This is a genomic window from Paenibacillus ferrarius (assembly GCF_002027705.1).
Classification (GTDB): domain Bacteria; phylum Bacillota; class Bacilli; order Paenibacillales; family NBRC-103111; genus Paenibacillus_E; species Paenibacillus_E ferrarius.
Window position 1 is genome coordinate 57,672 of sequence record NZ_MBTG01000013.1, and the last position, 115,343, is coordinate 173,014.

101 protein-coding genes and 1 other RNA gene (2 of these 102 cut by a window edge) are annotated in these 115,343 nt (G+C 45.2%); 35 read left to right on the plus strand and 67 right to left on the minus strand.

The genetic code is table 11. The features are described from left to right. Together BC351_RS15855 and BC351_RS15860 are read right to left on the minus strand one after the other, a co-directional pair. Positions 1–716, minus strand: the 5' portion of a protein-coding gene (locus BC351_RS15855) for an efflux RND transporter permease subunit (RefSeq protein WP_079413720.1). Its footprint begins 2,437 nt before the window's first position; 716 of the gene's 3,153 nt are visible here — the first part of the coding sequence; it begins with the start codon at positions 714–716; the stop codon falls past the left edge of the window. Next, positions 713–2,683, minus strand: coding sequence for an efflux RND transporter periplasmic adaptor subunit (locus BC351_RS15860; protein ID WP_079413721.1), 1,971 nt, complete (start codon positions 2,681–2,683; stop codon positions 713–715). Before BC351_RS15860 ends, BC351_RS15855 begins: the two co-directional genes overlap by 4 nt. Positions 2,684–3,137: 454 nt before the next feature. On the opposite strand from BC351_RS15860, the gene BC351_RS43435 reads away from it, so the two are divergent. Next, entirely contained in the window at positions 3,138–3,860 is a 723-nt protein-coding gene (locus BC351_RS43435) for a chondroitinase family protein (protein ID WP_244209023.1), read from the plus strand. A 96-nt stretch (positions 3,861–3,956) separates the two neighbouring features. Next, on the plus strand, positions 3,957–6,212 hold the full coding sequence (locus BC351_RS15865) for a chondroitinase family polysaccharide lyase (protein ID WP_244209024.1): 2,256 nt from the start codon (positions 3,957–3,959) through the stop codon (positions 6,210–6,212). Positions 6,213–6,259: 47 nt separating this feature from the next. Here BC351_RS15865 and BC351_RS15870 read toward each other — a convergent pair whose 3' ends face one another. The 3 genes from BC351_RS15870 to BC351_RS15880 form a co-directional block, all read right to left on the minus strand. After that, positions 6,260–6,790, minus strand: coding sequence for a DUF1003 domain-containing protein (locus BC351_RS15870; protein ID WP_079413722.1), 531 nt, complete (start codon positions 6,788–6,790; stop codon positions 6,260–6,262). Between the two features lie 281 nt (positions 6,791–7,071). Continuing rightward, a complete protein-coding gene (locus BC351_RS15875; protein ID WP_079413723.1) occupies positions 7,072–7,284 on the minus strand; it encodes a helix-turn-helix domain-containing protein in 213 nt (70 codons plus the stop codon). Positions 7,285–7,507: 223 nt separating this feature from the next. Continuing rightward, positions 7,508–8,356, minus strand: coding sequence for a helix-turn-helix transcriptional regulator (locus BC351_RS15880; protein WP_079413724.1), 849 nt, complete (start codon positions 8,354–8,356; stop codon positions 7,508–7,510). A gap of 115 nt (positions 8,357–8,471) precedes the next feature. Between BC351_RS15880 and fabF the strand changes: the two genes are divergently transcribed. Further along, complete coding sequence (fabF, locus tag BC351_RS15885; protein WP_079413725.1) at positions 8,472–9,707, plus strand: beta-ketoacyl-ACP synthase II; 1,236 nt, start codon at positions 8,472–8,474, stop codon at positions 9,705–9,707. A 101-nt stretch (positions 9,708–9,808) separates the two neighbouring features. Continuing rightward, complete coding sequence (locus BC351_RS15890) at positions 9,809–10,198, plus strand: helix-turn-helix transcriptional regulator (protein WP_079413726.1); 390 nt, start codon at positions 9,809–9,811, stop codon at positions 10,196–10,198. 447 nt (positions 10,199–10,645) lie between these two features. On the opposite strand, the gene BC351_RS15895 is transcribed toward BC351_RS15890, so the two are convergent. From BC351_RS15895 to BC351_RS15905, 3 genes are read right to left on the minus strand one after another with little or no spacing between them, the layout of a single operon-like run. Next, the gene (locus BC351_RS15895; protein ID WP_079413727.1) at positions 10,646–11,368 is read right to left on the minus strand and encodes a metallophosphoesterase family protein; all 723 of its coding nucleotides are present in this window, start codon (positions 11,366–11,368) and stop codon (positions 10,646–10,648) included. Between the two features lie 21 nt (positions 11,369–11,389). After that, positions 11,390–11,695: a Dabb family protein gene (locus BC351_RS15900; protein WP_079413728.1), complete on the minus strand. Its 306-nt coding sequence runs from the start codon at positions 11,693–11,695 to the stop codon at positions 11,390–11,392. Positions 11,696–11,721: 26 nt separating this feature from the next. Further along, positions 11,722–12,411, minus strand: coding sequence for a metal-dependent hydrolase (locus BC351_RS15905; protein WP_079413729.1), 690 nt, complete (start codon positions 12,409–12,411; stop codon positions 11,722–11,724). Positions 12,412–12,572: 161 nt separating this feature from the next. Here BC351_RS15905 and BC351_RS15910 point away from each other — a divergent pair, with 161 nt between their 5' ends. Together BC351_RS15910 and BC351_RS15915 are read left to right on the plus strand one after the other, a co-directional pair. Next, positions 12,573–12,905: a PadR family transcriptional regulator gene (locus BC351_RS15910; RefSeq protein ID WP_079413730.1), complete on the plus strand. Its 333-nt coding sequence runs from the start codon at positions 12,573–12,575 to the stop codon at positions 12,903–12,905. Continuing rightward, entirely contained in the window at positions 12,902–14,251 is a 1,350-nt protein-coding gene (locus BC351_RS15915) for an FtsW/RodA/SpoVE family cell cycle protein (protein WP_079413731.1), read from the plus strand. The genes BC351_RS15910 and BC351_RS15915 overlap by 4 nt, the downstream gene beginning before the upstream one ends. Positions 14,252–14,306: 55 nt before the next feature. Here BC351_RS15915 and BC351_RS15920 read toward each other — a convergent pair whose 3' ends face one another. Both BC351_RS15920 and BC351_RS15925 read right to left on the minus strand, forming a co-directional pair. Then, the gene (locus BC351_RS15920) at positions 14,307–15,212 is read right to left on the minus strand and encodes an ATP-dependent DNA ligase (RefSeq protein WP_079413732.1); all 906 of its coding nucleotides are present in this window, start codon (positions 15,210–15,212) and stop codon (positions 14,307–14,309) included. Between the two features lie 530 nt (positions 15,213–15,742). Next, positions 15,743–16,840 (minus strand): threonine aldolase family protein, encoded by a 1,098-nt coding sequence (locus tag BC351_RS15925; RefSeq protein ID WP_079413733.1) that lies wholly within the window; start codon positions 16,838–16,840, stop codon positions 15,743–15,745. A 103-nt stretch (positions 16,841–16,943) separates the two neighbouring features. Between BC351_RS15925 and BC351_RS15930 the strand changes: the two genes are divergently transcribed. Both BC351_RS15930 and BC351_RS15935 read left to right on the plus strand, forming a co-directional pair. After that, positions 16,944–17,237 carry a Rieske (2Fe-2S) protein gene (locus BC351_RS15930; protein WP_079413734.1) on the plus strand — a complete coding sequence of 98 codons (294 nt, stop codon included), beginning with the start codon at positions 16,944–16,946 and terminating at the stop codon, positions 17,235–17,237. 80 nt (positions 17,238–17,317) lie between these two features. Continuing rightward, entirely contained in the window at positions 17,318–18,676 is a 1,359-nt protein-coding gene (locus BC351_RS15935; RefSeq protein ID WP_079413735.1) for an amino acid permease, read from the plus strand. On the opposite strand, the gene BC351_RS15940 is transcribed toward BC351_RS15935, so the two are convergent. Next, a complete protein-coding gene (locus tag BC351_RS15940; protein ID WP_079413831.1) occupies positions 18,648–19,265 on the minus strand; it encodes a LysE family transporter in 618 nt (205 codons plus the stop codon). The two genes, BC351_RS15935 and BC351_RS15940, sit on opposite strands and share 29 nt — an antisense overlap. 152 nt (positions 19,266–19,417) lie before the next feature. On the opposite strand from BC351_RS15940, the gene BC351_RS15945 reads away from it, so the two are divergent. After that, complete coding sequence (locus BC351_RS15945; RefSeq protein WP_079413736.1) at positions 19,418–20,182, plus strand: MerR family transcriptional regulator; 765 nt, start codon at positions 19,418–19,420, stop codon at positions 20,180–20,182. Positions 20,183–20,290: 108 nt separating this feature from the next. On the opposite strand, the gene BC351_RS15950 is transcribed toward BC351_RS15945, so the two are convergent. The 3 genes from BC351_RS15950 to BC351_RS15960 form a co-directional block, all read right to left on the minus strand. Beyond that, positions 20,291–21,667 (minus strand): MATE family efflux transporter, encoded by a 1,377-nt coding sequence (locus BC351_RS15950; RefSeq protein ID WP_079413737.1) that lies wholly within the window; start codon positions 21,665–21,667, stop codon positions 20,291–20,293. Positions 21,668–21,801: 134 nt separating this feature from the next. Next, entirely contained in the window at positions 21,802–22,821 is a 1,020-nt protein-coding gene (locus BC351_RS15955; protein WP_079413738.1) for a Gfo/Idh/MocA family protein, read from the minus strand. A 2-nt stretch (positions 22,822–22,823) separates the two neighbouring features. Continuing rightward, the gene (locus tag BC351_RS15960) at positions 22,824–23,666 is read right to left on the minus strand and encodes a sugar phosphate isomerase/epimerase family protein (protein ID WP_079413739.1); all 843 of its coding nucleotides are present in this window, start codon (positions 23,664–23,666) and stop codon (positions 22,824–22,826) included. A 149-nt stretch (positions 23,667–23,815) separates the two neighbouring features. Here BC351_RS15960 and BC351_RS15965 point away from each other — a divergent pair, with 149 nt between their 5' ends. Then, positions 23,816–24,724 carry an AraC family transcriptional regulator gene (locus tag BC351_RS15965; protein ID WP_079413740.1) on the plus strand — a complete coding sequence of 303 codons (909 nt, stop codon included), beginning with the start codon at positions 23,816–23,818 and terminating at the stop codon, positions 24,722–24,724. On the opposite strand, the gene BC351_RS15970 is transcribed toward BC351_RS15965, so the two are convergent. From BC351_RS15970 to BC351_RS16010, 9 genes are all read right to left on the minus strand, one after another. Next, entirely contained in the window at positions 24,721–26,445 is a 1,725-nt protein-coding gene (locus tag BC351_RS15970; protein ID WP_079413741.1) for a hypothetical protein, read from the minus strand. The genes BC351_RS15965 and BC351_RS15970 overlap by 4 nt on opposite strands. Before the next feature lie 55 nt (positions 26,446–26,500). Then, entirely contained in the window at positions 26,501–27,799 is a 1,299-nt protein-coding gene (locus tag BC351_RS15975) for an efflux RND transporter periplasmic adaptor subunit (protein ID WP_079413742.1), read from the minus strand. Between the two features lie 11 nt (positions 27,800–27,810). Then, positions 27,811–30,924 carry an efflux RND transporter permease subunit gene (locus tag BC351_RS15980; protein ID WP_079413743.1) on the minus strand — a complete coding sequence of 1,038 codons (3,114 nt, stop codon included), beginning with the start codon at positions 30,922–30,924 and terminating at the stop codon, positions 27,811–27,813. A gap of 113 nt (positions 30,925–31,037) precedes the next feature. Then, the gene (locus BC351_RS15985) at positions 31,038–32,432 is read right to left on the minus strand and encodes a sensor histidine kinase (protein ID WP_079413744.1); all 1,395 of its coding nucleotides are present in this window, start codon (positions 32,430–32,432) and stop codon (positions 31,038–31,040) included. After that, positions 32,429–33,106: a response regulator transcription factor gene (locus tag BC351_RS15990; protein ID WP_079413745.1), complete on the minus strand. Its 678-nt coding sequence runs from the start codon at positions 33,104–33,106 to the stop codon at positions 32,429–32,431. The genes BC351_RS15985 and BC351_RS15990 overlap by 4 nt, the downstream gene beginning before the upstream one ends. Positions 33,107–33,146: 40 nt before the next feature. Continuing rightward, the gene (gene queC, locus BC351_RS15995; protein ID WP_079413746.1) at positions 33,147–33,863 is read right to left on the minus strand and encodes a 7-cyano-7-deazaguanine synthase QueC; all 717 of its coding nucleotides are present in this window, start codon (positions 33,861–33,863) and stop codon (positions 33,147–33,149) included. Positions 33,864–33,916: 53 nt separating this feature from the next. After that, the gene (locus tag BC351_RS16000) at positions 33,917–34,597 is read right to left on the minus strand and encodes a 7-carboxy-7-deazaguanine synthase QueE (protein WP_079413747.1); all 681 of its coding nucleotides are present in this window, start codon (positions 34,595–34,597) and stop codon (positions 33,917–33,919) included. Beyond that, on the minus strand, positions 34,597–35,070 hold the full coding sequence (gene queD, locus BC351_RS16005; RefSeq protein ID WP_079413748.1) for a 6-carboxytetrahydropterin synthase QueD: 474 nt from the start codon (positions 35,068–35,070) through the stop codon (positions 34,597–34,599). Before queD ends, BC351_RS16000 begins: the two co-directional genes overlap by 1 nt. 62 nt (positions 35,071–35,132) lie before the next feature. Next, positions 35,133–35,414, minus strand: a complete 282-nt coding sequence (locus BC351_RS16010) for a hypothetical protein (RefSeq protein WP_079413832.1) — start codon at positions 35,412–35,414, stop codon at positions 35,133–35,135. Between the two features lie 216 nt (positions 35,415–35,630). Here BC351_RS16010 and BC351_RS16015 point away from each other — a divergent pair, with 216 nt between their 5' ends. Then, positions 35,631–36,260, plus strand: coding sequence for a nitroreductase family protein (locus BC351_RS16015; RefSeq protein ID WP_079413749.1), 630 nt, complete (start codon positions 35,631–35,633; stop codon positions 36,258–36,260). A gap of 77 nt (positions 36,261–36,337) precedes the next feature. Here BC351_RS16015 and BC351_RS16020 read toward each other — a convergent pair whose 3' ends face one another. Next, positions 36,338–37,411, minus strand: a complete 1,074-nt coding sequence (locus BC351_RS16020) for a hypothetical protein (protein WP_144028420.1) — start codon at positions 37,409–37,411, stop codon at positions 36,338–36,340. Positions 37,412–37,565: 154 nt separating this feature from the next. Between BC351_RS16020 and BC351_RS42915 the strand changes: the two genes are divergently transcribed. Next, positions 37,566–37,655 (plus strand): YjcZ family sporulation protein, encoded by a 90-nt coding sequence (locus tag BC351_RS42915; RefSeq protein WP_208629737.1) that lies wholly within the window; start codon positions 37,566–37,568, stop codon positions 37,653–37,655. Between the two features lie 50 nt (positions 37,656–37,705). Here the strand turns inward: BC351_RS42915 and BC351_RS16025 are convergent, their stop codons facing one another. The 7 genes from BC351_RS16025 to BC351_RS16055 all read right to left on the minus strand — a co-directional run bounded on the left by BC351_RS16025 (position 37,706) and on the right by BC351_RS16055 (position 53,504). Beyond that, entirely contained in the window at positions 37,706–39,139 is a 1,434-nt protein-coding gene (locus BC351_RS16025; RefSeq protein ID WP_079413750.1) for a glycosyltransferase, read from the minus strand. A 2-nt stretch (positions 39,140–39,141) separates the two neighbouring features. Further along, positions 39,142–41,856: a hypothetical protein gene (locus tag BC351_RS16030; protein ID WP_144028421.1), complete on the minus strand. Its 2,715-nt coding sequence runs from the start codon at positions 41,854–41,856 to the stop codon at positions 39,142–39,144. 117 nt (positions 41,857–41,973) lie between these two features. After that, on the minus strand, positions 41,974–42,774 hold the full coding sequence (locus BC351_RS16035; protein WP_079413752.1) for a Cof-type HAD-IIB family hydrolase: 801 nt from the start codon (positions 42,772–42,774) through the stop codon (positions 41,974–41,976). Between the two features lie 110 nt (positions 42,775–42,884). Then, positions 42,885–49,892: a PKD domain-containing protein gene (locus tag BC351_RS16040; protein WP_079413753.1), complete on the minus strand. Its 7,008-nt coding sequence runs from the start codon at positions 49,890–49,892 to the stop codon at positions 42,885–42,887. Between the two features lie 11 nt (positions 49,893–49,903). Continuing rightward, positions 49,904–50,950, minus strand: a complete 1,047-nt coding sequence (locus BC351_RS16045) for an S-layer homology domain-containing protein (protein WP_158082107.1) — start codon at positions 50,948–50,950, stop codon at positions 49,904–49,906. A gap of 253 nt (positions 50,951–51,203) precedes the next feature. Next, positions 51,204–51,959, minus strand: a complete 756-nt coding sequence (locus BC351_RS16050; RefSeq protein WP_079413755.1) for a pseudouridine synthase — start codon at positions 51,957–51,959, stop codon at positions 51,204–51,206. A 6-nt stretch (positions 51,960–51,965) separates the two neighbouring features. After that, the gene (locus BC351_RS16055) at positions 51,966–53,504 is read right to left on the minus strand and encodes an RsmB/NOP family class I SAM-dependent RNA methyltransferase (RefSeq protein ID WP_079413756.1); all 1,539 of its coding nucleotides are present in this window, start codon (positions 53,502–53,504) and stop codon (positions 51,966–51,968) included. Between the two features lie 205 nt (positions 53,505–53,709). Between BC351_RS16055 and BC351_RS16060 the strand changes: the two genes are divergently transcribed. Continuing rightward, positions 53,710–54,219 carry a thioredoxin family protein gene (locus BC351_RS16060; RefSeq protein WP_079413757.1) on the plus strand — a complete coding sequence of 170 codons (510 nt, stop codon included), beginning with the start codon at positions 53,710–53,712 and terminating at the stop codon, positions 54,217–54,219. Positions 54,220–54,254: 35 nt separating this feature from the next. Here the strand turns inward: BC351_RS16060 and BC351_RS16065 are convergent, their stop codons facing one another. The 11 genes from BC351_RS16065 to BC351_RS16120 form a co-directional block, all read right to left on the minus strand. Then, positions 54,255–55,358, minus strand: coding sequence for a GerAB/ArcD/ProY family transporter (locus BC351_RS16065; RefSeq protein WP_079413758.1), 1,104 nt, complete (start codon positions 55,356–55,358; stop codon positions 54,255–54,257). A 252-nt stretch (positions 55,359–55,610) separates the two neighbouring features. Beyond that, complete coding sequence (locus BC351_RS16075; RefSeq protein ID WP_079413760.1) at positions 55,611–56,807, minus strand: Ger(x)C family spore germination protein; 1,197 nt, start codon at positions 56,805–56,807, stop codon at positions 55,611–55,613. 18 nt (positions 56,808–56,825) lie between these two features. Then, on the minus strand, positions 56,826–58,424 hold the full coding sequence (locus tag BC351_RS16080; protein WP_079413761.1) for a spore germination protein: 1,599 nt from the start codon (positions 58,422–58,424) through the stop codon (positions 56,826–56,828). Between the two features lie 161 nt (positions 58,425–58,585). Next, on the minus strand, positions 58,586–59,011 hold the full coding sequence (locus tag BC351_RS16085) for a DUF309 domain-containing protein (protein WP_079413762.1): 426 nt from the start codon (positions 59,009–59,011) through the stop codon (positions 58,586–58,588). 3 nt (positions 59,012–59,014) lie between these two features. After that, on the minus strand, positions 59,015–59,809 hold the full coding sequence (gene yjbM, locus BC351_RS16090) for a GTP diphosphokinase (protein ID WP_079413763.1): 795 nt from the start codon (positions 59,807–59,809) through the stop codon (positions 59,015–59,017). A gap of 26 nt (positions 59,810–59,835) precedes the next feature. After that, the gene (locus tag BC351_RS16095) at positions 59,836–60,933 is read right to left on the minus strand and encodes a quinone-dependent dihydroorotate dehydrogenase (protein WP_079413764.1); all 1,098 of its coding nucleotides are present in this window, start codon (positions 60,931–60,933) and stop codon (positions 59,836–59,838) included. Positions 60,934–61,086: 153 nt separating this feature from the next. Beyond that, on the minus strand, positions 61,087–61,920 hold the full coding sequence (locus tag BC351_RS16100) for a PRD domain-containing protein (RefSeq protein WP_079413765.1): 834 nt from the start codon (positions 61,918–61,920) through the stop codon (positions 61,087–61,089). Between the two features lie 17 nt (positions 61,921–61,937). Then, positions 61,938–63,395 carry a PTS transporter subunit EIIC gene (locus tag BC351_RS16105; RefSeq protein WP_244209028.1) on the minus strand — a complete coding sequence of 486 codons (1,458 nt, stop codon included), beginning with the start codon at positions 63,393–63,395 and terminating at the stop codon, positions 61,938–61,940. A 141-nt stretch (positions 63,396–63,536) separates the two neighbouring features. After that, positions 63,537–64,376, minus strand: a complete 840-nt coding sequence (locus BC351_RS16110; protein ID WP_079413766.1) for a carbohydrate ABC transporter permease — start codon at positions 64,374–64,376, stop codon at positions 63,537–63,539. A 42-nt stretch (positions 64,377–64,418) separates the two neighbouring features. After that, positions 64,419–65,324 (minus strand): carbohydrate ABC transporter permease, encoded by a 906-nt coding sequence (locus BC351_RS16115; RefSeq protein WP_079413767.1) that lies wholly within the window; start codon positions 65,322–65,324, stop codon positions 64,419–64,421. A gap of 85 nt (positions 65,325–65,409) precedes the next feature. Then, positions 65,410–66,771, minus strand: a complete 1,362-nt coding sequence (locus tag BC351_RS16120) for an ABC transporter substrate-binding protein (protein WP_079413768.1) — start codon at positions 66,769–66,771, stop codon at positions 65,410–65,412. 374 nt (positions 66,772–67,145) lie between these two features. On the opposite strand from BC351_RS16120, the gene BC351_RS43915 reads away from it, so the two are divergent. Continuing rightward, positions 67,146–67,280, plus strand: coding sequence for a hypothetical protein (locus BC351_RS43915; RefSeq protein ID WP_279628341.1), 135 nt, complete (start codon positions 67,146–67,148; stop codon positions 67,278–67,280). Between the two features lie 147 nt (positions 67,281–67,427). Here the strand turns inward: BC351_RS43915 and BC351_RS16125 are convergent, their stop codons facing one another. From BC351_RS16125 to BC351_RS16155, 7 genes are all read right to left on the minus strand, one after another. After that, complete coding sequence (locus BC351_RS16125) at positions 67,428–68,882, minus strand: L,D-transpeptidase (RefSeq protein WP_425270928.1); 1,455 nt, start codon at positions 68,880–68,882, stop codon at positions 67,428–67,430. 242 nt (positions 68,883–69,124) lie between these two features. Next, positions 69,125–70,744 carry an NHL domain-containing protein gene (locus BC351_RS16130; protein ID WP_079413770.1) on the minus strand — a complete coding sequence of 540 codons (1,620 nt, stop codon included), beginning with the start codon at positions 70,742–70,744 and terminating at the stop codon, positions 69,125–69,127. Between the two features lie 51 nt (positions 70,745–70,795). Next, complete coding sequence (locus BC351_RS16135) at positions 70,796–72,562, minus strand: FecR domain-containing protein (RefSeq protein WP_158082108.1); 1,767 nt, start codon at positions 72,560–72,562, stop codon at positions 70,796–70,798. 27 nt (positions 72,563–72,589) lie between these two features. Next, complete coding sequence (locus BC351_RS16140; protein WP_079413772.1) at positions 72,590–74,437, minus strand: CHASE2 domain-containing protein; 1,848 nt, start codon at positions 74,435–74,437, stop codon at positions 72,590–72,592. 172 nt (positions 74,438–74,609) lie between these two features. Next, positions 74,610–74,843: a ferredoxin gene (locus BC351_RS16145; RefSeq protein WP_079413773.1), complete on the minus strand. Its 234-nt coding sequence runs from the start codon at positions 74,841–74,843 to the stop codon at positions 74,610–74,612. Positions 74,844–74,910: 67 nt separating this feature from the next. Continuing rightward, positions 74,911–75,417, minus strand: coding sequence for a molybdopterin-guanine dinucleotide biosynthesis protein B (mobB, locus tag BC351_RS16150; protein ID WP_079413774.1), 507 nt, complete (start codon positions 75,415–75,417; stop codon positions 74,911–74,913). A 6-nt stretch (positions 75,418–75,423) separates the two neighbouring features. Then, positions 75,424–76,725 carry a DNA polymerase IV gene (locus BC351_RS16155; protein WP_079413775.1) on the minus strand — a complete coding sequence of 434 codons (1,302 nt, stop codon included), beginning with the start codon at positions 76,723–76,725 and terminating at the stop codon, positions 75,424–75,426. A gap of 216 nt (positions 76,726–76,941) precedes the next feature. On the opposite strand from BC351_RS16155, the gene cimA reads away from it, so the two are divergent. Further along, the gene (cimA, locus tag BC351_RS16160) at positions 76,942–78,561 is read left to right on the plus strand and encodes a citramalate synthase (RefSeq protein ID WP_079413776.1); all 1,620 of its coding nucleotides are present in this window, start codon (positions 76,942–76,944) and stop codon (positions 78,559–78,561) included. A 56-nt stretch (positions 78,562–78,617) separates the two neighbouring features. On the opposite strand, the gene BC351_RS16165 is transcribed toward cimA, so the two are convergent. Then, positions 78,618–79,151, minus strand: coding sequence for a TlpA disulfide reductase family protein (locus tag BC351_RS16165; protein WP_079413835.1), 534 nt, complete (start codon positions 79,149–79,151; stop codon positions 78,618–78,620). Between the two features lie 135 nt (positions 79,152–79,286). Here BC351_RS16165 and BC351_RS16170 point away from each other — a divergent pair, with 135 nt between their 5' ends. Both BC351_RS16170 and BC351_RS16175 read left to right on the plus strand, forming a co-directional pair. Continuing rightward, on the plus strand, positions 79,287–80,510 hold the full coding sequence (locus BC351_RS16170) for an MFS transporter (protein WP_079413777.1): 1,224 nt from the start codon (positions 79,287–79,289) through the stop codon (positions 80,508–80,510). Between the two features lie 51 nt (positions 80,511–80,561). Beyond that, the gene (locus BC351_RS16175; protein WP_079413778.1) at positions 80,562–80,990 is read left to right on the plus strand and encodes a M67 family metallopeptidase; all 429 of its coding nucleotides are present in this window, start codon (positions 80,562–80,564) and stop codon (positions 80,988–80,990) included. Here the strand turns inward: BC351_RS16175 and BC351_RS16180 are convergent. The 3 genes from BC351_RS16180 to BC351_RS16190 are packed head-to-tail and all read right to left on the minus strand — an operon-like array spanning position 80,984 to position 84,273. Then, entirely contained in the window at positions 80,984–81,718 is a 735-nt protein-coding gene (locus BC351_RS16180; protein ID WP_079413779.1) for an exonuclease domain-containing protein, read from the minus strand. The two genes, BC351_RS16175 and BC351_RS16180, sit on opposite strands and share 7 nt — an antisense overlap. A gap of 41 nt (positions 81,719–81,759) precedes the next feature. Continuing rightward, positions 81,760–82,848 (minus strand): DUF294 nucleotidyltransferase-like domain-containing protein, encoded by a 1,089-nt coding sequence (locus tag BC351_RS16185; RefSeq protein ID WP_079413780.1) that lies wholly within the window; start codon positions 82,846–82,848, stop codon positions 81,760–81,762. A gap of 39 nt (positions 82,849–82,887) precedes the next feature. Then, positions 82,888–84,273: an ammonium transporter gene (locus BC351_RS16190; RefSeq protein ID WP_079413781.1), complete on the minus strand. Its 1,386-nt coding sequence runs from the start codon at positions 84,271–84,273 to the stop codon at positions 82,888–82,890. Positions 84,274–84,576: 303 nt separating this feature from the next. Here BC351_RS16190 and BC351_RS16195 point away from each other — a divergent pair, with 303 nt between their 5' ends. Beyond that, on the plus strand, positions 84,577–85,017 hold the full coding sequence (locus BC351_RS16195) for a MerR family transcriptional regulator (protein WP_079413782.1): 441 nt from the start codon (positions 84,577–84,579) through the stop codon (positions 85,015–85,017). Positions 85,018–85,037: 20 nt separating this feature from the next. Beyond that, positions 85,038–85,730 (plus strand): zinc metallopeptidase, encoded by a 693-nt coding sequence (locus BC351_RS16200; protein WP_079413783.1) that lies wholly within the window; start codon positions 85,038–85,040, stop codon positions 85,728–85,730. Positions 85,731–85,802: 72 nt separating this feature from the next. Here the strand turns inward: BC351_RS16200 and gltC are convergent, their stop codons facing one another. After that, complete coding sequence (gene gltC / locus BC351_RS16205) at positions 85,803–86,687, minus strand: glutamate biosynthesis transcriptional regulator GltC (protein ID WP_079413784.1); 885 nt, start codon at positions 86,685–86,687, stop codon at positions 85,803–85,805. A 176-nt stretch (positions 86,688–86,863) separates the two neighbouring features. Between gltC and tpx the strand changes: the two genes are divergently transcribed. Next, positions 86,864–87,382 (plus strand): thiol peroxidase, encoded by a 519-nt coding sequence (gene tpx, locus BC351_RS16210; RefSeq protein WP_079413785.1) that lies wholly within the window; start codon positions 86,864–86,866, stop codon positions 87,380–87,382. A gap of 48 nt (positions 87,383–87,430) precedes the next feature. On the opposite strand, the gene BC351_RS16215 is transcribed toward tpx, so the two are convergent. Next, positions 87,431–87,820 (minus strand): DUF1499 domain-containing protein, encoded by a 390-nt coding sequence (locus tag BC351_RS16215; protein ID WP_079413786.1) that lies wholly within the window; start codon positions 87,818–87,820, stop codon positions 87,431–87,433. A gap of 127 nt (positions 87,821–87,947) precedes the next feature. After that, on the minus strand, positions 87,948–89,294 hold the full coding sequence (locus BC351_RS16220) for an Nramp family divalent metal transporter (protein WP_079413787.1): 1,347 nt from the start codon (positions 89,292–89,294) through the stop codon (positions 87,948–87,950). Positions 89,295–89,453: 159 nt separating this feature from the next. Here BC351_RS16220 and BC351_RS16225 point away from each other — a divergent pair, with 159 nt between their 5' ends. Next, on the plus strand, positions 89,454–89,948 hold the full coding sequence (locus BC351_RS16225; protein ID WP_079413788.1) for a GNAT family N-acetyltransferase: 495 nt from the start codon (positions 89,454–89,456) through the stop codon (positions 89,946–89,948). Between the two features lie 127 nt (positions 89,949–90,075). Further along, a complete protein-coding gene (gene xylB, locus BC351_RS16230) occupies positions 90,076–91,605 on the plus strand; it encodes a xylulokinase (protein ID WP_079413789.1) in 1,530 nt (509 codons plus the stop codon). A 1,155-nt stretch (positions 91,606–92,760) separates the two neighbouring features. Here xylB and ssrS read toward each other — a convergent pair. The 3 genes from ssrS to cshA form a co-directional block, all read right to left on the minus strand. Then, positions 92,761–92,942: non-coding RNA, 6S RNA (ssrS, locus tag BC351_RS16235), on the minus strand. A gap of 58 nt (positions 92,943–93,000) precedes the next feature. Beyond that, entirely contained in the window at positions 93,001–93,825 is an 825-nt protein-coding gene (locus tag BC351_RS16240) for a YesL family protein (protein WP_079413790.1), read from the minus strand. A 211-nt stretch (positions 93,826–94,036) separates the two neighbouring features. After that, entirely contained in the window at positions 94,037–95,650 is a 1,614-nt protein-coding gene (gene cshA / locus BC351_RS16245; RefSeq protein ID WP_079413791.1) for a degradosome RNA helicase CshA, read from the minus strand. Positions 95,651–95,930: 280 nt separating this feature from the next. Between cshA and BC351_RS16250 the strand changes: the two genes are divergently transcribed. The 5 genes from BC351_RS16250 to BC351_RS16270 all read left to right on the plus strand — a co-directional run bounded on the left by BC351_RS16250 (position 95,931) and on the right by BC351_RS16270 (position 98,883). Further along, complete coding sequence (locus tag BC351_RS16250; RefSeq protein WP_079413792.1) at positions 95,931–96,467, plus strand: DUF4178 domain-containing protein; 537 nt, start codon at positions 95,931–95,933, stop codon at positions 96,465–96,467. Positions 96,468–96,517: 50 nt separating this feature from the next. Then, positions 96,518–97,228, plus strand: a complete 711-nt coding sequence (locus BC351_RS16255) for a DUF4247 domain-containing protein (RefSeq protein WP_079413793.1) — start codon at positions 96,518–96,520, stop codon at positions 97,226–97,228. Between the two features lie 150 nt (positions 97,229–97,378). Continuing rightward, complete coding sequence (locus BC351_RS16260; RefSeq protein ID WP_079413794.1) at positions 97,379–98,200, plus strand: YitT family protein; 822 nt, start codon at positions 97,379–97,381, stop codon at positions 98,198–98,200. Between the two features lie 130 nt (positions 98,201–98,330). Beyond that, the gene (locus tag BC351_RS16265; protein ID WP_079413795.1) at positions 98,331–98,525 is read left to right on the plus strand and encodes a hypothetical protein; all 195 of its coding nucleotides are present in this window, start codon (positions 98,331–98,333) and stop codon (positions 98,523–98,525) included. A 121-nt stretch (positions 98,526–98,646) separates the two neighbouring features. Beyond that, a complete protein-coding gene (locus BC351_RS16270) occupies positions 98,647–98,883 on the plus strand; it encodes a Sec-independent protein translocase subunit TatA/TatB (RefSeq protein ID WP_079413796.1) in 237 nt (78 codons plus the stop codon). A gap of 40 nt (positions 98,884–98,923) precedes the next feature. On the opposite strand, the gene BC351_RS16275 is transcribed toward BC351_RS16270, so the two are convergent. Then, positions 98,924–100,081, minus strand: coding sequence for an MFS transporter (locus BC351_RS16275; protein WP_079413836.1), 1,158 nt, complete (start codon positions 100,079–100,081; stop codon positions 98,924–98,926). Between the two features lie 106 nt (positions 100,082–100,187). Between BC351_RS16275 and BC351_RS16280 the strand changes: the two genes are divergently transcribed. Together BC351_RS16280 and BC351_RS16285 are read left to right on the plus strand one after the other, a co-directional pair. Beyond that, complete coding sequence (locus BC351_RS16280; protein ID WP_079413797.1) at positions 100,188–101,363, plus strand: putative glycoside hydrolase; 1,176 nt, start codon at positions 100,188–100,190, stop codon at positions 101,361–101,363. A gap of 53 nt (positions 101,364–101,416) precedes the next feature. After that, positions 101,417–102,484: a D-2-hydroxyacid dehydrogenase gene (locus BC351_RS16285; protein WP_244209029.1), complete on the plus strand. Its 1,068-nt coding sequence runs from the start codon at positions 101,417–101,419 to the stop codon at positions 102,482–102,484. A gap of 53 nt (positions 102,485–102,537) precedes the next feature. On the opposite strand, the gene serS is transcribed toward BC351_RS16285, so the two are convergent. The 5 genes from serS to BC351_RS16310 form a co-directional block, all read right to left on the minus strand. Further along, positions 102,538–103,818: a serine--tRNA ligase gene (serS, locus tag BC351_RS16290; RefSeq protein WP_079413798.1), complete on the minus strand. Its 1,281-nt coding sequence runs from the start codon at positions 103,816–103,818 to the stop codon at positions 102,538–102,540. Between the two features lie 305 nt (positions 103,819–104,123). Further along, positions 104,124–105,092: a 6-phosphofructokinase gene (gene pfkA / locus BC351_RS16295; protein ID WP_079413799.1), complete on the minus strand. Its 969-nt coding sequence runs from the start codon at positions 105,090–105,092 to the stop codon at positions 104,124–104,126. 35 nt (positions 105,093–105,127) lie between these two features. After that, a complete protein-coding gene (locus BC351_RS16300) occupies positions 105,128–106,153 on the minus strand; it encodes a tetraprenyl-beta-curcumene synthase family protein (protein WP_079413838.1) in 1,026 nt (341 codons plus the stop codon). Between the two features lie 31 nt (positions 106,154–106,184). Then, positions 106,185–106,817 (minus strand): hypothetical protein, encoded by a 633-nt coding sequence (locus tag BC351_RS16305; RefSeq protein ID WP_079413800.1) that lies wholly within the window; start codon positions 106,815–106,817, stop codon positions 106,185–106,187. 30 nt (positions 106,818–106,847) lie between these two features. Next, positions 106,848–107,162 carry a hypothetical protein gene (locus tag BC351_RS16310; protein ID WP_079413801.1) on the minus strand — a complete coding sequence of 105 codons (315 nt, stop codon included), beginning with the start codon at positions 107,160–107,162 and terminating at the stop codon, positions 106,848–106,850. A gap of 179 nt (positions 107,163–107,341) precedes the next feature. Between BC351_RS16310 and BC351_RS16315 the strand changes: the two genes are divergently transcribed. The 6 genes from BC351_RS16315 (at position 107,342) to BC351_RS16340 (ending at position 113,802) form a co-directional block, all read left to right on the plus strand. Then, positions 107,342–108,676 carry a multi antimicrobial extrusion protein MatE gene (locus tag BC351_RS16315; protein WP_079413802.1) on the plus strand — a complete coding sequence of 445 codons (1,335 nt, stop codon included), beginning with the start codon at positions 107,342–107,344 and terminating at the stop codon, positions 108,674–108,676. A 22-nt stretch (positions 108,677–108,698) separates the two neighbouring features. Next, positions 108,699–109,874 (plus strand): MFS transporter, encoded by a 1,176-nt coding sequence (locus BC351_RS16320; protein WP_244209031.1) that lies wholly within the window; start codon positions 108,699–108,701, stop codon positions 109,872–109,874. Between the two features lie 29 nt (positions 109,875–109,903). Further along, positions 109,904–110,596, plus strand: a complete 693-nt coding sequence (locus BC351_RS16325) for an ABC transporter ATP-binding protein (RefSeq protein WP_079413803.1) — start codon at positions 109,904–109,906, stop codon at positions 110,594–110,596. Further along, the gene (locus BC351_RS16330) at positions 110,593–111,945 is read left to right on the plus strand and encodes an ABC transporter permease (RefSeq protein ID WP_079413804.1); all 1,353 of its coding nucleotides are present in this window, start codon (positions 110,593–110,595) and stop codon (positions 111,943–111,945) included. The genes BC351_RS16325 and BC351_RS16330 overlap by 4 nt, the downstream gene beginning before the upstream one ends. Before the next feature lie 12 nt (positions 111,946–111,957). Continuing rightward, positions 111,958–113,058 (plus strand): efflux RND transporter periplasmic adaptor subunit, encoded by a 1,101-nt coding sequence (locus BC351_RS16335; protein WP_079413805.1) that lies wholly within the window; start codon positions 111,958–111,960, stop codon positions 113,056–113,058. Positions 113,059–113,154: 96 nt separating this feature from the next. Beyond that, positions 113,155–113,802 carry a nitroreductase family protein gene (locus tag BC351_RS16340; RefSeq protein ID WP_079413806.1) on the plus strand — a complete coding sequence of 216 codons (648 nt, stop codon included), beginning with the start codon at positions 113,155–113,157 and terminating at the stop codon, positions 113,800–113,802. A 67-nt stretch (positions 113,803–113,869) separates the two neighbouring features. Here the strand turns inward: BC351_RS16340 and opp4C are convergent, their stop codons facing one another. Next, complete coding sequence (gene opp4C, locus BC351_RS16345; RefSeq protein WP_079413807.1) at positions 113,870–114,787, minus strand: oligopeptide ABC transporter permease; 918 nt, start codon at positions 114,785–114,787, stop codon at positions 113,870–113,872. Between the two features lie 15 nt (positions 114,788–114,802). Continuing rightward, positions 114,803–115,343: the 3' portion of an ABC transporter permease gene (locus tag BC351_RS16350; RefSeq protein WP_167388026.1), read on the minus strand. The gene runs 410 nt beyond the window's last position; 541 of the gene's 951 nt are visible here — the last part of the coding sequence; its start codon lies beyond the right edge, outside the window; the stop codon is at positions 114,803–114,805.

A 115,343-nucleotide genomic window follows, 5' to 3' on the forward strand; every position in this document is an offset into this window, starting at 1 on the left:
ATGTCAGCAATGGATTTGAAATCTCCATCTATGTGCAAAGGCACCAGTTGACTGCCTTTATTGACAAGTCCGGCATCTGTCGATGAATTATCATTCCCCAGAGCTGATACCAGCGTGCTGAATGAAATATTGTATTGCTGCAAACGGCTTGGTTCAACAAGAATTTGAATTTGTCTAACACGCCCGCCGGTAACACCGACGGATGCAACGCCATCCGAACGCTGAACATCCGGACTCACAATATTGTCAGCAATATCGCGTAAGGTTACCAGATCCGTTTTGCCATACAAGGCTAATGTCATAATTGGCGTACTGTTCGGGTCAACACGCGATACAACCGGCGCATCCGCATCGGAAGGAAGCTGCCTTCGAACACGGTCCAGCTTGTCTCGCATCGTTAATGTCGCCTGATCAATATTGGTTCCATAATTAAACTGCAGCGTCACGTTGCTCGATCCCGTTCGAGAGTTAGATGAAATACTCGTTACGCCCGTAACCGTAGCCATCGCGTTCTCAATCGGCTTCGTAATTTGCTGTTCAATTTGCCCAGGAGAAGCACCGCTCCAAGACACCGATACCGTAGCCGAAGGGATTTCTAGGTTTGGATAAAGATCCACTGGCAAGAGCGGAACCGCAATGGATCCCACAATCACGAGTGCGATCATGATCATTAGAATAGTGACAGGACGATGAACGGAGAAATTAGCTAATTTCACTGTCCAGCCCCCGCTTTCGAATCCGTGCTAGAACTGCTCGGCTTGGGACTCGCTGCGTCCCCTGCCTTGCCTTGCGAGCCTTGACCGCTCTGACCTCCTTGGCCGCCAGCTCGACCTTGCCCTTGGCCGCCTCCCTGTCCGCTTTGACCGGTTTGACCGCCAGATTTGCCTTGACCGCCCTGGCTGCTTTGACCTCCTTGACCTCCTTGGCCGCCATTTCGGCTCTGGCCTGCCCCTTGTCCTGGTTGATTAATCTGAACAGGAACATTATCCGATAGCAGCTCTTGTCCTTTGACGACTAGCTCGTCTCCGACTTGAAGTCCGCTCGTAATTTCAAAAGATGAGCTTGTCATTACGCCTACTTTAACCAGCACTTTGGAAGCTTTGCCATCTTTGACGATGTACACAGCATTTCCGCTTGGCTGACTCAATACAGCATCAGCTGGCACTACGATGGATTGCTTGCCTTCGCTTTTGAGCGAGGATTCCGCAAACATGCCCGGAAGGACCTCATGATTACCATCATTTATCTTAATATCGACCAAAAATGATTTGGAAGTAGGGTCCATCGTTGGATGAATGGCATACACGGTCCCGTCAAAGGATTTATTCAATGTCGGGATTTTGACTGCCATGGATAAGCCCGTCTTAATTTTGCCGATGGACGCCTCCGATATGTTCACGGTTGCCAATACCGGGTCGACTGAAGCTATCGACATGACGGCGGATTGGCCCGTATTCTGCCCGACAGGAACGAGGATGGCACTGACAATCCCCTCGACGGGACTCGTCAACACACCGTCCTCAAGCTGCTCGCTCAGAATTTTCAATTTGGTTTGAGATTGCTGAAGCTGCGCTGCACTTACTTGCAGGGCATCCGTAGACTGTGCTGTTTTTAGCGCTTGCTTGGATTGCTCCAAAGTAGCTTCCGCACTGTTTTTGCTAATATCTTGTGCTGATTGGGACTGCGCAAGCTGTGTGCGACTGAGATCTAGCTGAGCCGCTGATGTCGCCTGTGTATTCGCCAGTGCCAAAAGCGCAGAGTTTAGACTCTCTTGAGCAACTTGAACAGCTTGGGAGCTTTGAGCTGTTAACAAAGCATTCTGCAAGCTAGTCAAGGATTGCTGAGCGGTTTGCGTATCCTTATATTGAGATTGCTGGGCTTGCTGCAAGGCCAATTGGGTAGTTTGCAACTTCGCGAAAGCACTGTCGATGTCTTTCCCAGATTGAGCTGCTGTATTATAAGCAGCTACAGCCTGCTGTACGTTTAATTGATATGTATCTATATTGTTATTCTGAGTTGTTAATAAACTATCCAGCTGCGAGTTCAAATTCGTTTGGGCAACGGTTACCGCAGTCGCCGCATCGGCTTGGGCCTTGGTGAATCCCACTTGAGCCGAAGAAACCCCTTGTTTCGCAGTTTCAACCGCATTTTGCTGCGTCGTAATGGCATTATTAAGCTGAGTTTGAGCTAGAGCTACCGCATTTTTCTGATCATTAATCGTTTTCTCATAAGCAGCTTGTTGAACCGCAAGTGCTTTCTGAGCAGAAGCCAGACTATTGGCTTGATCATTGATAACCTTGTTGTATTGGACTTGACTTAAAGCAACTTCACTTTTGGTTTGCTCGACGGATTGTTGCAGCGTTGTTGTGTCGATATGCGCCAAAGCTTGACCGACCTTCACCTTTTCCCCAACCGTCACATCCAGGGCAGTCATTCGACCATTGACCTTCGAGGACAGATTCGTTGTGAATGCAGGTGTTATTGCGCCAGTAAAGATTTGTCCGCCACCGATATCCGACAACTTAACGGCTTGTGTTTCGACGGTCATTTGACGTGTGCCTGATCGACCGCTTGCCCCCGGTTTGGGGGTGCTTGCCGGCGTACTGCAGCCCGCAATAGAGACGGTTATCGCAGTTACAACTGCGATGATTGCTGTGCTTTTGAGTGAACTGTACTTCCTCATGGGATGGAAACCTCCGTCTACTTCTTTTCATTTGGGCAAAAGCTCTCTTCCAACTTACTTGACATTGATGATAGATGTATGATCAACATGTAAAAAAATTGTAAAAATCGCAAAATTCTCAGTTGCTATAGGAGAAAAGACCTGTTCATTCGACATTTTGCGCAAGGTTTTTTTCAACCTCTAAACTCTTAATCTAGGGACCTTCTTCTTTCTATAAGAGACTAGGAAACACGAACTAATTTTAGGTATAATTATGCATTTTCTGATATTTTTGAAATTTTATAACAAACTGGAAAATTATATCCGATAATCAAGACATATCTACTTGCAAAGGAGATTGATCTGCCCAAGCGAATTCAAGCCAGATGAATAGAGGCTCATTCCTCGAAGGAATGTACAGTATTCCGCTCGGCAAAAAATGGCCTTTATCATAAAAAAATCTAAGGAGGAATTTATGATGAACTCAACCGTATCAAAAGGAAGGAAACATGGGATGCGGCTTCTGGCTGCGGCGCTGCTTACCGCATCAAGCTTGGAGGCATTTCCCGAGAGAACGTTCGCTGCCGACGATTACTCCAAGACGGAATCCTTTGAGGCTCCTGCGCTGCCTTCGACCTGGAGCGTGGAGAACGGCGGCACTACGGCGCTGTCCAGCAAACATTACAAACACGGAAGTCAGTCCATGCAGTGGACGTGGTCGAATGGTTCCAAGCTGCGCGACACGCAGCCTGCCAATCTAGCCGCAGCGAACGTCAAATCCGGCGGCATGAAACTATGGATTTACAACGAGAATCCTGTTCAAGATCAAGTGACATTCAATTTCGGCAAAACGGCCGAAATTAACAGCGGCATCTTTCACTACACCTTCAAAATGAATCTGAATTTTAAGGGATGGCGGGCCGTCTGGGTCAAGTTCAGAGAAGAAGGCAGGAATCCGGCCTATACGCAAAATCCGAACGAAGCGCTTGAGACGATGCAGATCGTTCCGCCCGCTTCGGTGCCGTCGGGGAGTCTTTACTTCGACAATCTGGAATTTTCGGCTTCTATGGTTCAGAGAAGGTCGGCTGATTATCAGATGCCTAAGCCAGGCATTAACGTTGGCGGCGGCACATGGGATAATGTCTACTACTACAGCCAACAGCAGCCAACGATGCCGCTGCCATCGACCATTACGTAGCAGGATATCGATGCATTCAATACGATCTCAACCAAATATGAGAAGTGGGTTTACGGCGATGCGCTCCAGTATGCGAACTTGAGCGGGCCTTTGAAAATGCGTTATGACGGCCTCCAAAATTTCATTCGCAATGGACTTGCCGCTTACAATGCGCTGCATATCGTCAGACACCCAGGAGGCGCCATTACTGGAGAAGCGCTGTACGCCAACGCAGACCCGCATTCGCCCAAATTTGGCGACAATGTCAGCAAAACCGTGCTGCTGCCGCTCGTCTTCGATTACAAGATCAATGGCAATGCAGCAAGCAAACAAAAAGTGCTCGATGTACTCGATTATATGAACGACCAAGGGTGGGCTGAAGGCAGTTCGATTGGCACACAGGATCATGAAGCGAACAACAACAGCGGGTATTTCCATACGATTTATCTCATGCGCAATGAGCTGAAGGCGGCAGGGATCTTCAATCGAGAACTGAACACGATCTTCTGGTACGCCAATTTCGGCAAAACGTTCGACAACTCCGTCTATGTGGAGACGACAGCGGACGAAATGCGAACAAAATTCATGTACGATCTGCTTTATGTTCTGGGCATGGATAATACGCCGAAGAAGGTTCAGTACATGACTGGCCTCGTCGGCTTGTATGAGCAAGCGCTCCAAATTGCGCCTGGACTCGCTGATACGATCAAGCCTGACGGGACGCTTTTCCATCATCAAGGAGTGTACTTGAATGCATATGGCGATCATGCGATACACAACACGGCCTTGATCGCTTACTTCCTGAGCGGAACTCCTTATGCCCTGTCCGACAGCGTATTCAATAATATCAAAAAAGCACTGCTCACACTGGAGCTGGCCTCCAATAAATATGCCATGCCTGTCGGTGCGACCGGACGTTTCCCCGCAGCAACAAGCCCGCTTACGAGCCTACAGGGATACGCCTATCTAGCTATGGCCACAACTCCAATAGACACGGAACTCGCCTCGACTTTCATGAGACTGTGGGACCCGCAATCCAAAGTACTGCAAGGCCTTTTCCGACAATCCGACTCGTACGGCGTTGAGTATCTGGATACGCTCGGCGGTCTGCAGCTCGCAGACAACCTGGCGAAGGCAGGTTTCGCTGCGAAGGCAAATCCGCAAGGGTACTGGGTCATGCCGTACGGCGCAATGGCCGTTAACCGAATTAATGACCGTCTAGTCGGAATTAAAGGTTGGAGCTACTATGCCTGGGACTTCGAAGCCTCTGACAATCAAAATATATACGGCCGATATCAAAATTATGGCAATATGCAAATTCTACAGAATGGACTGACGTCTGGAATTATCGAAAGCGGGATAAATGTAGAAAACGGATGGGATTGGAACCGCTGGCCAGGTACGACGGTGCAGCACTTGTCACTGGCTGAACTTGCTTCGACTAACGGTCCGATGAACTCTTATTCGGACAGCAAATTCGTAGGAGGCGTTTCGTCTCAAAACAAATATGGCGTTTTCGCCATGAAACTGCATGATACCGTCTATGATCCCAGCTTCCGCGCGAACAAATCGGCCTTCTTTTTTGGCGATAAAATTGTCAGCTTAGGCTCGGATATTCAAAATATGGATTCCGCGCACAATACAGAAACCACCTTGTTCCAATCCTACATGCCTAGCACCTCAATGCCATTTTGGTTCAATTCAACAACCTCCGTAGTCAGCGCGACGTATACGAGTACGATCACGAGTCCAACCCCGGCTTGGATCGTCGATCCTTACGGCAATGGCTATGTGCTGCCGAATGCGGCCGGCACTGTGATCACGCGCGGGGGGCAAAATTCCAAGAACAACGCGGGCACTAAAAATACGTCTGGCAATTACACGACCGCCTATATCAATCATGGTTCTGCACCGGCATCGGCCGGCTACGAGTATGCCATCAAAGTAGGGGCAGGCCCACAGGGGACGGCCAATTTCGCGAACAACATGCAATACACTGTTCTGCAAAAAAACAGCAATGCTCATATTGTTAAAAACACGGAGCCGGGCAAGGAGATTACCGGTTACGCCATATTTAACAGCAGTGTGCCGGTCAACCAGGGATTGATTCTAAGCAGCAGCGATCCGATCATCGCGATGGTTCAGTCCATTAGCGCGAACGAAGCCATGCTGAGCGTGGCCGATCCCGATCTGCGGATTGCCGCAGAACTGAGTCCGAGCGCCATGAAAAAGGACACGCTCCTATTAAACGGCAAATGGCGTTTGAAAGCCGCCAGCAGCGAAGCGCGCGTGATCAGCACAAGCGGGACGACGACGACCGTAGAATTTGACACCGTACATGGCAAGTCGATTGACATCACACTAGTGAAATAAGGGCGCACAACCCAAAAAAACTATCCAGCAGCTGGATAGTTTTTCGTTTATTTACTTTCTAACAGCCTTTTAATCGCCTCTAAGTCTTCCTTCACTTCTTTCCTAAATACAGCAAAATCATCTTCCAGTCTATGCAAATGTCCTTGGATATCTCCAATTTCTTGCTCTGCTTTGTAATTAATGGCAAAGTCCACCATCGTCTCTTTTTTATCTCTAGTCGCTTGTCTATTTTGACTCATCATGATGATCGGAGCTTGAAAGCCGGCAAGAAAGGATAAGACCAAATTCAACAGTATAAAAGGAGACTCATCGAAATGTATCATTTTCGTAAAAGAAAGAGAATTAATAATAATCCACAAAGCAAGAACGCAAAAAAAGAGATTAATGAATTTCCAACTGCCGCCAAAAGAAGCTATCTTATCGGCAAGTTTATCTGACCATTTGGTCGACCGTGCGTATTCCTCATTCAATTGCTGGTGAATATGACTTTCAAATTCATCTACTAAACGATTTACCCGAGCACCATACTCATTTAAATCATGAACAGCACTCGCTTGTCCCTTAGAATCTTGTGACATTGCCCAGCCCCTTTTGTTTATTCGCCATTTTCGCTTAGTATTTAAGTATCATTTTAGTTCCGTCATGCACCATGTTTATACATCTTCTTACCATTTCCTCTTGAAAAATGCAACTTCTTTTTACTCGTATCCCTTTAGGACTGAGTCTCTACCTACCCTATCTACTTTGGTTTTCACCAGCAGCAGCGTTGCCGCGCCTCCAAGAAAGTCCCCACAGGAACACCGAAAAAAAGAAGTCTCCTATTTATTGAATAGGAAACCCCTTTAATGGTTGAATGAACTTACAATAACTCAATTTTGAACAAGTCCTCCAGATCTTTGCCTAGCAAGTCACTCAGTTTTTTGGCAGTTGCCGGCCCTACAGATTTAATTGATCTTTCAAGTAAGCTGACATAAGCATGGCTTAATCCCGAATGCTTCGCCAGCTCTCTTTGGGAATATCCCTTTATAACTCTTGCTTTAACGAATTCATCGGTTTTGGCCATTATTTTCATACCCCTACTCCCTTTTCCTTCATGTGTAAAACAGCAAATTCAATGTGATGTGGTGGTCTCATCACTATCACGTTCTCATTCTGTTCCCCTTGCAACCATTATACCATTATTTTTTACTAATGCAACCATATTTGTTTACCTTAGTAATCAAAGTTAAGAGTTTGAGAATTTCTGGATTCCTTGTGAATAGCGAAATTTACGCCCCTCATTGCTAAAACATCCCCTAATCCAGATCATTTAACTTGCTCAGCAGAAGCCTCACCTTGGAATCCGTATCCGAATCTTGAGCCGGTGTGTACACACTGCATCTTAAATCTGTTCGCCCCTGCACTTGAAGCGTCGTCAAATCGAACAGCATTTTTCCTACTTTGGCATGGCGGAATTCAATGAATACCTCCGGTGCTGAGCTAACGTCGCTTTGGTCCCAGAACGTACGAAAATCTTTGTTTTGCTCACTTATCTTCTCGATAAACTCGCTGTACCAGTTATCGGCTACATATTGTCCGTAATAAGAGCGAAACATAGCAAGGAAACCTTTAACAAAATCACTCCAGTTCACTGCCAACGTCTTTAATTCTTTTCTTGTGAACAACAGCCAGATCATATTCCTTTGTTCGGGAGGAATAAGGGCAAAGTCGAGGAATATCGCTGCTGCCGCTTGATTCCATCCGACAATGTTGCATCTGCGATCCGAAATAATCGTGGGACAATCATGCAGCTCGTTCAGAATCCTGCTGAGTGCTGGGCTAATGGTTGGGGGCTTATCTTCAAAGGTGGTTGGTGCCGGCTGCTCAAGAGCGAGCATAAAAAGATACTGACGCTCATCTTCATTCAGCTGCAAAGCCAGTGCAATACGATCCAATACTTGGACCGACATCTTAATTTCCCTGCCCTGCTCCAACCAGGTATACCAGGTTGTAGAGACCCCGGCTATTGCGGCCACTTCTTCCCGGCGCAGGCCGGGAGTTCGTCTGCGCCCTCCACTCAGGATGCCCGCTTCACTAGGCTGAATTCTCGCTCGATGGGCTGTCAGAAACCCAGATAAGGCTTGAAGCCGTTCCTTGGCATTCATCGTTTTCCTCCTTGGACATGAATCATAGCAGTCATTATACCAGTATAAACCATAACTTGTAATAGGATAACATATGTGACAATCTAATAGCATAACACGTAAGGAGGAACACGAAATGAAACGAGTCGTTATTACAGGCATGGGTGTTATTACACCGATAGGCAATGATGTAGATACTTTCTGGAGCAATCTGACAAATGGCAAATCAGGCATCTCCAAAATCGACCATATGGATGTTTCCGCTTATAAAACAGACTTTGCAGGCGTTGTCCGAGATTTTGATGCCGAGGCCGCTGTCGGGCGGCGGGATGTGCGTCGAATGGATCGTTACTGCCAATTCGCCGTGGCCGCGGCCAAGCAAGCCTTAGACGATGCAGGTTTGGTCATTGATGCAAGCAATGAGGAACGTGTCGGCGTCTATATCGGTTCGGGAATTGGCGGGATTCAGACGATTCTGGACAATTACCGCACGCTGCTTAACCGTGGGCCAAGCCGTGTCAGCCCCACGGTGGTGCCGATGATGATCGCTAATATGGCCGCAGCGCAGGTCAGCATTTTGTATGGGGCGAAGGGCCCGACTCTCGCTCCAGTTACGGCTTGCGCCACCGGCAATAATGCGATTGGCGAAGCCTTTAAGCTGATCCAGCGCGGAGGCGCAGACGCCGTCATTGCCGGCGGCGCCGAAGCGACGGTCACCGACCTAGCGCTGGCCGGCTTCGGCAACGCGACGGCGCTGTCGACGCGCTGTGACGCGCCGGAGCAGGCGAGCCGCCCGTTCGACGCGCAGCGGGACGGCTTCGTCTCCGCCGAAGGAGCCGGCGTGCTCGTGCTCGAGTCGCTCGAGCATGCCGAGCGGCGAGGAGCCAAAATCCATGCCGAAGTCGTCGGCTATGGTTCTACCTCGGACGCCTACCACATCGTGGCGACGGATCCAACAGGCGCGGGGGCGTTCCGAGCCATGCGCGATGCTGTCTCGGACGCCGGGATTGCGGCGGAGGAGATCAACACGATCAACGCGCATGCGACGAGCACGATCGCTGGCGATCTCTCGGAGACGCTGGCCATCAAGCAGCTGCTTGGCAGCGCTGCCTACCAGGTGCCCATCTCGGCCAATAAGTCGATGCTTGGCCATATGCTTGGCGCAGCCGGGGGGGTTGAGGCCGTAGCGCTGATCAGAACTCTGCAGGACAACTTGATCCCGCCTACGATCAATTTGGAAAATCCGGATCCTGTATGCGATTTGGATTATGTGCCGCTTGTTGCAAGACGAGCTTCACTTCAATACGGCTTATCCAGCTCATTTGGATTCGGCGGTCATAACGCCGTGCTTATTTTCAAAAAATACGAATAAAAGACATGAAATTTTCTCCCCTCCTAATTGTAATTACTTTAGTAAACTGTTACTATTAAATTGTTTACTAATGTTTACTTTTGTTGTGAGGGTGAGAATCCATGTATTTCTACGATAAATTAAAAGATATGCGCAAATTAAAAGGGTTCACGATACGCGAGCTTGCTGATCGTTCAGGGGTTTCCGCAGCCTATATCTCGCAGCTGGAGAACGGGAATCGCGGTATCCCCTCTCCCGAAGTGTTAATGAAGCTGTCCGAGGGACTCAACACTTCCTATTCCGAGCTTATGGACATTGCCGGCTATCTGGAATCTTCGCCATCCACCGAAAATTTCCAAAGCAATCCCGTCAATTTGCGGCGTTTTCTCCGGGATAACGAGCTCATGTTCGATGGTGTGCTGCTTACCGATGATGACAAAGAATGGGTTGAACGTATGCTGACTGTCCTTTTCTGGAAAGAGCGGCAATCTGCGAGAAGTGATAAGCAGTAAACGATTGAAGCAATTGGCAGTGAACATGATAAACCTGCAAATATGCATCTTTTATCCCCTGAAAACGACACTTTCAAGAAAATTCCTGCGATTCTGCATGCTTTTGGCGACTTTTCTTCATTTCTGGAGGAAAAAGCTTAAAATGCCTGCATTTTTGCAGGCATTTTCATTTTCCGCGCGATTTCACCAAAAATTCCTGCACAATCGCAGGTTTTTCATCCCTCTGAGACTTCAGACTACCCTCTTTCCGCATAAGTCCAAATCACGCAAACTAATATCCAAGCCAGTCAACGCCGAACTCTCTATACTCTTTACACTCATTACACAATTTACACAATAATCCAAATAAACATCATCCACTGCTCGAGTTCAAACAAACTAAAATAACCTCCAACCCCACGCTAACGCGGAGTAGAAGGTTATCCTTTGTCTTATCCCTTGCCAATTTCATTTGACAAAACCATTCCGAATTATGCTGATCATCATTTCCGCATTCGGGTAGTTTGCTTCTTCGTACTGCTTGACGACCTCTTCAACGGGATAGGAAATGCGCTCGATGGAAGTGCTGAGATTCCCTCGCTGAATGTCAATGATCACATAAGCGGCTTTGGGCAGCCCATCAAATGGAAGTCCGACACTTCCCACATTGATTAGTGTTTTACCGTCCAAATAGCGAATGTAAGGCCTGTGAATATGCGCATAAATGTAGACATCAGCTTCTGAGCCGGACATCAGCTTGGTTTTCAGGACTTCATCGCCTGCGCCTGGCAGCACGATCTCGAATAGGCTGTCTGGCGTTGCATGAAAGGCATGAATGTTAAAGCCTTCAATTTCCAATTTCAACTCGGTGGGCAAATCTTCCAAATAGGCGATGTCTGCTGAGTCCAGCTGAGCTGCCGTCCATTCCCGTTCTTGCCTCATCATCGCAATAGCCTGTTCAGGAACTTCTCCTTGATTCACGCCGCGAATCACCCATTCATCGGCATTGCCTTTAATCACCTGCGTCTGCAAGGAACGAATCAAGGCAAGGGATCGTTTCGGATTTGGCCCGCGGTAGCATAAATCTCCAAGCACATAAATCTGATCAATCTGCTTCTGGGTGATATCCGCCAATACCGCTTCAAGCGCCAGTGAGTTCCCATGGATGTCCGATATAAAAGCTATTCTCACGCCTAATCCCCCTGATTCCGACTATTTCTTGATTGGATAATCAATCACGATCACATTGTCAACCAACCCATCAATGGATTTCACGAACTGCTGATGCAACGGATGCGGGCCATATTGCCGCAATGACTCTTGATCTTGAAACGTCACGCGAAGACCGATGGAATATCCCTGAATGTGGTCCGTTTCTTCGGTTTCATTGCTGCCCGCTGTGATCTCAACGATGCCGGGAATTTGCTGCTTGAAAGCTAACAAGGTTTCGATCAACTCTTGCTCTTTCTGTGCGTCTAATGGCTGCTTAAATTTAAATGAGACCAAATGTTCAAACATCCTGGTTTATCCCCTTTTCACTCATTTTAGAATTCCAAACTTTGTCCTGGTTCCATAACTTGTCCCTTGATGCCCTCAGAAGATAGGCTTTGTACAAAAGCATGAGGGTCCTGCTCAATAATCGGGAATGTATCATAATGCATGGGAATAACCATTTTGGCTTGCAGAAAACGGGCAGCGATAACAGCATCGCTAGGCCCCATGGTGAAGTTATCGCCAATCGGCAGGAACGCCAAATCAATGTTATGTAAGTTGCCGATGAGCTGCATATCCCCAAAAAGCCCTGTGTCCCCGGCGTGATAAATCGTTTTGCCCTCCGCTTGGATTAGAAAACCGCTGGCCATTCCGGCATAAATGCTTTCTTGCGTGCCCGGCGGGTTATAGGAAGAATCGTGCAGGGCGGGTGTCATTTTTATTTTACCAAAAGGAAACTCAAACGAACCTCCGATACCCATCGGATGTGTTTTGGCCCCTTGAAAAGCCAGATATCGGCAAAGATCATTCGGAGCGATAATTGTAGCTTGATTACGTTCAGCAATCTCTAAAGAATCACCCAGATGGTCATTATGACCATGCGTGACCAGAATATAGCTTACCTTGATGTCTTCCGGCTTCACAATCGCCTTAGGATTATGACGCAAGAATGGATCTATGATGATCGCATGCTCTTTGAATCGAATCTCTATACAGCTTTGGCCATGAAAAGTAAGGTTCATCTCCGTATGCCTCCGTCTTTCATCATTTTTTTGGTTGTCTTGCTTCTTCATCATCTATTTTAACATATTTTATTTGCCAAATTAAAAAGTCATCTTTATACTATACATAGATATACGATGCATAGATAATCTATATATTTAAACAAAGGAGCCTCCCTCGCATGAAAATCAATAAGGAACTTATGAAAGGAAGTACTGTCATTCTCATTCTGACGCTCTTGAACCGCAAGGACATGTATGGCTACGAGATGACCAAAGAGATGGAGACGCATACGGATGGGGTTTTCACCCTTAAGGAAGGCACTTTGTATCCCATTCTTCATACACTTGAATCAGAGAAATACGTCGAAGCGTACTGGGACGAAAAAGAGGGGCGCAAACGGAAGTATTATCGCATCACGAAGAGCGGCAAGGCCGAACTTGGTCTGAAGAAGGAAGAATGGCAGCTTTTCCGCAGCACCGTTGAACGCGTGATTGGCGAGGGAGGCGTATGATGCAGCTCAAATATGAGGAAAACATCCGCGAGTTTTTGAAGCAAGTCCTCTCGCATATCCGGGCTAAAGAAGTTCATCGCGAGGTGCGAATGGAGCTTGAAAGTCACTTGCAAGATATCATTGAGGAGAAATTAAGCAAAGGGATTGCGCTGAACACGGCCATTCAAGAAGCCATCAGCCAGATGGGAGCTCCTGAATTGATAGGCGCACAGTTTCACAAGGTGCATCGGCCTCGGACCGATTGGAAGCTGCTTGCCCTTATGGCTGTGTTTATGCTGTTTGGCCTTCTCGCCGTTTTTGCCGCTCAAGTCTCGCTCAGCGAACGAATACCCTTTAATCAGATTGGTATGAAGCAAGTTATCTATACGATTGTTGGCGTAGCACTCATGCTCACCATTAGCTTTGCAAACTATCAGAAACTAGCCAAATACTCGTGGACTTTATACTTCGGAACACTTCTTCTCCTGCTTTACGCCATCATGACGGGAGGCAGGGTAAACGGGTTACATAGTTATTTGCAAATCGGAGTAATAGCTCTTAATTTCGTCTCTCTTTCCCCCTACTTCATCTTGCTGTCATTAGCAGGCATATGGAGCACTTCATCCAAAGTAAAAAGCAACGAATCGTTCATCCGCTCAATGGCTCGTAAGGTTTGGATTAACTTTGGCATCGTTATACTTCCCAGTATTATTATCCTAAAAGCACACTCCATCGTAGATTTTGTGATCTTTATTGTGGGATGCATGGTTATGCTGCTTGTATTAAAAACAAAACGAAGCATCTTTCTTGCCCATATTAGCTTGCTATTTGGAACCATACTGTTCGTAATGCTAAAAGAAACTTACCTTTCTTATCGTATTGGGCGTTTGACCGCCTTTTTAAATCCAAACGAAGATCCACTAGGAACCAACTATGTCCTCAACCAATCCAAAAAAGCGATCGAATCCGCCGGCTGGTGGGGACATGGCTTCGGGGCATCACTCAACACACTGCCTGAATTTCATTCCACTATGATGTTCCCGTTTCTCATCTATTGCTTCGGATGGCTTGCGGGCATCTTGATCCTAATGTTGGTCATTCTATTCATCTTCCATTCGCTGCAAATCAGCAAAAAGGTGCACGACCCCTACGGGAAAGCTTTGATTTCTAGTCTACTTGCTCTATTTGTGATTCAGTTTATTTGGCCTATGCTCATGTCGTTTGGATGGGCGCCGCTAAGCTCTTTCTCAATTCCCTTTATCAGCTATCAGGGCGCTCATGGCGTCTTTCAATTCGCCGCTATCGGCGTTATTCTAAGTGTTTACAGACGCAAGGACATCATTCCCAGCATCTCAAAATCGAAATAATCTCCCGCTTCATAAAATCAAAGTCCCCCATCGGATCACTTCCATTGGCGGACTTTTAGCTTTCCCATACACATTCCTCAGACCTCTTATCCCGTAACAAACCGCGGAACACGGTCATTCTTAACTGATGCGTGTCTGTTCGATCCCGATAATCGATCCTACAACACAATTCCGGCCTAATCCACTGCGTCTTCACTTCTTTGACGGTATGCAGCTCTTTGCTTAAAGAAAGGATCAAATCCTTGTCCGCCTGGCTAAAACCGTCTGAAACCAGACCAACTGGCTTATTTTTCACTGTCCTAAAATTTAACCCGATGATTAACGAGAAAGGTTCCTCGCGGTATCCGAGAATCATTACATCAATCGTTTTGTCATGTTTTATTTTCAACCAATCTGGGCTTACCGTATCCTGTATGTACTTTGAATTCTTACGCTTGGCGACGATCCCTTCCATGTTGCGTTCTTTCATTAAACTTGCAAGTATCGTGCCCTTGCCTTCAACAGACATCGTAGCCATCAGGCTTGACGAAGTATCGACGATAGCGGACAAGCGCTTTTTCCTTTCGCTCAGCGGCTCATTCCAACATTCTTTCTCAGCAAGCAAGATATCGAAGGCAACGAATACAGCTGGATGGGTGAGGACCGCCTGTTTGATTTTAGCTGAAAGACTGATTCGACCACGATAGGCAAAATCATCAAAGACAGGCCTTCCGCCCCGCAACACAATCCCCTCACAGTCCAAAATAACCGCATAAGCTTTGATGGATTTCGCCACTTCCTTTAATTCAGGAAATTTGGCTGTCACCAATTGTCCATCACGTGTATAAGCCTCTATACGCTCCCCTTGCTTGTGGAGGAGAATCCGTCCCCCATCCCACTTGGGTTCAAACAGATAATCATCATCATCAAAAGCCTCATCCCCGCTAGCGACGAGCATCGGTTTAATCGAAGTGAATAACACGACAACACCTCCTAAGATCATTGTCGGGTTTTTGAGTAGCTTCTAAACGAACAGTACGATTTCATTTTCACCCTTGGCTTCTGGGCGGGTTAAGGTGTTTTCTATAGCTGAGGAGGAACTACGATACGCTATTTCATGAAAACAAGCTGCATATACACGCGAAAAGGAACTGGAGTCCCCTATTTAGGAATTTCAACTCGTTTTAGAGCCAAATGTACCAAATAAGGGACCACAGTTCCGTCTGACCTGCTGATTCACCACTTATAAGCCAAATAACGTACCACAGTTCCGTTTCAGCTCATTTCTGACTTGCCATGCACGTGCACATGCATACACATACACATACACATACACATACACATACTCTCATACTCTCACGCATACTCACACTCACACTCATACTCACACTCACACTCATACTCATACTCACATACTCTCACTCATACGCATACTCTCATACTCTCTCACTCTCACGCATACTCATACTCTCACCCTCACGCCGAAGCCGAAGCCGACTCCCCAAAGCTCACCTATTCGACCCTTGCCCGCAATGTCTGATCCAGCCATTCAAACGCATCGCCAAGCACCTGTTTAGGGATATGCCCATACCGGTCGCCCAGTGATACTTCAAACGAACAGCTTGATTCGTCGCTTTCTCTGAGATAAGCAGTTAAACCTACCCCGCAAGCTTCGTACATGGCGATCAGAATAGCTTCCAGCTCCTCTTTCGGAACGTGGATATGGACATGAAACATGTTCGTTACCGGCAGCAGCGGCAGCGTTTCAACGGCATGACAGTGATTGTATCGTTCCGCCAACTCTTTCGCTTCTTCGTAGTATTGACCCATTTTCGATTGGCGCTGCTTAAAATAATATTCTGCACTTAAAATATAGGGATATAAGCTGATTAAATCTCCGCCATGCCGCCTTTTCCAGATCTTGGACTCTTGCGTGAATGCCTCATCACCGGCAAGAACCGCTCCCGCGATTCCGCCAATCCCTTTGTAGAAGGACATATAGACACTATCAAAAAGTGCGCATATCTCGGCTGCTGACTTCTGGTAATAAGGGAGAATCTCCAGCAATCTGGCACCATCGAGATGCAGCTTGATGCCTTTCTCGCGACAATAGCTCGAAATAGCTTCTAATTCCTCGTAGTCCGGCAGTTGACCACCGATCTCGCGTTGAGGCAGCTCCAGCAGTAAGCAGGCGATATCCTCCTTCAGCTCACGTACATCCTCGAGCCGGATCAGTTTGTCCTCATCTGTCAGTAAGACGGCTTCAATGTGATGCAACTGCTTTAGCCCGTCTTCTTCGTGGATCTCTAAATGACATAAAGGGTGATAGGCTACTCGTTTGACCCCTTTGGCATCGCACCAAATTCGCAAAGCGATTTGCTGCGCCATCGTGCCGCTAGGGAAAAACACGGCGGACTCTTTGCCGAAGAAAGCAGCCATTTCCGCTTGGAAGTCTTCAATCACTTTCCCTTTGCCATATTGATCACTGTCCAGCTCATCTTCATAGTGATTCAAAGCTTCTTTTAGCACTTGAATATTTCTTTTGCCGTGACCGCCGATCGGATAAGCCGTTTGCAGAAATGCTTGCTGTAAGGAATTCGTTGTCGTCATTTGTTAATTTCTCCTTTATGGTAGCCTTGCTCCTCAGACTTGGGTTAAAATGAACGTTAGCTTACAAAATGAGCTTATTCTATGCAAAAAGGGGATTCCCATCATGAAAGAAATCCTGCTCGGAACCAAAGATCAATTTACAACCTTCCCAGCGGAGGTGCATGTACAAGGCAGAGCCTATTTTCTTACAGAGGCTGACGGTACTTATCAGCTGCTATCGAGTGTCTGCCCCCATTCCGGTTACACGATAGAACTGGAGAACGGTGAGCTTGAGTGTCCGATGCATGGATGGACATTTGAACTGCATACGGGACGCTGTCATAATGTCCCCAGTGCTCGACTAGCCTCCTATGACGTAATCCATAAAGACAGCAGCCTTTTCGCCATCATGGCCTAACAAGCCTCTCCAGTATATTTTACCAATGGTCAAGCTATAATAACAGCTGTTATTATCCTTTATCTGCGTATAGGAGAGCTATGACGAAACAAAAGAAAAATAAACCCGCCGCCAAGCTGGCTTGGTGGCAATTGTCTTTGCTGGGCGTGGCTTGTACGATTGGCACCGGTTTTTTTCTGGGCTCGGGCATCGGCATGACCATGGGCGGCGGGTCCGTCATTTTCATGTTTGCACTTGCGGCCTTTGGAACTTATATGGTCTATGATGTTTTGGCGAAAATGACACAAGCAGACCCGCAGCAAGGCTCTTTTCAAACCTATGCCAAAAAAGCCTTTGGCCGCTCGGCAGGCTTTGCCAATGGTTGGGTCTACTGGAGTTCAGAGCTTCTGATTATGGGAAGCCAGCTTACTGCCTTATCACTCTTTTCCCGTTTCTGGCTGCCAGCGATCCCCATGTGGGTATTCGCCTGTCTATATGCCATCTTAGGCTTAGGTGTCATCTTGGCCGGCAATCAAGCTTTTGAACGCACAGAGCGCGTCTTTGCCTTAATTAAAATATCCGCTATCCTCATGTTTCTCGTCATTGCAGGTGCCGCGGTATTGGGATTTATCTCTGGAAGTACTCATCAACCTCATTTTCCTACGACAAAAGAAGCCTTTTTACCTTCAGGTCCGCTTGGGGCTTGGTCCTCTTTCATTTATGCGTACTATGCTTTTGGCGGCATTGAAATCTTGGGACTGATGGCCACAAGGCTGAAGCGGCCTGAGGAGGCTCAAAAAGCAGGGAATGTGATGCTTCTCGTATTAACTGCCCTTTATATCGCATCACTCATTCTGGCTTTAACACTGCTGCCCCTGGGTGCCGTGCAAGACAAAGAGAGCCCTTTCCAGGCGGCTCTTGGCGCTTACCGCCTTCCATTCGTCCCTCATGTATTCAATGCCATTCTGATCATAGCTGGCTTCTCAACCATGGTCGCCTCTTTGTTTGCCGTAACCACCATTCTCGTGACTATGGCACAAGATCAGGATGCCCCTTCTATCTTTGCCAAACGTACCAAAGGGATTCGACAAATGCCGCTTCCAGCCATTGGATTTACGACTGGCGGTATTGCGCTTGCTGTTCTAATGGCCCTTCTATTGCCGGAGAAGCTGTATGCTTATGTCAGTACCGCGGCTAGTATTATGCTGCTTTTGAACTGGCTTTTTATCCTGCTCTCTTCCGGTCAATTGCTGCAGCTCACCCTTTGGGGCAAGCTGAAACGGTATATCGGGATGCTTCTTATCCTCACCGCGATCACAGGAACCCTATTTCATTCGACTAGCCGTCCCGGTTTCTGGGCTAGTCTTCTTTTTATCGTGATCATCGGCTTAGTTACCTTCGGTATGAGCTTCAAATGGAGAAAACAAAGACTCAGCCAACAAGAACATGAAATGCTTTGAATCCGAAATGCAGGCCAAAGCCAATTAAGGATAATCCCGAAATGATCGATATGACGGAAAGCGAGCGGGGCGTAAGAAAATGTTTGAAGGTGCTCGCCAAAGAAGCCATAAAGAGATCCCATACAATAATTCCTATGAACAACATCCCCGTATACAACAGAACGTGATTTCTATCGAATTCAGCTATTGTTTCTGCTAAAACAGACCCGTAAATCCCCACCCAAAAGAGAATAGACAGCGGGCTTGTAATTGACATGATAAACCCGGCGAAAAACGATTTGGCCATCGTTTCTTCTGACTTGTAGTCATCCTTCTGGAGCTTCCCGGCGCCGATTAAGCTTTCAACTCCCGTGTATAACAAAATAAAGCAGCCAAAAATCCACAGAAAAGTTTTCATGAATGGCGTTGTCAGAAAATGCACGAGTCCGAAGTAAATCAGGATGATCAAGATGACATCAGCCAACATACCTCCAATCCCAACAAGCCACGCATGAAGAAAACCCCGCTTTATCCCTCTATCCAGCATAGCGGCATTAATGGGCCCAATCGGTGCCGACAGAGATATGCCTAAAAGCAAAAAACTAAGCATCGTTTGCAATTAACTCACCCATTCATTGATTGATTCAAAGCTTGTATCATCCTATTCTAAGGCAATAGCTTGTATACCCAATCAGCACTAAAAAAGTGGTTGACATTCACGCTGCGTAAAGCTGTACAGTTAAGTTGTCAGGAGGCGAACAGATGGAATATACCATACAACATTTGGCTCAGTTGGCTGGAGTCAGCACCCGAACACTGCGATACTATGATGAAATTGCAATTCTTAAGCCGGCAAGAATTAATTCATCCGGGTATCGCATCTATGGCCAGGCGGAAGTTGACAGGCTGCAGCAAATTATGTTTTACAGAGAACTAGATGTTCCTCTGGATCGCATTAAGGAGATGATTTCTGCGCCTACGTTCAATGGAAGCCGCGCGCTCAAAGAACATCATCAACAGCTCCTCAACAGAAGAAATCAATTAAATGTATTGATTGCAAACGTTGAAAAAACAATTGCACTTTCAGAAGGGAGCATCACCATGGCAAATAAAGAGAAGTTCGAAGGTTTCAAACAAAAGCTGATCGACGATAACGAGGCGAAATACGGGAAAGAAATTCGAGAGCGCTATGGCAATGATAAAGTGAATACGTCCAATAACAAACTGAAAAATATGACACAAGAACAATATGACGAAGCTGCTCGGTTAGCAAGCGAAGTCCTCACAACCTTGGCAGAAGCTTTTCAAACAGGTGATCCTTCCAGTGACCTCGCGCAACAAGCAGCTGACTTGCACAAAACATGGTTATCCTGCTATTGGAGCAACTATACCAAAGAAGCGCATGCTGGTGTAGCACAAATGTATGTCGACGATGAACGGTTCAGAGCCTACTATGATGAAAAGCAGCCAGGCTTGGCAGCATTTCTGCGAGATGCGATCCAAATCTACACAGGAGTTAAACCATAAAGTCATGTGTCTTATAGACACTAGCATTATTCCTAACAGCTCCGTCATGTCATAGCCAAACCAAAAACACAGATCCCCGATAAAAGGGTCTGTGTTTTTTGGGGAGTACTATTCAGTAAGAACCACGCCAACAGGTTTGACGAGTGCTTTGCTTTTCCAAGCTCCACTTTTCCAGCGAAGATACATCAGGATGCCCCGCAGCCATTCATCGACTACAAAAGCAATCCAGATCCCCAACAATCCCATGCCCAGATGAATTCCGAGCCAATAAGCGAGCGGTACCGCAACACCCCACATGGAGATAACGCCCATAAAAACAGGGAATTTAGCATCTCCGGCGGCCCGCAGGGAATTGATGACCACGAGATTGAAGGTGCGCCCAGGCTCCAAGATGATCGAAAGCAGCAAGATCGTTGATCCCATTGCGATAATGTCCGGATTGTCCGTGAATAATCCAAGCAGATCTTTGCGGAAAATAGCCGCAATGCCAACCACGACAAAAGTGACAACAAAACAAATGCGCAGACTCTTTAGCAAGCGATGATATGCTGCTTTGAATTCTCCTGCTCCGACCATATGACCGATAATAATCTCGGTCCCCATGCCGATCGCCATCCCGAGTGCCATGAAATAGTTCGTTACGTTCATAACATAGACATGCGTGCTCAAAGCAGCCTGCCCAATGATATTGACGAAGCTGACAATCATCAAATACTGTGACTGCCAAGACAAATGCTCGCCCGCTGACGGCAGCCCAATGCTTAGGATCTGTTTCACAATCCGGCTGTCAAAGGTGATGTAGTCTTTTAACCGAATGGGTGCAGGGATTCTACGATATAGAATAACAATAAGTACGATAAGTCCAAGCAGCCGACTTACGATGGTTGAAACCGCAGCACCAGTGACTCCTAGCTCCGGAAATCCTAAGTTACCGAAGATAAGCAGACTGTTTCCCACGACATGAATGATGTTCACGCCAAGAGTAACATACATAACATCTCTAGTTTGCCCGTTCGAACGCAAGACAGAAGAAATAGCGTAGGATAAAGCTTCAACCCAAATGAATGCACCAATCAAAGTTAAATATTTCTTGGCAATTGCAACCTGGCCTGGGTCCAAATTCATCAAACGCATCAATGATTCACCAAAAACGACTAAAACAATACTTACGATAATACCAAAAATCAAGTTAATTGTGATCGCCAGCGCTGAAATACGGCTCGCTTCTTTCTTGCGGCCTGCCCCCAGATTCTGAGCGACTGCCACGCTAGTTCCGATGCCAACGAAACCAAACATCAGAATACAAAACACAATAATTTCATTCGCCAAGCCAACCGCGCCAGTGACTTGATCCGATATTCGACTTAGCATAAACACATCGGCAGTTCCCAGCATCATCCGCAGAACGGAATCAACGAAGATCGGCCATGTGACCGCGAACAGACTAAGCTTTTTCCAAGATGCTATTGTTTCTGTGTCTTTCACTTCGTATGCTCCTTACTATCAAATGCTTTTAGTTTAGGTTACGTAAGCGATTTCAGTCAAATGCTAGTAATAACCATAAAAAAACCATCAACCCATTCAGCATGGCATTGATGGTTCGTATTCATTTCTTGCGGTTATTTGACTTGTACCCAAGCGCCGCGGCTGTCTGCTGATGCGATCTCTGCAACCGCAATCTCAATACTGTCAAGCGTGCTGTAAGCCGTTTCCGTTGGAATAACTTCGCCTTGAATCAACGTTTCAACGAAATATTTGATTTCTTGGTAATAACCCATTTCCGCAGAAATCTCTGGTTGAAAGCCTCCGCCTTCATTCAAATTCACTTTCAGAGTATTTCCTTGGAAAATGATATTTCCTTTTTCAAAATTAACGCGGAACTGCATATCGAATCCATAATCGCCTTCGAGTGTCCAGTCGGCTTGCGCATTAATAACTTTGCCATCCTCGTACAAATAGTTGGTGGAGACAACATCGTAACCGCTGCCAGGCACGACATTTTTCGCCAAGCACGAAACAGATTCCGGTTTGCCGAACAACCAATTGATCGTATCAATATCATGAACATGCATATCCAGCAAAGCTCCGCCGCTCTTATCCTTCTCGATCAGCCACGGTCCCCAAGTTGGCGTAGCGCCGCCACGGTAGAAATAACCGGATAACACTTTGCCATATGTTTGTTCTTCCACCGCTTGCTTCAGATACACGTAAGCAGGCCAGAATCGCAAGCATTGTCCGATCAATAACTGTTTCCCGTTAGCTTCTGCGGCTTGGATCATTTCCTGGCATTCTTCCGCATTCAGTGCCATCGGCTTTTCACATAACACATGAACACCGTGATTCAGACATTGAACTGAAATTTCTTTGTGCAAATACGTAGGCAGTGTAATGCTGACACAATCCAATTGCTCTTTCTCGAGCATCTCGGCAACACTTGTATATTTATGAAATTGGCTGAAATCAACGCTTGAACCTGTCGTCTCAATATTGCCGCCAGACCCTTGACCTGTAAGCTTAGTCTCATCGATATCACATAGAGCGACCAGCTTGATTGGAACGCCTTCCGCTTCAAGGCGAACATAATTATCAATGTGCGTACGCCCCATAAAACCTACTCCGATTAATCCGACTCTCAGCATGATTAGTTCCTCCCTAGGATTGCATTCATAGCACCTGATGTATTGAAAATGATTTGTTCCCCGTAATGGGTATAACCCGGAATCATTTCTGCAATAACGTAATCGTCATAGCCGATCGCTTCGAGAGCTTTCACGACTTCTGGATAATTCACATCACCGGCAAGCAAATCTACGAAGCCATGCAAGCCTCCAGCTGTGCGGCGATAGTCTTTGAAATGCACTTTTTTGATTCGTTTATTCAAAATAGCAATCCAATGCTCAGGGTAACCGGAGTAGAGTACATTCCCTACATCAAAGTAAGCGCCAACAAATGGAGAGTTGATTTTATCAATAAAGTCTCTCATTTCTAAAGGAGACAGCAAAAATTTGTTCCATACATTTTCGATTCCAATTGAAACGTTTTGAGTTTTGGCTTCAACAGAAAGCTCCTTCAGCGCTTCCAAAGCATAGTCGTAAGCCTGATCGTAAGGTACAACCTCCGCATCGGGGATGAAATCTACCCCAACGGCTCCCGGCACGACAAGAATCGTATCCACACCAAGAATCGCTGCAAACTCAAGCTGTTTTTTGACGATCGCTTTCGCCTTCTCACGGATCTGCGCATTGCTGCTTGTTAAGGAATAAGTCCAATATAAACCACTAGCTAGGCTGCTGATGGCAATACCCGTTTCATCCGCTAGCTGACGGTAACCTTTGATTTCTTCTGCTGTGCTTTCCAGGCTCAACTCACCAGTCTCATTCAATGCGAGCTCAATCCCATCGAATCCAGCGTCTTTCGCTAATGCAATCGCTTCTTTCACTTTCAGTGAACTTGGAAATGACCAAATATTGATTCCTTTTTTCATCGTTATCTCCTCCGTCTCTATCATTTATTATAGAAGAGTACATACCGAGAATATTTACCTAAAAAGCCGATTTATTTGCACTTTCCAAAAACGAGTATGTTAAAATTGAGGATGCATTCATTTAACCTGAAACAGAAAGGTCGGACAGCATGAAATTTCCACGCTTGCAGCTTCAAGAGTCACTAATCATTCAAAACCTTATTTCCTTTCATTATTTCGAATATGCCAAAGGGTATGTTTTTGAGGGAGAGCAGCATGACTTTTGGGAGTTGCTGTACGTCGATAAAGGCGAAGTTGAGGTGCGTGCCGATGATCAGGTCCATACGCTGCGCCAGGGGAATATGATCTTTCATAAACCAGAGGAATTCCATACCGTTAGTGTGAAGCATGAACATAAGCCGCCAAATCTGATTGTCATTTCATTCGAATGCGTATCCGCGGCAATGTCCCATTTTGAGAATAAAATCATTGCTTTAGGCGATCGGGAACGCAATATGCTTTCCTTGATTATCCAAGAAGGATTTCAAGCTTTCCTGCCACCTTTTGATCAATCCGCCGTTCATCACCTGGCTAGAAATCCGTCTGCGCCATTTGGCTCTGAACAAGTCATCAAATCCAACTTAGAGCTGCTGCTCATTACTTTAATCAGGCATCAAGACCAATCATTCATCCAAGAGACCGTGAAGCAGTCTTCGCTGCAAAAAGAAAAAGCTGAACAACGAATTGTTCAGCAAATTATAACCTATATGCAAGCCAATCTCTCGCAATCTTTCACCCAAGATCACTTATGTCAAACTTTTCACTTGGGCAAAAGCCGCTTAAAGGAGCTCTTCCAAACGCAATTGCAAACCAGTGTCATGGAAACCTTCAAGTCTCTCAAGATCGAGCAAGCCAAAACATTGATTCGCGAAGAACCCTACAATTTCACAGAAATTGCTGCAATGCTTGGCTATACGAGCATACACTATTTCTCGAGGGACTTTAAGAAAGCGGTTGGCATGTCTCCCTCTGATTACGCCAAATCGGTCAAAGCCCGTGTTCAGCGGGATCAGAATTAACCCTTAATCACTTTCACCAATCGTTTCGAAGTCCCATTTGGAGTTTCAATCGTTTCATACACGTTCACAGTGTACGGATAGCTAACTTGATCAGTCGTAATGTTCGATGCATCAATCGTTTGAACACCGCTGATTAATTTATTCGCTCCTGTGAACGCCGCATCCTTCGAACCTACCACACGTCCGGCACTATCCACGATTTCAAATCTTAATTTGGAGAAATTGTTGTCTACGACAACATTCTCTTTTTGCGTAATCCCCAAGTCAAGTCGGAACTTGTACGAATACGTCAATTGTGGCGTCGTCTGCGTGCTTACAGTGACATCTTTGAATACCAGATCAAACGGATATAAGGAAATCGTTGAATCTGTTCCTTCTTTCTGAACGTCGGTTTGCAGAGCAGCAATCGTCGTTGTGTAAGGCGCCGCGGCTGCTGCATCAAGCAGCTTCATAGAGAAGCTTGTGCCCGCTTCTGTTTGCGGAACTACATAGGCATAGCTGACCACGTAGCTTAAGCCCGGATTCAACATCGTCGTCACATTCGATTGACGTGCTCCTTGATACGTAACCCCTTGGGAACTCACCAATTCAGATTGGAAATTCGGTGTCGCAATAGGCGCACTGCTCGTATTCGTTAATTTGAACTTAGCCACCGCTGTTTGATAACCCTCGCCTGGATTCTCATGAAGATGAAGTTCCATCAATGATACTTGTGTTTGCTTATCCACAACTTTCGTTAATGGATCAAATGCAATAGGTTGGCCGATCGTATAAGGCACAGCAGTTGATTTCTCTTGATCCGCTTTTGGCCAGCTAATTGCTAGTTTTCCCGTTGCTAGAGTCGTTGCTGGACCTTGACCTTCACCTTTAGGTGCGAATGAATCCGTAGACAGCACAACCAAATTCGTTAAAGTCACACCATTTTCAACCGGGATCGCATAATGAAGATATTTCTTCTCTCCGGCTTCCAAAGTTACAGATTCTGCTTCGGAACGTTTGCCTTCGTAGTTTTTCACTTCGGATTGAGCATCCATGCGGAAGGCAGGTACCGTTTCTCGACCTTCACCAGGATTACTGGCCAAGACCGTAACTACAGCTACACGGCCTGTTGCCGTATCCTGCATGGAAGCTTCAACTGTGGAATAAGTTAAACCGGAATTAACGCCTGGAATCGTAAAGGATTGGCCCCAAGCCAAGTTGCCCAAATTTTGCAAAGCGGCTGTTCCTGTCCCGCCATACCAAACGGACGCCGTAGGCATAGTAAGCAGTGTAGTTTCTACTTTAGGGTAGGAGTAGATATCTACATTTACAAATGAAAGCTGACTGACTTGACCGATTTCTTTGCTGTCAATCGAAGTCATATATACAAGCTCGCCGATCTCTTTGGGCTGCAATGTTTCTTTGTTCCCTGCGCTAGGTTTCAGTGTATAAGAAACACCGCTTGTTGTTTGCAACCTCAGCTCATGTTCAGGCACTCTGTTCTGAGTCGTACCTCCGTTATACAATCGAACAGTAACAGCAAGCTGGGAGCCGGACGCTGTTGGCGTCACGGCTACACTTTTAATTGCTGCTCGGATATCATTAGTCAGTCCGTAATTTACAGTAGGAGCCGAAGTTACAGCCGATCCCGCATCAGCTGCCCAAGCGGTCATGCCGCCTTGAACGAGCATCGTACCCAGTACAATAGCAGTCAGGCTTGTTTTCCATGGATTCTTTTTCATTTATTTACTCTCCTTCATATGAAGTGTTCACAGATGTCTATTCGTTCTCTGATGTTTATTTCTTGGCTTCAGGTGTCGCAGACGGAGCTGCTGAAGCAGCAGCATCTACCTTTTGTCCGTCTTTCAACGTGTTTTGCCCCGTTACAACTAGATTCTCGCCATCTTTTACACCTTCAAGCACTTCCTGATACTCGCCATTAATACGGCCCAATTTTACTTTCCGTTTCGAGTATTGATCGCCTTGTTTAACAAAAACAAACGTATCTGACTCTTCCCGAATAACGCTCAAAGTAGGAATCGCAACTACTTTCTCTTCCGTTTCAGTCGTCAACTGCACCATGAACCGGGTACCAGGCTGCAGCTTATGATCCGCGTTGGCTACCTCCAGCTCTAACGTGTACGTTTTGGTTGCAGCACTCATAATTGGTGCCAGGTAGCTGATTTTGGCTGTTCCCTTTTTGTCGGGTTGATCCGGATTATAGTAAACAAGCTCTTGTTTGCCTTTCACAAGCTGGTAGTTCGTTTCGGATAGCTCCGTTTTAATTTTAATAGGATCAATCTGCTGCACTTGACCTACTTTGCCTGCCGCGGCATTCACCGATTGTCCAACTACGACATTAAAGTCCGTTAAAATGCCACTGCTTGGCGCTTTAATCTCATAATTTTCTAAGGAGCGATTTGCATCATCCAGAGCCAAGGTTGCTGATTCAGCTTGCGTCAGAATGGATGAGATTGAATCTGAGTTGTCGAATGCGGACAGCTTGCTTCGAGCCGCATCCAAATTCATCTGCGCGTTGTCCAGCGCTTGTTTCACTTGATCCACTTGATGCTGAACGACAAGTCCTGCATCATAATCATTGCGCGTTTTATTATAATCTTGCTGAGCATTGGTAAGGGCAGTTTGTGACCGCGTCACGTTGTCCGCCAAATCTTTGCGGTTGTTTACTTTGTTGTCTTTGGCTTGCTGCAAGGACTCTTGTGCGCTTCTTAAGGACAGCTCACTCTTGCGTTTGTTTGACAGGGCATCCTTATTGTCAAGAACGAAGAGGACATCGCCCTTTTGAACATACTCACCGCGGTTTTTCAGAACTTCGGTTACCTCGCCATTCGCTTTGGCTACGACATCCAGCGTCGTACCTGCCGCTACATCTGCAACCTGTTCAATCGGATTGCTGATTTTCTGTTTCTTAATATCTTCTGTTTTAATCGTTCGCGGCGCTAATTGAACGGTTGCTGCCCCTTTTGCCCCTGGTGCTGAACAAGCTGAGGCGAGGACCGCGGCTGCTGTCAGCAGCGCGATCACTCCCATCGAGCGATATTTGAATTTACGTTTCCGAGAACTATCGTTAATCATCTATGTGCCTCCTATACCTCTAACGTACTTGTTGTTGTTTGTTCGGAACCTTTTTTGCGTTTGAACATACGACCAAAACGATTCTTCATGCTTTCTATCAATTCATAAACGATAGGCACGACAACGAGTGTCAGTAAAGTTGAAGTAATCAAACCACCGATAACAACAACGCCCAATCCTTTACCGATTAACCCGCCTTCAGCGGAAATCCCTAAAGCTAAAGGTACGAGGGCCATAATTGTAGCGCCTGCGGTCATAATAATCGGACGAAGTCTTACTTTCCCTGCTTCGATTAAGGCATGACGTACTGTATATCCTTCTTCGCGCAATTGCTGCGCACGGTCGATTAAGACAATGGCATTCGTTACAACGATACCGATAAGCATGAGGAAACCAATCATGGATGTTACGGTGAGTGGTTCTCTCGCAATAACAAGTCCGAGCAGTCCCCCAATAACAGCGAGCGGTAAAGAGAATAGAATCGCGAAAGGCGCGCTGGCATTACCAAAAGCCAATACCATGATCAAGTAAACAACGAATATGGCAGCTGCCATAGCAACGAACAATTGTTTGAAGCTGTCGTTAACATCATCCGACACGCCTTTAACTTTCGGCGTTACGCCTTCTGGCAATTGAACTTCTTTCAATGCAGCGCTTAGCTTAGCGCTGACGGCTGTTTTATTTTTATCGTTAATTTTCGCTGTAACTTTGACAAGCTGCTGCTGATCTTCACGCGCCAGTGAAGCGGCGCCTTTAATTTCATTGATTTTCGCAACTTCTTTCAATAATACCTTGGACCCGTTCGCCGCTGTCAATGGGATGTTACCCATTTTTTCAAGCGTGTCTTTGTCCACTTTATCGAGAGATACTGTCGTTGTATACACGATATTATCGAATTTCATGTCACCTAAGCTTTGCTTTTGAATCCAAGCACGAGCGGTATCTCGCACTGACGAGGAGCTTAAGCCATAAGCTCTTGCTTTCTTCTGATCCACTGCGATTTCAATTTCGGTTTTGGCATCACTTAAGTTATCTGCAACCTCGCTAAGCTCTGGGAAAGTTTGCAGCTTCTCTTTCACCATGCCTGCCGCTTTTTCTAATTGCAGCTGGTCTTCACCTTGCAAGGTGTAAGCGAAGTCTGTGGATGAAGCGCCAAAGTCACCTTCCATGGACTTGGACTCCACTTCCGAGCCGTTTGGCAATTCCGATAAAATGTACGCCTTCATTTCAGCTGTTACCAGCGTAGGATCAACTTTATCATTCAATTGAACGAAAATTTGTGAAGCGTACGGTGTGCGTTCATCATCTTTCCCGGCGTAACCGACTAACCCTTCAACAAATTTAAACACGGGCTCACCCGTCGAATCCTTCGCACCTAAGAAGAAAGTTTCGATTTCTTTGGTTTTTGCATCCGTAGCCTCAAATGAAGTCGCATACGGCAATTTCAACTGGAAGTACAGCGTTGTCGACGGTTTGGCAGTTGGCAAGAAAGCAACGGACAGGAACGGTACGGTTCCTGCGATCGTAACAACGAGCAGCAGCACTGAAATTAATAGTGTTTTAATGCGGTTTTTCAAGCTCCACGTCAACACTTTTTCATAAAATGTTGTTAAACGTGTTGGTGTGTTTTCATCATGATGTGCCTTGCCTGGCTTACTGCGCAGCACAAGCAGTTTGGACAGCATCGGAATCACGGTTAAAGCCACAATTAAGGAAGATAAAAGGGCACATGCGATCGTTAATGCAAAAGGTCTAAAGAATCCGCCGATTACACCTGTTACCAAAGCTAGTGGAGCAAAAACCCCTACAGTGGCAAGCGTTGAAGATGTAATGGCCATGGAAACTTGCTTCGTTGCTAACGCGATAACGGATTCTTTGCGTTCTTGCGCTTTTTCCAAGGAAGCATAAATATTCTCAATAACGACAATCGAGTCATCGACGACGCGTCCTACTGCGATAAATATACCGCCAAGCGTCATCGTATTCAGGGTTAAGCCCAACTGGGACATTAACAGCAAGGTAATCAAGATCGACAACGGAATCGAGACGAGAACAATTAACGTCATCCTTACGTTTCTTAGGAAAACCAAAATCATCAAGGATGCCAGAATGGCCCCAACGATACCTTCACGCACAAGTCCTGCGATCGATTCCTTAATTTGATCGGCACTGTTATAGGTATTTTTGAAAGTAATATTAGGAAGCGTGTGCTCCCACTCGCCAATCATTTTCTCAATAGAACCTGAGAATTCTACGGCATTGGCACTGCCAGCTTTGTACAAAATCATACCGATCGCTGGTTTGCCATCTAATCGACCATTGAAGTCTGACTCCGTAATGGCCTTTACTTTGGCTACTTGGTTGAGCAGCACGATATCGCCCTTCGGCGTTGTAATCTCCACCTGTTCCAGATCGAATAAGCTGGATAAATTACCGGTAACACGCGTCATTTTGTTATTGCCGCTGATTTCGACACTGCCAATCGGACTTGCGGCCGCGGCGGAAGTAATAGCGTTACTCACCATGCCAGGTGATAGTCCATAAACATCGAGAGCAGAAGCATCCAGCTCGATATCGAGGGACGTGGTTCTAGCACCAATAACGTCCATGTGGTCAATCCCTTTAATGCCTTCAAGTCCTGGTTTGATTTTATCTTTGAAGGACTTATCAAGCTCGGTTTGACTGACCCCATCATTAGCATAAGCGACTAAATAATTGGATGGAAAGGATGCTGCCCCGAATGTGGAGGCCTTCGGCGCTCCTGCTGTGGCTGGAAGCTTAACTTCGGCGAGCATGTCTTGCACAGCTTGCTTTTTCTTATCAATGTCGACGTTTTCTTTAAACATGATGATAACCATTGAAAAGTTATCACTCGACGTTGATTGCATCGAATCCAAATCTTCTAGATTAGCTAGCTTTTTTTCGATTGGATCCGTAATTTCATCCATGACATCCTTCGGCGCTCCGGTATACGATGTAGTTACCGCAACTACCGGGAAGGAAACGTTAGGCATGTTCTCAACTTTAAGTTGTGTAGCTGAATAAAGTCCGCCTACAAAAAGCATGATCATGATTATGAATAATGCCGAAACATTTTTCATAGAAAAGTGTGTAAGTCGATTCATTCCTTTACTCCCCTCATCAAGTGATTCTATGTATAAGATACAGGTACAATATGAACCCAATATGAACAAATCAAAAAAACCTTGGAAATAAAAATAGCTCCAAGGTTTTCAGCTTATTTCTTATGAGGATTAAACATCACAGGGATCGTAACCGTAAATTGTGTGCCTTGATCCATTTCACTATGCACTTCAATCGTGCCATGATGAAGCTCGACAATTTTACGGACAATTGCCAGACCTAACCCGCTTCCATCTGTCTCTCGCTGTCTGGCCGAATCAGCCTTATAGAACCGATCGTAAATCCGTTCTTGATCCGCAGCCGCGATGCCCCTGCCGGTATCCTGAATCCGAACCCGCACTCGGTCATTGAGCGGCTCCAAACGAATGCGAATCGTGCCTTCTGGCGGCGTGAATTTAATGGCATTCCCCAATAAATTCATCCAGACTTGGCTTAATTGATCGGCATCTGCTGTTATTTTCACACGCGGAAGCTCTAAATCCAGCTCCAACTGCTTACTTGACCATTGCGGTTCATAGAAAACAGCCACTCTGCGCAATTGTTCGTCCAAATCATATATCGTTGGGTGAAAAGGATGATGTTCCGATTCAAGTGAGGCTAGCTTCAATAAATTTTCGCTTAGGCGGGACAAGCGTTCACTTTCTCGTTCAATGATTTCCAAATAAAAACCCCGCTCGGACTCGTCAATTTCGGATCCTCGCAATGCTTTCGAGAAGCCACGTATCGACGTTAGCGGTGACTGAATCTCATGCGAAACATTCGAAACAAAGTCTTGTCTCATCTGCTCCAGCTGTTTCAACTCGCCTGCCATATGATTGAAGCTTTGTGCAAGCTTCCCTAATTCATCTTTCTGATTGGAGGAAACATGTACATTGAAATTGCCGCGAGATAGCCGTTCTGTAGCCAGAGTCAGCTTCTTCAGCGGATTTACCAAGTAACGCGAAGCAATCAGTATCAGCAAACTGCCCACAGCAAGCACGATGACAAGGACGGAAAGAATGATGGTCTGCGCTTGGTGTTTGGCCATATCATTGAAATTGGGATGAATGAATATCGCATAGGTTTTATCTCCGACATGCAGCGGCAATCCGATTTTCATGCGATTGAAAGGATCTTTAGGCCTCTCATAATCCAAGCTTTTATAAATGTTTCCAGCAAGGACGTCAGCAACCTCCCATTTCTGAATGCGTGGAAGTCCCTTTTTGTCCAATTTAATCGGGGTTGTTGACTCCCCTTGTTCATTGAATAATGTAAAGCTGTAATTCTCATTGAGCCGATTGCTCCCAGATAGAAAAGAGTCCAAATTCTTCGGTTGTACATCCTGGCTTAAGATAATAATTTGCTTACCCATCGCTAGCATTTCCGCTTGGACGTCACTGGAAACCCAATTCGTGAACAGCACTGTAGCCAGAGGGAAAGCGACTAAGAGACTGATCACAACGACAGCTAAAAAAGTCAGAACAACTCTCGTATACAGGGACTTAATCATGCTCTCACCTCAAGCCTGTAGCCAAGTCCTCGTATCGTTGCAATTCGAAACTCCTCCGTTACAGGTTCGAACCGTTCACGCAACCGTTTAATATGAACATCCACTGTACGTTCATCGCCTTCATAATCCATTCCCCAGATTTGCTCGATCAGTTGAGTACGGGTGAAAATTTGTCCTGGGTAGCTTGCAAGCTTATACAGCAGTTCGAACTCTTTTAAAGGCAGCGTTAGACGTTGATCCTGCAACCGAACCTCTAGACTAGTACGATCAATCGTTAACTGGCCCAGAGAAATCGTCTGAGAAACATTGATGCGGTAGCGTTTCAACAATGCTTTGACACGCATGACCAGCTCAACAGGGTCAAAGGGCTTCACAAGGTAATCGTCCGTGCCTAGCTGGAAGCCTTTCACCTTATGGACAGACTCGCTCTTGGCTGTCACCATTAGGAGAGGAAGATCGCTGTACTGCGCCCTTAACTCGCGGCATAGCTCCCAACCATCCATCAAAGGCATCATCACATCCAGCACGACAAGATCCGCTTGCGTTGTTTCAAGCATTTTAAGTGCTTCTTGCCCATTCTTGGCTTGTATGACCGTCAAGCCTTCACCAACCAAATAAACGCGAATCAGCTCCCTGATATCTGCGTCATCATCCACCACCATCACTCTGGTCATGCAACGCTCCGCCTTTCCACCTGCAAGTGCTTGTACGATATTAAATGAGATATGGGATAGGATCCTTAGAACCTGCTTCTTCAAAACCTTTCAAGCGCAATCGGCAGCTATCACAAACGCCACAAGCCTCAGCTTTCCCGTTATAACAAGATGTCGTCAGTTCATAAGGCACGCCAATTTTCAAGCCTTCTTCAATAATCTTGGCTTTGGTCCAATCCATCAGTGGGGTTTCGATCGTGATGCCTTTGCCTTCCACGCCAACCTTCGTCGCAAGGGCGATCACTTCTTCTACTTTATGAATAAACTCTGGACGGCAATCCGGATAGCCGCTGTAATCCAGCGCATTGACTCCGATATAAATAGCTTCTGAGCCCGTTACTTCCGCATAGGATGTGGCAATGGAAAGAAACAGCAAATTGCGCCCTGGGACATACGTAACTGGAATTTCTGATTCACCTGCATCCGGTTGTTCACTATCCATCACATTAGGTACTTCAATCGTATCATCGGTTAAGGCACTTCCGCCAAAATCACGCAAGAAATCCAGCTTGATGATCTTATGACGCTTGCTCACACCATAATGTTCAGCCACTTGCTTGGCATTCTCGATTTCAATCTTATGGCGCTGGCCATAGTCAAAAGATAGCGGATATAGCTCATATCCGGCTTCCTTGGCAAGCCCCATGCAGGTTGTACTATCTAATCCGCCACTTAAAATAATGACGGCTCTTTTCTTCGTCACTTCATTGCTGCTCATATCGACACCTCTTTTGTATTCTTGTGTGGCACAAATCCTCAGCGATGTGCTCGTTACACTCCGCGCATCGCCGGATCCCAAATAATCTTGTGAAGCTGCATATTCAGCTTCACCTTGGACAACCCTGCAGCCAGCATATGCTCGACAAGCTTATGCGGCGGCATCGTCTCCCACACGGGGCTGAACATCGGCAGCGCCTTCGTTGGATGCTGCTCCAGCACTTCTACCGCGGTGCGGAAGTCAAGTTCGCTGCCGATGACGAACTTCAGCTCGTCCTGCTCGCGCAGCAGCGCGAAGTTGCTCGTCAGCATCTGCGCCATCTCGCCTGAGTCCGGCAGCTTAAAGTCCATGATGTAGCGCACCTTCGGCGAAGCTACCCGCTCCACGAACAGGGCAAGGTCGATCGCGCCGTTCGTCTCGATATGCAGGTCATCGACCTGCTCCAGCTCAGCGAGCGCCTCGATTAAGGCAAGCGACTTCTCGCCGTACAGGAGCGGCTCGCCGCCGGTCAAACAAATATGCCGGGAGCGGAACGAACTGACTTTGCTGACAATCTCAGCAATGGTCATGACGTTCTCTGCCTCGGCGGGCGGGTAGCTGTATTTGGTGTCACACCATGTACAGCGCAGGTTGCAACCAAAAAGACGGACGAAGACTGTCGGGAACCCCGCACGGGTTCCCTCCCCTTCAACCGTCTCGAAGATTTCCACCATCGGAATGCGGTAATCTCGCATTACAGATCCTCCTCCATCATGGCGCGCGTAATCGCCGCGTAACTGGTCGGCGTCTCCCACAAGCGAATCTCTTCCAGCTTAATCGCAGGGAAAAGCTGTTCATTCACAAGCGCTTGATGAATTTCTTCATACATCCAGACGATCATATTTTCAGCCGTCGTATTCATAGCCGGCAGCACATCGTTCAAATATTTATGGTCCAAGCGGTCTATGACGCGTTCCTTGGCAATGCGTTTAATATCTCCAAAATCTATCGCGATCCCTCGGCTATCTACTTGTCCGCGCATGATGACTTGCAGCTTATAAGTGTGGCCGTGCAGATTTTTACATTTTCCCTCATAACAATGCAAATGATGCGCACTGTCAAACGTAAACTCTTTGGAAATCAAAACAAATTTGTTGTGATATTTTAATTGGTTCTCTTGGATGTCTCGCCCCAACATTTGCACATCTCTGGGGATGTCGTAGCTCATATCTATCACCTCATAATTATGAAAAAACAGTACTCTACATGATATCACGAGGAGCACCCTTCTCACAATCCATCTGTCGGATTCCTTCTTCCCTTGTGCGACCAGTCCAAATGGCTGCGAATTTCCTGAATGCGTTCATTCTCACTGCGCAAATCCATTTCAATCAACGCCGTCAATGTTTCAATTTGACTTACGACCGTTTCGGGGAGTTCCACCTCTTCAACTGATTTCACAATATACAGCAAGCATTGCAAAGTCTCGTCCATCAGACTCTTTTTCTTTCCTGTTAGAACAACTTCTGACAAAAAAATTAGGTGGCTCAGCTCTTTTTGCGTCAATTTCAAGAGGAACATCCCCTTTCTTCTTTTCATTATCCAACATTTTCCGACATCACGGAAGACTCTCTTGACAGCAATAACTATAACATTTATGATTACAGTATTAAATGTTATAAAAATGTTTACAGTTCAGCGGCTTTGTACTAATATTTACAAGGCATGCTTTCTAACCAGATAAAACACACTAAAAAGAATTTATTATCTTTCCTGGAGGGAAACCAAATGAGTACACAAGTTCAAAACGAAGTATTAAAAGTATTAGAAGAGCGCCATTCCGTAAAGCAATACCAAGCAGGACACCAAATCCCAAAAGAAGTGCTTGAGCAAATTCTAACAACAACATCCCAAGCTCCATCAGCTTGGAACCTCCAGCATTGGAAGCTTCTCGTTATTGACGATCAAGCTCAAAAAGAAAAATTGCTTCCTATCGCTTATGGACAAAAACAAATCGTTGAAAGCTCCGTGGTTATCGCTATTCTAGGTGATCTTGAAGCAAACAAAAATGCGGATGCCGTGTTCGGTCCAGCCGTAGACGCTGGTTTCATGCCGCAAGCGCTGAAAGACAACCTTGTTGCTCAAATCGAAGGCGCTTATCAACACCCGCAAGTCGCTCGCGACGAAGCTATTCGCAACGCTTCCCTCGCTGCTATGCAGCTTATGGTTGCCGCTAAATCCCTTGGCTATGATACTTGCCCGATGGGCGGCTATGATGCAGGCAAATTCATTGAAGCGTTCAACGTGCCATCCCGTTATGTGCCTGTTATGCTTATCAGCCTAGGCCTGGCAGCTGCTCCTGCAAGATCCGCAGGTCGTTTCTCCTTAGATCAAGTTGTCGTTTCCAACTCTTTCTAAGTTCAAATAAAAAAAGGCATGACTTCCATCTAGATATGGAAACTCATGCCTTTTTTATATGATTATTTAAGGATCTATCAATGAAATTGATCGGTTTCAAACCAGATTTCATCAATAAGCTTATTTCTGTAAAGCATCGAGACATTGAAGGTTTCATAGTCTTTTTCCTTATCCAGTTCATCCAGCAGCAAAGAAGCTATCAGCTCTCGGTCATCAGAATCTCCCGGCTCGCGGAAATCAATGAATCCAGTTAATTGTCGTGAACTAATATCAACAGTTGCAGTACCAATAGGTAATCCGCCGTAGGATTGCTGATAAATTTCATATGTTAATGTATCTCCATCATCCCGGGCCATGACAATCGTATAATCATCTGGATTGGGCGGAGTCAAGGCATCTACCTTGATCTCATCAACCAAGTCTAATAAATCAATATGTGTCAACTCGATCGTATCAATTGTTTCTCCCTTATAAATCATGTTGAAAATAAAGGAATCCGTCTCATCCTCATTGAAATCAGCAACGATCAGCTCCGTTACCAAATCCATCTCTTCCACAAAAGGATCGAATTTCCACAACACATCTCCTACCACATCTGAACCATATACATGGGTTGCCACTTCAGCAACCAGCTCCGATTCTTTATCATACACATGGTACTCCACACGATTTCTGTTCTCGCCAACAATCACAAGTTCATAGCCTTGATTCTTCTTGCGCTCCTCAATCATATCCATTTGATCCAACCCATAATCCGCATCCATATCCTCGAAAGGGGTCTCATCACTTACCCACTCAAATTCAACTTCATCCTGATGCAAATCGGCTAAAGCATCCACCTCGAAGATTGCTGGTTGCAAAGCATGATCTGTGGCGATCACAAAATCATACTCACTATAGCTGACTAACACCTCGCAATCCTTTATGCTGCAAGCGTCAATCACATCCTGAATATAAGACTGTACGAACTCGTACACCTTATTCTTGTTTGTAATCGTAATGGACTGCCGCTCCAGATGAATCGAGCCTTTAAGTCGATCCGATTCCCTGTAGACTAGCGTTAACGTACCGACAAACTCTCCATTATACATAATATCGCAGACTTCACCGCCTGCTGTTTTCAGGTCAGGTCTAAGCATAATATCGGCCACGACTTTATTCGCCTCCTCTACAGATCTTTTGATTCTTCCGTAGATTCCCCCAACATCGACCAAATTATGAGCAATCAGGATAAACGTCTATACACATTTGTCCCCTGGTTCATATCCTATCTTATAAACAGCATTTAAAAGGAGGGAATCATACATGTCCGCTGTCGGAGGATACTCATCGGCTGGTGCCATTCTGGTACTTTTCATTTTGTTGGTAATCATTACTAGTGCTTTTGTACTCTAAGCAAAAAGCAAAGAGACGGTTTCCACCACGTGGAGGCCGTCTCTTCTTATTTAAGCATGATCCTCATTTAAACGCTGACGCTCGGATTCGATTGCTGTGAGCTTGGATTTCATTCCTTCGGTTATGTTCGGACGATTCAGATGTTTGATGAAAATCCCTCTGGCTTTGGACAATTTCCCGGCACGCATCGCAAGCTCTCCTAACGCAACCTCAGCTTTCCATTCTCCAATCTGGTAATCAGCACTTACGCTGCCGCGATAGCTTGGCAAACAGGCTAGCGATTTCTTAATACTGCCCTCCGCTAATCGGAGCAAGGCATCTGCTTGTTTCATCCGTACCTGGGCCAAATTAAAATGCATATCCGGAAAATCCGGATTTAAGGCTATCGCTTTAAGACAATATGTCTCCGCTTGCGAATAGTCCTTGCGTACCGTCATCATTTGAACAAGGAAATTGTATACGTCAGGCATCCTGCCGAATGATGGTGTTTGAAGCCCCAATCGTTCTGCTTCCAGCAGCGCAGCTAATGCTTGTTCTTCTTCCCCAGCTCCAAGAGACTCACGACCGTAATATAGCCAATGTCCAGGATTCTCAGGGTCTTCCTGCGTCATAAGCTTCAATAAGCGAAGATTTCGCTCAAATTTGGCCCTGCTTTGCATAACGGAAGGTTCATAGCCGTGATGCTGCAGCCTGATTTTCACCGCTCGTCGGTAGATGTCATTGTGAAATATCCCTTTGCTTGTTCCAATCTGCTCATGAACACGTCCAAGAAATCTAAGCCCTCGCCGTACGGGGAACATACGAATTTGCGAGAAATCATGGTACACCGTGCCACTGACCTGATTCAAATGCCAAACATGCAATGCAGGAACGATGTCCAGATGATGAAATACACCTGCTGCTTCACGAACAGAAGCGATATCGTCGGGCACTAAAACATCATCAGCATCTACCCATATCACCCAGTCCGATTCCACATGCGGAAGACCGCTATTTCGTGCTGCCGCGAAATCGTCCTCCCATGTAATGGGAATCACCTTCACTTTCGGGTAGCGCGATGCAATCTTTCGTGTTTCATCCGTTGAAGAATCAACAACAAGAATCTCATCAACCGCGCCTTGCAGGGCCATAATGCACTTGGCAATGTTCGCGGCTTCATTTTGAGTCAGAATGGCCGCTGCAACCGTTACCTTCGGTACCCTCAGCAATTCATCAATATCTTCTCGTCTCTCCGCAGCAGAAACTTGTTCCAGCCTCTTGTAAATATGATTCACCCATTGGGCTTGAGGATCAAGCAGCCAGGCACGATCGAATACGCGCTTGGCCGCTTGGCTTTGATTCTGAAGGAGGAGAGCTTCACCTAACATGACCCAGAGTTGGGCGTCTAACGGATTATTACTTATGGCTTGTTTTAATACATTCTCGGCCTCTATGAACTGCTGCTGCTGAAATAACTCAATGATTACATCTTGTCGTTGCTGCATACCTACTCCGTTGGCTTAACAAATGGGACAATAAACTTCCGATTTCCGCTCTGTGCTGCGCCTTTTTCAGGATCAATAATGAATATGGTGTTGGTATATGTGGTTTCCGCATCTGAAATCCTCATCGTGTAACCACCCGTTTCATATGTAATTTCAGAAACAGTAGTTACCGTTAAATAGTCGAAGAAATTACCGGCAAGCGTATCTGCGTCAAATGCTGGGTATAGACGCTTAAAACTTATAGCTGGTTTGTTTGTCCTATCTTCAGGAGTACTGCTTGGTGATATCACGTTGATTTTAAAATCGTTTTGATACCAGTCATACTTACTGAGGCTTGATTCAGACATGACTTTCATTTTAGAACTTGTACCAGCTCCGGAAACAGCAGCATCGAATTTCAAATAATTTTTTTCATACACAACAGCAGTTACAGAGGAAACATTGCTTGATTTGGCGCTGAGCAAAGTCTGATCTGAACCTAACCCCCAGTAGCTATTGATGCCCAAAATAAAACTGCTTGTCCCCGCTGCATTGGATTCATACATATTCATTTCATTGTTGATTTGAGGCATTTCATTGTTAATTTGAGGCATTCCTTCATTATTTCCCTTGTTGATTTCAGGGAATAAAGCATTTTTATTATCAATCTGCACTTTTAATATCGTGGGATCTTGGTGTATAGAATCATAAGCTTGTATTTCGCGAATGACTGATGAAGAATTGATAACTGAACTTTGTAAAATGCTTCCTGTAACAGGCATTTCGTAAGCCGATCCACTAAATGGCAAAATCTTAACTTTATAATGCATATCGTCCGATTCAGGATCTGTAAAAATTTCACTTAAATCAATCTCTGATCCACTAGATAAATGAAGTAACGCGAAACTTGAATTATAATCCGGGTTAGAGGCATCCATTGAAAAGTGTTTGACTAGCTCATTTCCAACATTTAATGCAGGAGCCTGGTTAGGAGTATCCGGCAGTTTATTAACCGTAACTTTAAAAGTTACTGCCTCAGAATAGCCACCATAGCTGTCCATCGCTTGCACAGTAAATGTGGTCACACCTGCACTAATCGGCTTTATGTACCAATTGTGATTATCTTCTTTGCGATAAAGCTTAACATAATCATTATCCGAAACAATATCAAGAGATATGGCATCTTCATCTTCATCTATGAAAAAATCTTCCAAAATCCCTAAACTCATTTCCCCGTTTGTTAATTCAATCGTCCGATCTACAAATGGATTAGGCTGTCCATCGAGTTCCAAAACAGGACTATGATTTTCCCTTACTGTTACTTGAAAAGAATGAGGTTCCCCTATTCCGCCGCTATTATCCTTTGCAGTTACTGTAAGCGTGGCAGTACCCGCTACCTTCGATCTTAGACGTAAAGTTCCTTCAATATCGACAATATCGGCAACTTCTGGATTACTGGAGACTTTCTCAACGGTTATTGGATCGGCATTAGGATCAATAAATAACTCTTCGATTCTTCCTAAATCTACAAATTGCCCTTCAACTGTACTTCTATTGGTAAACGAATGTCCTTCTTGTAAAATTGGCGCCCCGTTCACTTTCACTCTAAACGAAAGCGGAATGGAACTACCTCCACGATTATCGTGGGCAGTCACTGTAAATAATGTTTCTCCTGCTGTATTTGCTTTTAAATACCAACGGTTATCCACTTTTTTAATCAATGCTGCATAATCATTATCCGTGGTTACAGACAGAGTAATAGGATCCTCGTCTGGATCTGTGAACAATTGTTCCAAGACGCCTAGATCTACCTCCACTGCACCATTCTGAATCGTGCGATCCTTGAATGGATTGTCTTGACCATTCAAAGTAAACACTGGAGCATGATTCAGCGTAGGATCTTGAACCGTTACTGTAAATGGAGGCAATACTACACTATTTCCATGATTATCAGTTGCTGTAATTGTAAATTCCGTTATCCCAGCACGATTAGCCTTGAGGCTCATACCTGGAGGTTTGGCTTCAAGTTCAGCAGCATGATCACCTTCCACGTCAACTGCTGATGAACTTACAGTAATGATATCGCCTTCATCCGGGTCAGTAAAATAACTGGCAAGACTATTTAAATTAATTTCTTCCCCTATAGCAAGATCTTGATTATGAAATGGATTGGTTTGATTTACAAAAGGAGGATGGTTGCCTTCGGTTGTTCCAGGAATTTTGGCAGGGCCGATTGTGGAGAGAAGATTCTTGACAGAAGCAGCGTCCGTGTAATGAGATGGATCGGCAATCATTTTTTGGACTGTATCTACAATGTTGAAACTTCTGGGTTCTGTAGCCGCTGCATCTACAGTCACGTCAAAAACTTCTTTAAATCGTGCCCCATCGTTCCTATAATTTATCGTAAAAGTTGCTGTTCCGACTGAACCCGGATGAATTTTCAACAAACCAGCCGATTGGTAACTAGCTTCAAAACCAGCAATGCGTGGATTACTCGAGATGATCTCAAAATTAGAGGAATAAGTACCGAAGATAGATTTCAAATCGATTATTTTCAACGTGTCGGATAGCGGAACGACCATATTGCTCATTTCATCGACTAATGTAGGTTCTGTTTCATATGCAGATACATTCAGCTCAAACGGCGTTCCTGCCACAAACGGAATGCTTGCCAACACAGAAGTCAATGCAACTGCAGCTGCTTGCCTCTTCTTACTTGGCCTTATCTTGTTTCCCAAATTTATCACATCCCTGACTAGTATTCATTTCTCTCATTCTATCATACGCTATAATATGGAAACACCCCTGAAACGACAAAAATCCCCAAAAAACGAGGATTTTATCGGAATTTAATATTATAAACAATACTTAACTAAAGCTTCATGCACACCTTGTTCGTTATTAGACGAGGTAACAGCATCCGCGGCTTTCAACACACCTTCAGGAGAATTGGCCACAGCGATACCCAAGCCAGCAAAATCCATCATTTCCAAATCATTATAATAATTGCCGATGGCCATAATTTCGCTCGGATCAATCTCCAGAGACGCTGCCAATGCTTTTAGAGCGTTGCCTTTATTAGCCGCTGGGCTCATGACATCAATAAATAAATCCCCGCTTCTAATCATCCGCAAATGACCATATAATTGCTGCTCTTCCCATTCCTTCTGAACCTTATCCAAAATATCCGATTGGCCAAAAAGTGTATATTTCACAATCGGAAGTCCAAGCTCTGATACATCAGTCACCAGTTTGGGAGTTATCAGGAATTTCTTGTACATCTGCTTCTCATACTCACTAATCCGTTCAATATACATATTAAAAGAGGTGCACACATCGAAATGAATCCCCTCTTTTCTCACATAGCCTAGCATAGATTCAATTTCTGGCAATGTAAAAGCGAATTCATTGACTAAGGTGAGTCCACGCTCATCTGCATAAACCGTTGCAGCACCATTATGCGTAATCATCGTTCCTTCTAAACCTAACTGCTGAAGAAGAGGCAGCGTACTGTCAGGAGCCCTTCCGGTGCACAGCACAATGTGCGCTCCTTGATCATGCACTTCACGAATGGTTTGAATCGTTTGATCAGTCAGTTCATGCTCATCAGTTAAAAGCGTTCCGTCTACGTCCAGAGCAATTAGTCGATATGTCAAAGTGTTCTCTCTCCTTGTCTCCCATTTAGATCGTTTAATTGTACCATAGGCCAACAGCTTATTCACCGATTTCGTGTAAAAAGCAGCTATCCGAAGATAACTGCTTACCTTTAATGTACTCTATGAACGCCTACTGACTTATTGACATTACCAATAATATGGACAGGAATATCCTCCGTTTTGACGGTCCCATTCCGGTAACGAATTCGAAAATGGATCGTTTGCAAGCCTTGCGGCAAGCCCTCCGTAAAAGATTGAAATTTCGAGTCAAAAACTTCCCCGACAAACCTAGTCGCGTCCCCTGAGTCAGCAATTAATTTCTCTGAAACATAAAGCGATCTCCCATCTAATCCTACTGTATCCAACCATGCAGTAACTTCATCCACAGGAGCAGGCGAGCTTCTACTGGATACCATGAAAATTTCTCCCGAATAAAAGTCTTTTGGTGCTGCGGAGGTTTGATGTCCGCTTTTTTCATGTATCGCATACCAATTGTCTGTGTACGTTACATCAGATTGGATCGTTAACGGGAGTACGATAATTATTTTGGCAGCAGTACTGGATACATAACCATCAGATACGGTTAATGAAACTCGGTAGCTGCCAGGCTCAAGGAAACGATCCGTCACATGGGTTTCGGAAAATGACTCCACCGTCCCGTTCGGCTGCTCTATTCTCCACGAATAAGTTAATGCGTCGCCATCCGGATCATAGGAGGAATTAATTATTTGCACGCGATCCCCTTCCCAAACCGGTTTTGGGGACCAATCAAAGTCCGCGATAGGCGCCCGGTTGATATAAAACCATGTTTGTGGCGAATAATCAGACCAAATAAACCCATCAAAAACTCTTACGCGAACACGCAGTTTTTCTCCTGCCGGAAGATTTTGGGCAGCTGCCCAACTTCCCGAATTTGTAGTCGTGCCTTGGTACAAAGGCCCAGTGTCCAACACCATGACATCGTTCGTTTCATTTGTAATTTGAAGCTGAAAATAAGTGAATGTTGGATTTGGATCAGGATCATTTTGCTGCCATCCCAAAGTCGGCCTTAGCTCTGAAAACAGGGTCGGCGCTTCCTGAGTCCCGCTTGGAACAATCATAATGGCAGACGGCGGACGATTGGTAAGGAACCAACCTGTGTTTGACCAATCCGACCAGTACTTTCCATCATGTACCCGAACCTGTACCTGCATTGGTTTACCATCATTCGGTAAAGAGGCAATGGGAAATGGATTCTCTGCCGTCCAGGACGTATTGCGTGTGTAATAGGAACATCTGTATTTTGAACCAGAATCCGAATCAATACTACACCCATGTTCATATGAACCGCTTTTCAGTGAATCATAGAAATAGCCATCTCCGGAAGTATATTTAAGTTGTATCCCATTTTCATCTAAAATACGATATTGCCAGTTTTGGAATACGGTGTCAGCATCAACATCCATTTGGACCCAAGCAGGTATCAACGAATTCCCTGTAATAGCTGTTGGATTCGCTCGCGTTCCAGAAGGGTAGGTTAACGTCGCCTTAGGCGGAGAACCGCTGCTGACATATTTCTCATCCCAATCGGACCACAATCCATACTCATCTTGAACTCTTACCCTCACCTTGTATACTTGATTGCTGCTCAACGTCATATAATATGTCTGCGACATAGGAACAACGGCTCCATCACTTTTAAAATGGGTCGCTCTCGCAACATTTGGATATGTGTAGCTAACCCAGCGATACTGCGGAGTGCTGTAATAATCATACAAATAGAACTGCACATCCAACTCATAAGCTTTAATGACGCTTTCTGCATCATAATCTACGGCATTCCACGTAAAAAGAGGATTGGATGCAACTGAACCAGATGGATGAGCATAATCCATACCTGTCGGAGAAGTCAGTTGAACAAAAGGTGCATGATTCACTGGAGGCGCATTTAACCAAATCAAGGCTTCCGCCCAATCAGACCATGCTCCATATTCATCTTTTACAGCGACTCGGAACGTATACATGCCCATTTCTTTCACACGATGTAGTTGTCCATCAACCGAAGTACCGTCAGGCAATATATATTCGTATCTTCGATCAACGATTCCACGATTAGAGCAATAGTTGATTCCCGTCCGTTCAGTAGAACATGATCCACTTGGCAGCCATCGATCAGGATCATAGCTTTGATCAACGTAAGTAACGTTATAATAAATATCTTGATTAACGTTAAGAACAGCAATAGGGCGTCTGTGTATCAATACATTCCTTGCATAAGGATCAGATTCTGCTTGATACATAGCGAATGTCGGATTGGGATAGGCGTAGCCCGCTGGTGCTGGATCATCCGCCCCGATCAAAGTCATCTTATAGATTCCGACTTTATCAAGAATTTTCACTGGGCTTCCAGTCACAGCCTGGTTGTGGAAAGCAGAAATCCCGCTTTTTCCATCTTCGGCATCCAGAAATTTGGTTGAATCCCTATGTTCGTACGTCCATTTATCCTTAACAACCAAATGTGCATCTGCTTCAGGATCATTAAACTCTGTTGTATAGGTTAGCTCTTCCCCCACAATACCTCTGTCATTTATTTTAGTATGATCAACGATAGGAATTTTGACAGAAACATTTCGAAACTGTGAACCAAAACCTCCGACGAATGCCCCGTAAGTACCTGAAGTAAACGTAGAATCAGTTACATCAAATATCGGTGTTGCTCCTAGTCTAACTTTTATTTTCGATCCTCGAACTGATATTTTAAAATTAGTAAATTCGGTTGTGTTTAAAGCAATAGGACTTACCCGCAGCTCAGTTCGTACACCGTTTACGATCTTTGATAACGACAAGCGGTTTGAGTTAACTTCAAGCCTGTACATATTATTGTTATTTTGCGCTCTAAAGCTCATACCGGATGGTGTATGAATACTATAGTTTGGACTTGTTTGCAGGAAGTCAAAGTAATAATCAGCATCCGTTACCTTCGTATCTTTCTTCAAAATTTGACCCAGCTCGTTTGCACCATAATCAGCATTCGTCGCTACTGTGCCTTTAATTGTATAATAGTAATATTTCTCATAAGAACCCGAATAATCCTCGTCATAACTTGATATGTAGCTGCCTGCACTACAAGGCCCGCAAGATGTGTGAACGATGTTGTATCGTCGGTTCTTTAAATGACGCTCATGTGCGATGACATAAAACTCCCCATCTGATCCAAAACCCGCTCCATCAATCGTAAATTGATATTCTTCGTACATAACAGAATAACTTTTCGTACTAACAGGCCTTATTCCGGCAGTCGTGTATTCTGCAATTTTAACAGCATATTTGTCTGTTACGACGATTTTATTTAGCCCGTCAACGATAAACACATACCCATCGGCTGATACGGTAAAGCGAATATCACGCAAAGATTTTCTTTCTGTATATTCCCCGCCATTCAAATAGTTGCTACCGCTATATCTCTCTGCGTCATCGTAAGGACCTGAACTGATATCAAGCCTTGTAGTTACACCCGTATGCTTATTGTATGAAGTCAAGTAGTTAATCATCGTCCCCTTGTTGCTCATATTGTAGTTACTGCTGTTACTAGTGTTGTTATAATTGTAATACGTATTCGCATCATCACTATGACCAGTAATAACAACGTCAGCATCTTCGAACAAAGCACCATTAGTCTGCGGCGGTCTAACAATAGATGCTGTGGGTACTACCGCCCCTGTTTCAACATCTATCCAATCGGAAGTATCTGTACCACCACAGTACCAGCAAACATTTGGTTTAAACAATACGGCTGGAAGCTTGATTTTCGTTCCATCCTCATTAATTTCCATGATAGATGAAGTACCTACTTGATAGGCATATGTCGGAAGCTGCATGTAATTCAAAACACCACTATTGCCATATTCAAAACTTTTTACCCATGAGACGTTCCCGCTTGCATTCTTTCGAGTGTAATCACACCAGTAGCGGTACACATCATCATCACTAGAATCATAGTAATAATATCTACAGGACAACGAGTATGTCCCACCTTTAGCGTCATAAGACAAATAGTTGCCCGTATTGCTTGCAGTTGATGCTGAGCTAAGACCAGTTTCATACGAAACCTTTGGATCAGAAAAAGGCTTTCCAGTGTAAGCATTTATCGTTCCACCGCCTGAATCAGCTGAAATGATTGTTACGGGTATTCCGCCTATCGACGCAACACCGTACCTTTTGCCTAGATACTGTGTACTAAAAAGATGTGGCACATAATAGCTATGACCGGCATCCTTGCCCAAAGTTACCGTAGTGGGAGTAAATATCAAATTTGCAGCAGGAGCGTTGTAGGGAGCTTTGCCATAGTGTGAGGTAAAACCTTTGGTCACCGTGTTGTAGGTAAGGCCAATATTCTTCACTTTATCTAAGTCTTGGTTCGTTAAGCTAGAGCCTTGCCATTGATCACCAAAGGCCATGAGCATTTCACTCTCGTTTATCGTGTTGAAAAGTGGAGGCTCCGGGTTTGCGCTAGTTACCGTAAATGAAACTTCAGGAGAATCATTTGTAATGGAAATAAGAAATGATTTCGTATCTGTCAGCCCCCAATCTTCCGTTGTTTGGACTGTAATTCGATAATTGCCGACCGCAGCTGCAGGTAATGATGTGTACCCACCAACGGTCAACGGAATAAGTACACTGGAATGTTCCTCGAAATTCCCGTCATTATCACTATCATACTGGTAGCTAGCCGTTGTAGAAACGATGAGGTCACCATCAGGACTATATGACATATCCTTAAAAGGCACGCTCCCACGAACTGCTACAAGCGGTAAATTAATTAAAGCTACCGGTGCTTTGTCTTCGACAACATTGATTTGTTTGATCGCCATATTCTCAGGCAGACTTCTTACACCACGATTATCACTAACTTCTAACGTTATTGTTTCAAAACCGATATTCGGATAAACCGATCGTTTATTCGTCCAAAATTCCTGTTCAATTGTTCTGTTTTTTGCAGGTTTACTGCATGCGCCATTGATGGCATTAGCTGCCAATGGTCTGTTCTGAACTACACGACTGGGGACGTTAATACAAGGAATTGGTTCGGGGCGCATAATATGAATGGTTGCGTCTTTTTGTGTACAAGCACCTAGTTGATCGCACATACGGGCTGTGATTGTATGATCACCAACGGAATTGGGAGCGGTTAGCCAAGTTAACTTGTCTTCTCCTTTTAAATAACCTTGGGATGGGAAGCTTTTGATCCATGCACTTGTGCTTTCTGCAAACCGCCACTCAAAAGTAACCAGATCATCATCAGGATCGTAATGATTGGGGGCTACTTCTGGCAATAGCCGCACGTTAAGTCTATCTCCAACAACGGTACCCGGAATCGGCGTCCGACTATAATAATCCGCATCCGGGAACCACCCAATTTCAAACTGTGGCGGGCGGTTTGGAGGCTTAGAACCAATGGTAAACGTCCCCGTTCCAAAATAGGAGGTTCCTCCGCAGCTGTCTTCCAGCTTGTATTCAATCAGGACACTGCCACTTTCCATATTCCCTGGGTATCCAAGATAACCCATCATCCCATAAGCAAAAATGGACATATCATTAGTAGAAGCTGCTGTTAAGCTGCTCCAACCATACTGGACATAACCGCCTGTCGATTGTGATAAAACGAACCTTCCTCTCACAGGCGTACAACCTGATGGAATCGTCCAATCCGCTTGAATGATGTTGTTTTCTTTCCAAGATATTGAAGGCTTATCCGCTCTAGTGGTACCACTAAAATTCCCACCAGTAGGTGAACATGATGCTTGAGGGGTTATGATTTGGTTCAACGTGTTGTTAGATGAACTTGTTTCGGAGATTGTATCACTGGAATCAACCACAAGAGTTAAACTCTTGGTTCCATTGAATGTATAGGGGATCATTTCTGTAATTATCTGCCCAGAGCTAACTCCAGAGGTGTAGGTGAAGGTTTTGAATACTGTGCCATCAGCAGCTAAAGTCACATTAAAAGTGGAGCCACTCGGGATACTTATGCCGAGATTTTTGAACTTGATTGTGACATTGGTGCTGATATTGACAGCGACGCAAGAACCAGCGTCGATCGAAATGGAGGCGAGGTCGGGTTTGACTGATGGGGTGTAGGTTACGTCGATAGACATTTGGTATTTGTAGGTGGTTCCTTGCCAGATGGCGTTTGCGTACATAAGATAGTTTCGGAGTAATCCTCCTGATCCATCTGAATCATCTTTATCTTCAATCTGACCCTCAGGAACATATCCATCTAACAACATCATCGTTCGAACCATGCCGGTACCTTTACTATCCCCTTTACCGTAAGCTAATGGTGCTGCACCATACCCTGAGCTGGGTTTCTCAGCTTTAAAAATACTGATAGTATTCTGATCAAGTTTATTACCATCAGTAATATCGGCATCAGTACCAGTTAAATTTGCAGAAGACTCGGACAGGAACCAGAAGTTTGGCCTACCAACGGAATACGCAGTAGTTACTGCATAACCCTCTTTAAAATAATCTGCTACTTGGTCTCCACTAGCCTCATTAACTAAATAAAGAGATGATTGGTAAGTATACCTTAAATCTGGACCAAACGTTGACGGATCTGTGTAATTAAATGATTCACTAGTATACCTTTTTCTACCATTTGTCGGTATCTTTCCAGGGAAAGGAGATTTGCTACTACCATCATTAAATCCATCAAACTCAATAGGGTACGGTGTTTTCGTAGCATCATGCTCCCATATCGTTCCTTTAGGTTGTCGATAAATTTGATGCATAGGTTTTGTTTGGGACTTTCCATAAACTATGGTATTACCTCCACCGAGCACTAGCAATTTTATCGAACTGGAATTAAATGTTGCAGTACCACCAGACCCTCCTTGATTATTCAAAGATACCCCAGTAATTGTACCAGCAACTAAACTGCTAACATCCTTTTCAAAATCTTTAGTTGGTGTTGATGAATACTGAGGTGAAACAAAAGTTTTACTATAAGTCCCTAGTTCGAAATTGTAATAAAGTTTTACTGTGCTTGCTGCTTCTACATTTGCGGGTTCAAAGAACGATAGTAATAGTTCCAAAAGCAGCAATAAGAGCATTGCACGATGAATGAATTCACGCAGCATTCAACAGCCTCCTATTTCTCCGCCAATGTTGTATGTTTTCCTAAGATGTCAAAAACAAGTCTATCATTAGCAATTCTATTCGGCAGAGTATATGCTACAAATCCTTCATGTATTTGCGGCTTTTCAAAACTAATCCAACGTGTAAGCTGATGATCTAATAGCAAAAGATGATTCGTGGTATCCAGTTGGGTTAATACTTGATATGGGTGTAGATCTTGAATACTGGCTGCACCTTCAGTTGAAACTACAGTAAAGTTTGCAAAGATTACCTTATTATCCGTTCTACTAGTTTCGTTAGACCAAGTACTCATCTTGACCATCTTCATATAAGGATCATCCACATCAGCAGGATCAGCCACAATCAACTTATTCAACCTAACCGTAACACCCTCTGCATAAGTCCAGGTGGTTCCTATTTCTCTGGGCTTCAAACCCAACATCGTTCCAACGTTGCTTCCCGTTTCATCGATCTCAGCTTTACTTGCCGCATACTTGTCAACAGGCAGCTTGTCACCCCGTTTTACAGAAAGAATACGTTCAATCATTGTAATTGCCTGCGCACGTGTACTTGTTCCATATGTATCCAAGTCCGTTGTACTTACACCATGTATCAATCCAAACGAGGTTGCTTCGCGCATTGTGCCTTTTAACGCTTTATTCGTGCTTTTTACAGAAAGCATGGCCATCTCGTAGCGCTGCAAAGGCTCAGCGTATCCTTCCGGGAATATATCAGGGATAACCCCTTTCTCTTTGAGTCGCTCCACATAGGGTTTGTACCAACCATCGCCATCAACTTTGGTTACTAACTCTCCTGCTGCAACTGCTGCCATCTTAATAAATTCAGCTCGAGTAATGGAGGTGTCCGGTTTAAAGCTTCCATCCGCATACCCATCCACATAGCCTGATTTGACAGCTGCTTGAATGGCTTGCTCGGACCAATGACCAGAGATATCCTTGAATCGTTCCCCTTCCTGTGCCATAGAACTATAAGCATCATACCCAAGAGATAATACACAGAGAGCTGCAACTACAATTAAAATTAAGCCTTTCTTCTTCACTTTACATCCCCTCTTCCTTTTATATTCATAATATAAATATACAAAATATGACTTCATCATTATCGGTAGTATCTCATTATTTCGCCATCAACGTCTACCTTATTTATCCATAAAATCCAAATTAAACAACAAAAAACCGCCCTACAATCGCTTAACACTCAGCGAGAGTACAGGCGGTTCTTCCGCACGTTCACAACCCAAAATCTTCTAAACCAAAAATACCATATGTTAGTATTTTTGTAAATCTATTATTTTAGCCTTCGAGCGTTGTATGAGCATGCTGCAAAGCAAGAAGTTCTTCCTTCGTCAGCTCTCTCGCCTGACCTAATTCCAAATTCGGATCAAGGACAAGCGGGCCCATGGAGATGCGTTTCAAGTAAGACACCCTTTTGCCAACTGCTTGGAACATACGCTTTACTTGATGGAACTTGCCTTCCATGATCGTAAGCTCAATTTCGGAGAATTCACCATTCGACTCGTTCCCGCTCTTCAAAATTTTCAAAATACCAGGCAGCGTTTCATAGCCATCATCTAAGGTGACACCTTGGGAAAAAGCTTCGCGATCTGATTCCGTAACTTCCCACTCCACTTTGGCAAAGTAGGTTTTGGGAACATGTTTACGCGGCGAAAGAAGATTATGCGCGAGTTTGCCATCATTGGTTAACAGAAGGAAGCCTTCTGTATCTTTGTCCAGTCGTCCGACCGGGAAAACTTCGAATGGCGCATAAACGTCATCTAACAGATCAACAACCGTGCGATCACGATTGTCTTCAGTAGCAGAGACGACTCCCTGCGGCTTATTCATCATCAGATAGACGAACTCACGGTAAAGCACTGCTTCACCATTCACCTTGATGACATCCGTTTCAGGATTCACTTGCATACCGCTGTCTTTGACTTTCACGCCGTTGACATAAATCGCGCCTTCTTTGGCCAGGCGTTTGAGTTCAGAGCGCGTGCCGATGCCCACATGAGCGAGTATTTTATCGAGCCTTTGTGTTTGTTTCATGACCGCTTAGGTCCACCTCCAGCCGGGCGGGTATTCGTTCTTGAGCATCCCGTCGTGCCATTTGCCCCAGCCGACGGGATGGTCGTCAATGCAGACCAGGCAGTAGCCTTTGGCTGCCTGGGTCACTTCCACGTCGCGGATGAGCTCGCTCTCCGCGACTTCGAGCGTCTCGCCCTTCAGGTAACGAAGGGCTCGCTCGTCGCTCGAAGCCAAGCTCAGCGCTCGCTTGGCTTCGCGCAAGCGCAGTCCCATGGCTAGCGCATGGGACGGTTCGAATCGGCCGCGATGCAGCGCGCCGATGTACCAGCCTGGCCGCACGACTTTCAGTCCGTGCAGCTCGGGCAAGCCCTCCGGCGACGCATACGCATGCTCGCCGTAACAGACGAGCCGCCCAGCGGCAAAGGGCTCGCTGCACAGCAGCTCGCCCGCGAACGCCTGCAGCGGCTCCAAGCTTACAGCCGGCCGCGGCGCTATATCAGCGCGGCCCTTCCCCCGCAGCGCCTCACGGCCGCTGCGCTTCCTTCCACTCGACGCCGACACGAAGTCGGCGTCACGCTCGCCATCACTACCCGCAGCACCATCACTACCCACATCACCATTTCCAAGCCCACGCTGCAAAACAGCAACATAATGCCCCTCGCCCTTCAGACGATGCGGCCACAATCTTGCTGTTCCAGCTACCGCCTCCATAGAGCGAGACGAATAAGCGCCTTCTTCACACCAAGGAGCTCTCAGCCAATCCGGCCGTCCCGCACTAAATTGATCAACTGGTACCACGTTGAAATCCAGATGTTTATCCAGAAATTCAGCAATCTGGGCTTCATTTTCCTCCGGTGAAAACGTACAGGTTGAATAGACAATTCTGCCTCCTGGGGCAAGCATCTGAGCTGCTTGTTCAAGCAGTTCCCTCTGCATCACAGCAAATTCCTGAACGGAATGACGTTCCCACTGCTGCATCATTTCTTCTTCCTTGCGGAACATGCCTTCTCCTGAACAGGGAGCATCAATTAAAATTTTATCAAAATACCCGTTAAATACAGTTAACATTCTTCCCGGCTTCTCGTTCAGAACAACAGCATTCCTAACACCGAGCAGCTCCAAATTTTTCACTAATGCCTTGACTCGATCAGAATGGATATCATTCACAACAAGCACGCCTTCACCTTGCATTTTGGCTGCAATCTGTGTAGACTTGCCGCCTGGCGCTGCGCAAAGGTCAAGCACACGCTCTCCTGGTTCAACCTGAAGCAGCTCTACCGGCGCCATAGCGCTTGGCTCTTGAATGTAATATAGACCTGCATGATAGTAAGGATGCTTCCCCGGGCGTTCCCCCTCTTCATAATAGAAGCCGTCAGCAGCCCAAGGCACCTTGCTCAGCGTGAAAGGACTTCGGGCCGCGAACTCTTCCTTACTAATTTTAGCCGTATTCACTCGCAACCCGAACAATCTGGCTTCATCATAAGATGCCAGAAATTGTTCAAATTCGTCTGCGCCCAATAAATCCATCATTTTAGTCTTAAATAGCTCAGGTAACTGCTTCGTCATTCAACATCTTCGCTTTCTTAGTTAATCTATATCTGTTCAATCTATCATACTCGCACAGATGATCCGTTTTCCATTCTTTCAATAACCTATCGGTATTATAGCTGAACTGTCACGAAACAGCCAATAATTTTCAAAATCCAAACAGGATATGCTATACTTTTCATAGAAGATATGTAGATAGTAAACATCATAAAGAGGTGCATGAATGAAGAAGCTGCTTATTTATCTTGGCATTGTTGTCGTTTTATTCGGGGGCTTATATTTGGTTAATCAGCAATCGACCAAAACATCGGACAAAGCAAATGCGGGCAATCCTTATGGCGTCGCGGCGTCCAAACTCAATCCGGAAACGGTAAAGCAATTGAACGACCCTAACTATCAGAACTTGATTCTTCCCAAAGATTTGGATCAAAGGCTGAAGAACAAAGAAACATTTTTCCAATATTATTACGCGTCAACCTGCCCACACTGCAAAATTACCACACCTGTACTAGTTCCGTTAGAAAAAGAGCTCAATATTGACGTAAAACAGTTCAATTTAGAAGAATTCAAGGATGGTTGGCAAAAATATAACATCGAATCCACACCTACCCTCGTCTATTACAAAAATGGTGTAGAAGTTGATCGTATGGTTGGCGGCGTTCCTGAACAAGGCTCCACAGGCGGCAACACTCCTGAAATGTTCAAATCTTTTTTCCAAAAGTATAAAGGCTAATAGATGAGCAAAAGCAGCGGATATCCGCTGCTTTTTCATTTGCCAAGCTTCTTCGTTTTTTTTCGATAATAAGCCAAAGCCAATAAGATCAAAGGAATAACCAGCCCGAAGGTGCCTGAATAGAAAACCCAAATTTTCGAGGCGAACTGAATAAAGTACGCAACATCCGGATAAGAAACAATAGAAAGTACGATTAAAATCATCCCCAAAGGCAAATAAAGCTGTTTGACCTCCTTCAGCCTAAAAATCTCGCCAAATGTCATTGTAGCGGCATAGAAGCAGATCGTTAATTTAAAGTAGATCGTAATGAACCAAATCCCTGCCATAATAACTTCCAGACGTTCCAGAAAGGAACCGATGCTAATTTTTTTAGCCAAACTATAGCTTGGGTACATTTGCACGGCCGTCAGTTTATCACCCAACACAAGAATGGAAAAAAGGGAAATAAGAACCAGCAAACTTCCTCCGATCGAGACGCCAATGAGAAATGACTTGCCTAGCTTTTTCGTTTTTTTCACAAAAGGTATGATCATTAAGAAGACAACAAGCTCCAAATATGGCGTACCGATTAGCGGGACGGATGCCCGAATAATAGGCTTCACCCCATAGCCAAACACGGGCAGCAAAAATTTGGGGTCAAATTGGAACGGCAGAAATATGAACATAAGAAAGAAAAACAGCAGGACCCAAGGCAGAAAAATTTCTGATGTTCGCGTAAACGTCTCCAAACCATTTCGGATACCGAGTATAACAATCGTTAAGAAAAAGATATGCGTGAATTGTAAAGGCGTATCCACCAATACCTGTGTTGTGATGAAATCCCCCAAATTTCGCAAGACAAGCGCAGCCAGAATAAAGAAAAAGCAAAAATACAGAAAAGAGACTCCTTTTCCCAGCCATTTCCCCATCAACTCTTCACAATACGCAACAAGGGTTTTGCCTGCGAACCGACTTCCCAATGCGTAGAAAAGGACGACCAGCAGTAATCCTACTAGCAAACCCAAAAGCGCTGCAATCCAAGCATCTGTTTTGGCCTCATAGGCGAGTCCCGAAGGTGCAATAAGAATGGAGCTGCCAACGGTAAAAAGAATCGTGAGGATCGTGAACTGATGAACGCCAATTCTGCCTTTCTCGATCATTGGATACACCTCTACTTTAAGATACCGAAAACAAAATCACTAATTGGCTTATAAATAAACGTAAGCCAATCCATTGGATTAGGAAAAGGCATGCGTAATTCTAACAAAATACTTAGTAGGGTTCCTATGAGAAGGACCGTAAAGAAGATCCAAATCTCCATAGTTAGCTTTTTACGAAATAAAGCGGGACTTTCAATCAAAGCAATTATGGAACCGATTAATATCGTCGTAATGGACGTTAACACAATAAATTCACTCCTCAGGCCGCTCAATCAGGGAGTTATTGATTGTTCCTAAGCGGCGAATCTGTATGTTAACATCAATGTTCACTTTTAACTTTGCAAACTCATTTTCCCAATCTGACTTTAGTCGAGTCCATGTTTTAGGGGCTTCATCTTCAATCGCTTCGCCAAATCCGAAAATGTCGGCCTTATTCTCTTTTGCTTTTTGGATGACAGCATACATGACCTTGGTCAAATTTGCTTTGGCAATCCCCTCTAATTCCGAAATCGTTTGTGGATCAAGTAAATTAATATGACATTGAACCTCACTCACATTTTCTTCCACAAAGACATGAATATTAATTTCCGGCTTGCCATTAACAATTTTCCCTTTCATTTTTGTTTTTTCTCTTATAATTTCAAGCGTTAATGTTCCGCCTTCAGGACAAGTTAGATGCCCCATTGTGCTTTTCACATTTCCCATAATGTAGTTATAGCCCTTGCTTTCGTCCTCATTCAGCCAATCAACCAATTTATCTTGTTTGAAGAGAGCTAAACCGGAATACTCTAATATGGATGAAGGTGAGGTTTCATTTAAATTGGTTCTGGACTCCCCTTTTTTACTGTATCCTTTGATCACAAGTCCCGTAAGCACTGCTTCTCTTGTTGGATCTCCCAAATTCGTTAAAAATCGATCCAATTGAACACTGACCGTAGGTGACCAAGATTTTTCAGATGTTTCCAAAGTCTTAAACATTTTATTTGCCGGAATTCGTTCAATTGGCGTCAAAACTTTCAGTACTTTACTGGCCGTAGTGCCTTTGGCGACAATGATATAGAAATCCGATCGGACTTCGTGATCTCTGGATACACCATCCATCACTTTATTGATGCCTTGACGCGCTAAATCTTCGCCAATGACTAGAATTCGCAAATGAGAAGCAAAAATTTTCCGGGGAGCCATGGTAGTCAGCTTGCGAACAGCCTCTAACGTCGAAACCCCAGTAGCTGAAAGGGTCGTTATTGGCGTGCTGTAGCCACTTCCCTTTTTGGCAGCTACCTCGCTCGGATTCACAATTTGCGCTGTCACCAAATATTGCTTGCCGCTCGTATCAAACCCAATACCTACCGTAATAGCCAAATCATTCAACTCATGTCGATCCCAGCAGCCGGAAAGTACAAAACCAAGTAAGATGAGTATGCAACTCATACACCCCAATCTCTTCATATGGCTATGCCCTCCTTTTTACTTGCTCTTCGGCTTTGAGAGTGGAGCATTGTTCTCACGAATTTGATTCTTAGGACTGATGAAACGCGGTCTGGAGAAAAGTCCCCACTGGGGAAGTCTTAGTATCGTATCTTTCTGATCCGCTAGCACAAAGGGAGCCATTGGCGACATATAAGGCACACCAAATGACCGTAAGTTGCACAAATGCTGAACCATTCCGATTAAGCCAACTGTGATTCCGAATAAGCCAAAGGTTGCTGCAAAGATCATCAGAATGAATCGCAAAATACGAATTGGAATCCCCATGCTGAACGAAGGAATAACAAAATTCGATATTGCAGTAATCGCAACAACAATAACCATTGCCGGTGATACTAATCCCGCATCCACCGCTCCTTGACCGATAACCAGAGCGCCAACGATTGAGACAGCTTGACCTACTGTTTTGGGAAGACGAACACCAGCTTCACGCAGGATTTCGAAGGTCACTTCCATCAAGAGGGCCTCAACAAAGGCAGGGAATGGGATTCCCTCTCGCTGTGCCGCCAAGTTAAAAAGCAAAGAGCTCGGCACCAGTTCTTGATGAAACGTAGTTACCGCGATATAGAATGAAGGGGCCATCAATGAGATAAAAAAACAAATATAGCGCAAAATGCGAATCAGCGTGGCAAATTCGGCCCGTTGATAGTAATCTTCCGAAGATTGAAAAAACTGAATAAACAAGGCAGGCGCCTCCAGAACGAAAGGAGTCCCATCAACAAATATGGCTACTCGACCTTCCAAGAGTCCTGCAGCAATGACATCGGGTCTTTCCGTATTATAAAGGGTAGGAAATGGCGTGAAAGTTTCATCCTGAATAAGTTCCTCGATATTTCCGCTTTCCAATATCCCGTCAATATCAATGCGATGAAGTCTGAGTCTTACTTCTTCCACAATTTTGTCGTTCGCTATGCCATGAATGTGCATCATCGAAACGCTCGTTTGTGTGACTCGGCCGATACTGATTGATTCCAGCCACAAATTGGGACTTTTAATACGTTTGCGAATGAGCGATATGTTGGTGCCAATGGATTCTGTGAAGCCATCGCGTGGTCCTCTTACAACAGCTTGGGTGGTAGGCTCCTCCACAGAACGTTGATCTCCACCACCAGTGTTTACCGACAACGCAAGGGGATACCCGCTCATGAAAATAATCGTGTCACCGCTTAACATGCTTTGGCAAATGTCATCAAACGTCTCCAGTGTATTTACTTCTCCACTGGCTTGAAGAATGTTCTTCACTAAGTCGGGATATACATAGAAGCCTGTGTTCATTTCTTCAATCAGTTGAGCTGATCGGGTATTCAGCGTAGACATCATTTCTTGAAAAAACGTTTTGTTCACCTGCTGTTCAAGAAAAACGTAGCCAAAGGTATGGTTGGTCTCTACATCTATGCACAATTCGCCAGAACTAATATCCGAGCTGTTCCCGAAGATCGTTCTAATTTCCGCAATATTCAATGCGATATCCTGAAATAGACTCATTTGCAGCAGCGGCTGCTGGACATTTTCGGAAGTAACCGTTGGTATTCGCTCACGATTAAATATTTCATGCAGCGTTTTCTTCCAGGTTAGCATTTGTTCGCCACCACCAAACTTCATGGAATTACATATGTCTTAAGGGAAAGTTTTCCCAAACTGCGGAAAATTATGTATCTATTTTTTCCCCAGCTGCATCTTGTGAAACCAAAAAGACTCCGCACCTTGTTGGCGGGAGTCCTATTGGTTTGCTTTTATGCTTAATCTTGCGCTTCTTCCTCATGTTGTGGCGGATCAAGCCTAATCTCCACTAGAAGGTCCTCAAGCTCTATATCTAGGATCTGAATATCCAGATCATAAGGTGCAAAGGGTTCGTCTGCGATGCGCACAAGCTTCGATAAATAAAGCTCACTATCTTGAATTAATCTATTCAAATCAATTCCGAGTGAATCCCCAGGGTAAGGAGCAAGCTTATCTAAACCAGCACGAAAGAGCTTGATAGAACCGCTCATGTTGCCATTCGCATGATGATAAAGGCCCACTGCAATCTGCAGTAGACCCTGATACAAAGGGTTTCGGCCTTCCTCCAGCCAAAGCTCCTCCATCACTTCATGGCACTCGAAATAATCGCGCAGATCATTGAAATAATACAAGTACGCCACATACAAACGATCGTAGCTTGCCATAACTTAGTTATGTTCCCCTTTGGCTCTGGAGATTGCTGCTTCAATATCGGATGACAAGTCGCTAAGCCCATCTTCCGTCTCCCAAATCTCATTAAATCTGAGCTGAAATTGCGCGGCTTCTCGAACACGGTGATAGAAATAAAGCTCCTGAATGTTGTTGAGGACCTTATTCACCAGATTCGAGTTGTCTTCGAACATTTTCTGTGATTCAACAATCTCGCCGCGAATGCTGGACATTTCTTGGTCTAATAAATAAGCTGCTTCCGCCGCTTTACTTAGACGCGCTCTAACGTCGGATGGCAGTTGTTCTTTATATTTATAATTCAACGAATGCTCAATCGTAGCCCAGAAGTTCATGGCAAGCGTCCGAATTTGCACCTCGGCTAGAATTCGCTTCATCCCTAAAGCGGTTTGTACTGGATATTCGATAATAATATGAAAACTACGATAGCCGCTCGGCTTCTTGTTGGTCACATAATCTTTCTCATAGACGACATTCATGTCCTGTCTACTGCGAATCAGTACGGCAAGCCGCTCGATGTCTTCTACGAACTGACACATAATCCGGATGCCGGCAATGTCTTCAATTCCTGACTCCAACTGATCCATTGGCACGTTTAAACGCTGTGCTTTCTCCAGCACGCTAGATATTTTTTTGACACGTCCTGTTACAAATTCAATCGGAGCGTATTCTTCCCTGCTTTTAAGTTCGCCACGCAATGTTTTGAACTTTACTTTCAATTCTTCTACTGCTTGTTCATAGGGCAGGAGAAATTTTTTCCAGTCTCGTCCATCCATCCTTGTATCCTCCATTTCGAATGAAGTCAGTTCTGATCTGCACCGATTGCCTGGGAAATATGTGTGTACCCGTCCCTCTGCAGCAGCTCTTGCAGACCTTTATTGAGTCTGTTCAGTAGGCCGGGACCTTCATAGATAAATCCGGTATAAACTTCAACTAAACTAGCGCCGGCTTTTATTTTGTCATAAGCATCTTGTGCAGTGAAAATTCCACCCGCTCCAATAATCGGAAGTTTACCTTCCGTCAATTGATAGACGCGTTTAATGACTTCCGTTGAACGTTCAGTGAGAGGTCTCCCACTTAAGCCGCCTGCTTGACCGCGGTTTGTGTGCACAAGCCCGTCTCTGCTAAGTGTTGTATTGGTCGCAATAATGCCCGAAATACCGCTGTCTTTAATTGCATGCACGGTTAATTCCAGCTCTGCATCCGTGAGATCGGGAGCAATTTTAACCAAAACAGGTTTACCTGTGCCACCGCTCTTTTGCTGTTGAAGCTGCATCTCGGCTGTAACCGCATCAAGCAATCGCTTCAAATCATTCCCATGCTGTAAATTACGCAAATCCGGTGTATTTGGTGAGCTGATATTCACTACAAAGAAATCTCCATATGTATATAACTCCCGAATGCATGCCCGATAGTCTTCTTCTGCTTGTTCATTCGGCGTTATTTTATTCTTGCCTATATTAATGGCTACCGGAATATCTCGTTTTCCTGTCTTCTGCAGGTTCCGTGCCATCTCATCTGTACCAACATTATTAAAACCCATACGGTTGATTAACGCCTTATCTTCCGGAAGACGAAATAGCCGCGGCAGCTCATTGCCCGGTTGTGGCTTTGGTGTAATTGTTCCTACTTCCATGAAACCAAAACCAAGTTGTGAAAATCCTTTGATTGCCTTCGCATTTTTGTCTAATCCAGCGGCTAGCCCGATCGGATTGGCGAACTGCAAGCCCCATAATTGCTGGGCCATCTTGGATGAAGGCGCTACGCCATACATAGATTTGAGCAATTGTTTTCCCCCAGGAAAACGACTTACGGCACTAAGGCCGTCAATGGTTAAATGATGTGCTTTTTCCGGATCCATTCGGAACAAAAGCGGTTTTCCTAACTTCTCATACAGCATGTCCTATGCACTCCGTTCTGTAATGACTCTATCAGACAGTTTAGCTGACAATGTGCAAATATGCAATCCACTGTAAAGCCAAAACCCTTTTTTCAAACAAAAAATCCCCGCTCCATTAAGGTTGCAAGGGAATCTATTCAGGCTATACCGCCATTATACTTCTGTACGTTGAAGCAGTCTCTCAAGATGCATCGTCAAGTAGCCGGTTTCGTCATCAGGCACTTCCAGCTGCAGGGAATCGCTAAGCATCAGAGATAGTACTTTGGCTTTGACATACGTGTCCCCGTACTCTTCTTTTATTTTACCCAGCAAAGAATTTTGCAGCGTCTTTTTTTGCTTAACCCGCTCAATGACACCTTTCAAATGACTTATGAACCGCAAGGTTGAGAATGAATCATCGAAATTAAAGCCTAATTCTTTGGCAGATTCAATGGTCTGTGACACCACTCTGACGACGGCTAAGGAATCCGCTGCTTGCTCTTTTTTGCGGGCACTGTTGAAGTGCATCGTCAGGAACGCAATTTCATCCTCAGGCAATTTAACATCCAGATGTTCATTTAGAAAATCAACTGCTTTTTTGGCGACCTTGTATTCTTCCGGATACATATAGCCGATTTCGTACGCAAAAGGATTCGTAATGAAAATCCCGCGTTTTTGGCGCTCCACAGCAAAATTGATATGATCAACTAAGGAAGCATGAATCGTTTCCGAGAAGTCACCTTCCAGCATGCTTTGGGCATAGGCGATGACTTCCTCCGTGATCCCAATAATCTTCACATCAACCGCATTTAGGATTTGCTCATAGTTCCTAAGCACTTCTGACGTATGCAGCAGAAACTCTTGTGTGATTTCGGCTTCATTAATAAGCATGCCCGGTGTTTTCTTGAATCCGATCCCTTTGCCGAAAGCAATCGAATTTTTCCCGGATGTCAAATGCGCCATCACGACATTATGCGATAGAACATGAATGATTGTTCTTTCAATCATAAGACACCTCCGCGTTCTTAGGCTTGTCCTGATTTGTCTTTTTGTAAGCTGAGCATCGGTTTAATACTTTCACGAATTTGTTCGGATTCCGTACCAAATACAACATGCACATTGCCGTTGCCAAGCCTGATGACGCCAATGGCGCCTAGCTCTTTGAGCTCGCTGTCCAGAACTAGCTGATCTTCTTTCACAAGCAGCCGCAGCCGAGTTATGCAAGCATCTATGGAGAGTATGTTCGCCGCTCCGCCAATATGCCTTAAAATGCTGGATGGACGATCCTCCTTCACTTTCACCTTGCTTGCCTCTGCCTCCTCTGTTTCTATGGCAGCCGTCTCCTCTTTGCTGGAGGCTTTGAGCGGGAAGAAATGCAAATAAATCCGAAAGGTCACATAGTAGAGAATGAAGTAGCCTACGCCAACAAGAAGAATCCAGTAAGGTTTCGTAGATACATGCCAATTCAGAACAAAATCGATAAAGCCTGCCGAGAAACCAAAGCCCATTTTGACTTGAAGCATATTCATTAGAAGCATAGAAAAGCCATTCAAAACGGCATGTATCACGTACAATCCCGGTGCTACGAACATAAAAGCAAATTCAATGGGTTCCGTTATGCCTGTTAAGAAGCTCGTCAATCCAGCACTGAGCATGACCGGAACGATCAATTGTCGATTAGCGGAAGAGGTGCTTCGTATAATAGCAAAAGCAGCAGCTGGAAGACCGAACATAATGACGGGATAAAATCCGGTCATGAACATCCCGGCATCTGGATCTCCTGCGAAAAAACGCGAGATATCGCCGTGCACGATTTTCCCAGTCGCTGTCGTATAGTCCCCGATCTGAAACCAGGCAATGTTATTAATAATATGATGCAGACCTGTTGGAATCAGCAGTCGATTTATTACCCCGTAGATGAACACACCTATATTTCCGTTATCCACAATCCATAAACCGATGATACTGATGCCCTTCTGCACCGGAGGCCAGATATAGCCCATTAATACGCCTAGAAAAACCATAGCCAGCGATGTCAATAAAGGTACAAATCGCTTGCCCCCGAAAAATCCGAGCGCCTTCGGCAGCTTAATATGCTGGAATCTGTTAAAAAACACAGCGGATATTCCACCAACAAGCATTCCGCCCAGTACGCCCATGTCCAGCCGATCGGCAGATTCTGTTCCCGTTTGGGAAAGCTGCAGGACATTGTTAAACACCAAATAACCAACCGTTGCAGCTAATGCTGCAATTCCGTCTCCTGATGTCAGTCCGATGGCAATGCCAATCGCGAAGATTAAAGGCAGATTATCGAAGATAGCGCTTCCGCCTGACTCAAAGATGTGAGCCATATGCATCAGGAAGGGATCTTCAAAAGTCATTTTACCGATACGCAATAAAATAGATGCCGCCGGCAGCACCGCAATCGGGATCATTAACGAACGCCCAATTTTTTGTAATGTATACATTAGTCTCATGTTCATGTTCGTTCACCTTTAAGCCCACAAGTTTGGCCGTTTCTTGTTTGCTCTTGCCTATATCCCAATTATAGTAGAAAGAACACCCTCCTGAAAGGATAAAATCCTCTAGGATAAGGTGTTTTTTCTATGCTCTTCCATATATTGTTATTTCACAGCTCCAGCGGTAATACCGGTTGCAATCTGGCGTTGGAAAATCATATATACGATCAATGTCGGAACCGTTGTGATCAGAAGGCCGGCGAATAACGGGCCCCACTCTGTGCGATATTGCATTTCTGCCTGCATCACAGCAAGACCGATTGGCAGCGTATACTTCGTTGGATCACTGTTAATAACAACACCCAGGAAGTACTCGTTCCAGTTGTTCAGCATATTCGTAATCATAACCGTAATCAAGCCCGGTTGTGACAAAGGCAGCATGACGCGGAAGAATGTTCCGTAGTGGGAAGTTCCGTCAATAATGGCTGCTTCTTCAATCTCTTTCGGCAATGACTTATAGAACCCTACGAGCAAGAAAATACCAAAAGGAAGGTTCAGTGCCGCGTACACAAGGATTAATCCGATTAAAGAATCCGTCAAATGCAAATCACTCAACAAGAAGAACAGTGGAATCAAGGCAAGTGCGAACGGTATCATCATCGAAGCAATGTAAATGGTATAAAGGAGTTTGCTTGCTTTAAAATCATACCTAGCTAAGATATAGGCCGTCATAGCAGCTAGGATCATACCAAGCAGGGTACTTCCAACCGTCACGACGATCGAATTTGTAAAATAAGTGCTAAAGTTATATTTACTCCAAACATAGGAGAAGTTTTCCCAAAGCAGCGGGAATTTCGGTAAAGCCCATGGGGCATTTAAGAAAAATTGCTCATTATTCTTGAGTGCATCGAGCAGTGTCCAAATCAATGGATACAGTACCGCTACGCTCCATATCAGAAGAATGATCCACACAAGCAGTTTAGCTAACGGATTTTTGATGACCATACGATGGCTCCCCCTTCTTCAGTATCAGGTTCTTAGATGACCTTAATGCATTTCGATTGTTTCTTGGCGCATCACACGCTGCAGGACAAGCGTCGTTATCAGTGAGATGATGAGAATCAACACGCCGATGGCTGCTCCGTAACCGAAATGATATTGTTGAAATGCCATCCGATACAGGTAAGATCCCATTACTTGGGTCGTATTATCTGGCTGTCCGCCATTCGTCATCAACTGAACAATAACAAATGACCCGTTAAGTGTTGTTATCACGATATTGACAATAGAAACTTTAATTTGCTCCCAGATGAGCGGCATGGTGATATTGCGGAATTGCGACCATTGACCGGCTCCGTCTATATTAGCTGCCTCATAATAGGAAGCAGGAATATTCACGATTGCTGCAATCATCAAGATCATATAGAAACCAATACCTGCCCAAATGGTTGGAGGTAGAAGCATCCAGATTGTATGTTGAGTAAATCCTAGCCAAGTAATATCGACTTTTTCACTTGTAAAGAGCGACAAGAACGCGTTCAAGAATCCAATTTGCGGGTTGTAGATGAAATTCCAAAGCACACCGATAACAACAACCGAAATTACATTTGGAATAAAGAAGATCGCTCGGAAGAAGCCGGATCCCTTGAGGTTGAAACGAGTTAATGCAACTGCGAAGAAAGTCGCCAAAATCATAATCCCAATGACTTTGCCAACAACTAGGAAGTAGTCATTCCCAATGGCTCTAAGAATAATGGGATCTTTAAATAATTCTACAAAGTTATCGAAGCCAATAAAGGTACTATTCTCCGACATTCCTGACCAATCATAGAATGACTTCTGCAAAGCCTGTATAACAGGATAGATCGTAAATACACAGAAGAACAGAAAAGTCGGAATGATGAATGAAGCGATGAACAAATTCCGTTTCCACATTTTTGAGTTGGTCTTCATTCTATCCTCACCGTCCTATCATTAAAATGGCGGAGAACTCTAAGGCTTTCACCTCGCTAGTTCTCCGCACTGCTTCATTCAATTATTATTTCTTTTGTTTCGCTACAACGTCTGTAACACGTTTAACCCACTCTTCAGGCTTAATCGTTCCGATGGTCAAAGCTACTGTCGCATCTTGCATAGCTTTGTCTACGTCAGCCGCGAAGGACACGGTAGGTACAACAATGGTATCAGGGGAAGACAAGAATTTCGCTGCATCTTTTACAAAGTTAGGCGCTTTGGAAGAACTGATGTCACCTTTGATGTTGGAAGGCGCACCGCTAAGCTCTGCCCACTGAGAAGCTTGAGTTTTGGAGAATACGAACTGCATGAACGCTTTCGCTGCATCTTTGTTTTTCGCTTTTTTCGCAATAGCGAATGTCGAAGTTGACGTATTAGCTACCACTTTTCCACCTTTATCCTGCGTGATGGATGGGATGAATCCGAAGTCGAAGCTAGCTGGAACGTCTTTCGCCATTTCGTTTGGCAGCCATAGACCGTTCGGGATGAAGGCATCTTTGTGTTGAAGGAATAAGGATTGGGAATCCGTGTGATTGATTTGTACGGATGCTTTATCGATGAATCCTTTGTCACGAAGTTGAACGATTTTGTCCAAACCTTTCAAGATTGCTGGACTTTTCCAAGCATCTAGGTTGTTTGAAGCCATATCTTGCAGCAATTTGTAGTCGTTGTTGTTCGCCGATACAATCGCTGGATACAAGACAGAACCATTGATGTAGTAAGGGTATTTACCTGTATGAATGAAAGGATTAATGCCCGCTGCTTTAATCGTATCGCTGACTTTCAAGAAATCTTCGAAATCTTTAGGCTCAGCCCAACCTTTGTCTTTGAACAAAGCTTTGTCATAGAAGATACCCCATGAACTCATAACGAATGGGATGTTGTAGATTTTGCCATCGTATTGCGGCGGTTGCTGCGCAAGCAGATCAAGAATTTTATCACCGTCAACGTTTTTCGCATCTTTCAGCCAGTCAGTCAAATCTTCCAGCTGACCGTCTGTCACCATTTGGCGATCGAACAACTCAGGTCCATCAATATATACGAAATCAGGTGGGTTACCAGCGATCCAACGGGGTTTCATTTGTTCGTTGATTTTTGGTCCCGCACTTTCTTTAATTTTCAAATCAGGATTTGCTGCTTGGAAATCAGCAATTACTTTTTTCCACCATTTGTCGCCATAACCGCCAACAAAGTACTGGATTTCAAAATCACCAGTTAATTTTTTGGCGCCCGCAGGTGTTGCCGTCGCAGCTGCTGTTGCTGCTGCCGTTGGCGCTGTTGTCGCTGCCGGTTTTGTTGTTTCTGTTGGTGATGCTTTACCACAGCCTGCAGCTACAAGTACCATAGATGCAGCCAAGCCCATTGTTGACCATTTCTTCATATTCATGTGTTCATCTTCTCCCTTTTTTAATCTGATTGTTTGATTGTTATTTATGGAGTAGCGTGTAACTTCGGTTAAACTTGCCTAATGATTTGAGTGACCAACCCCTTTCATCCATTAAAAATCGGAAAAATAAAAAGGGCATAGTTATAGAAGAAAGTGTTGCTTTCCTTCTAATAACTAATGCCCTTACGGTAACATGTTATTAAAACTGACATATTTAATTGTTTCGCGTTTCTCGTGTGATTAAATCTTACAACAAAATGACATGGTCGTCAATACACTTTTTTTTATTTTCTTTAACCATTCATATTCTATGAAGCACACTACTTATGCTATGATAGATCATATCTTTTAATCCTAGGAAAAGGGTGATTCTTATGTCCAAACGCAAACCAATTTCTGTGAATCGCAAAGCCAAAGACGAAGTAAACAAGAAAGCAATCATTTGGACCGGATCCATTTTTCTTGTTGTTATAATCGCCATGACGTTACTGCTCATTTTGAACAAATGACGCAGACAGAAATGATTGAATTCATCATATTTTGAATTGTAATCGCTTTCGCTTTTCTTGTCAAGAAATTACTTTTCAGCAATTTAAGACTTCATACGGAAGCCGTCCGCAACCAATTCGGACGGCTTCCGTATGTTTGCCTTACAATCAATCCAGCCATTTATATTTCTTGCCTGGATTGTCATCCTTCGTTTGCAAAGGAAGCGTGAAAGACTGATCCGGCTTTCCTCTGCCAGCACCCGTTCCAGGCCCCCCTCCGCTCGGACTGCTGCTTCCCTCCGATTCCGGCGGCAATATCCCTTTGCCAATCGTCACTTTCGTTTCGTGAGGAACCATGTTATACAGTTCTTCAACGTCAGCTTGCAGCATACGAACACAGCCGTGCGACTCATCTTTGCCAACACTGGACGGTTTATTCGTTCCGTGGATGGCATACAGCGTATCCGACAAGGTCATTCCTCGGCTGCCGAACTCCCCATTGGATTTCCCATTCGGATTCCGAACCTTCTCGCTAATGACAAACTCACCTTGCGGTGTTTTTTCGGCTCCTAATCCAACCGGATATTTGCGTATAATAATGTTCCCGCTCACAAGCGCCAATTGATGTTTATCCGTATCAATCAGAATGCTGAGCGGTTCACGAAGCGGATCAGCCGATGACTTCGGTTGCGTATTGGCGGGCGACGCTGGCTCTTTGGTCGTTTGTTGAGGTGTGTCCTTTGTCTCCGTTGCTGGTTTCGCATCCAGCGGCTTCCCAGACTTCGCACTTTCATTCAATCTACTAACAACTTGCGGAAATATTTCTTGCATCTCAGGCGTCAGTCCGGGCAGCAAGTTATCCGGGTATGGCTTGGTTAATTGCTCTGGCTTCTCAGGCATGGCGCCGGTTTTCTTCTGATACGCTTGGACGGCGCTTTGAAGAACAATCGCTTGTTCACGATCTCTCATCCAGGTCGTGATAACCGGGGTCAACGCCGTACTATCCGCAATCTGACAGGAACAAATCTGTGACTGATAATACTTAAGCTCAGCGGATTTCCCGCCTTCTGCTTGAGATTCCACGCCAATGAGAGGCTTCACGAATCGATTCCATTCCTGCCACTTGCCATCAGCACTTGATGGAGCCTCCATAATCACGGACTCTCCCGTGCCAGTACCGGCCAAACCAAGCACCTGTTGTAATTTTCTCCCCCAATCTCCTTCAGAGAGATACAGTTTCACACCGTTAGAAGCAATGGCCTCAACAGGTACAGAACCTGAATTGGAGGTCTTAGCCGGAGCAGAGTCGCTGATTTTACTTGGACCAGAGGAAATATCCTTAACATCCCCTTTGGCCAAATCCATGCCTGCTGGCACAGCTAACAGAAGCAGAAGCACCAAGACAGGCAGCCACTTCGCTTTTCCGCTCGTTTTACGTTTAAGCGCAGAAGACTCTGCCTCCTTACTGGAGGCCGGGGAAGGATAAGAGGGCAACGGGCCTTCTATCGATATTTTTTGACGCTCAAACGCCTCATAAATCTCCCCAGCTTGCGCAAAACAATATGCCGCTTTGCCTTCTTTTCCTTGCGCTGCATATTCTCTCCCCAACAAATACCAAGCCATTTTATGATCAGGATGTTCCTTAACATATTTTTTGAGATACAGAGGATCTTCGATCGGATTGTGTTGGAAAAATCGTTCCAACTGATCATTGCGATTATTCTCTTTCAAGTCAGAAACCTCCTATCGCCGATTTGGGACTCTCTTTGCTTTATCGGCAAATTCAGCCTGGAGATGAAGTTAAAAAAAAGACGAGCATCGGCAAAGGAAATCCCCCTTGTCTAGCTCGTCCATACATATAGATATTACTTCACATAGGATTTCGTGCGTAGTATAGCTGTTTGATGCGGTGCATCCCACTGTACATCCAGGCCAATCTGCTCTGCGAAGAAACGAATTGGCACGTAAGTACGGTCTTGTTTCACATAGGGAGAAGCATCCGTCGCCTGCTTCACATCCGCTAGCCCAGCCGTTTTGCGAACAACACCTGTTTGACCAATTGTAAGTTCAACCGTCACATCACCTTTGATAAGCTGAACGATGGACTTCCCATCTTGCTGGATGTATTTCACCTCATAGCCGAATGTTTCGCTGATGGCTCGTACAGGAACCATCGTACGTCCTTCCTGAATCTCAGGCTGCGTATCGAAGGAAATTACCTTGGAACCACTCACAACCTTCACTTGCTGATCATTCTCTATGCTTGCTGGCAAATGATAAGGAGCAATTCTGCGAATTTTGTTATTCGATGCGTCAGCGACAACCATATTTCCTTGCGCCGTCACAAGAATATCACTCGGATTATAAAAATCTGCCGCCCGCTCCACACCATCCGCTTCGCCCGTTGTTATCGTTCCGGCAATCGTAGTTACCTTCCCGTTTAACAAATACCGAATCGCATGATTCAAGCTGTCAGCAATAAGGAGACCACCTTCCGAGGTATACGCGAGTCCTTTCGGGATATCAAACTTAGCCTTGAGCGCATCGCCATCTGCATAATCGCCGCCCGCATAAAGCTCATTTTTTCCATACATAGCGCCACCTGTTGTTGGTGTAGAGCCTGCCACCGTGCTGACCGTACCCGCTTTAAGGTCAATATAACGAATCCGTTGGTTCCCCGTATCACTCACATACAAATTTCCCTTGGCATCAAGAACAATACCAGATGGCTCATTGAACTTCGCAGATGACAAGCTTCCGTCTGCATAATCTCCTGCGAAGGACGCTTTGCCAGGTCGAATTTCGATCGCACGAGTTGACCCTGTCGTGAGAGTCGAAACAGTGCCATCTACTGTAATTTTACGAATGACATGATTGAGAGAATCCGCTACATAGACGGTCCCATCTTCAGCAACGGCTACATCCGTCGGATGATTGAAAAAAGCTGCCGCGCCTTTGCCGTCTTTGTTCCCCTGCACACCATTACCAGCTAATGTGGTTACTTGCCCATTGACATCAATTTTGCGAATGGCATTATTGCCGGAATCCGCGACATAGACATTCCCCTTCGCATCAACTGCAAGTCCGGAAGGTTCATTAAAAAAGGCTTCTGATGATTTGCCATCCAGCAGCCCCCCTGTTGGAAAGCCTTGGCTATTCGTTGTGACGACTAACTCAGGACCCGCAAACGTGGTTACAAGGCCATCCGAAATTTTACGAATTAAATGATTGCGTGTATCTGCGACCAAAATAGTGCCGTCTGGGAGTTGTGCAACACTTCCCGGCGCCCGGAATGCAGCGCTCAGCGCTGCGCCGTTATGATCTGCGAAATCGCCAATCCCCGCGAATGTCGACACATCCGCCATAATTTGGCCATTGCTTGCGAGTAAAGCATCAGCAGATAGTCCTGCTGCCATGGCAGATGAGCTACCAAGCAAAGCAGCCGCCACAAGGGATGAAACAAATAGATGTTTTAAGGGTTTCATTGGTTTCTCCTTTTAACTTTCTTCAATAATTCACAAGGAATAAATGAGTGCTTACAACCCACCATTTAAGGGAACAGACACTTTATTAATGTCTGGAACAGTTATCTCTTGAACCGTGTTGTTAGACGCTTTATGAACAATAATAATTTTACCTACACGTACGTTGACTACATCGCCCTCACCCTGGAATGGGATTGTCACTAAATTCTTCGAGCCAGACACAGAAATGTTCAGGGCACTACCGAAATTCGTTACCGAATAAATGAGCTCCTTTTCTGAGCCGCCTACATATTCACGAACGTTATCAGTACTAGTAGCAGAATCGAAGATAGTTTTGGATTTTAGACCTGGATTAACCGAATAACCGATAGATGGGCTATACAGCAAATGAACCTCAACTGCATAGATGGACTTATCACCTGTAAAATCACTTAATTTAATACCTAAATCGAAAGTATTGCTGCCTGTTTTATCAGCAGTTAAGCTTACTTTAGGTATAGCTACGGGTTGAGTCGGGGGATTCGGGTCACTTGAGCCACCACTTGAATCACTTGGACTATTCCCGTTCCCCGTAGTTGTTTGAGGGGTAGTTTTATTGTCCTCTTTCAGTTTATTCGTTGCATCCGCTTGCGCTTTCGCTTCGGCGGCTTTATTGGCCGCTGCTATTTTCGCCTTTTCTTCTTCTAGCGCTTTAAGCGCGGCAGCCAGCTTCTGCTTAAGAGCTTCCTGTTTCTTAGCTTCTTCCTGTTTCTTTTTTGTTTGCTCCGCTTTCAGCTTTTCCAGCGCAGCTTGCTTTTGTTTCTCTAGTTCAGCATCCACACCTGCTGTTTTATCCAGATCTTTGACTTTCGTCAAATCAAGCTTTTTGTTTTGATCCGTAATCTTTTTATTGGCTTCGTCAATCAGTTTGTTCATCGTATCTTTATCGATCTTGTTGCCTGCAATTGCTTGCTTCGCGATATTTCCAATCAAATTATCTAAATTTTGTTTCACTTTATCGAGCTCAGCCTGATCTTTAATCGTTAAAGAACCGTTATCGATCTTGCCATCGGCAATTTCCTTCGCTTTTTTGGCAATAAACTCTTCGTTTTCTTTATCGATTTCAGCTTTGTTCTTAATTAATTCTTCAATAACCTCAGGTGAAGCTTCTTTAATAAATTGCTCCAAATCAATGAACTCCACTTTTAGAGACAAATCATTCGTTTCATCACGGGAATCCAATGTAATTTGTTGCGTTGGATACAAATAAGTAATCGATGAGGATTGCGTTGAATCCGGATTATTCGTCACAGTAGATGCGGAGACTTTCCCTGCACCAACTGCCATTTTGATTTCCCCTGTAATCGGATCAACGCCTATGTAAAACTGTGTTCCACGCACACCCATGACAGCCGTTGGTGTCTCAACTTCAAATTCATCATCTGAACCAGCTAATGATTTGACCTTAACCCACATGGAGCCAGCCCAAACTTTAAGCTTGGATTTCTTATTACCGTCTGATGTACTGAGATCAGATACATTAACCTCTGAATTTGAACCTAGTGTAACATCGGAATCGCCATTGCTTAAATTCAAAGTTACGCTGGAACCACTGCCCGTATAAACGGTATCCCCTTGGTTTAAACTCATGCTCTCATAGGCATCATAGGTCTTGGACCCTCCGCCCTTTTTGATCGTTACATCGCCGGACAAGGAAGCTACGACAGCTACACGAACCGTTTTGGCATCGACTGGCTTGACAAGCAAAGCCGAAATCAAACTAAACACTAAACAAAAACTTAAGAATAAGGCTGCAAATGATTTCTTAGATATTCCCACACAGAATTCCTCCCCAGTATTCATTCGTTACAGATGTCCGATGACTTCATAAACAGCAACCGGTTTTTCTTTTCCTTTAACTTTAATTTCGCCAATGGATTCAATCTCGAAAAGGTCTTTAACCCTTTCATACGTCTGCTCGCTGATTAGAATCTGCCCTGGCTTCGCATTGGATTCTAGGCGTGCCGACAAGTTCACGGTATCCCCGATAGCGGTGTAATCCAGCCTCAAGTCCTCAGAACCGATATTCCCGACGACGGCAGGACCACTGTTGATGCCAAGACCAAACTTCACGCCGATCCCGTATTTCTCGATCAATTTCTGTTCCAGAACATTCGCTTGCGACTTCATTTCAATCGCGGCGCGAACGGCCATTTCCGGATGATTCTCATATTCAATGGGAGCGCCGAACATCGCCATAACACCATCACCGATGAATTTATCCAATGTTCCATTGAATTTAAAAATCGCTTTCGTACACACATCCAGATATTCATTCAAAACCTGAATCACTTGCTCCGGCTCCAGCTTTTCTGACATTGGCGTAAACCCGCGAATATCTACGAAAATAAGGGAAATATCCTTGCGGCTTCCTCCAAGCTTTACATCTTCACCGGACTGGAGCAGCTCATCAACTACGGTTTTGGATACGAACCTGCCGAAAATACCCGTTACCCGATTGCGCTCCTTGCGTTCCGCCAAATAGTGGCTTACCAACGACCATATGTAGATGGTCACCAGCGCAAACTGCGGATAAACGAGCGGAAGGAAGATCGAGCCGGCCGTATAGCACAGCAGCCACATCCCGCCATAAAATACTAACATCCCCAGGAATATAAAGAGGGCTGTTTTGCCTTTGAATCTCTCAAATAAGAAAATTGCTAGTAGAGACATAAGTAAAATGATGCCAACACCAAGAGGCTTGCTTGCATCTTTATAATATTTGCTTTCCAGTATCGTTTGGATCATATTCGCATGAATTTCGATACCAAACATTTTAACTGAGCTAATTGGCGTTGGGTATTCATCCTGCATCGCGGTGACGAAGGGACCCACCAATACGATACTGCCTTGCAGCGGCAGCGGTTTCTTACTATTCAGTACATCAACGAACGAAAGCAGCTCATAACCTGTCGTTGCATCCACTTTTTGCCTGGGCAATGTGAAGAATTCTGTTGTCACTTGATTTTTCTCATTGGTCGGCAGCACGATATCGCCACTTTTCCATTGTCCTGTCGCGGCATCTCGTTGTACTTTGTTCTTGTCGTCAAGAACAAGGTTCGCAAGCGCAACACTAAAGGCAGGTATGTAGGCGCCATTCTCGTCAGGCAATCCAACGGGCAGTTTACGGGCCTTTCCGTCTTTATCTACAAACACATTAATATGTGCCATTTGTTGCCTATTGGTTGTTAACGATGGCGTGGGGTAGTCAACTTTCTCAGGAATGAGATCGCCTGCTTGCTGTTGCTTGGAGGGATAGTTAATTTGAACGGGCATGATGACATTGTGGTATTTGGCCAAAACATCAGCTAAAGCCTTATCATCGGCGGGGTTTTTCGAAGGTTCAGCCAAAACAACGTCTATGCCGATAGCAGCAGCGCCGGATTCCTCCAACTTCTCGATCAATTGCGCATAGGTTGTTCGATCCCATGGAAACTTTCCAATTGCTTTTAGTGACTTTTCATCAATTTTCACAATTTTGATACGGTCCTCAGGCTGGCGTTCGTCAATTGACTTCGCTTTACGCAAACTATCATGAAGCGGACCTTCGACAAAATAAAATAAACCGCTTGAGTTTACCGTGTAGAAATATGTCGACAACAGCATTAATACAAGTCCTGCTGCCAAAGTCTGGATCCACTTCTTCTTACCCATAAGTTCCTCCCCTTATGATTTCTAGTTTCATTGTAAGATGAGCGGTAGGAAATGGCAATAAATTGTTACAAATTAATCCGAAATACAACAAAAAAAGGACTCAATTCCCTAGACAGGAATCGAGCCCTTTCGACATTCTGTGAATTACCTCACAAAATTCAGGTTTTTATGATTAGCTAAAAGGTGCATCTGCAACTTTGATGGAATCTGTTGGGCAGCCATCTTGTGCATCCTGCAGATCATCGAACAGATCCTCAGGGATTTCAGTAACCCCTTTGTTTCCGTCTCCATCAAAAATCACTTCTGCCAAACCTTCATCATCGTAATCATAGATGTCTGGAGCTGTAGCTCCGCAAGCGCCGCAAGCGATGCAAGTATCTTTATCAACAAATGTATACTTTGCCATGATTTCTACTCCTCCTCAAATTATCCTCATTGTAAAATATAATATAAATGCGGACAAAGTTCAAACCTTAAAATAGATTACTTTTAAAATAATGCGCAATGAAAGCAGCAACAGAAGGGATATCATTTAAATCCAGACAACGATACTCCGGAAAAGCATCCTCCCCAACCTCCATATCTGTCACAATGGCAATGGGCCGCTGTTCAAGCTGCTGAACGATTTCGCTCTGCTCTATTGTACGGAATACGGCAATCTTTGGATGCTTTTCCTTCTTGAAACCTTCAATAAAAATATAATCGTAATGAGCGTATGCCAATAACTGCTCTTGTAAACTTACATTAACCTTCTTCTCATAGATATGAATCATATCGGGAGATAGCGTCATAACCGCATCCGCGCCAGATTCTACGAAAATCGACGAATCCGCTCCCGGCACTTCTTTATAATGTCCATGAGCATCATGTTTCATTACGGCAACTTGGCAGCCCTGCAGCTTCATTTGGGCAACAAGCTTGGCAATCAGGGTTGTTTTTCCACTATTTGAATAGCCGGCGAAACCTATGCAATGCGCCAAAATCCATCACTTCTCCTCTTCCTTATGAAGCGGATTGTTTTTCAAATGATCCATCTGCAGCGATGTTCCTCTAGCTTTATGGTTTCTTATAAAAGCAGAAGGATTGTCACTCATCATCCCGGCCGTAAGAATGGCATTTTCTCCAAATTTATCACGAAGCCCATCCATGATTTTATTTAAATTATCTCTGCGAGGCTGCTTCTCATAATTAAACAAATCCAGCTGCACGAAAGTTTCTTCCTTCATTGTTAAATTTTGCAGCGTAATCCCCAGCAATCGAACAGGATTCCCCTCGTCCCATTGGTGATCATATAAGTCACAGGATGTTTTGTAGATATCGTCCATGTGCTCGGTTGGCGTCGGCAAAGTGACAGAACGAGTAATCGTCCTCATTTCCGGATCGCGAATCGTGATTTGGATCGTCGATGCCATCAGTTCCTGTTTGCGCAGCCTTCTGGCTACTTGATCGGCAAGGTTGAGGAACACTCGATGAATCTCTTTTCGCTCCGTGTAATCCCGCGGCAGCGTCGTCGTGTGTCCAATCGACTTGCTTTGCTCCTGCTCTGGATTCACGAGCGAAGGATCAATCCCATTGGCCGAACGCTTGAGATGAGGTCCGAGCACACCGAAAAACTTCGACAATAGTTCTTCATCGGCAGACGCCAGCTCACCCAAGGTGTGAATACCTAACTTCGTCAGTTTGTCAGCTGTCTTTTTACCGATTCCGTACAAATAGTTGCATGGTTTATCCCAGAGGACATGAGGCACATCCCGGAGACGAAGCACAGAAATCCCATTTGGCTTCTTCATGTCTGAACCCATCTTGGCAAGCAGCTTATTCGGGGCGACACCAATCGAGCAGGGCAAGCTTAATTCCTTCATGATTCGCTGCTGTATATGATTCGCGATTTCCATCGGAGTTCCAAATTGCTTGGACCCGGTAATATCCACAAAACATTCGTCAATGGACATGGATTCCACCATAGGTGAATAACTATAAGCAATCTGCATAAAACGCCTTGAGAAATTCCGATATAACTCAAAATCAGGTCGGATCAGAATTAAATCCGGACATATTTTCAACGCCTGCCTGACTTGCATCCCTGTTTTGATCCCCATCCCACGCGCTGTATAAGATGAAGTAACAATAATTCCTTTGCGAAGCTCAACACTTCCGGCAACCGCAATCGGCTTTCCTTTATATAACTCAGGCTCAACCGCCTCATGTACAGAACAGTAGAACGCATTCATATCTATGTGTAAAATGACTCTGCCTTGTTTGGGATAGTGATGCCCCACTGTCACCATGCTGCATTCCTCCCCCTCATATAAAAGACAGTAAATTCGAGCCATTTTCAGCATACAAAAAAATATTGTTTCAAGCAAACGCATTTTTGCGTTATGATGTCCTTACCCATAATAATATGGTATAATCGTAAATTATACATTAACGCTTTAAAGCAAGCACAGACACAAGCCCAACTAACAACGAAGTCACTTTGCTAGCTTTTGAAGGAGGAACCCATGCCAACATCAGTCAAAATCTTCGACACCACACTACGAGACGGAACGCAAGGAGAAGGCATCAGCCTATCTGTCGAGGACAAAATTAAAATTGCCCGCAAGCTCGATGAGCTTGGGGTTCATTATATTGAAGGCGGATGGCCGGGCAGCAACAGCAAGGATATTGAATTCTTTGAACGTGCTCGTGACATGAAGTTCACGAATGCGAAAATTACAGCCTTCGGAAGCACGCGGCGCAAAGATTCTCTGGCTGCGGATGATATCAACTTAAACAGACTTGTGGAGTCCGGCGCGCAAGTGGCGACCATCTTCGGCAAATCCTGGGATTTCCATGTCACCACCGCCATTCAAACTACACTCGAAGAAAATCTTGCTATGATTTATGACTCCGTTCTTTATTTGAAAAGCAATGGGCTTGAAGTTATTTATGATGCTGAGCATTTCTTCGACGGATACAAAAATAACCCTGAATATGCCCTGCAAACCATCACCAAAGCACAGGATGCCGGTGCGGATTGGATCGTACTATGCGATACGAACGGCGGCTCTTTGCCAAATGAAGTCACCTCTATCGTGACTACCGTCAAACAGCACATTACGACTCCTGTAGGCATTCACGCTCATAATGATTGTGAATTAGGGGTAGCCAACAGCCTCGCAGCCGTCCAAGCTGGCGCAGGACAAGTTCAAGGCACAATTAACGGCTATGGCGAGCGCTGCGGCAATGCAAACCTCAGCTCCATCATCCCGAACCTTCAATTGAAACTGGGTTATCATGTAATTTCAGAGGATCAATTGCAGACGTTGACGCCGGTGTCCAGATACATCAGCGAGATTGCCAATATGCATATGCCGGTCAACCAACCTTATGTCGGCAATGCCGCTTTCGCCCACAAAGGCGGCATTCACGTATCCGCAATTCTCAAAGATGCAAGTACGTATGAACATACGAAACCTGAGCTTGTCGGCAACAAGCAGCGCGTGTTGGTGTCTGAGCTTGCAGGTCAAAGCAATGTCCTTGTCAAAGCACAAGAGCTGAACCTGGACTTCAACAAAGATCCACAGAAAACGAAAGAAGTCATCGAGCGCATCAAGGATCTTGAGCACCAAGGCTATCAGTTTGAAGGCGCCGACGCCACGCTTGAATTATTGCTGCGCGAAGCTTTCGAGGGACTCGAAGAAATCTTCACATTGGAATCGTTCAAGATGCTTGTTGAGAAATCAGCGCATCATTCCGTCGTTTCCGAAGCGATCGTGAAAGTGAAAGTCCACGGAGAAACGATCTACACGGCAGCCGAAGGAAATGGCCCTGTTAATGCGCTTGACAACGCCTTGCGCAAAGCGATCATCCAATATTACCCTGACATCAAAAACGTGCATCTTTCCGATTACAAAGTGCGTGTCCTCGATGAGAAAGGCGCAACAGCCGGCAAAGTTCGCGTATTGATGGAGTCAACGGATTTCAAAACCACTTGGAATACGTTGGGTGTTTCCAGCAATATTATTGAAGCCAGCTGGTACGCACTGGTTGACAGCTTGCGGTATGCTTTGATCAGCAGACAACGGATCGAGCCAACCACCAAAGAGACAAATGAGCAACTCGGATTAGTGAATCACTAATTTCCCATACAAAAAGCTGCAAGTTAGCGCCAAACCGGCCAACTTGCAGCTTTTTTTCACCCTTTAATAAGTTCTGCAATTCTCTTATCCAGCTCCTTGGCCGACAATACGTGGATGACCTCTCGAACAACGCCATTTTTATCGATCAAGAAACTGGTCGGAATAGCCACAACCCGATAGGTCTCCGCATTCGTTCCTTGTTTGTCCAGCAGAACCGGGAATGGATACTTATAAGTCTCTACAAACTTCTTAATATTGTCCATTTTATCACCGGGAGTCACATTGACCGCATACAGATCAAATTGCCCCTGATACTTGTTGTATACATTGACCAGATCCGGCGCCTCTTCCTCGCAAGGACCACACCAGGATGCCCAGAAATTGACCAACAGCGGCTTCTCGCGTTCGCCGCCTATCGAATAGGACTTGCCATCAAGTCCCGTTAGTGTAAAAGATGGCGCTAAGAAATTAACTTGTGGCGCTTGTTCAGTCGGCATTAACGCTTCTTTATTGGCTCGTTGCGCATTTTGATAAATAGCAACCCCTGCTAATATGACAACCAAAACAATTACAAAGATATTTTTTTTCAAAACCATCATCACCCCCCGCTCTGTCTATATTATCTCCAAATCCGCTGAATTTCCAACATCATAATCGTGAACAAAGTATGCTTTCCCCATAATTGGGAAAAGTAAACCTACCTCTCAAGTGGAAAGGAACTCACGATGGATAAAGCAGCTGCAGCAAGCAAAGGCTCAATCTGGGAATATATCGCTCTCGCTACAATCCCGTTGGTCCTAGTATTAGGCAATTCTATGCTCGTCCCTATCTTACCTGACATGCAGGAGAAAATGGGCATTTCACGTTTCCAAAGCTCACTGGTCATCACCTTATTTTCCATAACCGCAGGTCTCATCATTCCCGTGTCAGGGTATTTATCCGATCGCTTCACGCGAAAGGCCGTCATCATCCCTTCGCTCATCGTATACGGCGCAGCAGGCGTTCTGGCAGGCTTCGGAGCGGTTTGGTCCTCCTATCCCGTCTTGATTACAGCGCGAGCGATACAAGGCTTAGGAGCGGCCGGTACAGCCCCTATCGCGATGGCTTTGGTTGGAGATTTGTACAAGGGTGGACAAGCCAGCAAAGCACTAGGTCTCATCGAGGCTTCGAATGGCACAGGCAAAGTCGTAAGCCCCATCATTGGATCTTTATTAGCTTTAATCGTATGGTTTGCACCATTTTTCGCCTTCCCGCTGTTTTGTTTATTAGCCCTGCTTGCCGTTATCTTTCTGATTAAAGAACCGCCTAATGAGAAGAAAGCAGACCCTCTCCCTGTTTATTTACAACAAATCAAAGACATTCTCAAAGAAAAAGGACGTTGGCTGATCCCTGCATTTTTCGCAGGTTCTATTACATTGTTCATCCTTTTTGGCGTGCTTTTTTATCTATCTCAAATATTGGAAGAAGATCCCTACCGCATTGAAGGCGTGCGCAAAGGACTCGTCCTCGCCATTCCGCTCTTAGGCATGGTCATAACCTCCTACACGACAGGTGCGAAAATCAAGCAAAACGGCACGCTCATGCGCTGGCTAATGAACATCGGCCTCATCTTGATGACAGCTTCTTTAGCGTTAGCCATCTTTCTCAATACCAACCTTTACATCTTCATCGGCTTGCTTACTCTAAGCGGTATAGGCACAGGCCTGCTCCTCCCCTGCCTTAACACCTTAATTACAGGCTCTGTAGAACGAGATCAGCGCGGCATGATCACTTCCCTCTACAATAGCCTCCGTTTCATTGGGGTAGCTTTCGGCCCCCCGCTGTTCGGCTGGTTAATGAACATTTCGCACAAAACCATTTTTATTACCGTTTCTTCCATGGCGCTATTGATGCTCATCCTGGTCTTCTTTTGTATTAAACCAAGTGGAGATATGTCGAACAAAGCGTGATATACTTACCTTTATCCCCAATCTTCTTATAAGGGCGAGGCGAATCATACCATGCTTGTACATATTCCCACGGAGCTTTACCAACACTTGGTTAGCTACAGCAGGCTTCAGCTCCCCGAAGAAGCATGCGGCTTCATTTTAGGTACGCAATCAGACAATGATAACGGAGAACGGCACGCTGCTGCATTTGCCCCTTTGCCCAACATTTCGAAACAGCCTCGTACGCAATTCGAGATCAGCCCAACAGCGATGCTGCCATTTCTGCTCGATCAAGAACATCCTGTGATCGGCATTTTTCATTCGCACCCTACGTCGCCGCCTATCCCATCGCACCACGATCTTCAAAGCCTATGGCATACGATCCCAACCTATTGGATTCTCTCCCTGCAACAGCCCGAACAACCCGACCTCCAGCTTTACCAAATAAAAAAAGCCACGCTGACCACCTTTCACAAACTTTCGTTTGTCATCGGTCAGTGATGGCTCAGCAAGGCATAAAGATCGCCTAGGGTGTCTACATTTCTTGATTTGATTTCATCCATAAATCGGGACCAAAGCTGTGCCGTCATCAAGGAATCCTCAAGCGCATGGTGGCGCGTTGTTACGGGTATCTCATAGGCATGCAGCAGCGAATCCAAGCTCAAATTTTTACGCTTCGGCATCAGCCACTTGGCAATCATCATCGTGTCAAGAACGCGGTGAGAGAGGCTGACTTTGGAAGTTCGCCAAAGCGCTGAGTTCAAGAAATTTTTATCATGTCCAGTGGCATGAGCAACCAAGATTCTCTGCCCGACATACTCCAAAAAGTCACTTAATACTCCTATTAATTCAGGGGCCTCAGCCGCCATTTCATTCGTGATGCCAGTTAACTTTTCAATCTCAGTCGGTATTTTGCGTTTCGGGTTTACCAAGCTATAGAAGGTATGATCGTATTGCACTTCTCCGCCGATAACAGAGACACCGCCAAATGAAATAATTTCATCACCATTATAGGGTGAAAAGCCGGTCGTTTCCAAATCAAAAACGATGATTTCCATCGAATGAAGCGGTATTTCAAACAAAGAGTCCTTCCGCTGTTCCTTCAACATAGAACGTATGAATGCCATCTGCTGCGCACTTTGCACATCAAACATAGAGGTAAGGGCAGGTGTCAGACCGCCCATCTTATACAACTGCCACATTCGACCAGCCGGACGCATATCTTTCATCCCGAGTTCCCCCTCCCGCTAATGCTCCAAAACCAAGTATTCTAACCTTTTTCTTTTTCTTTTTCTATGTGTGCACCAATTGATTTCTTCACAAACTTCTGCAATTCAATACCCGTTCGCAAGCAAACTTTGAGTTCTTGTTTAATTTCTTTGGTCAGTTGCTCGCCACTAAGCTTGCCGCGCGTTGTATACAACTCATTTTCCACCTGAAATGGCGTTAAATCTCTCAGCTTGAGCGCGACGTCAAAGGCTGCCTGCCAGTCATTTGCCAAAGATTCAGGAATGTGCGAGTCTCCTTTTAACTGCTTAATTCTTTCCACTGTCGAAGAAGCATGAAGGCCGGCTTGGATGGCAAGCAGTCGAATCCCATTCACTATCGGAATGTAGGCACCATATTTAATATCAAAGCCTCCGGCATCTTCCCCATATCGTTCCGTAATCAGGTGTCCAAATACACCAAGTGATATTTTGTGGTGAAGCGTATTGGATAATAAATCATTCAAAATGCTCGGATGTTCCTTCACATAATCAAGGAATCCTGTTCTGAGCCTGTGAACCAAAGCTTGCGTCCCATAAATGCTGCGCATATCCGCCAAAATAAGCAAATACCGAACATTTTCCCACTCGGGTTCCTGAAACCATGCCAAAACCATGTCCATATAGTCTGAAAATGACTTCCGCCACTGCTTGTTGCTCGAAACAACATTCCCTTCACAAGGAGGATAACCTAGCATTTCAAGCCCTTGAAGAATACAGGCAACTAATTTATTAAAATAAGCTTCAAGCTCATCTTCAGAGTGGTGTTCACTATCTCCATAAATTAATCCGTTATCCTGATCGCTCCAAAGCGTCTGCTCACTGCGCCCTCCACTGCCAAATAAAATAAATGCATAAGGAACAGGCGGTTTTCCATATCCCTCATCCTCTAGGATGTGTTCAGACAATTCAATTGTCCTTTGAATAAGGGCATCATGGATTTGGTTCACCTGTCGCCCAAGAGCTGGTGAATGAGATAAAAGGAGATGCTCCCGAATCATCTCATGCACCTGATCTCTGGTTATGCGCATCTCATCAAATTGTTCGGATTGATAGATACGTTCCAGGATCTGTTCCATTGAGAGATGATTCATGTTGCATCCCCTTTGCTCTAGTAGAAAGTGTATGTGATATTAAACGGACACGCCGTTTTGAGCTGCTTTTTTCATTTGTTCCGGGTAACCGTAAGAACCATGTTCAGACAGATCGAGACCGATAATTTCTTCTTCTTCTGTAACACGAAGACCTACAGTTGCTTTCAGAATACCTAAGATAATGAAGGAAAGAACAAGCACGAAAGCCAATGCACCGAATACGCCTAACGCTTGAATACCCAATTGGTGTAAGCCGCCGCCATAGAATAAGCCTGCACCACCAACGCCAACTTTCGCAGAAAGCTCAGGCGTAGCGAACAATCCAGTGGAAAGTGTACCCCAGATACCCGCGATACCATGTACGGAGAACGCGTAGATCGGATCGTCGATTCCAGCTCTTTCGAACCATTGCGCTGTGAAGAAAGTAACAATACCGGCAACTGCACCAATGACGATAGCTGCCCATGTATCTACGAACGCACACGCCGCCGTGATGGCAACAAGCGCTGCAAGAACACCGTTCAACATACTAGGAATATCCGCTTTGCCAAAGTACATCCAGGAAATAATCAGAGCAGCAACACCGCCCGCCGCAGCAGCCATATTCGTTGTCAAAGCGATGTAACCGAAGAATCCGTCACCCATAGCACTCAAAGTACTGCCTGGGTTGAAACCGAACCAACCGATCCAAAGAATGATGACACCTAGAACAGATAAGACTTGGTTATGACCGGGAATCAAGTTTGGCGTTTTATCTTTATTATATTTGCCAATACGTGGTTTCAACAAGATCGTTGCTACTAACGCTGCAGTTGCGCCTTGTAAGTGAACAACCGTGGAACCCGCGAAATCCTGCATACCCAATTTACTCAACCAACCGCCGCCCCATACCCAGTGAGCTACGATCGGATAAATCACGACTGTGAAAAGAATTCCGAAGATGAAATAGACAGGAAGTTTCGCTCTTTCCGCAAATCCGCCCCACGCAATCGCCAAGGATACACCCGCGAAAGCTAATTGGAACAAGAACTTGATGCCGATCGGCACATCAGAAGCTGACAACGATCCGAAAGCGGCAGTCGCTTGATCTTCTAAACCTGTAACGAAGAACCCTGTCGTTCCGAAGAAGGCATTTCCGTCACCGAAGGCAAACCCGAAACCTACCGCCCAGAAAGCGATGGCGCATAATCCGAAAGTTAAAATTGTTTTACCGGCTACGTGGCCGGCATTTTTCATTCTAGTTGACCCTGCTTCTAATAAGGCAAATCCAGCTTGCATAAAGATAACTAAAATTGCAGCTAACATGACCCAAACAGCATCGATAGCACTTTGAAGTTGGGGTATCGTTGCTTCATCTGCAGCAAATGCGAGAGTAGGGAACAATAATGCCATAACGCCGAAAGCTAACAACAACTTCTTAACCATACGACCACTTCCTTTAATGTTAGATTAAGTAACATGTAATGAAACTCTTATTGTCATTATATACAGGTTATTTGGGTTTGACAATAGGATTTTCGCTATAAAATAGAAAAAAACGAAAAATAACCTGACATGAATCAGGCATAATTCGTGTTTTAGCACATTGGATCCCCAAAATGACCCGAATTCAATAAAAAAGCAATGTCAGCTTTTCCAAGCATCACGTTTGACTGTACGGTTTGTAATCAGGTATCATTACTATATGAAGGAAGTCGTACATACCATTGGAGTAGAGGTGAACTTATTATGGGGAATGAGAAACTTTATAAAATCGGAGAACTTGCCAAACTTGCCGATGTCAGTCCTCGAACCATTGATTACTACACCAAGTTGGAGTTGATTGAGCCGGAGAAAAGATCTGATACAAACTATCGTCTTTACAGTGATGAAACCTTGAATCGATTGAAACGTATTGAAACAATGAAGAACGAGAAATATACCTTAGAGGAAATCAAAGCGCACTTACAGCAATGGAGCAAAGTATCACCCGATGATACAGTGAGAGATAAGCTGACATCTCTCCAGCTTCATCTTGAACAGTTAATGAAGGAAGCCAAAGAGCTTGGGCCAATTATTAGCCAATTGAAGCCTAACCAAATGAAAAAGCTGTACCGCATCTTAACGCAGCCCACCGCAGCTTGTATTGAAGCATTAATTGTTCTTCTAGGTAAAAATCCGTTCTCATAACGAAATCGGAGGCGTGTCTTATGTTCTATTTTCATCCAATGGATTTTCTCATCATTATCGCTTTCATCCTTTCCATGTGGGCCTCGTTCCGGGTTAGAGGAACGTTCAACAAATGGTCCACAGTCCCTGTGTACTCGGGAATGACCGGTGCACAAGCAGCGCGGCGCATGCTCGACGCTAACGGACTCTACGATGTCCCTGTAGAGGCTGTGCCTGGCAGGCTGACAGACCACTACGATCCGTTGGCCAAAGTCGTTCGATTATCTGAACCTGTTTATTACGAAAGCTCAATATCAGCCATCTCCGTCGCCTGTCATGAGGTTGGGCATGCCATTCAGCACAAAGTGCATTACCCTATGCTCGTCGCAAGACACCGGATGTTTCCGGTTGTTAATTTCGCTTCCGGCGTCGCTCCTTTGCTTATCCTTGCCGGCTTCATTTTTCAGCAGATTCCATGGCTGCTTGGCCTAGGTATCATTTTCTTCGCAGCCGCCGTTGCTTTCCAATTAGTAACATTGCCCGTGGAATTCAATGCGAGTTCAAGAGCTCGCGATTTGATGGTAGCCGAGGGCTTCATATCGAATGAAGAAGAGCGCGGCGTCGCCAAAGTGCTTAATGCAGCAGCACTTACGTATGTGGCTGCAGCACTGATCTCAGTCCTTGAGCTTCTGAAATATATCATGATATTCAGCGGACGCAACAATAACGATTAAACCAAACAAAAAGATCTCCAAGTGATGTGCGATCGCACTCACGAGGAGATCTTTTTTGGGATTAACACGGGTTTATTGAAAATACTCATGAAGAAACCGTCTGAACACTTCTGCCACAAGTGGAAGCTTCTCGCCTTTCCGACAAATCAAACCAACCGTCCGAGTCACCTGAGGATCCGTTACCCGAATCTTGGTCGGCTGCATTTGACCCCCTTCCATCAGAGCCATGGAAGGAAGCAAGCTAACGCCCATTCCTGCGGCTACAAGTCCGCGAATCGTATCCGTTTCCTCGCCCTCGAATTCAATTTTCGGAACGAAGCCTGCTTTAAGACAAGCCTCCATCACGATCGTACGCAGCGTATACTCTTCACTGAACATGACAAAGGACTCATGCTTCAGCTGCTCTAACCGGATCGACGTATACTCAGCCAAAATATGATTAGCCGGAATAATTGCATATAATTCTTCCGTAAGCAGAATTTCACCGGTAACATGCTCATGAGACTCCGGAAATGGCGAGATAAAGGCTAGATCAATCTCTCCCCGCGTAACATCGCGTATTAAGGAAGCGTACGTTCCTTGACGCAATCTAAACTTTACATTTGGATGATCCTTTTTAAAGGACGCAATAACAGCAGGTAGTAAATTGATCACCAAACTGTGCGGAAATCCAATGCGTATTTCCCCGGCTTCAGGGTCCAGAAACTCATGCATCTCTCCCACCGCTCGTTCAAGATCAGTCAAGATCCCTTCGATTCGGCTTAAAAACAGATGCCCCACTGAAGTCAGCTGCAAATTGCGGCCTTTTTGAACAAATAAATTCACACCAAGCTCTTCTTCCAATAAATGAATCTGACGGCTAACAGCGGACTGTGCAACATGCATTTCTTCAGCCGCTTGGGTCACGTGCTGCTTTCTTGCTACTTTAACGAAGTATTGCAATTGTCTTAATTCCACCTGTTTGAATCCCCCGAGTTTTCTTACATTATGAATGAATTTGCAATCATGGAGCTGAATCCTGCTTTATGCTTCTAAATTATAGCCTCACACCAGCGATTGGACAACCTAAGTTCAAAAAGCTTATAATAGATAGGTTGTTAATTAGCATGGAAAATAAAGGAGGAACTGTTCAAATGGCTCAAGAACGTACTGGTGTTGCTACCCTTAAAAGCAATCCGATTACTTTGGTAGGACCCGAAATTAAAGTTGGTGACAAAGCACCAAACTTCACAGTGAACAAAGATTTGATGACGCAAGTTTCCCTTGCAGACTATGCTGGTAAAGTAAAATTGATCAGCGTTGTCCCTTCCTTGGATACAGGCGTATGCGATGCGCAAACGCGTCGTTTCAACGAAGAAGCAGCTGGCCTTGGCGACAACGTAGCTGTTCTAACAATCAGTGTAGACCTTCCTTTTGCACAATCCCGCTGGTGCGGTGCTGCCGGTATCGATAAAGTCGTGACTTTGTCCGACTACAAAACAAAATCCTTTGGCGAAGCTTATGGCGTATTGATCAAAGAGCTTCAATTGGATATGCGCTCCATTTTCGTTATCGACGCTAATGACACTGTTCAATACGTTGAATACCTTGGCGAAATGACAGCTCACCCTAACTATGAAGCGGCTGTAGAAGCTGTTAAAAAATTAGTTTAATAGACACAAATAAAACAGCAAGGAGGCCTAGCTTCCCTGCTGTTTTTGTTATCCTTCAATCTTATATGAGGCAAGCTTACGATCTAATTGTTTGTAAATATCTATAATGGTGCGGTAATTGGAGCCCAGGTCACCCATAGACCCTCGGGAAGCCGAATAAATATCTACCGCTGTTTTTACCGGGTTAATTCCAAATAACGTTAAGGTAACATCTTGTGTTCGCCCCGTCATCGTCTTGCGTTCTGCTAGAATTTCACCAACATTTTGAACTTCGTGAAGAAGCTTGTAACCCGGTGTTTTCTTCAAAACAGCCGTTACTTCTTCCCAAACCTGATCTTTTGGAAGCTTATAATATCTTGTTTTAAGCAAAGGATCTTTGGCTTTATCTCCGGTCGTTTCATGACTGCGAAGTAATCCTATTAAAGTTCTCTTAAGCAAAAGCCTTTTCCCCCTTCAATGAAGTGCATCTAGACCGCATGCCATTTCTACACTGCTCTCTATCTTACCATTGTTTAGGCCTAAGAAAAAGAGGGAAAATGAAATCAGGGGGATTCACGCTATTTAATTACCCAAATATAGTGGTATACAACAAGTAAGCATTCAATCCTGCAATGATGACGGCCACGATCCAACTTAAAATAACCATCCATTTTGGCGTTACGAGCACACCCATTTTTTTACGGTCAGAAGTAAACTTAACTAATGGAATAACTGCAAAAGATAATTGCAAAGATAAAATAACTTGACTGAGAATAAGTAAATCGGTCGCACCTCTCTCACCGTAGATCCCAATCACGATGACAGCTGGCACAATGGCGATCATTCTCGTAATTAAGCGGCGCAGCCATGGCGATAACCGGATATTCAGAAAGCCTTCCATGACAATTTGCCCAGCTAACGTCCCTGTTAATGTAGAATTTTGCCCCGAAGCCAAGAGAGCCACTGCAAAGAGAATACTGGCCGCTCCTGTTCCTAGCATAGGCCCAAGAAGATGGTATGCATCTTGAATTTCGGCAACTTCTTTGCCTGCGGAATGGAAAGCTGCCGCGGACAAGATCAGAATCGCCGCATTAACGAACAAGGCCAGCATCAAGGCAACCGTTGTATCAATTGTCGAAAATTTAATAGCTTCTCGTTTTCCTTCAATCGTTGGTTCAATTTTACGAGTTTGCACAATCGAAGAATGCAAATACAAATTATGAGGCATAACGGTTGCCCCTAGTATACCCAAAGCAATATATAACATAGCCGGGTTGGAAATAATCTCTGTTCTTGGAATAAAGCCAGCAGCTACAGCTGCAAAGTCAGGTCTAGAAAAAATGAGTTCCATAACAAAACAAATAACGATAAGTGCCATCAAACTAATAACCATCGCTTCAATATAGCGAAAACCTTTTTTCTGCAGAAGAAGTACCAGCAATACATCGATCGATGTAAGTATAACGCCGTATATAAGCGGCATCCCAAATAATAGATTCAAAGCAATCGCGGCACCAATCACTTCCGCCAAATCACAAGCTGCGATCGCAAGCTCGCATAATATCCACAGAGCGAATGAGACCGGCTTACTATAATGATCACGACAAGCTTGCGCTAAATCCCGTCCTGTGACAATACCAAGACGCCCAGACAAGGCTTGCAGGAGAATAGCCATTAAGTTGGAAATTAAGATGACAGACAAAAGTGTATACCCGAATTGAGAACCGCCTGCCAAATCTGTTGCCCAGTTGCCCGGGTCCATATAACCTACTGCTACGAGATACCCAGGACCCACAAAGGCCAGTAATTTACGGAAAAATCCTGCTTTCTTAGGGACATTCATACTGTGATGAACTTCAGGCAGACTTGGCATAGAAGACTTACTCTTCCATCCATTCGGCTCATGCTCTGGTTTTTTATAGGCTGCTTCCATGTTTATCTTCCTTCTTTCTCTAGACCAATAATGTTGTACTAAGGAAACTTATTAATATGGATTATACTACATAAATTTATTATATGCTATAGGTAAACAGTTATGTGCGAATGAAATAGTTTTTACCATGGGAAAAATTAATTGAGGAGCTGCCTACAAATGCTGATACGCCCCGTTATTACCGACCTTGAAGTTATTAAGGCCTATGAGATAGAAAGAACTGTCTTTACCCAAGAGTCCGCTGCCAGCCTGGAAGCTTTTCAAATGAGGAAGACCATTTTCGGTCCCTATTTTCTTGTGGCTGAAACCGAGTCAACTTCACAAATCGTTGGAGTAACCAACGGAATAAAGCTAAGCCACATGGATTTATCGGATGAAAGTATTAAACAAGCGAGTGAATATGAAGTCGACGGATCCTATTTTTGCATCCTCACGATTGCTGTTCACCCCTCTCACCAAAGGCAAGGAATTGCTTCCGCACTGCTCAAACGCATTATTCAAATAGCTCAAGAAGATCAATTGAAAGGTATCGTTCTCATGTGCGAAGAACATCTGATCTCTTTCTACGAGAAGCATGGATTTCGTTACATCATGCCTTCGAACTCTTCACATGGAGGCATTCAGTGGCATGAAATGAATTTCATTTGGAAATAAATTGTTCCGCCAAAGAAGGATTTTTCTGTCTTTCTGCGAATATAGTATATGAACAATCTTTGTATATTTAATAAACAAACAAAGATATTAAGGATATCCATACTTAACTAACAAAGGGTGAATCTTCATGTCGTATTTTATGGGCTTGGATTTAGGAACTTCCGCAATCAAATGCATTCTCGTGGATGCCGACGGTCATGTCATCGGCAGTCATAGCGTTGAATATCCGCTTCAACAGCCATTCCCCGGCTGGGCGGAGCAGCACCCGGAAGATTGGTGGAACGCCACCGTAGAAGGAATTCGCGCGTTATTAGCGAAGACGAACACCGCCGGCGAGGCGATCTCCGGCATTGGCTTCTCCGGCCAGATGCATGGGTCGGTCTTCTTAGATGAAGCGCAGCAGGTTATCCGTCCTGCGCTGCTCTGGTGCGACCAGCGCACAGCAGAGCAGTGCGCATACATCGAATCGACCGTCGGCGAAGCCGAGCTTGGTCGATTGACAGGCAATCGGGCGCTGACAGGCTTCACAGCGCCCAAGGTCATTTGGCTCCGGCAGCACGAGCCGGAGCACTACGCGCGTGTTCGGCATCTGCTGCTGCCGAAGGACTACGTCAGGCTGCGCCTGACGGGTGCGTTCGGCATGGATGTCGCCGACGCCAGCGGCACCCTGCTGCTCGACGTGGCTGAGCGCAGCTGGTCACAGACCGTCGCTGAGCGGCTGGACATCCCGCTCGCGTGGCTGCCGCCGCTCTTCGAGTCCGGCGACATTGCCGGGCACCTGCTGCCGGAAGCCGCCAGCTTGACCGGCCTTGCCGCCGGCACGCCCATAGTTGCCGGTGGCGGCGACCAAGCTTGCGGCGCCGTAGGCGTTGGCGTCGTGCGCCAAGGCATCGCCTCCGTGGCGCTCGGCACGTCCGGTGTCGTCTTCGTACATGACGACACCTACCAAGTGGATGAAGCGTACCGGCTTCATTCCTTCTGTCACGGCGTGCCAGGCAAATGGCACCGCATGGGGGTAATGCTGGCAGCCGGCGGCTCGTTCCAGTGGTGGCGCAACCACTTTGCGCACGAAGAGCTGGAGCGTGCGCAGCAGGAAGGCAAGGACGTCTATGAAATCTTGACGTCTGAGGCAGCCACTGCTCCCCTGGGAAGTGAAGGATTGTTGTTCCTTCCCTATTTATCCGGGGAGCGCACACCACATCCGGATCCGAAGGCCCGCGGCGCCTTCATTGGCCTTAACCTGCGCCACGGAAAAGCACATCTCACCCGCGCCGTTCTCGAGGGCATCACTTTCGGTCTCCGTGATTCGATGCAATTAGTCCGCGAATCCGGGATTGAAGTGACGGAGCTGCGCGTGAGCGGCGGCGGCGCAAGAAGCCCTTTCTGGCGTCAGATGATCGCCGACATCTTCGGCATCCCTGTCGTTACGGTTAACTCGACAGACGGACCGGCCTACGGCGCTGCTATCATGGCCGCTTCCGGTGTGCTGGGCATTGACATTACCACCCTATGCGACAAATGGATTCGCGTTACCGATCGTGTAGAACCAAATCAGGAAAATCAGCAGCAATACGATACTTATTACCAAATTTATCGTGGATTATATGGCACACTTCAGCATACTTTCCACCAGTTAAGCGAATTGGCTGGACATTAGTTTGCCATGAAGACTACGCCTTCATAACCAGTGGTAAGCCACAGCGCTTTTACTGATTCATCCCTAAGAGCTGGGATCAACCACGCAAGCGCATAGACATTTGGCCAACTAAGGAAAATTATATAAAAATTCTCGCCAAGGGAACTAGAGTACGCTATTTGACTCAAAATCCAATATTTGCAGCCGAAAGGGAACTATGTTCCCTTATTCCACCACTCTCAGGTGAATTTTCGGTAAATTAGACAAAATAGCGGATCCTAGTTCCGTCTAACTACCCAAACGACTGTTTGGGTGACGAATAAGGGAACATAGTTCCCTTGCATCAAAATCTTGCATTCAGATTGATTTAATCCAGTCAATTTGTTGAAGCAACTTGAGTCGCTTGAGCTACTCGAAGTCGCTTGAGCTACTCGGAATCACTTTGGCTACTTGAGTCACTCTAGCTACCTCGGAGTCACATTGGCTACTTGGAGTCACTCTAGCTACTCAGAGTCACATTGGCTGCTTGGAGTCACTTGAACTACTCGGAGTCACTTTGGCTACTTGGAGTCACTTGAGCTACTCGGAGTCACATTGGCTACTTGGAGTCGCTTGTGTTACTCGAAGTCGCTTGAGCAACTTGAATCGCTTGAGCTGCTCGGAGTCACTTTGGCTACTCGGAGTCGCTTGAGCTACTCGAAGTCACTTGAGCTTCTTGGAGCCTCTTTGGCTACTCGAAGTCGCTTTGGCTACTTAAAGTCACCTTATCTACTGGTGTCCCTTTAGCTACTTGGAGTCACTTGAGCTACTCCGAGTCACTTTAGCTACTCGGAGTCACATTGGCTAATCGGAGTCACTTTAGCTATTGGAGTCACTATAGCTATTGGAGTCACTTTAGCTACTGGAGTCACTTGAACTAGTTGGAGCCGCTTTGGCTACTTGGAGTCGCTTGTGTCACTCGAAGTCACTTAAGCTACTTAGAGTCACTTTAACTGCTCGAAGTCGCTTCTGTTACTCAAGCTCAATTGGAGTCACAACTAATCAGCCACATCCCCCTCCCGCCAACAAAATTAAGCATGTGGCAAGCTCCCCCCCATAACACCAAAAAAAACCTTGAATCCATTAAACGGATTCAAGGCTTTATTAATTACACTCATAAGCACAAAAATAGGCACAAAAAAACCCGCCTATGCCGTCCGGTTTTGGTGCTTCAAACCCGCTCTCGCAGGTGGGTGTCCGCAGAAGTGTATTTGAGGTCCCCTTTCGAGGGCATGTCAGCCACACTTCAATGTAGGTCTCCCTAGAAACAGTCATTGGTTTAAAACAACTTAAAACCGTTACGAACATCGCAGGATTCTTTTGTAGTTCTTATTATAGTGCCCAGCGAGCTGATTATCAACTGGCTGGGATTATTCTCTATTCTTTGTGGGAATCCTCTTTTTTATGCAAACTAATTTCGATATCGTTTTTTTCGCTCTCAACTTCACCTAGCTCTTGTTCTTCCTGAGCCTCAGCCAGTTTCTGCTGTTCCTTCTCCTCTAGCTGCTGCTGCTTGATTTGCAGCTTAGTAAAGCTTCGGTTGAATTGCCAGAAAGAGAACGTAGCCATAATACTACCCATAAAAAACACGACAAGGAAGAAATTGAACTTCGTCACACAAATATAAAAGATCACACCATTACAAATTAACAACACGATCGAATTAACCGGGTTACCAATTGTAATCAGAATCGAATTCTTCAGTATTTGAAAAATCTTCATGTGCAAATGCACCATAATTGAGAAGAAATTAAACAAGGAAATAAGAATAATGACCGTGAACGCAATAAACAAAACGGCCAATACGCGCAGCGTGCTTCCCTGCTTCAAATAAAAGAAGTAGTTTACGGCAATAACTACGAAAATGATAACAAAGAAAATGCCGCCAACCATGCTTTGCAGGTAATTTTCTTTATATCCACGGAAGTAGGTTTTCAGTAATGGCACATCTTCTTCACCTGTGACCCATTTCCTTGCTACTGTGAACATGGCTGAGGTTGCCGGAAATAAAGTAAACGGTGCCAAAATAGCCAATATCGGTAACATCGACTTCAGAGCATCAGGTGATTGACTCACCAAACCCATAAATGCAAAAAAGAAAACCGGAATCGAACATACGAGCCAGAGCAGATTGATCACCGATAGGCGCATTATCCATTCTGATATTCTGTATAGTCCTCCCATAACACCTCTAAACTCCAAAACCGTTTCCTCCTTAGCGTCTCCTTAATGGAAACTTTCTACGTTGATGTTATAACCCAACTTTAACGGAACTTGTCTTGCTTCACGATATGGTTTAATTATAGCCTATTTTTCAGTTTATAGGTAGACGTCTGGTCGTTATAGGTGCTTCCAAAAATGAAAAGGCGAAAATCCTCATGAGGATCTTCGCCTTTTATTTGGGTACTAACCCTTATTTGTTTACAAGTGTATCTTCGCTTTTGCGAGGAGCTCTGGAACGATCACGGTTTCCGGAATTGTTGCTGCCGTATTCGCGATTTCTGGAAGAGGAACTGCTTCCGCCTTCTCTGTTTGAACCGTAGTCTCTGCTATCTTTGCGCGGGTAACGGGAGTTCGAGCTGCTGGAGCCGGAGTTGTATCCGCCACCTTGACGACGATCGCCTGAACCTGATGAGCTGGACCCTGAACCGTATCCACCACCAACGCGTCGGCCTGAGCTGCGCACGTCGAATTTTTTCTTTCTTGCACGAATCGGATCTTCTGGTGTTAACTCAATATTAGTTTCCTTTTTGTCGCCTGTCAGAAGCTTCATCGCTGCTGCAAGAAGATTAACGGAATCATATTGCTCCAACATTTGAATAGCAAGACCTTTGAATTCACCATGCGTATCGTTTTGCAATACATCAAGAATACGCTCAGCTGTCATTTTTTGTTTACCTTCGATGGCTTCAGCCAAGCTAGGCAAAGGTTTTTTGCTAATTTTGTGGCGCGTCACTTTCTCAATGAAGTGCAAGTGATCGATTTCTCTTGGTGTTACGAACGTCCAAGCCGTACCTTCTTTACCTGCGCGGCCTGTACGACCAATACGGTGAACATAGCTTTCAGGATCTTGCGGAAGGTCAAAGTTAATTACGTGCGTTACGCCAGATACGTCTAGACCACGCGCCGCGACATCCGTAGCAACCAATACATCAATGCTGCCGTCACGGAATTTACGCATTACGTTATCACGTTGATTTTGGGATAAGTCACCATGTAGCCCTTCAGCTGCATAGCCTCTTTTTTGCAAAGCTTCTGCTAATTCGTCAACACGGCGTTTCGTACGACCGAAGATGATCGCAAGATCCGGAGCTTCCATATCGATCAAACGGCTAAGTGCTTCGAATTTTTGTTTTTCATGTAATTCAATGTAAGCTTGGTCAATCAATGGCGCGCTGACTTGTTTAGGAATGACCGAAACATGCTCAGGGTTGCGAAGGAATTGTTGAGCCAATTTTTGAATATTAGCTGGCATCGTTGCCGAGAACAACATCGTGTGACGCTCTTCCGGTACTAATTTGAGGATAGATTGGATATCATCCATGAAGCCCATATCGAGCATTTCATCTGCTTCATCCAAAATGACCGTTTGTACGTCATCTAACTTGATCGTTTTGCGGTTGATATGGTCAAGCAAACGACCTGGCGTACCGATAATGATTTGCGGTTTCTTTTTCAAAGCGCGAATTTGCTTAACGATATCCTGTCCACCGTAGATTGGTAAAGAACGAATGCCTTTGAAACGACCGAGTTTTTCAATCTCTTCCGCAACCTGGATGGCAAGTTCCCGTGTTGGACACATAATAAGAGCAGAAATGCGCTCTTCTTTGGTATTGATTTTGTGAATTAGCGGAATACCGAAAGCAGCTGTTTTCCCTGTTCCTGTTTGCGCTTGACCGATCAAATCCCGGCCTTCCATGGCTAACGGGATCGTTTTTTCTTGAATTGGTGTGGACTCTTCAAAACCCATCTCCGTAACAGCGCGTAAAATCGCCGGCTCTAAACCAAACTCTTGAAATGTTTTCAAATAAATTCAATCTCCTTTTGTACAGGGCAGGCTAATGCCTTGTATCTTTTTTACCCTTAAGTACGACTTCCTATCCGTATCTATAGTTTCTTGGTGGAATACACTTTCGATTCATCATCTTCCATGATCCAATTGGCCGCCCTTAAGAACATCTAAAATATTATAGCACAAGTTATATACACATTTCCAGAGGCTACTTTCAAATTGGGAACGAAACCTTCCGTATAATCAAAGCGTATTACATGGTAGTACAATAATCGGAACAGAGGAGAGTTTTATTATGTCCATATTTAAACGAGTTGGCAGCATTCTGCGCAGCAATAAAGATGTCCCTCCTACAACACCTGTTGGCAACCCACTGGAAGATGCTCGAGTTGGAGATATCGTCAGTGTAGACTTAGAAGAATATGTCGTATCTGGCAAGGCCATTTATTTTGACCGCGGTTTTGCTCCACATCGTTACGCTTATTATTTGCAAAGTGGCAAAAATATTCAGTGTCTAATCGTGGAAAAAGGGCGAACCTATGACTGTTTCATTTGCAGCTTTATCGAAGGCGCGCTTGATGATCCGAATGATGTGCCTACACGCCTTGAACTAGATGAAAATGTGACCTTTGATTTGGAGTATCATCGCAATGATGTGACTCGGACGGAAGGCAACACCGATTTCCGCAATGGGGATGATGTTATCTTCTGGCGCTATTTCGGACCCGATCAACGCTTTTTCTTCCTCCAATGGCAAGATGGGAAATTCATTGCGCTTGAAGGTGAACGAACACCTGGCAATCAGATCAAATTTTTAAAATCGACGCCCTAAACAACCTATGTTATCATTAGTAAAGTTTGGAAAGGAGGGACTACTGCAAAGTGAAAAGATGGACTTCTTGGCTTTCCTTTTTATTGATCATCGCCCTCCTTACCGCGTGTGGCGCTGATGCCGGACGTTATGTCAAAGATCAATACCCCTTAGTCAGCGTGGATGGCAAGGGCAGTGATCTATCCAGGGTTTATTCCGTAGAGGGCAAAAGCGTCCCCGCGGTAGCAACCGAAATTGCAGCGAAAGAATCACCAAAAGAAAAAAGCAAGGAATCTGAGGATCAAATGTTCCTTGTTTACAATGACAAGGTCATTAACATTCAGAAAGATCCCAAAGACAGTTCAAACACCCTGGTTCAAATTGACAGTATTCAATATGCCAAAACACATTATGATTCCTCTTTCTTGCAAGGTTATTTGACCGCTACCCTGCTTCAATCCTTATTTGGCGGCAGTTGGTTCAACAATAGAGGAAGTTATGATTATAGAGGATATACCCGGACTCCAACCTATAATGCCGGATCGGGAAAAACAACCGCACCAACGACCGATACGTCCAAAGATAAAAAGCCTACAACATCGGATCGAACCGGAACCTTTAAGACAGGCACGGGTTCAAGTGCAGGATCACCTAACACAGGCAGCAGCTCAACAACACGGAAGAACGATGGCTCCACTACGAACAAGGTAACCACACCATCGAGCAGCAAAACCACCAAGCCAAGCACAAGCACGCGTTCAGGTTCCTTCAAAAGACGATAAATCCGCACATGAAGCTGTTGTCCATGAATTGGACACAGCTTTTTTTATTTCCATTTCTTTTAATTGAACACAGGTTAAATAATGATTGAAGTTTTGAAAGAATGAATTATACTTGCATTATGCTGCATACTATTTTAGAGGTGATTTTTTTTGAAAAAAGCGCTAGATGTTCTTGTCATTCTAGTTGGCGCACTGCTTGTCGCGGTTGGCTTCAACATGTTCCTCATCCCTCACCAACTGCTTAGCGGAGGAGTTTCTGGTTTCGCTATGATTATCGGTTATTTTACAAATTGGAACATTGGCTTCTTATATCTATCATTCAACCTGCCATTGATGATTTGGGGATTAGTTTCTATTGGCCGAAGATTTATTATGATCAGCGTCTCCTCCGTTATTTTGACGGTATGGTTGATGCAGATTCTGCCTACCAGCTATGTGGCGCAGGAACCGATTCTTGGCGCTGTGTTTGGTGGCGTTTTAATTGGAATTGGGAGCGGAATCACCTTAAGAATTGGCGGTTCAAGCGGAGGCTTCGATATTGTTGGTTTGATTTTAACGCGCAAATTCGATTTCCCTCTTGGCACGATCCTATCGTCTATGAACGGAATTGTCATTGTTGCCCTAGGTTATTTTAAACATAATTGGGATCTAGCTCTCTTTTCTATGCTGGCGATCTATATTAGTGGCAAAGTCGTTGATACGATACATATTCGCCACGTGAAAGTGACTGCTTTTATTGTTACCAAACAGAAGGATGAGTTGATTAACGAACTGCTGCTGCTCCCTCGCGGTGTGACGTTGGTGAAGACGGAAGGCGCATACACCAAGCAGCAGCATGATATGTTGATGACCGTCATTACCCGTTACGAGCTTGTTGAACTAAAGCGAATCATTAAGCGAGTTGATCCCAAAGCATTCGTGAATATCGTAGAAACGGTTGGGATTGTCGGCGAGTTTCGCAAGCTTAAATAAACATTCGTGCCATCCGCCTCTTTATTCCGCTGTGATTTGTGTTATAATGATTGTAATTTCATATAGTTCTGGTTGTTAACTTAAATGGTTCAGGCGTAGTTCTTATTCTAATCTTTTGATTGGAAGGGTGATGCTTGTGGAGACAGTCAAATTATCCAGGATTGTAATGAAATTAACACCCGAGTTGTATCCCTTCTTAACCAGCTGCGAGCTGGACTCCGAGATTGTCCTCCGATTTGGGATTGAGGCGCTCGAAGCAGAAGATGTCATGGAAATTATTCAATTCAGTATTTCGGAACATCATAAAGACGCCCTGTATCACTAACAGGGCGTCTTTCTTCATTTTTTTATGCAAAGTTATGTAGTTTGTAATAATTAGGGTATATGGGTTATGATAAGAGCATGCTATACTGGAACTAAAGATTAAACTACTGGAGGTGTCTAGCATGGGAGCATTATCACCTTGGCACATTATATTAATAGCAATTGTTGCCCTACTTTTGTTTGGGCCAAATAAATTGCCGGAGCTCGGCAGAGGATTCGGTAAAATGTTTCGCGAATTCAAAGATGCAACGAGCGGAAATGGCGGAAATTCTACAATTGAAGAGCAGCCTGCATCGGTTCGCAAAGAAGTTAATCCTTCGGAAGTAACGAATGCCGATTCAGGACAAGGCCACAAATAAAGTACATACACCCGGTGCCTCATGCATCCGGGTGTTTTTTTTATGTATTTTTACCTCTCATATAGGCTTGAGTACCAAGAAATAGAGATGCTGCTACTGCGGACATCAGAGTGGCAAATACATACATACTAGCGCCTCCCCACTCTTCACTCAACCATCCCCCTACCGAACCGCCAATGATCCCGGCAAGCCCCATAAACACCATCGCGAGAATCGATTGCCCTGTTGAACCGAATTGCTCTGGAAGCAGTCGAACTACATATTGGACTGCAACAATCCACAAGACAGCAAAAGTGAGCATATGCGTTACTTGCATAGCAATCAGCACCCATGGATCGGTTATAAAGATGTAAAAAATCCATCGAATCGTATATAAGGTTGAAGCGATGCCTAATAGGGTTAATTCATGATAACGATGCATATAGCGATTGATCAGGGCAAAAATCGGAATTTCACTGCATGCCGCGATTGCCCATGCCCAACTGACCATCGCATCCGAGGCGCCCAGTTTATTGAGATACAGACCTAATAATGCATCGTTCATCCGGTGCGGAATCGAAATGATGAGCATCATCAGCATGAACCATAGGAAGCTTTTGTTTTTGAAAATAATACTAATCGCACTTAACGTTATCCGCTGCCCGCTGCTTTTCTCATCTTTGATAAAGGCCAGCAGCACGAATGGGAAAATCCACAGTACCCAGTAGAAATAAGGAATATTGGCTACTCCTCCCAATCTCTCAAGCAGCAGACCCGAAATGAGCGCAACGCTCGAGAATCCGATGGACCCCCATAAGCGAACAGACCCATAGGATATTCCGCGCCCAGTCGTTGATTTCACAACCAGATTGTCTATCAACGGGACGGAAGGCAGCAAGAAGAAATAGAGCAGCAGGATAAATCCAAGCGTTAAGGCAAAACCATTCGTTAGAAACAGTCCAATGCTGCCTAATAAGGACAGAACCCACAGAATGAACACGATATTTTTCACGGAGTTGAAACGATCGCTCACATAGCCCCAGATAGGCTGGGCAAATATTGAAATGAAAGGTCCAATCATCATTAAGAGGCCGATGTCGGCGGCAGAATAGCCCTTATTTTGCAAATACAAGGGTAAATACGGCAATAAAATAGCACTAGAGGCATAGTAAAAAAAATTAACGCCGGATAAGGACACTATTTGTCTATCTCGTTTCAACAATAATCTACCTTCTTTCTACATTCATCTACAAATTCCCTCTGTGCGTAGTTTACACCTTGCTTTATAATAAAAGAAGTACAAGATAGGAGAGGACTTATACATCATGGAAATTTTACTAGCTTCACTCGCCCTTATTTGGGGCAATGTCACGGCCGCTAACCCTGATGCCAATTTTGAACAGCTAGTGCAAGCTTCCTTGAATGCCAAGAACGCTGTAGCTGTCGTACAGCCTACACCAGGGTCCAGTCCACTTGATCCGCTCAACAAACAGGATCCACAGAAGGATGCTCCCAAAGTCAAAGGCATTTACTCAACTGCTCACAGTGCCGGAGGAGCTCGTCTCAACACCCTAGTGAAACTGATGGATGACACCGAATTGAATTCAATGGTCATCGACGTCAAGGATGATTGGGGCTACATTACTTGGGAAACAGGCAATGCGGACTTGGATGCCATGGGAACTACACAGAAAATTATTGGCGATATGCCGGGTTTAATGAACACACTGAATGAGCATAAGATTTATCCGATTGCCCGTATCGTTGTATTCAAAGATACGATACTTGCCAAGAAGAAACCTGAGTGGTCCTTCGTCAACCCGGACGGCACGCTTTGGGGCAATGGCAAAAACCCGCCGGATAGCTTCGTTAATCCTTATAACAAGGAAGTTTGGGATTACAATATCGCTGTTGCGAAAGAAGCCATCAAAGCTGGGTTTAAAGAGATTCAATTCGACTATGTCCGATTCCCGGAAGGTTTCGAGAAAAGAGCTGACACACTTAAATATACCAAAGATGAGCGCTCTCGTATCGATGCCGTTGCATCCTTCGTCAAATATGCCAAAGAGCAAATCGAACCTCTAGGGGCTCGCGTTTCCGTTGATATTTTCGGATATGCTGCTTCGGTTCCCGCTGCTGAGGGGATTGGACAGGATTTTGAGAAAATTTCGCAAAATGTCGACGTCATCGCCCCAATGATTTATCCGAGTCATTACAGCACAGGCTGGTTCGGCTCCAAGGTGCCGGATGCTGCCCCTTTTGCTACAATCAACGGCGCATCCAAGGATACCAACAAGAAATTGGAAGCCATTGACAAAAAGGGCTGGAAGCCTATCGTTCGGCCATGGATTCAAGATTTCACGGCTTCCTGGATACCTGGTTACATTAAGTACGGCAAGCATGAAATTGAAGAGCAGATTCGGGCCTTGAAAGAAAATGGCATTGATGAATATCTGCTATGGAATGCCAATAATAACTATACACCTAATGTGAATTACTAAGCTATGCATACTAACACCCTGAGGGCAAAAAGCCTTCAGGGTGTTATGATTTTATGGACAAGTTTACATTCCTTTTCGTTTTGATTTATCATAGGGGCAAGCGTTATGTTAATGCAATTGCTTTGCGTAGAACGGTTACTATCAAACTTACAGGAGTTGAAGCTGAAATGAATATTGTTGCCATCACCGGTATGGATTTGACAGTCATGCAAGAACAAATGCCGCAAGACTTGAAGGAGCGCTGTCAGTTTCATTGGTTTCAATCCTCAAACGGCGCTGAAGAACACGTCGCTGAAGCGGACGTCATTATTACGGCGGGACGCATCAATCCAGATCTCATGAAACTGGCTTCCAAGCTGAAATGGATGCAAACCTTATCCGCAGGCGTCGATAAGCTTCCTCTTCAAGAATTGGCAGAACGGGATATTCCCCTGACGAATGCACGCGGGGTCCACACGATCCAGATGAGCGAGTTCACATTAAGCTTAATGCTCCAGTGGGTCCGCAAAGCGAACCTGCTTCATGAGCAAAAGCTAAATAAAATATGGAATCACGAGATCCAAGTTGGCGAATTGCATGGCAAAACACTGGGCATCATCGGCGCAGGTGCCATTGGCGAAGCTGTTGCTCGCAAGGCCAAAGCCTTCGACATGAAGGTCATCGGGCTTAATCGCTCGGGAGAACCTCAACCATCCTTTGATTCCACCGTCAGTGGCGAGGAAGGTCTGAACGCACTCCTCTCCCAAAGTGACTTCATCGTTCTTTTGCTGCCAAGCACCGCTAAAACACGCGGATTTATAACGAAAGAACATCTCGCCCTCATGAAACCCAGCGCCTTGCTAATCAATTTGGCCCGGGGGGATGTCATTGATGAAGCCGCCTTAATCACGGCACTTCAAGAAGGCAAGTTAGCCGGTGCAGCTCTTGATGTGTTTGAGCAGGAGCCCCTGCCCGCAGCTTCTCCATTATGGCAGTTGGACAATGTCATCCTCACCCCGCATATTGCCGGAGCTTCTGCTCACTATACCGAGCGTGTCTCTACGATCTTCTATCATAATTTGAGAGCATTTCTGGATGGCGGCGAGATGATTAATGTCGTGAATCTGAAAGAAGGCTACTAACTAGCAAAAACACCTTATCCCCAGCTGTATAATAACGGGGATAAGGTGTTTTCTCATTGCGCAGGAATCGCCGAAAGCCCTCTCATATAAGGTCTCAGCGCCTTGGGTATATAGATCGAGCCATCCGCTTGTTGATGATTCTCAAGCAGTGGAATCAGAATTCGCGGAGTAGCGACGGCTGTATTGTTAAGGGTATAGCAATAGCGCAATTCACCGTTCTGATCGCGGTAACGCAAGCCGCTGCGGCGCGCTTGAAAGTCCAATAAGCTCGACGACGAGTGCGTTTCTCCGTACGCTTGGCGGCTAGGCATCCAGGTTTCGATGTCAAACTGCTTATAATTTTTTGCTCCCATGTCTCCTGTGCATACGGCAACTACGCGATATGGCAGCTCTAGCAGTTCAAGAATATCTTCCGCATTTCGGGTAATTTGGTTTAACAGGAGCTCCGCTGCATCTGGGTCGCTTTCACATAAAATGACCTGCTCTACCTTGGCAAATTGATGAACACGGTATAAGCCTCGCACATCTCTTCCCGCCGAACCCGCTTCTTTGCGGAAGCAGTTCGATACCGCTGCTAGCCGAATAGGCCCCTGCGATAGTTCAACGATTTCGTTCGCATAATACGAAACCAAAGGACCTTCCGATGTGCCCACCAACCATTTATCATCCGGCAATTCATAGGTCTGATCTTTACCCGCTGGGAAAAAGGCCGCATTGATCAATGTCTCTTCCCTTACCATCAAGGGAACATCCATCACAGTAAATCCACGATCGGTAAGCAGATCAATCGCAAGCTGCTGAACAGCTCTGTGCAGGTGAAGACCAAACCCTTTGAGATAATAGTTCCGGCTTCCTGCAACCTTGACGCCCCGTGGAAAATCAAACAAATCGAGATCTTCACCGATCTGCATATGATCTCTTGCCTCAAACGCGAACTCGGTCGGCGCGCCAACAACTTTGAGAACGACATTCTCTTGATCCGTAGCGCCAATCGGCGTTTCCGGCGATGCCAAATTAGGGACTGTGAGCATAAGCCGCTTAAACTGTTCTTCTAGCTTCCCCAACTCTTCTTCATCCAGCAGCAATTGCTGGTTATGCCTCCGAACTTCTTCCTTCAACACTTCGGCTTCTTCCGACTTGTTCTGCGCAATCAACTGGGCAATCTGAGCCGAAATCCGATTGCGGTCTGTTCGCTGCTGATCCACTTGCTGCAGCAGCAGCCGTTTCTTATCATCTACTTGAAGCAGCTCATCCAGAGGACAATCCACCCTTTTGTTTAAGGCTGCTTCTTTCACTTCTTCCTGATGTTTGCGAATCCATTTGATATCCAACATATAGCCACCGCTTCCTTTTTCGAGTATGAGAAAAAGACAAAAAACGCCCTTGTCCGATTGGGACGAGGAGCGTTCTGCTCGCGGTGCCACCCAACTTGATGAAGACAAGATCATCTTCATCCGCTTGGTTCCGCGATAACGGGCGGTGCCGGTCTATTTAGAGAATGGCCAAGCAGTTCGGCCTTTCCGATCACAAACGTCTCCGAGTTGGATGCTCTTCACTGACATAATGTCGATTTATACGTTGTTCGTTATTATAGTCGAAGTTCAGTTCCCGGTCAATAGACGGATGTCTACGTTTCCGCTTATTGGGATAAGCGGCTTGCCAATTCGTACAGTTCCATGTTGAAGGCACGCTTCGTGTTGACAACTAGATCAATATCCGTTGCTACAAGCTCTCCTTTAATTACGCCGCATGCTTTGGAGGAGTCGCCTTCTATCAGTCTGCGCACAGCAAAATCACCAAGTCGGCTAGCTAAAATCCGGTCATTATGCGTTGGCGCTCCGCCACGTTGAATATGGCCAAGCACCGTTACACGCGGCTCAATACCAACAACCTCGTTAATTGTCTTCGCAATGCCATCGCCCGTACCTGCTCCTTCAGCAACCAGAATGATACTGTGACGTTTGCCGTGTGCGAAGTTATCTTTCATTCGGTTAGCCACTTCATGAAGATCAACTTCAACTTCTGGAACAATAATCGTTTCTGCGCCGCTGGCTAGTCCAGCATAAAGCGCAATTTCTCCGCAGTGACGTCCCATGACTTCTACGACAGATGAGCGTTCATGAGAAGTCATTGTATCACGCAGCTTATTGATCGCATCCACAACGATGCTTACTGCTGTGTCAAAACCGATCGTGAAATCCGTGAAAGGGATGTCATTGTCAATCGTGCCCGGCAGCCCCATCGTTTTGATTCCTAATTTGCTTAGCTTGTTTGCTCCTTGATAGGAACCGTCTCCACCGATAACGACCAACCCGTCAATTCCGCGATTACGCAAGTTCTGGGCAGCGATTTGCTGGCCTTCCGGCGTCAGAAACTCTTTGCAGCGCGCTGTTTGCAGGATAGTACCCCCACGTTGAATAATATCGCCTACGCTGCGCAAATCCATTTTGCGAATATCATCGTTAATTAAACCATGATATCCCCGCTGTACGGCATACACTTCAAGGCCATGGAATAATGCGCTTCTTACAACCGCGCGCACGGCCGCATTCATCCCTTGAGAGTCTCCTCCGCTTGTTAACACTGCTATTGACTTTACTGCTGACATTTCTTTTTCCTCCTTCAAATTCTTCTGCATGACATTCATGATGTTGTGCGGATAAACATGCTATTTAGCCAGAAAAATAACCTTGTTAATGGACTATTTTTCATAAGACGCTTCGATACATTCTTCACTTGCTGCTGTCCCTTCACCTTGGGATCAGATAAATACAGCGCAAGCAAACCTTCGATTATCATACGATGAAATCGCGGATGTTCCAAGAACAAAATTTTACTGCGAGCTTCCTGCACAATAAAAGCAATTCTTTCCACAGTTACATCCATGGATGAATAATACGTGCAAAAATTCAGATCTCCACCAACAATGTCTTCTTCCTGATCGATGAGATAATCAAGCAGAATGTGCAAGCCGCAAACATAAGGGAAATAAGCCTCTCGAATGGAATCAACCTGTTTCTCACTCAAATGAGGATCACAAGCTGCAAGAAACAGCATAAACATGCCTAACGTCGAACCCGTAGCAGCCGCAAACTCATTCCATGAAATTTGTCGATACTGATGCTGGTGTTGATCCCACCACTGGTGCAGCTCCTGCTCACGCTTGTCTTTGCGAATATGCTTGTACACTTGCAAATCGCAGTATAGCGCAACAAATTCTCGCACCTGATCAGCAACTTTACCATAGGTCGGCAGGGTTTCTATGCAGGATTGACACTTTTGGACCAAATCCTTTAAATAGTCCCCATCCTCTTTCTCTTGTCGGTAGGCATAGTAATCATTCAATGGCTTAGCAGGATCTACGGCATCCAGCATCGACTGATGGAGCTGCCGGAAATCCATGGGGTCCAGTGATGTGCTGCGATCACACAGATTATCCAAATAGTCGCTAATGGTTTGAAAAGCAACTATGAGTGGAATTAGAATGTGACGCATCGACAAGTTAGCTGCCGCATAGACAGCGCCACCCTGACAATGAAATTGTTTCGTCGCGATACTGGCCAGAGCTTGCGTACGCAGCTCCAAATCCGGAATATTCGTCGCTTTCGCTTTCCACATAGCAAGCTGCCCGCCGACATCGGGCAAGATGTAGCGATAAACCCTGAGCATCAAACGAAGTGGACCTTGGGGAACCATTGAGCTACTTTTGTCCAATTGCTTCAAGCAGACTTCCTCCACAACTTTGTTCGTAACAATACTGCAGCAGAAGCTGCATCTCATAGCGCTGAATATGCCGTAACCAGCCATCGACTATCGGATTCTGAACTAAGGACACCTGCAGCTCAACCACGTCAATGAAAACGCATGGATTCCATACAGGAGAAGTAATCAAAACCTCAAGCTTCTGACGAAGCGCATCATTGTCTAAATCCGCTAAATCTTTTACGTTTAAATACTCTCTCACACAACCAATTAAGCTTGAAAAAATAGGATGATGACCAACATCATTAAACCAATATTTGGCATTGCTATAATCACCCTCCATACGATGCATCAAAGCATGCCAATAGCTGCCTGTCGCATTCGTAATTTCCTGGGCAATATCATGCGATTTATCCAAACTCTCATTAAGCAGATAGAGACCGGCTTTGATGGCCATGCCATATGTTTCCTGCTCCGGATTGCCTAACGTAAGCGTGCTTGGTACCAGCGCTTCTATGTTCGCATCCATGGCTACATCCCATTCTTCAATCGGATATAAGGCGGGCAGATGCTCCAAGAGCGGCTTCGCAATAGCTTCCAGCCAAGTGGCTCCCTCATTACTGCTATGCATGCCAGTCACTCTCCCTTTCATTAACAACCATTAATGGTGGGTCTTCGATTCCAAGTCCTGATTCACACGGAACCAAAGGTGAAGATCATTTATGATAGAAGCCAAATCAGCGATTTCGGAATTCAAACGGCATGAAGTTGGAAAATCGTCTTCTCTGTCCAGCTGATTTTGTTTGTAAATAATCGAAGCTTCCAGCTTCATTATACGGTCAGGGATCGCACCGCGAATTTGTTCCCAGCGCAGCAAAATTTCAACACGCACCTCGGATGGGTAAGCTTCCCAATCGACATCCAGCACGGGAATCTCAATGCCTAATCTTTCAACATAGTGAAAATAATTACTCATTACTCTGTGTTACCTCCTTGCTGTACAAACCAGTTGGAACAATTTCAAGAAACATCCTACCTTTAAATGTATCACTTCAAACCCTTGGTTTCCAGTTAAAATTGTATGTCAACCTGATTTCATTTTCTGGTATACTAAAATAATGTTTTAGACGGGAACTTTAGTTAGGAGAGATTTAGATGATTGCTACGACACGCAAAGAAAACATCTCATGGAAACAGCTCATCTCCTTTTTTCTACCCCTCGGACTTTCAGCAACATTAGTTACCCTCTCACACGTTATTATTAATAGCACCTTGGCCCGGGCGGATAACTCCGAAATGGTCATTGCCAGCTACGCACTTCCCTTAAGTCTGCTGGGTCTTACAGAGAAACCGGTTGTCCTGCTTAGACAAGCTTGTTCCGCCCTCGTTAGAGACCGAATCTCTTTCCGAGCCATGGCGGCAGTCAGCTCTTATGTATTCGCGTGTATAATTCTTCTTGGTCTTATACTATGCTACACACCTGTCGGAGAATGGGTTTTTCTATATTTCTTTGGCGTTGAACGCGAAATGCTAGCTACTACGCTAAGCGTGTACCGAATCCTTATGTATGTGAGCATTTTCTCCGGATTACGCTGTTTATTTCATGGCATTATTATTTTTAATATGCGAACCAAATGGCTGACCATCGGGATGTGCGTACGCATACTTGTGATGTATTTATTATCGCTGTACTTTATTACAACGAACAACGTATCTAGTGGACGTGTAGGAGCTATTATTTTTCTGGTAGGTATGGTCATTGAAGCTCTTGTAGCGATATGGGAGGGAACCAGTCTGCTGCGCAAGGTGATTCCAGAGAAGGCGCCTGGTCATCCGATCGAGACCAAAAAACAAATTTTCAGCTTCTATAAGCCGCTCTTATATTCTTCCGTAATTGCCGTTGTCATCGGACCAGCCATTAATGCGATTTTAGGAAAAACGACGCACATCCATTTGGCGATTTCCGCTTTCGCCATTGCAGGGTCTTTGACCCAGTTAGTGCTGAGCTTCTTTTCTTACATACATCAAATTGTGCTGAACTTCTATCGCAAAGATGCGAACACTGTGTTTCGTTTCATTCTTTTGCTTAGCTTCATTCCAGGGACTCTCATCGCCATTCTGGCCTATACACCTCTTGGCCCTTGGTTTATGACCCATGTGATGGGCGTCAATGCCGAACTGAGGCAAGCTAGTCTTCATGCGATGCGTATTTTTATGATCATGACACTTGTATTTCCGTGGCTAGATTATATGAATGGCATTATTATGCTGCGTGGTCAAACAAAAATCATGGTTTTCTCACAATCAGCAAATGCTATCATTACGATAATAGCTCTCTTTATTTCCATTCTGCTCGTACCGGGCTGGAATGGCATGATTGGCGCTTTAGCTCAATCTGTAGGCACTTTGGCAGAGCTTATTGTTGTGATCTATGTACTCAAACGCACCGCTGAAAACAATCAGCCAAGTCTTTCTACAAAAAATTTGTAAGGAAATCGAGTGATGATCACCTATGCGTACGTCTATTAAAATGAAGTCAGATGATTCCCTGCTCCGATTGTTCACATTTTCTTTTTTTATGACAATGGGCATTGTCGTTACTTTCTTTCCATTGTACTTTGATTACAAAGGGTATTCCAAGCTGCAAATCGGCTTGCTGTATGCGATTGGCCCTCTTATCGGGATTGCGACTAATCTATTGTGGGGTTTCCTCAGCGATCGTTTCCAGACGATAAAGAAAATCATGATTATTCTTATACTGGGACAATTGGTAACGTCCATCCTTGTGTTTACGGCGGGATGGTTCTCGTTGTTGTACGTATGTTTGGCCGCTTTTTTCTTCTTCCAGCAACCGGTGAATTCATTAAATGACAGCCAATTAATGCTGAGTATTCGGACGAGTGGCAAAAGCTATGCTTCCTTTCGGGTCTACGGCTCGATCGGCTTTGCTGTTTCTGCTGGAGGCTTTGGCTTGCTTCTTAGACACTATGGTACAGGGCTCACGCCTATTCTATGCTTATTTACCATCGTCTGCACCCTAGTCATCGTTTTCCTGCTGAAGGATGCCCGTCAAGGCGGCAAAAAGATGGCCTTCGGCGGTATGCTGAGCATTCTGCGTTCCAAGAAATTTCTGTGGTTCCTTGTGCTCATTATCATCATGTCCGTTTCCCATCGTTTCAATGATGGCTTCCTTGCCCTTTATATGAGGCAGCTTGGCGCTTCAGATTCCCTCATCGGCTATGCTTGGATGACATCAGCGCTCAGTGAAATTCCGGTGTTCTTTTTTCTCAGCAAGTATGGACACCGCTTTAAGGAGCTGCCTTTACTAGCCTTTGCCGGAATCATCTATGCCGTTCGTTTTTTCATCATGAGCTCGATTCATGATCCTTCCTGGGTCATTTGGATTCAAATGCTGCATAGCTTGACCTTTGGCATTTTCCTATTCACAGCCAATCGTTACATAAGTCAACTTATTCCCGATGAATATCGGTCTTCCGGGCAAGCCATTTTCGCTGTAGCCTGGTCGAGTGTTGCCGGCTTGATCAGCGGGACATTGGGCGGCTGGATATTTGATGCCACAGGCGGAAGCACTGTCTATGCCATTGCCGCATGTTTGTCGATCGTAGCAGCGATTGGTTTTCTTGGAACACATCTATTTCAGAACAATGAAAGTATGCTTAGCAGGTAATGAATTTGTAAAAAGAAGGGACTGGTTACGTGTTAACCATTGAAAGGTTATCTCACAGTTTCCGCACAGGACAAGACGAAACCCCCGTTCTTCATGAGCTTAGTTTCCGGGTAGAGCAAGGAGAGATGGTCGCTCTGCTCGGCAGCTCAGGCTCCGGGAAATCTACGCTACTGAATCTAATGGCGGGCTTAATGAAGCCGACAAGGGGCAGTATTTTAATTGCTGGACAAGCGATTGATAAAATGAACGAAAACCGCTTAGCGGAATTTCGGCGGACGCATATCGGGTTTATTTTCCAATCTTATGAATTAATTCAACATTTAACCGTTCGCGAGAATGTTGAACTCCCGCTAGTCTTCCAAAGCGTTGCAAGCCAAGAACGCAAGCAAAAAGCGTTAGCTCTTCTGCATAAGGTTGGCATCGGCGACAAAGCCGAGATGTTTCCCTCACAGCTTTCGGGGGGACAACAGCAGCGGGTCAGTATTGCCCGTTCTCTCATTACGAATCCTGCCATTGTGTTCGCTGATGAGCCTACTGGAAATCTGGATACAAAAACAGAGAAAGAAATCATTGATCTGTTGATTGACCTGAATAAAAACTCGGGGATTACCTTTGTTATTGTGACACATGAACACGAGGTAGCCAGTCGAACAGAACGAATTTTGCAGCTTCGCGATGGCTATTTGCTTGAAAACAGCGATCAGGCAGGTGAAGCCGGGTGAAACTCAGAGATTATCTTCGTCTTGGCTGGGACCAGCTGCAGCGGCGCAAGGTGGTAACAGCGCTTTGCACCGTCGGCATCGCCATTGGCTCGGCTTCCATCATGGTTGCCCTCGGTTTTGGAGAATCCATTCAACATTACAGCCAAAAGCAAATGAGCTTCTATCTCAAAACAGATGAGATTACTATCGTAGATCAAAGCAATGATCCGAACAACCCAGCCAAATTAACGACAAGCAAACTCGATCTTATACGTACATTCCCGCATGTTAAATCGGTCGCCAGCTTCCAGGATCTGGGCCAGTTCAATTTCACGGTCGATGACGGCAAGCAAAGCTACCTTCATCTCTTCGCTACCGAACTGGATACACTTGAGGATTTCGACGCTAAGTTTCAACAAGGCGGCGCCAGCAGCCAGAACAATCTGATCGTGCTCAATTATGGAGCAACGCTTGGTCTCATGGATGTAAAAACGATAGAAGCTCGCAACAAACTAATGCAGCAAAATCCGAGCAAGGAACAAGACGAAATCTTCCGTCAAATGGACGTTCTCCCTTATGCCTTATACCAGAAGCAAATCCTCCTAAAAGCCAATAACTATCAGGAGCAGTCTGCGAATCCAGCCGGTGCCAGCGCGACCCAGCCTAAAGAAATAACCCTTCGTGTCACAGCCGTACTTAAGAAGCCGGAGGGAATGCCGGAATACATGCTGCAAGGAAACAAAACGGCTTATGTCTCGCCACAAACAGGACTTAATATCCTGGAGTCTCTCAACAAAGCTTCAACGAATGGGCAGCCCCGCTACTCCGAAGTCAAAGTCAAAGTCGATAGCAGCAGCAATGTGAAGCAAGTCGATGAATGGATCAAGAAGCTGAGGCTTACGACGCAGACAAATTTATTTCAAGAAGATCGGATGAAAGGCGAATTCGCCATTGTTCGGCTGCTGCTTACCGGCGTTGGTCTGTTTGTTCTTTTCGTAGCTTCCATCTCCATTGTCGTTGCAATGACGATGTCCACCCATCAGAGACGCAGGCAGATCGGCATCATGAAAGTACTCGGGGCCAATTTAAAACAAATCCGCAATATGTTTATTGTGGAATCATCCCTTCTCGGCATGCTGGGTGGGTTTGTAGGTATTCTACTCTCCTATTGGGTCATATGGGGAATTAACTTAATCATTATCCAATTCGGCTCCAATGGCCGAGGCGATTCCCCCGAAATCTTATTTATCAGCTTCTGGATTCTTCCTGTCGGCATGTTCTTTGCGATTATGACAGGCGTTCTATCGGGCTTATATCCAGCAGTGAAAGCTTCCCGAACAGATGCGTTAACGGCCATTAAACGAGAATAGGAGATTGCCAGCATGAGGAAAAAGAAAACTTGGGTGCTTATTCTTACAGCAGTCATTATCTGCGGGATCAGCAGCTTCTTATACGTATCCAGCCATCCAAAGTCCAAAAACGCCAATCAAGCAGACTCTGCTTCTGCCAAGGCTTTGCAATTCAAAATCACAAAAGAAGATCTAGTTAATAGCATTGAAGTCAAAGGGAAATCCTCCTATGCGAAGGAGACTCGTATTTATGCCCCCTTCAACGGGGAAATCAAAGCGTGGAACGTCACCGACGGTGCTCAGGTTACAAAAGGACAGTTGCTTTTCGAACTTGACGGCTCCCCGCTGCGTGGCGAAATTGCCAGCCTTCAATCGACACTGAAGAAACAACAACTGGAGGCTGATCTTGCTAATTTCAAAGCGGCCGGACCCCAAGGAGATGCGGGCAGCATCGCTGCCGGGGCCGTGAACGAAGATGAGGCCAGAGGGCGCTTTGCCACAGCCGAGGGACGCAAGATTCAACAGCAGCTTAATGAGGTGAACGATACCTCGCTTCAACTTCAATTGGCAAAAAAACAAGAAAAAGTAGAACAAGCTGTGTTCAATGCCCCTGATGATGGCATTTTCTTATTCGAGGATTCAGCCAAAATCCCTAAATCCGTCGAAGAAAGTGCCCGAATAGGGAAAATCGTTGATTTGACGAAGCTGCAATTGGTTTGCACCGTCGGAGAATTCGATGTCTTCCGTATTAAGCCGGGTATGATCGTACAAGTCAAAGTTGAAGCCCTGAAACAGAAAAAGCTTCAAGGCAAGGTTGAGAAAGTATCGAAGTTTGCCAAATCAGGAACAGACCAAGGAACGAGCTCCGCCCAATTCGAGGTCACCATTTCCTTGGAGCCTGACGACCAGTTGATTGCTGGCCTAAGCCTGACAGGAACAATAGAAACTGAAAAGAAGGCAAGCACCGTCGTCGTTCCGACTTTAGCTGTGATGCACGAGAAAGAAGTTTATTACGTTATGCTGCAGAATGCGCAAGGCGCTGAGCGGCGTGAAATTGAGATCGGGCTGGAAACACCTGAGAAAACCGAAGTCCTAAAAGGATTAAATGAAGGCGATACGGTTGTGCTGCAATAGTAAACTGGCATATAATAAGCGTTAAGTCTTAGTACCAAGTAATAAAATACAACCGCTATGGACAAATTGATTTTGCAAAGGCAGGTAACCGTTTCAATGAATTATAATGATTTCAAAACAATTGTATTAGAACGACGTAGTGTTCGAAACTTCACAGAGCAGGCCGTCTCTGTGGAGGATATTCGTGAAATCATCGACTGCGCCAGATATGCGCCAAGCGATACGAACTCCCAAACCTGGAAATTCATTGCCATTCGAAATACAGAAAAAATCAAACACATTGAACAACTTACGTGGGAACAGCTCCACGCTCGCGCTGCTGCTGCTGAGCAGAACGGACTTTCCCGGGAAGCACGTTTGCTGGTGAAATCTTTCGGCCCTTACGCAACTGCGTTCTCGGATGCTCCTGTGTTAATTATTTGTTTGGCTACCCCATACGAATCCAAGTTCCGCGATCGCATTTTCGATCCGATTCAACTTGTTGAAGAGCATGTGTGGGCGGAAGAAGGCATCAAGAGCTCTTGCCTCGCTTCCCAGAACCTGATGCTTGCAGCTCATGCCAGAGGCTTGGCTACGTGCCCGATGACAGGTCCTGTACTGCTTGCTCAAGATCAGATTCGTGCCTACCTGGACATTCCGGAAGAGTGTCAAATCAATATGGTTATTGCCTTGGGCCATCCCAAGGAGCGTCCAGGCAAGCTGGCACGCAAAGAAGTTGATGATATTCTGCAAATTATTGATTAAAGATCTCCCCACCAAATAGTAGGCTGCCCTCAAGGTATTTTGACCTTATGGGGCAGCCTCTTCTTGCTTATTGTCTGGCATCCAGAGCGTCACGCAAGCCGTCTCCTACGAAATTAATCGCAAGCACAGTTAATAAAATCATCGCACCAGGCGGAACCCACAGCCAAGGCTGGTCTGTCAGCACCGTAAGGGACTGTGCATCTGTCAGCATATTACCCCAGCTTGCAGTCGGAGGCTTGACACCCATGCCGAGGAAGCTAAGCCCGGCTTCGCTCATAATCGCTGAGGCAATGCCGAACGTGGCATTGACTATGATTGGACCGATCGCATTAGGCAAAATATGCTGAAATAAAATACGCGGCGTGCTCAGTCCGAGCGCTACGCCAGCCTTCACATAATCGAGCTGTTTGATCGACAGCACGCTTCCTCTAACCAGCCGCGCTACGCCCGGCCATGAGAACAAGGCTAAGACCAGGATGATCGTGGTCATATTCGATCCCAGCACACTAATGATGACCAAGGTAACCATCAGAAAAGGAAAGGCCATGAACATGTCTGTAATCCGCATGACAGCCATATCCAGCCAGCCGCCAAAATAAGCGGATACGATGCCGACTAACGTACCGAAGGTCACGTATAGGGAGACCGTGACAAAGCCGACGATCAGGGAAACTCTTGTCGCATAGATGAGACGGCTCACCACATCTCGGCCGACCTGATCCGTACCCAGCCAATGAACCGCCGATGGCTTCGCAGAGAAGATCGCTGTCACCTCTTTGGGATCATGCGGAGAGATTAGTGGAGCCGACAAAGCAACAGCGATGAGCAGCAGCGTAACGAACAGCCCGGCTACCGCTAGCTTGTGTCTTGTGAAGCGGAGCCAGAACTGCCGCAGCGCGCTGTCTGCCGCTTGCTCATCTGCTATATACGCGACGATGGCCGGTTGTAAGGGCCCCTCTTTCAGTTGATACTCCGATAAGGCCATACATTTACCTCCGAATTAGTTGTAATTAATTCTAGGGTCCGCAGCTGAATACAGCAGATCCGCTAACAAATTCGTCACCAGCACAATCAGGGCTGCTACAAGATTCAAGCCCATCAGCGTTGGATAATCGCGGGAGAGAATCGATTGCATGGTCAGCTGGCCAATCCCTGGCCACTGAAAGATCTGTTCAATCAGGATGCTCCCTCCAAGCAGCAGCGGGATTTCCATCCCAATCACCGTAATAATCGGGAGCAGCGCATTGCGCAGTGCATGCTTGTTCGTCACCCAGAAGGGATGAAGCCCTTTGGAAACCGCTGTGCGCAAATAATCTTGCTTCATCACATCGAGCATACTGGCTCTTACATATCTCACCTTTTTGCCCGCGATCACAACCCCCAGCACGAAAACAGGGAGAATCAGATGACGGACATAATCCCAGACGCCGCCTGTACCTCCAAGTGTGGTCATCCCGCCCGTCGGCAGCCATTTGAGCTGAACCGCCACAATATAGATGAGTCCAAGCCCCAGAAAAAACTGTGGAACAGACGTTCCGATA

What these genes read in the sequence shown, in the direction of transcription:
- BC351_RS16200 (WP_079413783.1), top strand. Translation starts at nt 85,038, where the DNA reads ATGTTCTATTTTCATCCAATGGATTTTCTCATCATTATCGCTTTCATC.
- BC351_RS16015 (WP_079413749.1), top strand. Translation starts at nt 35,631, where the DNA reads ATGAGTACACAAGTTCAAAACGAAGTATTAAAAGTATTAGAAGAGCGC.
- BC351_RS15935 (WP_079413735.1), top strand. Translation starts at nt 17,318, where the DNA reads ATGACGAAACAAAAGAAAAATAAACCCGCCGCCAAGCTGGCTTGGTGG.
- cimA (WP_079413776.1), top strand. Translation starts at nt 76,942, where the DNA reads ATGCCAACATCAGTCAAAATCTTCGACACCACACTACGAGACGGAACG.
- BC351_RS16115 (WP_079413767.1), bottom strand. Translation starts at nt 65,324, where the DNA reads ATGAAGACCAACTCAAAAATGTGGAAACGGAATTTGTTCATCGCTTCA.
- BC351_RS16335 (WP_079413805.1), top strand. Translation starts at nt 111,958, where the DNA reads ATGAGGAAAAAGAAAACTTGGGTGCTTATTCTTACAGCAGTCATTATC.
- BC351_RS16310 (WP_079413801.1), bottom strand. Translation starts at nt 107,162, where the DNA reads ATGAGTAATTATTTTCACTATGTTGAAAGATTAGGCATTGAGATTCCC.
- BC351_RS16000 (WP_079413747.1), bottom strand. Translation starts at nt 34,597, where the DNA reads ATGCGAGATTACCGCATTCCGATGGTGGAAATCTTCGAGACGGTTGAA.
- BC351_RS16170 (WP_079413777.1), top strand. Translation starts at nt 79,287, where the DNA reads ATGGATAAAGCAGCTGCAGCAAGCAAAGGCTCAATCTGGGAATATATC.
- BC351_RS15940 (WP_079413831.1), bottom strand. Translation starts at nt 19,265, where the DNA reads ATGCTTAGTTTTTTGCTTTTAGGCATATCTCTGTCGGCACCGATTGGG.
- BC351_RS15860 (WP_079413721.1), bottom strand. Translation starts at nt 2,683, where the DNA reads ATGAGGAAGTACAGTTCACTCAAAAGCACAGCAATCATCGCAGTTGTA.
- BC351_RS16055 (WP_079413756.1), bottom strand. Translation starts at nt 53,504, where the DNA reads ATGACGAAGCAGTTACCTGAGCTATTTAAGACTAAAATGATGGATTTA.
- BC351_RS16105 (WP_244209028.1), bottom strand. Translation starts at nt 63,395, where the DNA reads ATGAACATGAGACTAATGTATACATTACAAAAAATTGGGCGTTCGTTA.
- BC351_RS16025 (WP_079413750.1), bottom strand. Translation starts at nt 39,139, where the DNA reads ATGCAGCAACGACAAGATGTAATCATTGAGTTATTTCAGCAGCAGCAG.
- BC351_RS15975 (WP_079413742.1), bottom strand. Translation starts at nt 27,799, where the DNA reads ATGATTAACGATAGTTCTCGGAAACGTAAATTCAAATATCGCTCGATG.
- BC351_RS42915 (WP_208629737.1), top strand. Translation starts at nt 37,566, where the DNA reads ATGTCCGCTGTCGGAGGATACTCATCGGCTGGTGCCATTCTGGTACTT.
- BC351_RS16155 (WP_079413775.1), bottom strand. Translation starts at nt 76,725, where the DNA reads ATGGTGACAGTGGGGCATCACTATCCCAAACAAGGCAGAGTCATTTTA.
- pfkA (WP_079413799.1), bottom strand. Translation starts at nt 105,092, where the DNA reads ATGTCAGCAGTAAAGTCAATAGCAGTGTTAACAAGCGGAGGAGACTCT.
- BC351_RS16190 (WP_079413781.1), bottom strand. Translation starts at nt 84,273, where the DNA reads ATGGTTAAGAAGTTGTTGTTAGCTTTCGGCGTTATGGCATTATTGTTC.
- BC351_RS15985 (WP_079413744.1), bottom strand. Translation starts at nt 32,432, where the DNA reads ATGATTAAGTCCCTGTATACGAGAGTTGTTCTGACTTTTTTAGCTGTC.
- yjbM (WP_079413763.1), bottom strand. Translation starts at nt 59,809, where the DNA reads ATGGATGGACGAGACTGGAAAAAATTTCTCCTGCCCTATGAACAAGCA.
- BC351_RS16180 (WP_079413779.1), bottom strand. Translation starts at nt 81,718, where the DNA reads ATGAAAGATATGCGTCCGGCTGGTCGAATGTGGCAGTTGTATAAGATG.
- BC351_RS16130 (WP_079413770.1), bottom strand. Translation starts at nt 70,744, where the DNA reads ATGAAACCCTTAAAACATCTATTTGTTTCATCCCTTGTGGCGGCTGCT.
- BC351_RS16120 (WP_079413768.1), bottom strand. Translation starts at nt 66,771, where the DNA reads ATGAATATGAAGAAATGGTCAACAATGGGCTTGGCTGCATCTATGGTA.
- BC351_RS15910 (WP_079413730.1), top strand. Translation starts at nt 12,573, where the DNA reads ATGAAAATCAATAAGGAACTTATGAAAGGAAGTACTGTCATTCTCATT.
- BC351_RS15965 (WP_079413740.1), top strand. Translation starts at nt 23,816, where the DNA reads ATGAAATTTCCACGCTTGCAGCTTCAAGAGTCACTAATCATTCAAAAC.
- BC351_RS16095 (WP_079413764.1), bottom strand. Translation starts at nt 60,933, where the DNA reads ATGCTGTATGAGAAGTTAGGAAAACCGCTTTTGTTCCGAATGGATCCG.
- BC351_RS16040 (WP_079413753.1), bottom strand. Translation starts at nt 49,892, where the DNA reads ATGCTGCGTGAATTCATTCATCGTGCAATGCTCTTATTGCTGCTTTTG.
- BC351_RS16305 (WP_079413800.1), bottom strand. Translation starts at nt 106,817, where the DNA reads ATGCATAGCAGTAATGAGGGAGCCACTTGGCTGGAAGCTATTGCGAAG.
- BC351_RS16125 (WP_425270928.1), bottom strand. Translation starts at nt 68,882, where the DNA reads ATGGCTTGGTATTTGTTGGGGAGAGAATATGCAGCGCAAGGAAAAGAA.
- BC351_RS16300 (WP_079413838.1), bottom strand. Translation starts at nt 106,153, where the DNA reads ATGCTCAGGGTTTATCGCTACATCTTGCCCGATGTCGGCGGGCAGCTT.
- BC351_RS15960 (WP_079413739.1), bottom strand. Translation starts at nt 23,666, where the DNA reads ATGAAAAAAGGAATCAATATTTGGTCATTTCCAAGTTCACTGAAAGTG.
- BC351_RS16265 (WP_079413795.1), top strand. Translation starts at nt 98,331, where the DNA reads ATGCTTGTGGAGACAGTCAAATTATCCAGGATTGTAATGAAATTAACA.
- BC351_RS16315 (WP_079413802.1), top strand. Translation starts at nt 107,342, where the DNA reads ATGATTGCTACGACACGCAAAGAAAACATCTCATGGAAACAGCTCATC.
- BC351_RS15980 (WP_079413743.1), bottom strand. Translation starts at nt 30,924, where the DNA reads ATGAATCGACTTACACACTTTTCTATGAAAAATGTTTCGGCATTATTC.
- BC351_RS16175 (WP_079413778.1), top strand. Translation starts at nt 80,562, where the DNA reads ATGCTTGTACATATTCCCACGGAGCTTTACCAACACTTGGTTAGCTAC.
- BC351_RS16140 (WP_079413772.1), bottom strand. Translation starts at nt 74,437, where the DNA reads ATGGGTAAGAAGAAGTGGATCCAGACTTTGGCAGCAGGACTTGTATTA.
- BC351_RS16250 (WP_079413792.1), top strand. Translation starts at nt 95,931, where the DNA reads ATGTCCATATTTAAACGAGTTGGCAGCATTCTGCGCAGCAATAAAGAT.
- BC351_RS15880 (WP_079413724.1), bottom strand. Translation starts at nt 8,356, where the DNA reads ATGAATGCCAAGGAACGGCTTCAAGCCTTATCTGGGTTTCTGACAGCC.
- BC351_RS15930 (WP_079413734.1), top strand. Translation starts at nt 16,944, where the DNA reads ATGAAAGAAATCCTGCTCGGAACCAAAGATCAATTTACAACCTTCCCA.
- queD (WP_079413748.1), bottom strand. Translation starts at nt 35,070, where the DNA reads ATGAGCTACGACATCCCCAGAGATGTGCAAATGTTGGGGCGAGACATC.
- BC351_RS15915 (WP_079413731.1), top strand. Translation starts at nt 12,902, where the DNA reads ATGATGCAGCTCAAATATGAGGAAAACATCCGCGAGTTTTTGAAGCAA.
- BC351_RS16145 (WP_079413773.1), bottom strand. Translation starts at nt 74,843, where the DNA reads ATGGCAAAGTATACATTTGTTGATAAAGATACTTGCATCGCTTGCGGC.
- BC351_RS16075 (WP_079413760.1), bottom strand. Translation starts at nt 56,807, where the DNA reads ATGAAGAGATTGGGGTGTATGAGTTGCATACTCATCTTACTTGGTTTT.
- BC351_RS15865 (WP_244209024.1), top strand. Translation starts at nt 3,957, where the DNA reads ATGCGTTATGACGGCCTCCAAAATTTCATTCGCAATGGACTTGCCGCT.
- queC (WP_079413746.1), bottom strand. Translation starts at nt 33,863, where the DNA reads ATGAGCAGCAATGAAGTGACGAAGAAAAGAGCCGTCATTATTTTAAGT.
- BC351_RS15890 (WP_079413726.1), top strand. Translation starts at nt 9,809, where the DNA reads ATGTATTTCTACGATAAATTAAAAGATATGCGCAAATTAAAAGGGTTC.
- BC351_RS15905 (WP_079413729.1), bottom strand. Translation starts at nt 12,411, where the DNA reads ATGAACCTTACTTTTCATGGCCAAAGCTGTATAGAGATTCGATTCAAA.
- fabF (WP_079413725.1), top strand. Translation starts at nt 8,472, where the DNA reads ATGAAACGAGTCGTTATTACAGGCATGGGTGTTATTACACCGATAGGC.
- serS (WP_079413798.1), bottom strand. Translation starts at nt 103,818, where the DNA reads ATGTTGGATATCAAATGGATTCGCAAACATCAGGAAGAAGTGAAAGAA.
- BC351_RS15875 (WP_079413723.1), bottom strand. Translation starts at nt 7,284, where the DNA reads ATGAAAATAATGGCCAAAACCGATGAATTCGTTAAAGCAAGAGTTATA.
- BC351_RS16340 (WP_079413806.1), top strand. Translation starts at nt 113,155, where the DNA reads ATGAATTATAATGATTTCAAAACAATTGTATTAGAACGACGTAGTGTT.
- BC351_RS15955 (WP_079413738.1), bottom strand. Translation starts at nt 22,821, where the DNA reads ATGCTGAGAGTCGGATTAATCGGAGTAGGTTTTATGGGGCGTACGCAC.
- BC351_RS15945 (WP_079413736.1), top strand. Translation starts at nt 19,418, where the DNA reads ATGGAATATACCATACAACATTTGGCTCAGTTGGCTGGAGTCAGCACC.
- BC351_RS16085 (WP_079413762.1), bottom strand. Translation starts at nt 59,011, where the DNA reads ATGGCAAGCTACGATCGTTTGTATGTGGCGTACTTGTATTATTTCAAT.
- BC351_RS16080 (WP_079413761.1), bottom strand. Translation starts at nt 58,424, where the DNA reads ATGCTAACCTGGAAGAAAACGCTGCATGAAATATTTAATCGTGAGCGA.
- BC351_RS16220 (WP_079413787.1), bottom strand. Translation starts at nt 89,294, where the DNA reads ATGGAAGCAGCCTATAAAAAACCAGAGCATGAGCCGAATGGATGGAAG.
- BC351_RS16100 (WP_079413765.1), bottom strand. Translation starts at nt 61,920, where the DNA reads ATGATTGAAAGAACAATCATTCATGTTCTATCGCATAATGTCGTGATG.
- tpx (WP_079413785.1), top strand. Translation starts at nt 86,864, where the DNA reads ATGGCTCAAGAACGTACTGGTGTTGCTACCCTTAAAAGCAATCCGATT.
- BC351_RS15990 (WP_079413745.1), bottom strand. Translation starts at nt 33,106, where the DNA reads ATGACCAGAGTGATGGTGGTGGATGATGACGCAGATATCAGGGAGCTG.
- BC351_RS43435 (WP_244209023.1), top strand. Translation starts at nt 3,138, where the DNA reads ATGATGAACTCAACCGTATCAAAAGGAAGGAAACATGGGATGCGGCTT.
- BC351_RS16270 (WP_079413796.1), top strand. Translation starts at nt 98,647, where the DNA reads ATGGGAGCATTATCACCTTGGCACATTATATTAATAGCAATTGTTGCC.
- BC351_RS16320 (WP_244209031.1), top strand. Translation starts at nt 108,699, where the DNA reads ATGCGTACGTCTATTAAAATGAAGTCAGATGATTCCCTGCTCCGATTG.
- BC351_RS15925 (WP_079413733.1), bottom strand. Translation starts at nt 16,840, where the DNA reads ATGACGACAACGAATTCCTTACAGCAAGCATTTCTGCAAACGGCTTAT.
- BC351_RS16065 (WP_079413758.1), bottom strand. Translation starts at nt 55,358, where the DNA reads ATGATCGAGAAAGGCAGAATTGGCGTTCATCAGTTCACGATCCTCACG.
- BC351_RS16280 (WP_079413797.1), top strand. Translation starts at nt 100,188, where the DNA reads ATGGAAATTTTACTAGCTTCACTCGCCCTTATTTGGGGCAATGTCACG.
- BC351_RS16285 (WP_244209029.1), top strand. Translation starts at nt 101,417, where the DNA reads ATGGACAAGTTTACATTCCTTTTCGTTTTGATTTATCATAGGGGCAAG.
- BC351_RS15900 (WP_079413728.1), bottom strand. Translation starts at nt 11,695, where the DNA reads ATGTTTGAACATTTGGTCTCATTTAAATTTAAGCAGCCATTAGACGCA.
- BC351_RS43915 (WP_279628341.1), top strand. Translation starts at nt 67,146, where the DNA reads ATGTCCAAACGCAAACCAATTTCTGTGAATCGCAAAGCCAAAGACGAA.
- BC351_RS16050 (WP_079413755.1), bottom strand. Translation starts at nt 51,959, where the DNA reads ATGAAACAAACACAAAGGCTCGATAAAATACTCGCTCATGTGGGCATC.
- BC351_RS16225 (WP_079413788.1), top strand. Translation starts at nt 89,454, where the DNA reads ATGCTGATACGCCCCGTTATTACCGACCTTGAAGTTATTAAGGCCTAT.
- BC351_RS16060 (WP_079413757.1), top strand. Translation starts at nt 53,710, where the DNA reads ATGAAGAAGCTGCTTATTTATCTTGGCATTGTTGTCGTTTTATTCGGG.
- opp4C (WP_079413807.1), bottom strand. Translation starts at nt 114,787, where the DNA reads ATGGCCTTATCGGAGTATCAACTGAAAGAGGGGCCCTTACAACCGGCC.
- BC351_RS16195 (WP_079413782.1), top strand. Translation starts at nt 84,577, where the DNA reads ATGGGGAATGAGAAACTTTATAAAATCGGAGAACTTGCCAAACTTGCC.
- BC351_RS15970 (WP_079413741.1), bottom strand. Translation starts at nt 26,445, where the DNA reads ATGAAAAAGAATCCATGGAAAACAAGCCTGACTGCTATTGTACTGGGT.
- BC351_RS16185 (WP_079413780.1), bottom strand. Translation starts at nt 82,848, where the DNA reads ATGAATCATCTCTCAATGGAACAGATCCTGGAACGTATCTATCAATCC.
- BC351_RS15870 (WP_079413722.1), bottom strand. Translation starts at nt 6,790, where the DNA reads ATGTCACAAGATTCTAAGGGACAAGCGAGTGCTGTTCATGATTTAAAT.
- xylB (WP_079413789.1), top strand. Translation starts at nt 90,076, where the DNA reads ATGTCGTATTTTATGGGCTTGGATTTAGGAACTTCCGCAATCAAATGC.
- BC351_RS16110 (WP_079413766.1), bottom strand. Translation starts at nt 64,376, where the DNA reads ATGGTCATCAAAAATCCGTTAGCTAAACTGCTTGTGTGGATCATTCTT.